This window comes from Streptomyces sp. NPDC090445 (assembly GCF_044769385.1).
Taxonomy (GTDB): domain Bacteria; phylum Actinomycetota; class Actinomycetes; order Streptomycetales; family Streptomycetaceae; genus Streptomyces.
The window spans coordinates 1-81,826 of sequence record NZ_JBIVXV010000032.1 but is presented as its reverse complement, the minus strand read 5'-3'; the positions used below and the strand labels follow the sequence as shown (position 1 = coordinate 81,826).

The 81,826-nt window shown below is 69.1% G+C and carries 76 protein-coding genes and 9 pseudogenes; 54 read left to right on the top strand and 31 right to left on the bottom strand.

The window, feature by feature from the left end:
• The first annotated feature begins 95 nt into the window (after positions 1–95).
• A complete protein-coding gene (locus tag ACIQUT_RS35095) occupies positions 96–809 on the top strand; it encodes an IS5 family transposase (protein WP_403569058.1) in 714 nt (237 codons plus the stop codon).
• 308 nt (positions 810–1,117) lie between these two features.
• Here ACIQUT_RS35095 and ACIQUT_RS35090 read toward each other — a convergent pair.
• Together ACIQUT_RS35090 and ACIQUT_RS35085 are read right to left on the bottom strand one after the other, a co-directional pair.
• Positions 1,118–1,501, bottom strand: a pseudogene (locus ACIQUT_RS35090) (recombinase family protein); the annotation flags it as partial.
• 147 nt (positions 1,502–1,648) lie between these two features.
• Positions 1,649–2,293: a TetR/AcrR family transcriptional regulator gene (locus ACIQUT_RS35085; RefSeq protein ID WP_403569056.1), complete on the bottom strand. Its 645-nt coding sequence runs from the start codon at positions 2,291–2,293 to the stop codon at positions 1,649–1,651.
• Positions 2,294–2,451: 158 nt separating this feature from the next.
• On the opposite strand from ACIQUT_RS35085, the gene ACIQUT_RS35080 reads away from it, so the two are divergent.
• Both ACIQUT_RS35080 and ACIQUT_RS35075 read left to right on the top strand, forming a co-directional pair.
• Positions 2,452–3,354: an NADP-dependent oxidoreductase gene (locus tag ACIQUT_RS35080; RefSeq protein WP_403569054.1), complete on the top strand. Its 903-nt coding sequence runs from the start codon at positions 2,452–2,454 to the stop codon at positions 3,352–3,354.
• Positions 3,355–3,465: 111 nt separating this feature from the next.
• The gene (locus ACIQUT_RS35075; protein ID WP_403569053.1) at positions 3,466–4,257 is read left to right on the top strand and encodes an alpha/beta fold hydrolase; all 792 of its coding nucleotides are present in this window, start codon (positions 3,466–3,468) and stop codon (positions 4,255–4,257) included.
• A gap of 113 nt (positions 4,258–4,370) precedes the next feature.
• Here ACIQUT_RS35075 and ACIQUT_RS35070 read toward each other — a convergent pair whose 3' ends face one another.
• Positions 4,371–4,559 carry a hypothetical protein gene (locus tag ACIQUT_RS35070; RefSeq protein WP_403569051.1) on the bottom strand — a complete coding sequence of 63 codons (189 nt, stop codon included), beginning with the start codon at positions 4,557–4,559 and terminating at the stop codon, positions 4,371–4,373.
• Positions 4,560–4,638: 79 nt separating this feature from the next.
• Positions 4,639–5,028 carry a recombinase family protein gene (locus ACIQUT_RS35065; RefSeq protein ID WP_403569049.1) on the bottom strand — a complete coding sequence of 130 codons (390 nt, stop codon included), beginning with the start codon at positions 5,026–5,028 and terminating at the stop codon, positions 4,639–4,641.
• Between the two features lie 140 nt (positions 5,029–5,168).
• Between ACIQUT_RS35065 and ACIQUT_RS35060 the strand changes: the two genes are divergently transcribed.
• The 5 genes and pseudogenes from ACIQUT_RS35060 (at position 5,169) to ACIQUT_RS35040 (ending at position 9,512) form a co-directional block, all read left to right on the top strand.
• Positions 5,169–5,498: a DUF6506 family protein gene (locus ACIQUT_RS35060; protein ID WP_403569047.1), complete on the top strand. Its 330-nt coding sequence runs from the start codon at positions 5,169–5,171 to the stop codon at positions 5,496–5,498.
• A 780-nt stretch (positions 5,499–6,278) separates the two neighbouring features.
• Positions 6,279–6,635 (top strand): hypothetical protein, encoded by a 357-nt coding sequence (locus ACIQUT_RS35055; RefSeq protein WP_403569045.1) that lies wholly within the window; start codon positions 6,279–6,281, stop codon positions 6,633–6,635.
• Between the two features lie 1,060 nt (positions 6,636–7,695).
• Complete coding sequence (locus tag ACIQUT_RS35050; protein ID WP_403569043.1) at positions 7,696–8,118, top strand: hypothetical protein; 423 nt, start codon at positions 7,696–7,698, stop codon at positions 8,116–8,118.
• Positions 8,119–8,337: 219 nt separating this feature from the next.
• A pseudogene (locus ACIQUT_RS35045) lies at positions 8,338–8,535 on the top strand (histidine kinase); the annotation flags it as partial.
• A gap of 50 nt (positions 8,536–8,585) precedes the next feature.
• Complete coding sequence (locus ACIQUT_RS35040; RefSeq protein ID WP_403569042.1) at positions 8,586–9,512, top strand: IS982 family transposase; 927 nt, start codon at positions 8,586–8,588, stop codon at positions 9,510–9,512.
• A gap of 279 nt (positions 9,513–9,791) precedes the next feature.
• On the opposite strand, the gene ACIQUT_RS35035 is transcribed toward ACIQUT_RS35040, so the two are convergent.
• Positions 9,792–10,928, bottom strand: coding sequence for a S8 family serine peptidase (locus ACIQUT_RS35035; RefSeq protein ID WP_403569065.1), 1,137 nt, complete (start codon positions 10,926–10,928; stop codon positions 9,792–9,794).
• 831 nt (positions 10,929–11,759) lie between these two features.
• On the opposite strand from ACIQUT_RS35035, the gene ACIQUT_RS35030 reads away from it, so the two are divergent.
• The 4 genes from ACIQUT_RS35030 to ACIQUT_RS35015 all read left to right on the top strand — a co-directional run bounded on the left by ACIQUT_RS35030 (position 11,760) and on the right by ACIQUT_RS35015 (position 13,280).
• On the top strand, positions 11,760–12,092 hold the full coding sequence (locus ACIQUT_RS35030) for a glyoxalase superfamily protein (RefSeq protein ID WP_403569040.1): 333 nt from the start codon (positions 11,760–11,762) through the stop codon (positions 12,090–12,092).
• A gap of 68 nt (positions 12,093–12,160) precedes the next feature.
• Positions 12,161–12,529 (top strand): hypothetical protein, encoded by a 369-nt coding sequence (locus tag ACIQUT_RS35025; protein ID WP_403569068.1) that lies wholly within the window; start codon positions 12,161–12,163, stop codon positions 12,527–12,529.
• Complete coding sequence (locus ACIQUT_RS35020; protein WP_403569063.1) at positions 12,478–12,750, top strand: zinc-binding dehydrogenase; 273 nt, start codon at positions 12,478–12,480, stop codon at positions 12,748–12,750. Before ACIQUT_RS35025 ends, ACIQUT_RS35020 begins: the two co-directional genes overlap by 52 nt.
• 161 nt (positions 12,751–12,911) lie before the next feature.
• Positions 12,912–13,280 (top strand): VOC family protein, encoded by a 369-nt coding sequence (locus ACIQUT_RS35015; protein WP_403569039.1) that lies wholly within the window; start codon positions 12,912–12,914, stop codon positions 13,278–13,280.
• Between the two features lie 47 nt (positions 13,281–13,327).
• Here the strand turns inward: ACIQUT_RS35015 and ACIQUT_RS35010 are convergent.
• The 3 genes and pseudogenes from ACIQUT_RS35010 to ACIQUT_RS35000 form a co-directional block, all read right to left on the bottom strand.
• Positions 13,328–13,486, bottom strand: a pseudogene (locus ACIQUT_RS35010) (IS5/IS1182 family transposase); the annotation flags it as partial.
• Positions 13,435–14,166 carry a transposase family protein gene (locus ACIQUT_RS35005; protein ID WP_403569036.1) on the bottom strand — a complete coding sequence of 244 codons (732 nt, stop codon included), beginning with the start codon at positions 14,164–14,166 and terminating at the stop codon, positions 13,435–13,437. The gene ACIQUT_RS35005 and the pseudogene ACIQUT_RS35010, both read right to left, overlap by 52 nt.
• Positions 14,167–14,225: 59 nt before the next feature.
• Positions 14,226–14,681 carry a hypothetical protein gene (locus ACIQUT_RS35000; RefSeq protein ID WP_403569034.1) on the bottom strand — a complete coding sequence of 152 codons (456 nt, stop codon included), beginning with the start codon at positions 14,679–14,681 and terminating at the stop codon, positions 14,226–14,228.
• 808 nt (positions 14,682–15,489) lie between these two features.
• Between ACIQUT_RS35000 and ACIQUT_RS34995 the strand changes: the two genes are divergently transcribed.
• Positions 15,490–15,987: a hypothetical protein gene (locus ACIQUT_RS34995; RefSeq protein WP_403569033.1), complete on the top strand. Its 498-nt coding sequence runs from the start codon at positions 15,490–15,492 to the stop codon at positions 15,985–15,987.
• Here ACIQUT_RS34995 and ACIQUT_RS34990 read toward each other — a convergent pair.
• Positions 15,972–16,253 carry a hypothetical protein gene (locus ACIQUT_RS34990; RefSeq protein WP_403569031.1) on the bottom strand — a complete coding sequence of 94 codons (282 nt, stop codon included), beginning with the start codon at positions 16,251–16,253 and terminating at the stop codon, positions 15,972–15,974. The two genes, ACIQUT_RS34995 and ACIQUT_RS34990, sit on opposite strands and share 16 nt — an antisense overlap.
• 187 nt (positions 16,254–16,440) lie before the next feature.
• Between ACIQUT_RS34990 and ACIQUT_RS34985 the strand changes: the two genes are divergently transcribed.
• The 3 genes from ACIQUT_RS34985 to ACIQUT_RS34975 all read left to right on the top strand — a co-directional run bounded on the left by ACIQUT_RS34985 (position 16,441) and on the right by ACIQUT_RS34975 (position 19,505).
• Positions 16,441–16,836 (top strand): hypothetical protein, encoded by a 396-nt coding sequence (locus ACIQUT_RS34985; RefSeq protein ID WP_403569030.1) that lies wholly within the window; start codon positions 16,441–16,443, stop codon positions 16,834–16,836.
• Positions 16,837–17,018: 182 nt separating this feature from the next.
• Positions 17,019–17,558 carry an NUDIX domain-containing protein gene (locus tag ACIQUT_RS34980; protein WP_403569028.1) on the top strand — a complete coding sequence of 180 codons (540 nt, stop codon included), beginning with the start codon at positions 17,019–17,021 and terminating at the stop codon, positions 17,556–17,558.
• Positions 17,559–18,038: 480 nt separating this feature from the next.
• Complete coding sequence (locus ACIQUT_RS34975; protein WP_403569026.1) at positions 18,039–19,505, top strand: NUDIX domain-containing protein; 1,467 nt, start codon at positions 18,039–18,041, stop codon at positions 19,503–19,505.
• Between the two features lie 180 nt (positions 19,506–19,685).
• Here the strand turns inward: ACIQUT_RS34975 and ACIQUT_RS34970 are convergent, their stop codons facing one another.
• Positions 19,686–19,826, bottom strand: coding sequence for a hypothetical protein (locus ACIQUT_RS34970; protein ID WP_403569067.1), 141 nt, complete (start codon positions 19,824–19,826; stop codon positions 19,686–19,688).
• Here ACIQUT_RS34970 and ACIQUT_RS34965 point away from each other — a divergent pair.
• Positions 19,782–20,309 (top strand): MFS transporter, encoded by a 528-nt coding sequence (locus ACIQUT_RS34965; RefSeq protein ID WP_403569061.1) that lies wholly within the window; start codon positions 19,782–19,784, stop codon positions 20,307–20,309. The two genes, ACIQUT_RS34970 and ACIQUT_RS34965, sit on opposite strands and share 45 nt — an antisense overlap.
• Positions 20,310–20,429: 120 nt before the next feature.
• On the opposite strand, the pseudogene ACIQUT_RS34960 reads toward ACIQUT_RS34965, so the two are convergent.
• Positions 20,430–21,500 (bottom strand): annotated as a pseudogene (locus ACIQUT_RS34960) (transcriptional regulator); the annotation flags it as partial.
• 279 nt (positions 21,501–21,779) lie between these two features.
• Entirely contained in the window at positions 21,780–24,608 is a 2,829-nt protein-coding gene (locus tag ACIQUT_RS34955; RefSeq protein ID WP_403569024.1) for a putative dsRNA-binding protein, read from the bottom strand.
• 950 nt (positions 24,609–25,558) lie between these two features.
• Between ACIQUT_RS34955 and ACIQUT_RS34950 the strand changes: the two genes are divergently transcribed.
• On the top strand, positions 25,559–26,653 hold the full coding sequence (locus ACIQUT_RS34950; RefSeq protein ID WP_403569022.1) for a hypothetical protein: 1,095 nt from the start codon (positions 25,559–25,561) through the stop codon (positions 26,651–26,653).
• Between the two features lie 333 nt (positions 26,654–26,986).
• Here ACIQUT_RS34950 and ACIQUT_RS34945 read toward each other — a convergent pair whose 3' ends face one another.
• Positions 26,987–27,706 (bottom strand): N-acyl homoserine lactonase family protein, encoded by a 720-nt coding sequence (locus tag ACIQUT_RS34945; protein ID WP_403569021.1) that lies wholly within the window; start codon positions 27,704–27,706, stop codon positions 26,987–26,989.
• Between the two features lie 241 nt (positions 27,707–27,947).
• On the opposite strand from ACIQUT_RS34945, the gene ACIQUT_RS34940 reads away from it, so the two are divergent.
• Positions 27,948–28,322, top strand: coding sequence for an SCO4225 family membrane protein (locus tag ACIQUT_RS34940; RefSeq protein ID WP_403569020.1), 375 nt, complete (start codon positions 27,948–27,950; stop codon positions 28,320–28,322).
• A 185-nt stretch (positions 28,323–28,507) separates the two neighbouring features.
• Here the strand turns inward: ACIQUT_RS34940 and ACIQUT_RS34935 are convergent, their stop codons facing one another.
• Together ACIQUT_RS34935 and ACIQUT_RS34930 are read right to left on the bottom strand one after the other, a co-directional pair.
• Positions 28,508–28,876 (bottom strand): 5-carboxymethyl-2-hydroxymuconate Delta-isomerase, encoded by a 369-nt coding sequence (locus ACIQUT_RS34935; RefSeq protein ID WP_403569019.1) that lies wholly within the window; start codon positions 28,874–28,876, stop codon positions 28,508–28,510.
• A 584-nt stretch (positions 28,877–29,460) separates the two neighbouring features.
• Positions 29,461–29,601 (bottom strand): hypothetical protein, encoded by a 141-nt coding sequence (locus ACIQUT_RS34930; protein WP_403569018.1) that lies wholly within the window; start codon positions 29,599–29,601, stop codon positions 29,461–29,463.
• A gap of 445 nt (positions 29,602–30,046) precedes the next feature.
• Here ACIQUT_RS34930 and ACIQUT_RS34925 point away from each other — a divergent pair, with 445 nt between their 5' ends.
• The gene (locus ACIQUT_RS34925; RefSeq protein WP_403569016.1) at positions 30,047–31,144 is read left to right on the top strand and encodes a hypothetical protein; all 1,098 of its coding nucleotides are present in this window, start codon (positions 30,047–30,049) and stop codon (positions 31,142–31,144) included.
• 75 nt (positions 31,145–31,219) lie between these two features.
• Positions 31,220–31,360, top strand: a complete 141-nt coding sequence (locus ACIQUT_RS34920; protein ID WP_403569014.1) for a hypothetical protein — start codon at positions 31,220–31,222, stop codon at positions 31,358–31,360.
• 468 nt (positions 31,361–31,828) lie between these two features.
• On the opposite strand, the gene ACIQUT_RS34915 is transcribed toward ACIQUT_RS34920, so the two are convergent.
• Positions 31,829–32,011, bottom strand: coding sequence for a hypothetical protein (locus ACIQUT_RS34915; RefSeq protein WP_403569012.1), 183 nt, complete (start codon positions 32,009–32,011; stop codon positions 31,829–31,831).
• A gap of 7 nt (positions 32,012–32,018) precedes the next feature.
• Between ACIQUT_RS34915 and ACIQUT_RS34910 the strand changes: the two genes are divergently transcribed.
• Positions 32,019–32,762, top strand: a complete 744-nt coding sequence (locus tag ACIQUT_RS34910) for a hypothetical protein (RefSeq protein WP_403569011.1) — start codon at positions 32,019–32,021, stop codon at positions 32,760–32,762.
• A 40-nt stretch (positions 32,763–32,802) separates the two neighbouring features.
• On the opposite strand, the gene ACIQUT_RS34905 is transcribed toward ACIQUT_RS34910, so the two are convergent.
• From ACIQUT_RS34905 to ACIQUT_RS34895, 3 genes and pseudogenes are all read right to left on the bottom strand, one after another.
• Complete coding sequence (locus ACIQUT_RS34905) at positions 32,803–33,285, bottom strand: hypothetical protein (protein WP_403569009.1); 483 nt, start codon at positions 33,283–33,285, stop codon at positions 32,803–32,805.
• Entirely contained in the window at positions 33,257–33,778 is a 522-nt protein-coding gene (locus ACIQUT_RS34900) for a GNAT family N-acetyltransferase (protein WP_403569008.1), read from the bottom strand. Before ACIQUT_RS34900 ends, ACIQUT_RS34905 begins: the two co-directional genes overlap by 29 nt.
• Positions 33,779–34,498: 720 nt before the next feature.
• Positions 34,499–34,699, bottom strand: a pseudogene (locus tag ACIQUT_RS34895) (transposase); the annotation flags it as partial.
• 89 nt (positions 34,700–34,788) lie between these two features.
• Here ACIQUT_RS34895 and ACIQUT_RS34890 point away from each other — a divergent pair.
• Positions 34,789–37,464, top strand: a complete 2,676-nt coding sequence (locus tag ACIQUT_RS34890; RefSeq protein ID WP_403569006.1) for a SpoIIE family protein phosphatase — start codon at positions 34,789–34,791, stop codon at positions 37,462–37,464.
• Here the strand turns inward: ACIQUT_RS34890 and ACIQUT_RS34885 are convergent.
• Entirely contained in the window at positions 37,420–38,250 is an 831-nt protein-coding gene (locus tag ACIQUT_RS34885; RefSeq protein ID WP_403569004.1) for a CDP-alcohol phosphatidyltransferase family protein, read from the bottom strand. The two genes, ACIQUT_RS34890 and ACIQUT_RS34885, sit on opposite strands and share 45 nt — an antisense overlap.
• 142 nt (positions 38,251–38,392) lie before the next feature.
• Between ACIQUT_RS34885 and ACIQUT_RS34880 the strand changes: the two genes are divergently transcribed.
• Positions 38,393–38,962 (top strand): SRPBCC family protein, encoded by a 570-nt coding sequence (locus ACIQUT_RS34880; RefSeq protein ID WP_403569002.1) that lies wholly within the window; start codon positions 38,393–38,395, stop codon positions 38,960–38,962.
• A 297-nt stretch (positions 38,963–39,259) separates the two neighbouring features.
• Here ACIQUT_RS34880 and ACIQUT_RS34875 read toward each other — a convergent pair whose 3' ends face one another.
• The 3 genes from ACIQUT_RS34875 to ACIQUT_RS34865 are packed head-to-tail and all read right to left on the bottom strand — an operon-like array spanning position 39,260 to position 41,155.
• Positions 39,260–39,613, bottom strand: a complete 354-nt coding sequence (locus tag ACIQUT_RS34875; RefSeq protein WP_403569000.1) for an Imm51 family immunity protein — start codon at positions 39,611–39,613, stop codon at positions 39,260–39,262.
• A 49-nt stretch (positions 39,614–39,662) separates the two neighbouring features.
• The gene (gene istB, locus ACIQUT_RS34870; protein ID WP_403568998.1) at positions 39,663–40,460 is read right to left on the bottom strand and encodes an IS21-like element helper ATPase IstB; all 798 of its coding nucleotides are present in this window, start codon (positions 40,458–40,460) and stop codon (positions 39,663–39,665) included.
• Positions 40,457–41,155 (bottom strand): Mu transposase domain-containing protein, encoded by a 699-nt coding sequence (locus tag ACIQUT_RS34865; RefSeq protein ID WP_403568996.1) that lies wholly within the window; start codon positions 41,153–41,155, stop codon positions 40,457–40,459. Before ACIQUT_RS34865 ends, istB begins: the two co-directional genes overlap by 4 nt.
• On the opposite strand from ACIQUT_RS34865, the gene ACIQUT_RS34860 reads away from it, so the two are divergent.
• The 4 genes and pseudogenes from ACIQUT_RS34860 to ACIQUT_RS34845 all read left to right on the top strand — a co-directional run bounded on the left by ACIQUT_RS34860 (position 41,154) and on the right by ACIQUT_RS34845 (position 42,924).
• Positions 41,154–41,462 (top strand): LPXTG cell wall anchor domain-containing protein, encoded by a 309-nt coding sequence (locus ACIQUT_RS34860; protein WP_403568994.1) that lies wholly within the window; start codon positions 41,154–41,156, stop codon positions 41,460–41,462. The genes ACIQUT_RS34865 and ACIQUT_RS34860 overlap by 2 nt on opposite strands.
• Positions 41,463–41,669: 207 nt before the next feature.
• On the top strand, positions 41,670–41,969 hold the full coding sequence (locus ACIQUT_RS34855; RefSeq protein WP_403568992.1) for a hypothetical protein: 300 nt from the start codon (positions 41,670–41,672) through the stop codon (positions 41,967–41,969).
• A gap of 161 nt (positions 41,970–42,130) precedes the next feature.
• Positions 42,131–42,292, top strand: a pseudogene (locus tag ACIQUT_RS34850) (inositol monophosphatase family protein); the annotation flags it as partial.
• A 41-nt stretch (positions 42,293–42,333) separates the two neighbouring features.
• Entirely contained in the window at positions 42,334–42,924 is a 591-nt protein-coding gene (locus tag ACIQUT_RS34845; RefSeq protein WP_403568990.1) for an NADPH-dependent F420 reductase, read from the top strand.
• Between the two features lie 778 nt (positions 42,925–43,702).
• On the opposite strand, the gene ACIQUT_RS34840 is transcribed toward ACIQUT_RS34845, so the two are convergent.
• On the bottom strand, positions 43,703–45,415 hold the full coding sequence (locus tag ACIQUT_RS34840; RefSeq protein WP_403568988.1) for a carboxylesterase/lipase family protein: 1,713 nt from the start codon (positions 45,413–45,415) through the stop codon (positions 43,703–43,705).
• Positions 45,416–45,587: 172 nt separating this feature from the next.
• Here ACIQUT_RS34840 and ACIQUT_RS34835 point away from each other — a divergent pair, with 172 nt between their 5' ends.
• A complete protein-coding gene (locus tag ACIQUT_RS34835) occupies positions 45,588–46,520 on the top strand; it encodes a MerR family transcriptional regulator (protein ID WP_403568986.1) in 933 nt (310 codons plus the stop codon).
• 36 nt (positions 46,521–46,556) lie between these two features.
• On the opposite strand, the gene ACIQUT_RS34830 is transcribed toward ACIQUT_RS34835, so the two are convergent.
• Entirely contained in the window at positions 46,557–47,396 is an 840-nt protein-coding gene (locus ACIQUT_RS34830; protein WP_403568984.1) for an IS5 family transposase, read from the bottom strand.
• Between the two features lie 293 nt (positions 47,397–47,689).
• On the opposite strand from ACIQUT_RS34830, the gene ACIQUT_RS34825 reads away from it, so the two are divergent.
• The 17 genes and pseudogenes from ACIQUT_RS34825 to ACIQUT_RS34745 all read left to right on the top strand — a co-directional run bounded on the left by ACIQUT_RS34825 (position 47,690) and on the right by ACIQUT_RS34745 (position 68,784).
• Entirely contained in the window at positions 47,690–48,655 is a 966-nt protein-coding gene (locus ACIQUT_RS34825) for a recombinase family protein (RefSeq protein WP_403568983.1), read from the top strand.
• Between the two features lie 705 nt (positions 48,656–49,360).
• A complete protein-coding gene (locus ACIQUT_RS34820) occupies positions 49,361–49,738 on the top strand; it encodes a hypothetical protein (RefSeq protein ID WP_403568981.1) in 378 nt (125 codons plus the stop codon).
• Between the two features lie 900 nt (positions 49,739–50,638).
• Positions 50,639–51,613, top strand: a complete 975-nt coding sequence (locus ACIQUT_RS34815) for a tyrosine-type recombinase/integrase (protein WP_403568979.1) — start codon at positions 50,639–50,641, stop codon at positions 51,611–51,613.
• Positions 51,614–52,017: 404 nt separating this feature from the next.
• Positions 52,018–52,548 (top strand): DUF4352 domain-containing protein, encoded by a 531-nt coding sequence (locus tag ACIQUT_RS34810; RefSeq protein WP_403568977.1) that lies wholly within the window; start codon positions 52,018–52,020, stop codon positions 52,546–52,548.
• A gap of 168 nt (positions 52,549–52,716) precedes the next feature.
• Positions 52,717–53,076 (top strand): annotated as a pseudogene (locus ACIQUT_RS34805) (site-specific integrase); the annotation flags it as partial.
• A gap of 352 nt (positions 53,077–53,428) precedes the next feature.
• A complete protein-coding gene (locus ACIQUT_RS34800; protein ID WP_403568975.1) occupies positions 53,429–54,544 on the top strand; it encodes a tyrosine-type recombinase/integrase in 1,116 nt (371 codons plus the stop codon).
• On the top strand, positions 54,541–56,463 hold the full coding sequence (locus tag ACIQUT_RS34795) for a hypothetical protein (RefSeq protein ID WP_403568973.1): 1,923 nt from the start codon (positions 54,541–54,543) through the stop codon (positions 56,461–56,463). The genes ACIQUT_RS34800 and ACIQUT_RS34795 overlap by 4 nt, the downstream gene beginning before the upstream one ends.
• A gap of 90 nt (positions 56,464–56,553) precedes the next feature.
• Positions 56,554–58,026, top strand: a complete 1,473-nt coding sequence (locus tag ACIQUT_RS34790; RefSeq protein ID WP_403568972.1) for a site-specific integrase — start codon at positions 56,554–56,556, stop codon at positions 58,024–58,026.
• The gene (locus ACIQUT_RS34785; protein WP_403568970.1) at positions 58,026–59,741 is read left to right on the top strand and encodes a hypothetical protein; all 1,716 of its coding nucleotides are present in this window, start codon (positions 58,026–58,028) and stop codon (positions 59,739–59,741) included. The genes ACIQUT_RS34790 and ACIQUT_RS34785 overlap by 1 nt, the downstream gene beginning before the upstream one ends.
• On the top strand, positions 59,738–61,936 hold the full coding sequence (locus ACIQUT_RS34780; protein WP_403568969.1) for a site-specific integrase: 2,199 nt from the start codon (positions 59,738–59,740) through the stop codon (positions 61,934–61,936). The genes ACIQUT_RS34785 and ACIQUT_RS34780 overlap by 4 nt, the downstream gene beginning before the upstream one ends.
• Entirely contained in the window at positions 61,933–62,394 is a 462-nt protein-coding gene (locus tag ACIQUT_RS34775) for a hypothetical protein (RefSeq protein WP_403568967.1), read from the top strand. Before ACIQUT_RS34780 ends, ACIQUT_RS34775 begins: the two co-directional genes overlap by 4 nt.
• Before the next feature lie 97 nt (positions 62,395–62,491).
• Positions 62,492–63,133 carry a DUF6000 family protein gene (locus tag ACIQUT_RS34770; protein WP_403568965.1) on the top strand — a complete coding sequence of 214 codons (642 nt, stop codon included), beginning with the start codon at positions 62,492–62,494 and terminating at the stop codon, positions 63,131–63,133.
• Positions 63,134–63,136: 3 nt separating this feature from the next.
• Entirely contained in the window at positions 63,137–64,363 is a 1,227-nt protein-coding gene (locus tag ACIQUT_RS34765; RefSeq protein ID WP_403568963.1) for a hypothetical protein, read from the top strand.
• Positions 64,364–64,556: 193 nt separating this feature from the next.
• Entirely contained in the window at positions 64,557–64,814 is a 258-nt protein-coding gene (locus ACIQUT_RS34760) for a hypothetical protein (RefSeq protein WP_403568962.1), read from the top strand.
• Positions 64,811–66,532: a hypothetical protein gene (locus ACIQUT_RS34755; protein ID WP_403568960.1), complete on the top strand. Its 1,722-nt coding sequence runs from the start codon at positions 64,811–64,813 to the stop codon at positions 66,530–66,532. Before ACIQUT_RS34760 ends, ACIQUT_RS34755 begins: the two co-directional genes overlap by 4 nt.
• 852 nt (positions 66,533–67,384) lie before the next feature.
• The gene (locus ACIQUT_RS34750; protein ID WP_403568959.1) at positions 67,385–68,398 is read left to right on the top strand and encodes a hypothetical protein; all 1,014 of its coding nucleotides are present in this window, start codon (positions 67,385–67,387) and stop codon (positions 68,396–68,398) included.
• On the top strand, positions 68,395–68,784 hold the full coding sequence (locus ACIQUT_RS34745) for a hypothetical protein (RefSeq protein ID WP_403568957.1): 390 nt from the start codon (positions 68,395–68,397) through the stop codon (positions 68,782–68,784). Before ACIQUT_RS34750 ends, ACIQUT_RS34745 begins: the two co-directional genes overlap by 4 nt.
• 111 nt (positions 68,785–68,895) lie before the next feature.
• On the opposite strand, the gene ACIQUT_RS34740 is transcribed toward ACIQUT_RS34745, so the two are convergent.
• Positions 68,896–69,891 (bottom strand): hypothetical protein, encoded by a 996-nt coding sequence (locus ACIQUT_RS34740; protein WP_403568956.1) that lies wholly within the window; start codon positions 69,889–69,891, stop codon positions 68,896–68,898.
• A 107-nt stretch (positions 69,892–69,998) separates the two neighbouring features.
• A complete protein-coding gene (locus ACIQUT_RS34735; protein WP_403568954.1) occupies positions 69,999–70,625 on the bottom strand; it encodes a hypothetical protein in 627 nt (208 codons plus the stop codon).
• 69 nt (positions 70,626–70,694) lie between these two features.
• Here ACIQUT_RS34735 and ACIQUT_RS34730 point away from each other — a divergent pair, with 69 nt between their 5' ends.
• The 4 genes and pseudogenes from ACIQUT_RS34730 to ACIQUT_RS34715 all read left to right on the top strand — a co-directional run bounded on the left by ACIQUT_RS34730 (position 70,695) and on the right by ACIQUT_RS34715 (position 73,275).
• Positions 70,695–71,063, top strand: a complete 369-nt coding sequence (locus ACIQUT_RS34730; RefSeq protein ID WP_403568952.1) for a hypothetical protein — start codon at positions 70,695–70,697, stop codon at positions 71,061–71,063.
• A gap of 43 nt (positions 71,064–71,106) precedes the next feature.
• Positions 71,107–71,942, top strand: a pseudogene (locus tag ACIQUT_RS34725) (IS5 family transposase).
• Between the two features lie 97 nt (positions 71,943–72,039).
• Entirely contained in the window at positions 72,040–72,831 is a 792-nt protein-coding gene (locus ACIQUT_RS34720) for a hypothetical protein (RefSeq protein ID WP_403568951.1), read from the top strand.
• Positions 72,832–72,843: 12 nt separating this feature from the next.
• Positions 72,844–73,275 (top strand): SMI1/KNR4 family protein, encoded by a 432-nt coding sequence (locus ACIQUT_RS34715; RefSeq protein ID WP_403568949.1) that lies wholly within the window; start codon positions 72,844–72,846, stop codon positions 73,273–73,275.
• Between the two features lie 515 nt (positions 73,276–73,790).
• On the opposite strand, the gene ACIQUT_RS34710 is transcribed toward ACIQUT_RS34715, so the two are convergent.
• Together ACIQUT_RS34710 and ACIQUT_RS34705 are read right to left on the bottom strand one after the other, a co-directional pair.
• Complete coding sequence (locus tag ACIQUT_RS34710; RefSeq protein WP_403568947.1) at positions 73,791–74,339, bottom strand: hypothetical protein; 549 nt, start codon at positions 74,337–74,339, stop codon at positions 73,791–73,793.
• Between the two features lie 190 nt (positions 74,340–74,529).
• Entirely contained in the window at positions 74,530–74,823 is a 294-nt protein-coding gene (locus ACIQUT_RS34705; RefSeq protein WP_403568945.1) for a hypothetical protein, read from the bottom strand.
• Between the two features lie 196 nt (positions 74,824–75,019).
• Here ACIQUT_RS34705 and ACIQUT_RS34700 point away from each other — a divergent pair.
• The 4 genes and pseudogenes from ACIQUT_RS34700 to ltrA form a co-directional block, all read left to right on the top strand.
• A pseudogene (locus ACIQUT_RS34700) lies at positions 75,020–75,412 on the top strand (transposase); the annotation flags it as partial.
• A gap of 470 nt (positions 75,413–75,882) precedes the next feature.
• The gene (locus ACIQUT_RS34695) at positions 75,883–77,109 is read left to right on the top strand and encodes a hypothetical protein (RefSeq protein WP_403568943.1); all 1,227 of its coding nucleotides are present in this window, start codon (positions 75,883–75,885) and stop codon (positions 77,107–77,109) included.
• A 393-nt stretch (positions 77,110–77,502) separates the two neighbouring features.
• Positions 77,503–78,114 carry a hypothetical protein gene (locus ACIQUT_RS34690; protein ID WP_403568942.1) on the top strand — a complete coding sequence of 204 codons (612 nt, stop codon included), beginning with the start codon at positions 77,503–77,505 and terminating at the stop codon, positions 78,112–78,114.
• A 631-nt stretch (positions 78,115–78,745) separates the two neighbouring features.
• Positions 78,746–80,008, top strand: coding sequence for a group II intron reverse transcriptase/maturase (ltrA, locus tag ACIQUT_RS34685; protein WP_403568940.1), 1,263 nt, complete (start codon positions 78,746–78,748; stop codon positions 80,006–80,008).
• Between the two features lie 33 nt (positions 80,009–80,041).
• On the opposite strand, the gene ACIQUT_RS34680 is transcribed toward ltrA, so the two are convergent.
• Positions 80,042–81,556, bottom strand: a complete 1,515-nt coding sequence (locus tag ACIQUT_RS34680) for an ISL3 family transposase (protein WP_403569059.1) — start codon at positions 81,554–81,556, stop codon at positions 80,042–80,044.
• 90 nt (positions 81,557–81,646) lie between these two features.
• Positions 81,647–81,826, bottom strand: a 180-nt coding sequence (locus ACIQUT_RS34675) for a hypothetical protein (protein WP_403568938.1), incomplete at its 5' end; no start/stop codon positions are given.

Here is an 81,826-nt window from a genome sequence, read left to right as displayed (position 1 = left end):
GGAAGATCTTGGTCGAACCCCTGGATAGCAGAGGCCCCTCCTGCATCTCGCCCACCCTTGACACCGCCGCCGAACTCTTAACTTCGTGGCATTGGATGATCGATGCGATCCGTTACCTGGTCGACAATGGCATCAAGTGGCGGTCGATGCCGGTCGATTTCCCCGCCTGGGACCGGGTCTACGCCTTCTGGCGGCGCTGGCGTGACAAGGGGCTGATCGCCGAGTTCCACGACCGGCTGCGCGGGAAGGTTCGCGAGAGCGAGGGCCGCACCCCGGAGCCGACCGCCGCGATCATCGACTCGCAGTCGGTGAAAGCAGCCGCGCAGGTGCCGGCCGCCTCACGCGGCTTCGACGGAGGCAAGAAGATCAACGGGCGCAAGCGGCACGTCGTCGTGGACTGCCTCGGCCTGCTGCTGATAGTGCTGGTCACGGCGGCCGACGTGACCGACCGCGATGCCGCCTGCGGCATGCTGGACCGGCTCCGCGCCCGCTACCGGAAGATCCGCCTGGTCTGGGCCGACGGCGGCTACACCGGCCGCCTGGTCGACTGGGCGAAGGAGACACTCCGGCTCACCCTGGAGATCGTCAAGCGCAGCGACGACATGAGCGGGTTTGTGGTGCTTCCGCGCAGGTGGGTGGTGGAGAGGACGCTGAGCTGGCTGATGCGCTCACGGCGCCTGGCCCGGGACTACGAGACCCGGCCCGAAAGCAGCGAGGCCGCCGTCCTGTGGTCGATGACCATGCTCATGGGACGCCGTCTCGCCCGCCACCGGACCCGAAACCTCACCCGGCCGCCCGTCGCGGCGTGAACACCCCGGGACGCTCCTCGGCCAGCCAGCCCCGCTCCACCAGCCGCTTCACCTTCGACCGCACCCCCTCGACCTTCGCCGGTGCCACCTCCAGGCCCAGCCTCCGGTCGGCTACGGCCGTGCGGACGGCACCTCGGCTGACACCGTGCTCGCGGGCCAGGGCGGCGATGGACCGGCCGTTCAGGTACGCGGTGCGTACGTCGTCGGTCTTGTCGGCCGGGATGGCCGGGCGGCGCCCGCCCTTGTTGCCCTCGCAGTCCGTCGTACGTGAGCTCCAGTTGGAGGTCGCGCTGGAGTTCGCCGGCGGCGGCGAGCGTCTGCACCATGAACTTCACGGTGGACAGCAGGTCTCTGGTGCGCGGGTGGCGGGCGGTGAGGTCCATCGCGGAGAACGCACCGTTGTGGATGCGCAGGGCGAGGCGGTCGCGGTGCAGGACGTCGAGCACGTCGAGGACGTGCCCGGTGCCGCGTACGAGGCGGAACATCTCGGAGATGTGCACGGTGTCGCCCGGCCGCGCGTACGTGAGCAGCGCGCCGAACTTCGGGCGCTCCAGCGGGTGGAGGCGGCTGGAGGTGCCGGTGTCCTCCTCGAAGACGACCGGGTCTTCGATCCCGGCCTCGGCGAGGACGAGGTTCTGACGGTCGGTCGACTGCTGGTCGGTCGACACCCGCTTGTAGACCAGGTTGGCCATGCAGCTCCCTGTTGTGGTGGTCGCATTCGACCCTAGCTGTCAGCAAACCCTGTCATCAGCCGCCATCGGATCCGATTGGATTCGCGTCGCCGCGAGGCCCCGACCCGGCGAACCTATGCGGTCAGAGCACTATCTCTGACCCGGTTGTCAGCTGACTGCCGTTTGGTGGCCTGAGTCAGTTCCTGGCCGGCCGTCGCCCGCCGGCAGAGCGCCTGTGCGCTCCAGGGTGGTGAGCCACTGGGTGACGATGGTGTCGATGAACTCGTCGGCGGCTTCGGCTCGGTCGAAGAAGAGGCGGGCGAGGAGGGGGCCGTAGAGCAGGGCGTACTGCTCGCCGGTGATCTGCAGGCCGGACGGCTTCAGGAGCTTGTTCAGGGCGGCGAGGCGGTCCTCCATGATCCGGGTCATGGCCTGGGCACTGTCGGCGTCATGGTCGGCTTCGGCGGCGATGGCGAGCGCGGCGGTGCGGGTGGCGGGGACGGTGATGCCGGCGCGCAGGCTGATCAGCCAGGCAGTGGCGACGGCGCGGACGTCGGCGCCGGGTTCGGGGTAGCCGACGTCGGGTCCTTGCAGGGTGACGTCGGAGAGCAGGGCCGCGCGGTTGGGCCAGTGCCGGTACAGGGTCTGGCGGGTGACGCCGGCCCGTTCGGCCAGGAGGGCGGTGGTCAGCCCGGTCAGCCCGACCTCGGGCAGTAGTTCGCGAGCGACGGCCAGGATGCGGGCGCGGGTGCGCTGGACGCGGGGGTTGCCCGGATTCGGCTGACGGCGGTGGACGGGCGGCTTGGACGGCATGAAGTCCATCCTACTCAGGAAATCACACAGTGTGTGTGAAGGAATCCACTCCGGCATCGCCTTCGTGTTTCACACGCGGTGTGTGATACACCAGGAAGGGTAATCACACAGGTTGAGTGATTCAGTCTGTGTTCCGCCTCCCTCTTCTGGAGTTCTCGATGTCCACCGCGATCACTTTTTCCGAGTACGGCGAGCCCGAGGTGCTGCGGCTGTCCGAGGCCGCCGTGCCGGAGCCGGGTCCGGGCCAGGTCCGGATCCGGGTGCGGGCTGCTTCGGTGAACCCGCTCGACATGAAGATCCGATCCGGGCTGCTGGCGCGCATCATGCCTGCCCGCTTTCCGCAGATCCTGGGGCTGGACGCTGCCGGTGTCGTCGACGCGGTCGGCGAGGAAGCCGACGCGGCTGTGGGGGACGAGGTCCTCGGCGTCACCGCGGGTGGCAGCTACGGCGAGTACGCCCTGCTGGAGCGGCCGGTGGCCAAGCCCGCCGCCCTGTCGTGGGAGGTCGCCGCCTCGCTGGTCACGGTCGGGCAGACCGCGGCACGGGTCTTGGACCAGCTGGGCGTGCGGGCGGGGCAGACTCTGCTGATCCACGGCGCCGCCGGCAGCGTCGGTGTCATCGCCGTGCAGCTGGCCGCCGCCCGCGGCATCACCGTCATCGGCACCGCCGCGGAGCGCGACACCGGGCGCGTCACCGCGCTCGGCGCCACCGCGGTCCGTTACGGCGACGGCTGGGTGGAGCGGGTGATGGCCGCGGCTCCGGGTGGCGTGGACCACGTGTTCGACGCCTCCGGCGCCGGCGTGCTCGCCGACTCCGTCGCCCTGACCGGCGACTCGGCGAAGGTCATCACGATCGCCGACATGTCGGCCGCGCAGGACGGCGTGCGCTTCAGCGCCGGTACCGCCGAGGACGGCCGGTTCCTGCCGGAGCTGGTGCGACTGGCCGCCGCCGGCCGGCTCACCGTGCCGATCTGGCGCACCTATCCGCTCGCCGAGGCTGCGAAGGCCCATGCCGACCTGGAAGCCCGCCGCAACCAGGGCAAGGCCGTCCTGCTGCCCTGACCCCCCTTGTGCCGACGCCTCGCGTCGCCGCGACGGGCGAGGCGGCCCCCGGGGGCCGCGCCCGGCACTCCCCAACCTGCTCCCTCACTCCTCCAAGGAATGGCACCTCCCATGTCACAGCGCACCCTTCCCGAGACGACCTTCGCCCGCACCGTCCTGGGCTCCGGCCCCGGCCTCGCCATGGCCCACGGCGCCGGCAGCAGCTTCGCCGGCACCTACGGCCCGATCCTGGACGGCCTGGCCGCCGGCCACACCGTCGTCGGCATCGACTACCCCGGAAGCGGCGACACCCCCCGCTCCACCACGCCGCTGCAGCTGGACGACCTGGCCGACCAGCTGGTGGCCGCTGCCGTCACCGAGGGCCAGGAGACCTTCGCCCTGTCCGGCTACTCCCTCGGCGGCCTGGTCGCCATGCGCGCGGCCGCCCGCCACCCTGAGCGCGTCAGCGCCCTCGTGCTGACCGCGACCCTGCCTCACATCGACAACCGCCTCGTTCTCGCCTTGTCGATCTGGCGCAAGCTGGCCGAGACGGACCGCGGACTGCTGGCCGAGTTCCTGACGATGATGGCCCTGGGCGTCGACGCGCTGGAGGCCATGCCGAGGGAGCAGCTCCAGCAGATCGTCGGCTTCTCCGTCGCCAGCATCGCCGACGGCACTCCCGAGCACGCCGAACTGGCCCCCCGGGCCGACGTCCGCGACGACCTCGCGCGCATCAAGGCGCCCACCCTGGTCATCTCCACCACCCAGGACTGGTTCACCTCCACCCGCCTGCACCGCCAGATAGCCGACGGCATCCCCGGCGCCCGGCTCGCCGAGATCCCCACCGGCCACCTGCCCATGGTCGAGCGGCCCGAGGAATGGCAGAAGCTCATCACCGACTTCCTCGCCCAGCACAACGCCTGAGCACACCCACGCGCGGCCGGCCCAGCAACAGCGGCCGTGCGCATCGCGTCCATCACCGCGGCGGTGCTCAGCCTCCGGACGATTCAGCGGGCATGGTGTGGGCCCTTCGGTGCTCAGGCAGCCGTGCCGAAGCCGGAGGCGGCCGGTTGCCGTTCGCGGAGCTGGGCGAAGTCGACGTCGAGCTTGGGGTCGTACGCCTCCGGCTGAATGCCGAGTTCGTGCGTGCTGTACTCGCCGAACCGCTTGATGTGCTCGGTCACGTACGGCGAGATGTGGGCCAGGTCCTCCGGATCGATCTGCACGCATCACGGGCGCGTGACCAGGGAAGGGACCGACCAAGAAACCCGCCGCAACTCATACGAAGACCATCCGAACGGGCGATCAGCCTGGCGGGACTCCAAGCGTCAGATCATGCTCCCTGTTGCCTGTTTCTGGCGTACTCCGGCTGCCCTCCAGCTTGGGCTGCTTGCCCTTGAGCTTGCCCTTCGCCCGTGCGACGGCCATGCCTTCCCGTGTTCTGAGTCGAAGGAGATCGACTTCGAATTCGGCGAAGGTGGCCAGAATGTTGAAGAACATCTTGCCCATGGGGTCGGCCGGGTCGTAGAGCGTGCCGCCGAGGGAGAGCTTGACGCCGCGGGCGACGAGGGAGCCGCCGATGTCGCGGGCGTCGGGCACGGAGCGGGCGAGTCGGTCGAGCTTGGGCACGACGAGGGTGTCGCCGGCGCGCACGGAGACGAGGGCCTGGTCCAGGCCGGGCCGTTTGCGGAGCACGACCTCGGTATGGTGGCCGCGCGCGCCGAAGATCGCCGTGTGTCGTTGTCGGCGTGCCCCTGCGCCCCGACCACACTTGAGGTGCCGGCGTGCCCGGCGATTTTCCATCAGTTGCGACCGCGGCAAGTGAAGGGAACGCGATGATCACATGGGCGTCTATCTATGAGCATCCGTCCACCGACCCTGTGGCCGACCGTGTCGTCATGGAACGCGCTGGACAGCGGACCCTGCTCGTCCCTGTTCCCGCAGCGTCGGACGCTGTCGAGGTCGCGAGGCTTCTCGTGGATGAGGGTGTGACCCTGATCGAGCTGTGCGGTGGGTTCACGTTGCATGACGCCTCCCGCGTCATGGAAGCGGTCGGCGATCGGGTGCCCGTGGGCCACGTCACCTTCGCGGCTGACGCTGCACCCGGAGTAGCCGCATACGCCGCTGCGTTCCAGTCGCAGATAGAGGGAGAGCCGAATGCATGAGGCGCAGCACGCCGCTTGCCGCACCGGTCACTGATGCCTCTCAACGAGGCGCCCAGCAAGGAGATACGCGGGCCAGGGCAGTCACACAGCGCTACATGTCCGTTCGCCGTAGATACGAGGACAGAAGGGGTAGTGACGTCTTTCACGCCCAGTCGACGCCCAGCTCCCGCAGCGCGTCGATGTCGGGGGTCAGTGAAACTGAGCAGTCGTCACGCTTCTGACCTGGGGTTGTGCAGTGCAGTTCGGCTGAGCGGGTTGCCGACTGGCTGGCTCACTGAATCTGCGCAGGAAGCGGCGCTGTCAGTCGTCTGACCTGCGGGGTTCCTAGCCTCGGGCCCGGCTGCGCAGTTTGGTTGATCATTGCGCAGTTTCACTGATCCTCGACTTCGAGGTGACGTCGGAGGTGCGGGTGCTGCTGGCGGGGGAACTCCTCGGCGGTTCACCGGCAGCTGGTGGCCCGTGCCCGTGCCGCAGCCGGTGAGCCGGTCATCGCGGTTCCGGGTGGGACGCCGGTGGAGGCGGTTCCGTTTACGGGCGGCGTCCACTGGAGGGTGGGCGGGTGCGGCTGGTGCGCACCCGATGTACTCCATCAGTGCGCCGCATCGTCGGCCGGCATCGGATGCACGGCATCGGGTGGGGGTGGTGTCCACCGGGTCTCCTTCACGACATCGTGCATTCCCCCGCGGGTGCGTGCGGCCGGACGGGGGGATCGGCGGGGCCGAACGAGGGACGGACGCGGCTGGAACGGTGTCCGGGGGCGGCGGCCGCGGTTCTCCAGGCATGAAGATCAATCGCCTCTCCGTTGCCAGCGCCCTCGCCGGCGCGGTCCTGCTGTTCGGCGGAGCGCCTGCCCACGCGGCCGACAACCCGTTGGTCTCCCTCCTAGACAACCTCAGTGTCTCTGACGTCATCTCGGACATCTCGGTATCCAACCTCTTCAACTCAACGGTGAACTTGACCGACGGGGGCGTCGCCGCCCTCCAGAACGCCGCCAAGCCCGCCACACCCACACCCGTAGCCGCCGCTCCGGCCGCTGCCAAGCCCGTAGCCGCCGCTCCGGCCGCTGCCAAGCCCGTAGCCGCCGCTCCGGCCGCTGCCAAGCCCGTAGCCGCCGCTCCGGCCGCTGCCAAGCCCTGACCCCTGAACGCCAGAGGGCCCCGTCCGAGGAACCGGATGCAGTTGGTCAATTTGGGCCCGCGCGTGCCGTCGGCCTTCAAGGCCTGGCTGTGGTCTTGAAGGCCGACGCTGTCGTACGAGGTGGGTGCAGGTGTCGATGCAGCCGATGTGGTCAGGGGAGACGGCGTCCCCGCCGAGACAGACCAGGAGACCGGCGCCACCGAGGTTACCGACCGCCGAAGCGGTGACCCCCGGCCGACATCACGGCAACGGCACCCCTCCAACGCCTCCGTCAACCCATCCACCGCCCACCACCCACCCCACCCCCACCGAACCCGCAACACCGCACGGACCGCCTCCGGGGTCGGCCGCCCCCACCACCGCCCGCGACCACCGACCAGGACCTGCTTCCGCCCCGAGCGGTACGGGCTGCCCACCCCCTGCAACGACTTCGATATCTGGGCCCTGGTCAACTACCTGCTGGCCGGGAACCTCTACTACACCGGCCTCGCGGCGGGCAGCGCCCCAACTTTTGCCGCGCACGCAGAGGGAGAGGACCCGGTCGTTGAACCCCGCGAGCCGGCGGGCGTTCTTCGGGACCAGACGCGGCTCGGACTCGCCGTTGCGGTCCCGGGGCGCGGCCGGAGAGAACTGCAGTGGCGGCGTAGGCGTTGACGGGATCGGACTTGCCTTGGCCCGACGGGCCCGACGGGCCCGGCGGACGGGGCGGTCGGGGCGGTCGACCTCGATGACCGTGATGCCACGGACCGTCAGGAAGCGGGCGAGCTCGGCTCCGTAGGATCCCGTGCCTTCCATGCCGACGGCCAGGACGTCGCTGTGGGAGTTCAGCCAGTCAGTCAGCCGCTGATAACCCTCGAGGGTGGTCTCGAAGGCTTCCATGGAGCACCAGGTGTCGGCCGACGCTGTCGACGACGGCGGCCTGGTGGAGGTCGGTGTGGGTGTCGATCCCGCCGATCACCGCTATCTCGCCTGCTCCCATGCTGGAGTCTGCTGTCCTTCCGTGCCACGTACGAGGGTTGGCACGTGAGCGCTGCTGGTCACCGGCACGATCGTCGTCCTGGTGTACCGGCGCTGGCGCGCCGAGTCTGCGCCCGAGCAGCGGGCCGGGGGCCTGTTCTGGCCCTCCGTCATCCTGATCGGCGCCGTCCTGATCTCGCTGGCCCTCGCCCAGCTCGTGCATGCCCCGGTGCGAGTCGTCGGAGCCCTGCTGGCGGCGTACGCCCTGGCCCTGCTCCTGCTGGGCGTCGCCACCCTGGTCAGCGCCAACCACCTGCAGGCCGCGCACCGCGACGTCTCCCGGCTGCTCCCCCGGCTCCAGGCGCAGGCCGACGGCAACGGCGGTCTGCGCGGCGCCCTGGCCGAGGTGCTGGCCGATCCGACCCTGTCCGTCCACTACCGCCGGGCCGACTCCGGCGACTATGTGGACGCACACGGATCGCCGGCGCCGCTACCCGCCCCCGGACAGCAGACCTGGATCACCTAACCTCGGGCCGGCGGACGCGCCGATCGCCGCCGTCAGCCACAACGCCTACCTGGTGCACCACCCCGCCCGGCGGGAGCTGCTGCTCGGGGTGATGGCCGCCGCCGAACTCGTCATCCTCAACTCCGACCTGCGCAACCGCGCGGTCGGCCGGGCCCGTCTGCAAGGCCTGGCCGAGGCGGAGCTCCGGACCCGGCGGCAGATCGGGCGGAACTCCACGACGGCCCCCAGCACCAGCTCACCGCGCTCAAGATCCTCGTCTCGCGGGCCCGCGCCGCCGCCGGTCCCGACCACGAGGCGTGGCTGCACAAGATCGACGAGCTCGTCCGGGACGCCATCACGGAGCTCCGCGAGGTTACCCGGGGCGTGTATCCGTCCGTCCTCCGCATGCACGGCCTCATCGACGCTCTAGATGAGTGAGTCCAAGGGATGGCCTGCGGACATAGAGCGAGGGCGTCCAATGTCGATGTGTGACGAACGACCTGAACACCCTCGCAACGGCACTGTACGCCCGGATCGACGACGAGTTGAAGGCTTCGCCGTGGCTGGCCCCGGCGCGGCCCGCTGTCGGGATCGCTCCCAAACTCAGTGACGCGGAACTGCTCACACTCGCTGTGATGTCAGCGCTGCTCGGCTACACCTCCGAGCGGCGCTGGCTGCGCCGCGTTGACCGGGACTTCCGCCACCTCTTTCCCCGCGTGCCTCAGCAGTCCGGCTACAACAAGCGTCTGCGTGCGGCATCATCCCTGCTCACCAGCATGATCCGGATCCTGGCCCGGGACACCTCACTGTGGAGCGACGACGTCTGGCTGGTCGACTCCACCCCGGTCGGCTGTGGCTGTTCCCGGGAGACGGCCAAACGTTCGGACCTGGCCGGATGGGCCCAGTACGGCTACTGCGCGTCGCACTCCCGGTACTTCTGGGGATTGCGGCTGCACCTGGTATGCACGCTCGGCGGACTGCCGATCCTGTTCGCGCTCACCGGCGCGAAGGCCGACGAACGCGAGACACTCAGGGACATGCTCGACACAGCGCCGGACGTCGCTGCGTCCCATCCCGGGCAGACGATCAACGGTGACAAGAACTACTACGGCCGCGAGTTTGAAGACGACCTGACCGAACGTGACCTGGTACTCCTGCGGCCGGCCCGCAAGGGCGAACCCGAGCGGGCCGGAGCACACCTGTTCAAGCCCCTACGGCAGGTCATCGAGTCGATCAACCAGACCCTCAAAGGCCAGCTTGACCTGGAACGACATGGCGGCAAGACCCCGGGTGGCGTCGTTGCGCGGATTCTGTGCCGGATCCTCGCGCTGACCGCGGCCATCTGGCATAACGACCACACGGGACAGCCAGTCAAGCGATCACTGATCGCCTACGCGCACGCGACAGCGATATGACCCGACCACAGTGGGTCACTACCGCCGCTTGACAACACCATTGGGAATCAGTGGCCACGTTGAAATACGGCTTCTCACGAGTCGGGATGGCCTGGTGCGACGCGGCGCGTTGGAGATCGCTTCCCAGAGCGCCAGTGATCGTTTCCCGGCACGTGCAGGATCCGTGGCACTGCACCCTGCCCGCCGGCGTCTGGTCCGTCGAGCTGGGCGGAGACAGCACGACGGTCGGCCAGGTCTGTCCTGGCCGACCGTCGCTTGGCCGTCCGTTCCGGTCCGTGGTCAGGGGCGCAGCCCGCGGACTCCGCGGGGGCTACCGACGCCGGTGGGGCCGTCGTAGCCGATGACGGCCCTGCACAGGTAGGTGCCGGTAGGGCAATTCTGGGTGATCCCCATGTCGATGTCCCAGAACGCTCGGCGGTTGGCGTAGGGGTAGGAGTTGGGGCGGTCGTTCGGGCCCGGCTCGCCTGCCAGGGCGTACATGGCGGCAATCAGTGGAGAAGAGAGGCTGGTGCCGCCGACGACGATCCAACCCGTCTGCTGGTCGGGCGTGGTTGTCGTGGTGTAGACGGCGAGGCCGGTGGCCGGCTCGGCGACCGCAGAGACGTCTGCGCTGGTGCGCTGAGGGCACAGGGGGTCGGTTTGCCAGGCCGGCTTGGGCTGGATCTGGGAGCAGCCGGAGCCGGCGCCGGGCCACGCGGACTCGTACCACCGCTGAGGGCGGTTGAACTGCGGACCGGGCACGCGGCCGAGTACGCGGTCAAGCCTGGTTCCTCCGGCGGCGGTGACGTACTGGGAGGCAGCGGGCCAATGGACGACGCCTCCGACGTCTCCGGAAGCCGCGACGAAGGCGATGCCGGGGAAGTTGAAGTAGGCCTGGTCGAGGACCAGCTGAACCGGGTTTTCCCCGTTGGGGTCGACCCAGCTCATGGAGATGAACTTCGCACCCAGGTCCTCCCGCGCGAACTCCACCGCGTTGAGCAGAGCGCCGAACGTGTCGTTGGCAGCCTGCACGAGCACGATGTTGCAGGCGCGACAGGCTGCGCTGACAGCGTCGATGTCGAGGGCGCTCTCCAGAGCCCATCCGGAATCGACAGGCGGCGGAACGTTCGTCTCCTCGCCGGTGGCCGTCACATAGACCTTGCGGAAGCAGCCGTTGGCCGTGGTGCACGGCGGCAAGCCGAAGGTGCGTCGGTACTCGGCCAGGTCGGACTCTGCGGTGGGGTAGTTGAAGGCGTTGACGATGGCCACCGTCCGCCCCCGCCCGGCGCCGACCGGCAGCTGATAGGCGCTGCGGATGTCGGCAGGGCCGTATCCGGGAGGAGGGGTTCCCGGCTGCAGGCTCCGCACCGCCGGGAGGTCGGTGCGGAGCAGGGCCATACACTCGGCGCGGTCCGGCTTCCGGGGGCACGCGCGCATGGTAGTCACCGGTTCCCCTGGCGGTCCTGCTTCCTGGGTCGTGATCGTTGGCCTCTGGCTTCCGGGTTCCACTGCCCGGGCGTGCCCGGCACCAGGGGCGAGAGCCAGGGTCGCCACCAGGGGCACGGCCCCCAACAGCAGCCGCAGAATGTGCGCAGGCCGCATAACGCTCCTTCATGACGTCGGATTCACAGGTGAATCCGGCCAGGGCGTACGGGGGCCTGGCAGATTCGCCCCACATCATCGGCAGAGCACTCGGGGCGGGACCTGTGAACAGCACCGGGGAGGGCACCCAATGCAGTAGCGGACTCACCTCGACGGCCCACTACACGTCCCCCTCACAGGCAACAACATGCCTGGGCAGAGGCGTACCGGGTCCATGAGGGAAGTACACGCCGGTGCACTCTTTGCAGCGTTTGGGCTGCGCTGGGCTCTGTCCTCGGTTCGGGAGGCCCACGAAGACATCGACGTTGCACACCGAGTCCAAGTCCTCGTCCGGGCCAGGCAGGAACGATGCCTCGAATGCCGCCGTGCGGACCCGGTACCGTCGGCCATCGAAGCAGTGCAACGAGACTGGGACGGGCCTCGGGGAGCACAAAGACGCAGCTCAGCTTGGGGCTCCGCGCCCCACCCCTGAGGCTCGGCCCAGCGCATCCCGATCGCGGACAACTGCTTCATGCACTCTGGCTTCAGTGTCGCGGCCCTGCTCCGCTGATTCCCGATCCAGGTGCCCAGATTCAGCTCCTCCTGGACCTTGCCGACGATCCGCTTGATGCTTGCCAGTGCCCCGACAGGCAACGTTTGCCCTGGGTGGTCTGCGACGATCACTCCATGGACGAAGAAGTCATTCCCATTCTGCGCGTCGAGGACGCTGCGGCGGCGGTTGCTTGGTACGAGCGGCTGGGCTTCGCCGAGCAGTGGGAACACCGCTTCGAACCGGGACTTCCCGCGTTCGTCGAGGTCGCCCGGGGCGGGGTGCGGTTGTTCTTGTCGGAGCACGAGGGCGACGCCCGGCCCGACACGTTGGTCTACCTCCGCCTTCGTGATGTCGAGGTCATCGCCTCCGAGTTCGGTGTGCAGGCGAAGGACGCTGCGTGGGCGCGTGAGATCGAGCTGCGCGACCCTGACGGCAACCGGCTGCGGATCGGCACGCCGACGCAATGACACTCGCTGGCAGCGTGCGGCTGTATTGGTAGCTGAGCGAGTAGCCGCTGCGTGTTCCACGGACCACGGTGCCGGGCGGCCCGGCGGTCGGCGAGGCCGTGTACGGGATGCTGCCGCTGCCGTACGGCGGCGCGTATCAGGAACTTGCCGCCCTGCCGGCCTCCGCCGTGGCCCGCAAGCCCGCCAGGTTGTCCTACGCCGAGGCCGCCGCGGTCCCCCTGGCCGCGCTGACGGCCTGGCAGGCGCTGGAGGCGGCAGGCGTCAAGGCGGGGCTACGCGTCCTGGTGCACGCGGGCGCCGGCGGCGTCGGACACTTCGCCGTGCAGTCGCTCGGCACCTTGGGGCGCACGTCACCGCCACCGCCTCCGCCCACAACCTCGACTTCCTGCGTGGCCTCGGCGTCGACGCACCGGTCGACCGGGCGACGGCGAACCTGACCGCAGCGGACCCCTTCGACATCGTCCTGGACACCGTCGGAGGCACGGTGCAGCGCGCGGCATGGCATCTGCTGCGTCCCGGCGGCACCCTCATCACCCTTCCCGAACCCGTGGATGAGTCGCATCGGCTGCCCGGCATTACTGCACGCCGCGTCATCGTTGCCCCAGACGGCGATGCACTGCGCCGGATCGGCACGCTCATTGAAGCTGCGCCATCTTGAAGTGGCTGGTCAGCGGGGTGGCGTGACCTCGTTTCGGGGTGCTCGTGCTGGTCGTGGGCGGCAGTCTGTGTCGTAGATCGTCCGGCGGGGTGGTTTTGCCGATGAGTTCACCGTCGTCGAGCGGTCTACCCAGCGACACGACCGTTCTCGACAGGAGTGCCATGTCCACCATCCAGCCAGTGATCGTGACTGCCGACCTGGACGTTCTGCTCGGCTTCTATACGAAATTGTTCGGCGCTGAGGAGATCTTCCGGGTGCCGGCGGAAGGCCTGGCCTTCTACCTCGGCTTGCGTATCGGCGACACCGACCTTGGGCTGGTGGCCAAGGAGAACCCGGGAACCGGGGCGGCACCGCGGATCCTGCTCAGCATCGGTGTCGACGACGTCGACGAGACGCTCGGCCGGGTGACGGCGCTGGGCGGCTCGGTCCGCAGCGGCCCCAACGACATGCCGTGGGGACAGCGCGTCGCCCACATCCAGGACCCCGACGGCAACCCGGTGAACCTCACCCAGCCGATCCCGGCCCGGTGAGGCTGTTCCGAGTGCTTGTGCTGGTCGTGGGCCGCCCGCGGCAGAAATCAATTGCCCGTAGTGGCCTCGATGTTCGTCAGTACGAGCAGCGCGCGAAGCAGGTGGGTGGCGCGGGTGGGGTCAGTGCGGAGCTTGGTGAGGATCCGCCAGTTCTTCAGGTGGGCGAAGCCGTGCTCGACCGGGGCGCGTCCGGCGGCCAGGATGCGGTTGGCCTCCTTCTCGGCGGGGGTGAGCTTACGGGCGCGGGTGGCCTTGAAACCGGTGATGACCACGGGGTCGTCCCCGTCGCTGTCCAGGCCGATAAAGCCAGGTCGGCCAGGGCGCCGAGACCGGCGGCGCGCAGGTGGGCCAGGATGCGGTCGCGGCGGGCGGCGGTGATGTCGTGGGTGCGGCCGGGCCGGGCGGCCGATATCCACACCAGACGGCCCCGCTCGTCGGTCAGGGCGAGGACGTGCAGGCCGTGGCGGCGATGCTTGCCGGAGTAGTTCGGGCGGTTCGCCGTCCCGGTGCGGCGCTGGGTGGGGATGAGGGTGCCGTCGATCAGGACGACCTCTCCGCCGCGCCGTGCGATCTTCTTCAGGGCGCGGTCCAGACGCGCGGCCTTCGCGGCCAGCAGGGCGATCAGCTCGTCGCGCCAGCGGCGGACGGTGGTGGCGGAGATGTCGTTGCCGCCGGCCATGTCGGCCAGGCGCTGGTCGTGCCGGAGCACGGCCAGGACGATCACCGCGATCCTCCCGGGCGGCAGCCCCCGCCACCTCGACCGTATCGCTTTGAGATGGCGTCGCAGCAGGTCGGCGAGGTAGTTGAGGGTGTGTGTGGACAGCGGCAGGCGGCACTGGTAGACCAGGGACACGGTGTCCCCGGCGTGCTCTTTGGTTTTCGTCACACAATTCCAACAGCCGCCGGGGGCACCTTGGTTACGCCCCCGATCGCCGTGCGGACCGGTCACGGGCGGGTGGTGAACTTCCCGTCGGGTCGTTTGTGCAGCCGGCCGCGGTCGGCCAGCTTCGTGAGCTTCCCGCGCAGCGGCTCCAGCTTGCCCCTCACCCCGGTGTCCAAGCCCAGCACCTCGCCGATCTGCCGGGTGGAGACCGGGCCTCCGGCCTGCCGCACGGCGGTCAGGATGCGCTGGTACTCCGCCGGCAGTGCGGACTCAGCCACCCCCGGCCCACGGTCCGGGACCAGCCGCACCGCCCGCCCCGCCACCTGGACCACCGGCGACCCGGCCTCCGTGCGCTCGTCGGCGATCTGCTCGCTCATCCGCTGCCACACCCGCTCGGCCACGGCCAGCTCATCGCGCTCAGCTCGTACCTCCGACAGCTGCTTGCCCAGCTGCTCTTCGAGTCCGTCCAGCTCCGCTCGCCGCGCGGCGATCCGCTCCAACACCTCGGGATCCATCATGGGCGGAGCGTAGGAGCGGCACCCGCGACGACGGACGGGAATCCGCAAACCCACTCCTGCCAGACGATCTACACCCCAGACTGCCGCCCACGACCAGCACGAGCACCCCGAACCGGCGTCACACCAGCACCCTGACCAGCTACTTCAAGATGGCGCAGCTTCATGGACAGTCATGCCGCTGCCGACGGCGTAGACCAATCAGCCGCAGCCACATCCGGACTGTCTCCGGGAGCCGGGCGCGGGTGGGCCACTGGTAGAGGCGTGCGCGGGCGAGTTCGGGTCGTTCGGGGTGACCTCTCACCGCTGAACGATCACGATACGGCAGCGGGCCCAGCGATCGCACCGCCCCCGCGTTCGCGAGGGGTCCGGCGTGAGTGGCCCTCGTGTGTCGCGGACACCGGTGCAGTGCCGCCACGCTCAGTCGGCACCACTGGGCCCGCTGACTCGGCGGTCGCTGAACAGACGGAGGTGCCGCTGAGCTGTTTATGAAGCGGCCATGACATTTTGTGCGGAGCGAGCGAGCAGGTACTCCAAAGAGCGGTGGGAGCACTGCCCGTCATCTTCCGCAGCGGACCTTCGCCCTGCTTCACCAGCTCAAACGCCTCGCTGCACCGAGCTTCATGGCCTTCGCCCCCCTTGCCTGCAGCCTTACCTGGTGGCGGCGCCTCAATAAGCCGGAATCATGATCGGGTACCAGCTTTGAGGAGTTTCATCGGCGCATTCCCTCCCTTGCTGCGATCTCTAGTTAATGGAACACTCCTCGAGTCGGGATTCTTTCGGGCGTCAATTTGTTTGAAGGAGGCATTCATTGCGCCGAATTGCCAAAGCGGGAGTGGCACTTCTGGGGGCATTCGCCCTGGGGGTCCTTCAGTCAGGCACGGCCGTAGCCGACCCAACTTTGGAGGACGATATCGGCGTCTTCCGTGGCTGGGACAGCGACGGATCCGGGCCCCCGGCGGGTTCGTCGTGCGCCGACGCTCCGGGCCGGGTCGCCGAAGGCTGTTTCACTGCATACGGCGACGTCATCTGGGTTCTGGACAAAGAAGTAGACGGCTATCAGACGTATGTGCGGTGGCACAACGAAATAAAAGACAAGAATGGTGCGTGGGTGTACCACCGTCAAGGCATGTGCAATAACCAGGAGGGTGGTGGCGCCTGGGTCTCGTGCAACAAAGATTTCTACGAGAACGGCACTGAAAACCGTCTCGGCGGTCGGGGCAGTCGGATCGCAATTGAGGTCTGCGCTCGCGACCCGATCTGGGAAGACCCTTGCTACCGATACGGGTGGTACTACAACATCGAGTAAGCCCGTACACCCGCGGCATCCGGTGTTCCACTCGCCGCATCCTCTCCTTCACCGTTCAGGTTTGAGCCGCCGCGATCGGCTTCCACACTGCGCTGGAGACGATAGCCGCGAGCGTGCGCACGGCCACTGGGATCACCCTGCATCCGGAACCCGTCGTGGTGTGACGCGACCGCCAGTGCTGCGTGGCCGGCGGCCTCGACGGTTTCGACGAACAGGAACGGGATCACGGCGTGCCAGCTGACCATCGCGCCTTCGAACAGGTGCAAGGCTGACCAGGATCCGTACGAGTGGCTGCCGCCGTTGGTGGGGGACGTCACACCGTCAGGCGCGGAGTGGACGGCGGCGAAGCTGCCGTGGCGCTTGGCTGCTGGTGGACATCGCGGCGGCCGACGTGGAGTTCACGCCCGTCCGTAGGACATACGAGGAGGTAGAGGGCCGTCGTCCCCAGAAGAGGTGGCGGCCCCTTCCCGCCGAGCAGGGGTCCTCGCCACCCTCACCCGGTGGCGCGCCGAAGGCCGTGCCGCGGACACCGAACTCGCCTTCATCACGCGCGAGGCCCTCAAAGCCCGGCTGAAGGACGGATGGGCGCCTGCCTACACCCTGACCGGCTTCGACCCCCAAGCGTCCGTCAGCGTCACCCCTCTCCGTCTGCCCCGCACCGCCTACCGGCTCGGCGACAGCCTCGCCTTCGAAGCCGACCTCACCGCCGCCACTGACACCCCGGTGCACGTCATGTACGTCCTGACCCGCACCGACCCCGTCAGCCGGGCCGGAGAGAAGGTCGGTCACCTCACCCGGGCCACCGTCAAGGCAGGAACTCCACTGCACCTGGCCAAGACCACCCCCTGAGATTTACCGGCACCGCCGCCCTTGCTCCGGGCAGCTACCACTTCGCCCTCCAGGTCAATGGCCGTCTTCACCCGCCGGCGCTTCTCCGCATCAGCGACCGCCCGGCCTGACCAGGCAGGATCCGCCCGCCGCGCGGGCGGGCTCCGAGCAGGCTTGTGCCACATCACGAAGGGGGTGTCAGCATGATCGACGGCTGGACGACGGTCTCGTCGACCGTCCAGTTCACCGGAGTCCGGATGGTCGTACGCCGCGACTCCGTCCGTCGCACCGACCAGAGCCTGGGAACCTACGAGTACACCGAGTCAGTCGACGGCGTACGCGTCGTAGCCCTCGACGAGCGGGGCCGGATCGCCCTCGTGGAGGAGAACGTCTACGTGTGCGGTCAGCGGCTGCTGATGTGTCCCGGCGGCGGATGCGAGCCCGGCGAAGACCCCCCAGCAGCTGCGCACCGAGAGCTGGCCGAGGAAGCCGGCATCCTCGCCTCCGAGATCGAACCGCTGACGATGATGTGGCGGATGCCCGCCGACGCGCGGACCCGTGAGCATCTGTACCTGGCTTGGGACCTGAGTCTCGGCGAGCACCGCCGGGACGCGAGCGAGGCCGACATGGAGCTGCGCTGGGTCGCGTTGGAGGAGGCGGTGGCGATGTGCGGCGACGGCCGGATCACTGAAGCCGGAACTCTCGCGGCGGTCTTGCTGGCTGCTCGGCGCACCGCCGCGTAGTCCGGCCAATCACCGATGCCTGTCTGCCGCGGAACAGGCGTCCACACCGATCTGCGGCTGCCACAGACCTGGAAGCCGCAGCGAGGTGGTGTTCCGACGGACCTGGCGGGCCACAGCCTCATGAGCGTCGGCGTTTCGGCCAACCGGGCCTTGGGCGTGGGCTCTTGCGTGGCAAGGATCGGTGCACCGCGCACCTTCGAGAATCCGCTCAATTACGGGGTGCGCAATCCGTCCGAAAGCGCAGGTGTTCGAAATCGGTGCGGCGTCGTTGAGCACGGCAACACCACCATCACGCCCACGAGGGGGAACTCATCGGCGTCCGTCGAACGAGGCAGCAGTGGAGTCGGAAGCCTGCCGAAGGCTGCTGCCAGCACCTGCGCTGCGGAGCCTCCCGGTCACCACACGGCGGGCTGGGCCAGCATCTCGAGTTCCACAGCCCGGGCCTCAGAGCCGCCCCACGTCGAAGGCGAGACAACGCTCATGCCGCCGAGCTCTTCCGCGATTCGCAAGACTGTCGAGGCGTACCTCGGCCGGCACCCCGGCGAGCATGACGCCCTCGCCGGACTCCTTGCCGCGCTGGACCGGCCCGTCGACGCGACCGCCCGGACGACGCTGCCCGGGCACATCACGTGCAGCGCCGTCGTCATCGACCGGCAGGGCCGGGTCCTGCACATCCGGCACCGGGCTACTGGCGGCCTCGTACGCACCCCCGGCGGCCACGTCGAGTCCCGGGACCGCACACTGCTCGCCGCGGCGCTGCGAGAGGTGTCGGAGGAGGCCGGGATCGCGCCGGGCGCCCTGTGCCTGACCCGGCAGCTGCTGGGCTCTCCGGTCGACATCAACGTCCACGACATCGACGTCAACCCGGCGAAAGGGGAACCGGCCCACCGCCACTACGACTTCCGCTACGTCTTCTACCTCGCCGGCGAGGAGCCGCCCGCGATAGCGCTGCAGGACGAGGAGGTGTCCGGCGCCCAGTGGCTCCCGCAGCCGGAGGTCACCTCGCCGACACTGCGCGCGAAACTCCTCACGGCGCGGCTGGACGGCCGGCCCGAGCCGCTGAACGCTTCCGCGCTCATTCACGACGGGCACGGCCGCTACCTGCTCCATCTGCGCGACCACAAGCCCGGCGTCTGGCAGTCGGGGGCGTTCGCACTTCTCGGAGGCGGCCGCACGCACGACGACCAGAGCCTTGAGGGCACGCTGCTGCGGGAGCTGTCCGAGGAGGTGTCCGACCTCCGCCTCGAGGACCTGAAGCCCTACGCCGTGGAGGCCGCCACCAGCATTGACGGCCTCACCGTCCCCGTCCGGGTCTTCGCCGGCCGGTGGCGCGGCAACCCCGACCGTCTCGTGCTGCATGAGGGTGTGCTGCTGCGCTGGTTCACCCTCGATGACCTGGACCGGCTGCGCCTGAGCCCCGCCACCCGGGACCTGATTCGCCGGCACGCGGCCGAGAACCCTCCGGACAACGGCCCGGCCGCGGCTCCCGCCGTGTGGGACGGGGGCAGCCGGACCGTACTGAACGGCATCGGAGTCCACCTCCACCTCGAAGACGCCGAAGGCCGGGTGCTTCTCGGGCTGCGTCACCCCAATTCGAAGTACGCGGGCGACACCTGGCACTACCTCGCCGGCCGGTGCGAGCAGGAGTCCGCCCGCGCCTGCCTGATCCGCGAGGCGAGGGAGGAGGCCGGTCTCGTCATCGACCCCGTGGACGTGGAACTGGCGCACGTCGTCCACGTTGTCGACACCCTAGGCGCGCTGCCGTTGATGCAGCTGGTCTTCAAGGCCCGCCGGTGGGAGGGGGTACCGAAGGTCCTGGAGCCCGACAAGTGCCTGACCTGGCAGTGGTGGCCGCGGAATGAGCTGCCGGACCGGATCGTCCCCTACACCCGAACGGCCATCGCCGCGATCGCCGAAGGTCGCCCCTACTCCCAGCTGGGCTGGTGAGCAGGGTGAGCACACCCACCGCTACCGGGTCCGCCCGCAGGGCCCGGACCGAGCCCACGCGCCTGGGTTCGGAGCATTTGGAGGAGCCGGGGGTGCGCTGTGACGCCCCGCGCTGAGACCCCCCTCCGCCTCCGGCACCTCGCTGTGGCGGCACGGGGACTTCCGCCGCTACCTGACCGGTCAGGCCGCGAGCGTGGCTGGCAGCTCGATCACGCAGATGGCGCTGCCTGTGCTGGCCGTGCTCCAACTGGACGCCACACCGCCCAGGTCGCGCGGCTGGCGTTCCTCGGGCAGCTCCCGCCCGCGCTGCTCGCCCTGCATGCCGGCGCGCTCGCCGACCGGTACTCCAAGCGCCGGCAGATGATCACCGGTGACCTGGTCAGCGCCGTCGTGCTCACCACGGTGCCGGTGGCGGCCGCGCTGGGCACGCTGCCCCTGACGCAGCTCGTGATCGTCGCCGTGGTGCAGGGAGCGGCGAGCGTGCTGCACGACGCGGCGGCCATCAGCCTCCTTCCCAGCCTCGTCGACCGGTCCTTGATCCAGCGGAGCAACAGCCGCGTGGGTGCGATCGCCGCGATCGCCGCGACCGCCGGAAGCCACCTCGGCGCCGTGCTGACCGCGGTACTTGGCCCCGCCCGGGCCCTGCTCGGCGACGTCGTCCCCTTCCTGATCAGCGCCGGATGCACCGCCCGCATCCAGGCCCGAGAAACTGCCCCGCATCGCCCGGAGGCTCGCCGGTTGCGTGAGGAGATCGGCGAGGGCGCCTGCGGTACGTGCACGGCGATGACCGGCTGCGGACCCTGACCCTGGTCAGCGCCACCACCAAGCCTGGGCAAGGACCGGTCGACTGCGCGCCGTGTGAGGCCCCCGACCGGCCACCCGCTGCTCGCCGGCCTCCCGTGCTTCCACCAGCGCACCCTGGCCGGCGTCGGGCTCGGAGGCGCGGGTCGCCGGGTGGAGGGCGGTCAGCCGGTCACGGCCGTGGAACCGCGCAGCGTGATCACCCGGGCCGGGTACGTGCCCAGAAGCCGGCCAATTCCGCTGGCGGAAGCTGGGCGGCGTCGGCCCAGTGGCGGGTGTCGAGCGCGTCCCAGGACGGGATGCACAGCTGGACGCACGCGCGCTCCGGGCCCTGCGCGGGCCGGTAGATGCGTGCCCACGGGCCGAAGCCGCGCTTGGTGAGCTTCCACTCCGCGTGGGCCAGCTGCTTGGCCACCTTGTGGCCCTCCGACAGCTGTCCGGCCAGCCGCTCCTGGTCGGTGAGCTTCACCGGCAGGCCGTAGCGCTCCAGAGCGGCCTCGGTGAGGACGAGTAGCGGGTCGGCGTCCTTGCCGGGCCCGGACAGCTTCGGCTGCCCGAGCTTGGCCTCCTTGAGAGTCCAGTCGACCAAGGCCGGAATGGACTTGGCGGGCACGTCCAGGACCAGGCCGCCGGTGCAATACGCCAGCACCTGCCCGTCCTGGACGTCGACGACGACCAGCGGCCCGTTCTCGTTGCGCGGGTCGGTGCCGCCCGCCGGGGTGCCGGCCGGGGCCGCCTTCCTCGCCGCCGGGCGGCGCGACGTAGGTGAAGGTCCGGTGGTGCGCGCCGGGCGGGACGCGGCCGCCGGAGCGGTGGTGGTGGAGGGGGCTGGGTTTTCTGGGAAGCAGTCATGGCCGAAGCGTCGGGCGTCTGGCCTGTGGACAGAGTTTCGGCCTCCGGGGTCGGAGCGGGCGTGCCGGTGAACGTGGCTGGCATCGCCGGTGCCTCATCCGGTGCGGCAGGGTATTGCGACGCCCGGCCGTCCACCAGGCGCTAGCACGCCTGGCGGCGGGGCGGTCGTGGCTCGCTCCGGCCCGCCTGCCAGTTCAACGGACTCTGACAACGAGTCACCCCCAGGGAGTGGCTACCGGATCCGCTGATCAGCGGTTCACCGGATCGTATGATGAGAGCCCGTGGATACTGCTGCAGGACAGTGGTGGATACGCCCTCCGGTCGGTCGCACGCCGTGCACAAAGGAGGCGCCCGCCCCGTGGACCGGGCGGGCGCCCTCGGTGTCATTGCCGCTACGGCAGGCGGCGGCCGCCAAGGCAGACTGCGCGGGCGGCGATCCACTCCCTGCGTGGGTAGGCGCGGGGGAGTCCCGCTCGGCGCGCCGGTCTCCGTCCGTGCGGGGCTGCGGAGGGCGGGAGGTCTTCCCGCCGCAGTGGATGCGATCGTGGGCGACCAAGCGCCCGGCAAGCATGGCCGCGTCCAGCGCAGCTTCACCGCGGAGTCACCGCGGTGGGAGAAGTTTCACGGGGCGCCGACTTCAGATGCGCCACCACTCTCCGGCTCCGCAACATGCAGGTATGCGTGGAGTCCCGCCGCCGCCAGGCCGGTGACGTTCTGCAGGCTAGGCCAAGGGTAGAGCCGGACGAGCATGTGGTCGTCCGCGGTCAGGCAGTCGACGTACGGCAGGGTGCGGGTCACCAGCCGGGCGAAGCCGTCGCAGATTGACCTGACTTCCACGCCAGGCATCCCCATCCACACGTGCAGGATGTCGTCCTGAGCGGTCAGTTCAACCTCGACCGAGGTCTGCGCCGCGCTGGCCGCGCCGGAGCACCAGCGCAGCGCTTCGCCAAGGGCGCCGAGCTGTACTGGAGCCGGCACGAAGGATCCTGCACGCAGTCCGTCACGGACCGAAATACTGAGGTGGTCGGCGGCTTCCATCCACCAGTCCCGTACCGTCTCGCGGACCGAACATGTCCGCGGCTCGGCGGTCAGCACCCGTCGTACGACGGCGGCCGCGTGCTGGCGGACGGCCGGCGAGCTTGCGTCGTCGCCTTGGCCGGCCGTCATCCGGCTCAGAAGCGACCGCGGCCCCGTACGGGAAATCTTCAACACCCGCCGGTACAGAGTGAAGGCCGAGTCCTGCTCGTCTGCCTTTCCTGTGCCGAGCACGGCCTGGGCGCGCTCCGCCCACACCCGGAACGCGTCGATGTCGCCCGTGATGAGCAAATCGGCGCCCAGGTCCCCGTGCGCCATGATCTGGGTGACCTGTCGCTCCGTGCCGGGTCCAGGCCCGTCAAGCTGCGCCTGGAGCAGGTAGCGGAGCAGTCCGTGCTGCTCCGGAGTGAGCTTCTCGAACTGGTCTGCATCGCCGGGTGCGGCGAGCACGTCGATGATCTCCTGGGCGGTGGCCTTGGCTGCATCGGTCTTGCCCAGCCGACGGCTGGGGGTTGCAGTCCACCGGTGCTCGCGTCCTACGGCGTCCTGCAGGACGGCGGTGGCTCGGTAGGCCCGGAGGTGGTCCTCGCCGGTGATGCGGTACTCGTACGTGCACGCTGCGCCGTAGGGAACGAGCGTCTTGTGGAGTGCGGTGGACGGATCGTGCTGGTGTTCCAGCGAGTTGATCCAGGTGTCGACGACTTCAGGCCGGCGTTCCAGGAGGCGGGGCCCGCAGGTGCGCCAGGCGGCTGCGACAACGGCCTGCGCGGCATCGGAGACGGCTGTGCGGCTGTTGGCAGTTTGGCCCCGGCTGGCGAGGAGTCCGGAGCTCAGGGCGAGTGATGTCCCGAGCCGGGCGGTCTGATCGTCCGAGGGGGTGTGAAAGCGGCCATCGTCGTCATCAGGAGCAAGGCCTTGGGCAAGGACGTGGTGGACTCGCGCGTGGGCGGCGAGGTGGGTGATGACGAGCGACCCGTGGTGGGCGAGGAGCTGGTGGTCACACTGATGCGAGGCGGCGACGGCGGGCTGGTTCTCGTGGGCCCAGGAGGCATGGGTAAGGGCCTGGGCGAGGAGTCCGTCCGCCTGCCGGGGCAGCTCGAACATGTCAGCGAGGTCCCGGACGGCGTCGCGGTGGTCTGCGGCGGGGTGCGGGTAAGGCAGCGGGTCCCGTAGCAGGCGATCGCGGCGAGGTACGGGCGGCCTCTGGTGTTGCTGCGGCAGCCCGTCCAGAAGCAACTGCGCTGCGGCCAGGCGGGCTGTCTTCTTCGAGTTTCCTGTGCCGCGGGCCGTGCGGCCGGATCGGGTCCGGGCGGTGGCATGGAACACCTTCTGGTGATCGGGACCTTCGGCTTCGAAGTCGTAGGTCAGTCCCTCGTTGCGGAAGACGGAGTCCGCGATCGACACTGGGTCGGCCACCGGAGCCGATGATCCGTCCAGGGGACGCTGGGCTGCTGGGTAGAGCCCGGAGATCAGACAGACGGCCGTCTCGTGATCGCGCAGGAGACTCAGGGCGCCCAGGATCTGCCGGCCGACGCCCTCGAACACCGATGCCGCGGGAGCGAGGGCTTCGCCAGAGCCGAGACGTGCCAGCTGACGGCTGGCAACCCACTGGCCGAGGGCAACCTCCGCAGCCCGGCGGCGGACAGCGTGGGCCGCGGACTGCTGTCCGGCCTTCTCCGGGCGGGCCTGGCGCGTGTATCCGTCGATCAGGGCGACATCGAGCACGGTGGCGCCGAGCCGGTCGAGGAGTCCGAGTACCTGCGGCGTCACGGCTGTGGTCAGGCGGCGCTCGTAGAGATGGCTGCGGTGCTCACCCGCCAACCCCAGCCAAGCGGTTGCCCCAGGTCCGGGGTTCCAGTCCTGTACGACCCGTCGGATCTCCGCGCACACTGTCGCGCCGGATGCGGCCACCAGTTCCTCGGGTAGAGCAGGCAGCGGCCGATACACCACATCGCATGCTGTCAGCATTCGCTGGGGCCGCAAAGCCCGGGCGGAATGGTCGGCGATGCGCTGGCCGGTGCGTGTTCCCGCACTGGCCCGCGGAACTCCCGATGCCCGCCCGCGCAGCGGCCCTTGCCTGGCCCCTGCCCGATCAGCAGCCCGCCGACCTTGCACAGCGAGGACGTCGCGTAGCTCGACGGTCAGCCAACGGGGGAGTGTCTGCGGCGCCTCAAGGCCGTTGAAGAACGCCCCGGCCAGGTCCACGCAGTACGACCACCGGTCCCACTGCGCCCGCTGGGCGTACCGCTGCCCTACCCGCCGCAGCAGCGACCGCATCCGCGGGTAGGGAACGGCCACCCCAGCGAGGCTGTACGCCGTGCGCGTCCGCGCGAGCTCGATGGCCAACGCGATCTTGTGGACAGGAGTCGGCGGTGCCGTCTCGCGCAGCGCAACGATCCCGACCCATTCGTTCATGCCGTCCCTTCCCCCCAGATCGGCCCCCCATGCCGAGACCCCGTCCCCTCAGCTGACTGTCATCGGCAGACTCGGCCTCGCGTGGCCCAGTCAGGTTAGACACCCGACACGAACTCCGGCAGGCGGTTGCGACAGCTCGACCGGCGCACAGAGGCGTAGTCGACTTCACGTTTGCCCAACGCCGGCGCCGCGGGGACGGTGACGGCCAGGTTTCGGTCCGCACGTCGAGTCGTCGGGGATGTCCGCGCGTGCATCAGGAACAGCACAACCTGGGGACCTCTGCGATTCTGCAACCCGTCTGGACGGCTACGAACCCGTGCACGCAGCTGCGCTGGCTCGCGCCCGCGCCGAGCGAGGCAACTGACCACGCCCGGCTCCCCTCCTTCCGTGTCCCCCACGCGCTCGGCCCCGGGGCCCTCCGGCCTGCCCGCAGCCCCTCTCATCACCCACACGCACCGCTCGGCTCCGAGACGGTCCCCAAGGCCGTAGTCGCCATCCGGGGTCAGGCAGAGGGCCACCACGGTGAGGTCAGTTCCTGGAAGTGGCGCCCTGCGCAGGTGGGGCTGGGGCCTACGGAGCGTCCCGCCTGCGATAGGCCAGGCTCCGGCTGCACCCAGAGCGAGCGTGAACAGGACGTATACCAGCAGCCCGGTCCCGGGGCCGAGGTCACTGCCAAGCATTGCCTGCGCGAAGTTGGCGTCCGCCTCGTCCATTGCAGTGTACGGGGCCCCCGACATGGCGGCCCGTGCGGCGGCAAAGGGGAGCAGGCCGGCGCGGATCGCAACAGCGCGGGCAGCGCCTGACCCCACGTGGGCTGGGGCAGCCCGGCCACGGCGAGGGCCAGGGCCCCGGCAGCACCTGCGATCAGCGCGGTCGCTGCGGCGACACCCAGGCCCGAATGACCGGCAAGATGAAGAACCGGCGACGGCCATGAAATACCTGGGAGTGACGTGACGAGCGGACGTTCCGACCTCGACGTGGTGACAGCGGCGCTCGCCGCCCTGCCGCCCGTCGGGTACGGCTGGACGGACGAGATGCACGACCTGTACGAGCGCTTCCAGCGAGAGCCGGACCTAGCGCTCCCGCAGGAGTACCGGCAGAAGTTCGAAAGTCAGCGGGAGCGGCAGCGGTTGTCCGCCTCCGCCCATGAAGCGTGGTGGTCTCTCAAGAAGCGCAGGGAAGCCGGCGGTCTGGGCCGGGCCGAGCGGGCCGAGGCCGCTGAGCTGGCGGAGCGCTGCGTACACGCCGGACTCGTGGCGTACGAGGCGGTGCATTTTCTGCACAGACTCGGTCGTCCGGAAGGCGAGGAGGTCCTGCTGCGGTTGGTGACCGACCTGTCGGTGGACAAGTACGTCAGGGCCGAGGCACGCGGATGGCTGATCCGCCTGCGCAGGCCGGACTACGACGCCCGCGCCCGGGCGTCGGTCGAGGGCGAGGAGCCGCTGCTGCCGGAGGCGGTGCGGGTCCTGCCTGTCTCCGGGCCGACGGGCTGGGGGTGGGACGGCGTTCAGGAGACGCCGGAGAGCATCGACCGCGCGCGACGGGTGCTGGAGGCGCTCCTGCCCGCCGAGCGACTGACGTGGCCCGAGCCGCCGCCCGAGTGGAGCGGGAGGGACGACGAGGACGATGACGAGGAACCGGAATGGCTCACCGTCCGCATCGTGCAGCGGGGCCTGATGCCGTACCCGCGCCTGGTCACCCGGGAGCGGATGACCGAACTGCGGCGCGAGTGCGAGCTGCTCGGACTCGACGTGAGCGCCGAGGACTTCGTCGAGCGGTGGGTCAGCCGGATCGGGATGTGGATCGCCGGCGGCACTCTCGACTGGATCGCTCGCCTTGACATCGAACGGACGGCGGACGTCACGCCCTGGGCTATGGACCTCGCCGCGCTGTACATGGAGCGGGACGCCGGGGCCGAGGACGCGGTGAAGCTGCTGAACTTCATGGACGACGAGCCACACAGCCGCGAGGTCCTGACCCGCCTCGCCGGGAACACCTCGCTGCGGCCCGAGGTACGAAGCTGGGTGAAGAACGCCCTGCACTGAGCCGTGAGCCCGGGCAGCGAAGCCACGAGCTGCACTCGCCGCGACTGTGTCAGCACAGGTGGCATCGGTCCTTCGACCACCCTGAACGCCTGCATTGACGGCCCGGGTGCGCGCGGCCTGGCTATCTCCGGGCCCCCAGGACCGGCGGCTGCAGTTGGGGCCGGCTTGATCGGTTCGGCAGCGTCCGGATCACCATCAGCATCCGACGCTGACCTGCCCACGGGAGGCCGTCCGTGACAGAGAGATGATCAGCGACCGCAGGCCAGCGGATTCCGCCCGCACCCACACCATCAGGCGACAGCAAGACTGCTCAAAGGCTCACGAACCGCCCTCTCAATACAGGCGGCAGGTGGTCTGAGGCGGCTCCCAGACCGAGCAGTCGTGGGCGAAGAGCACACGTCGCGGGTCGAAGTCCGCTAGGCGGTCGAGCCAGTGCCGGTAAGGAGGGAGGGGCTGCTCCACGTCGTGGAGCGCTGCCTGGCGGGCCAGTTGGTCGGACGCGAACCGGGAAGCAGAGTCGTGTGCCTGGCCGGCGAGGACCACTGTGCCGTCCCCTTGCCGGAGGACCAACGACTGATGTCCTTGCGTGTGCCCGGGCGTCGGAACGATCCAGACTCCCGGCCAGACCTGCGCTTCACCGGCGAGTTCCTCATAGGTTGCGCCAGGGAAGTCGATCAGTTCGTCGACGGTGTAGTTGCCCCGGCGGGCGGTGGCCAGTTCGACGTCTTGGACGAGGACGGGCTTACCGCCCAGAAGGGGATTCCCGCCGCAGTGGTCGAAATGGAGGTGGCAGTTCACGACCAGGGAGATGTCTTCGAGGGAGACTCCGGACGACGAAAGGACGTCCTGCAGCGCTCGGCGGCGGGGTCGGTAGTGCGCTTCGGTCCCGGGGTCCGCTTTGCCGATACCGGTATCGAAGAGGATCAACCCCTTCTCGTGTCGCACCAGGTAGGCGAGAGCGGGTTCGACTCGCGGGTGCGGGCCGCCCGTCTCCGAAGCAGGCCGGATGAAATACCCCAGGTCGAGCCGACGCACCATCACGTTCGTACCCATGCGACCATCCTGACAGGTTTCGGTGTCACATCCACGCGGTCTTCCGACAGCAGAACGGCCACGTGCTTCGGTTCACCGCGAAACGCTGTGGCGGTCCACGGCCGTGCTCCGGCACCGAACGAGTAGGAGAACCGGGCGGTCTGAGTATGCGTACTCTGACGCGGCCGGCCGGACGGGACCACCATGGTGAACCACGCTCGGGCTGTCAGCCTGCCCCGGCACGACCACCAGGAGAACCCCTTTGCCTTCCGGAAAGCTGCGCACGATCGCCGGCATCACCTTCGGCAACTGGCTCTCGCGGGCCTACCTCTGCCTCGCAGGCTTCCTGCTGCTGATCGGCTCCGGCGACAACAGCAGCCATACTGCCGGGCTGTTCGCGCTGCTGCTCGCCGTTCCCACAGGGGCCGCTCTCATCGCGATGGTCAACGCCGCCGGGGACTGGGCACCCGATTCGGATGCGATCATCTGGTTCATCCTGCTGTTCTCGTACGCCTTCCACGCGTTCCTGTTGGGCCTCGTCGCGCGGGCAGTCCAACGGGCCGGCCGACGGCGCGCCACGGCGCCGCAGTGGGGAGACCATCCGGAAGAGACGTCCCAGAGGTCCGCCGAGCGCTGATCCTCCCGCCACGCCTGCCCGACTCGGTCTATCGGTCTGCATCTTGTCCTTTGCCGCACGCACGCGTCTACATGGTGATCACGTCACGCCCCACCGATCGAAGTCAGGAGCGCTGAACCATACCGCCGAGCCGGAGCCGAGTCCTCCGCCACCAGATCTGGCCGGACCGGCACCACCTGAAGGGCTCAGGCCTCCACGTACTTACAGTAGGCCGCACCCAGTTCGATCACGTCCACCGAGGCGTGCACCACCGGGCGGGGCCCGTCCGTCGCGCCGGATATGTGGGTGCGCAGCAAGTCGAGTACGGCTGCGCTCAGCTCGGCCTTGACCGCGTCGGTCCGGCCGGCGAGCAGGCCCAGTTGCACGTGGACGAGGGCGTTCTCGGGCGCGTCGTCGGCCACGTAGACCTCTTCGAGACGCCTGAAGCGGGTCTTGCAGTCGGCGACGGAGCCCCCGGCCACCTTTGCGGTCAGCGAGTGCAGGGCAAGGGCGAAGGGGCGTCGCGCGAAGATGTCGGAGAGGTTCGCCGAGTAGTCGATGGTGATGTGCGGCATCAGACAGTCCAGTTCCCTTAAGGCCGATCGGCATGGTGTCCCGGCATTCTCCCCGACCGTCGGGCGCGCGGATCACCCGGGTGAACTGGAGGATCGGTGCGAACAGGGCTGAGGCGACACGGCACGCTGGACGGCCCGGAACGCGGACCCGTTGGGCTGGCGCCCGCGCAGGATCCGTGGACGTACGTCGTACACCCGCACCCGTGGTGCGAACCGTTCGGGCTGGCCCCGTACTCCGATCCCACGCGCGTGGCACAGGGCATCGACCACCAGCTGAGGGGCCCTCAGCGGCGGCTACGGCGTGCCACCCGGCCCCGGGGCGCGTACGGCATGTCGCCGACGCGCAGCATGATCTCGGCGACGGCCCGCCCGCGGGACGGGCGGGGGCTTCGACGTCGTCGCGCAGCGGGTCGGGAGCGGGTGGGTCCGTACAGGCGCCAGTGTGTGGACCCTTCGGGCGGGGACCTGGAGCGGTTCGCGGCCGCCGCAAAGCCGCCGCGGTGAGACCTGCCGTTCGAGCTGGAACTCGGCAGCACCGGCGCGGTGGTGGGCGTCCGGGCCGACCAGTAGGTGAGCCGGTCGACTCAGGACATGACGGCGAAGCGGCTGGGCCAGGCGGGGATGCCGCCGCGGGCGGGGTTGAGGTAGAAGTCGACGTCGTACGGCATGGCGGCGCGTTCGTCGGTGACAAAGACCGTCGGCGCGTGGGCGACTTCGCCGGTCACCGCGAGGGTGGTGGCGAGGTGGGAGTAAGTGACGGGGGCGGCCGTGGTGGAGCGGGTCAGGTGAAGGGTGAGGGAGAGGATCGTCCACCGGCTGGGCTGCTGTTTGCAGGCGCTGGTGCGGTAGCCGAGTCGGCACTCGGCGGCGGTCAGAGTGGCGGTGCGGCCGGTGGTCCAGTCGTGGGCGGTGACGGCGGTGAGGGTGTCGCCGCGGGGGCGGCTCCGGCGGTGCCGGGGATCCCTCCGAGGTACTCGTGAGAGTAGACGTCAGGCAGCGGACTTTGGGCGGGGTGAACGGATCCAGGGGTTGGCCGCTGCGGCCGACCTGGGCTTGATCGGCTTCTACGGCGCGTGCAAGCAGGTGGCGTAGGCGAATGGCGATGGCGATGGCGATGGCCAGCAGCGTGCCTGACCGGGCAACGCCTCCCGGCAGGCGCATGGTGGGGTCATGGACGTGGACTCGGTGATCGCGGAGCTGTACGGGCTGCGGCCGGCGGAGTTCGTCGCGGCCCGCGACGCGTACGCGGCCCAGGCCCGCCGGGACAAGGACGCCGCCACCGAGCACCGCATCGCAGCACTTCCGAAACCGACTCTCGCCGTGTGGGCGGCGAACATCCTCTCCCGCACCCACCCCCGGGAGGCCGAATCCCTGATCAAGCTCGGCGGCGAGCTGCAGCGCGCCCACCGCAACCTCGACGGCGCCCAGCTGCGCACGCTCTCCCACCAACACCACCAGGTCATCACCACCCTCGCCCGCGAAGCAGCCGGCCCCGCCGCCGGCACGGGGGAACGCATCACCGACCCCGTCCTGAGACAGCTCGAACAGATCCTCCACACCCTGCTCACCGACCCGGACGCCGGAGCCGACTGGATCGCCGGACACCTGACCACGCCACCTGCTCCCGCCGGCGGATTCACCGGACTCGAACCCGCTCCCGGCACCCGCCCGCCGAAGGAGCCCCGACGTCCCCCGGCCCGCACTCACGCGGAGGAGCCGCCCGGGCCGGCGGACCAGAAGGATGACGGCCGGGCCCGTGTCCGGCACGCTCGCCGGGAAGCCGCCCAGCGCGAGGCCGAGGCCGCCCGCATCGCCGAAGCCCCGGCCCAGACCGCGGGAGGCCACAGCCAGTCTCAGTACGGCACAGGCAAACGCAGCGGACCTCCGCGCACGCTCGGCAGCCGCCGACAAGGAGGAGCGGGCCGCCGCCTGGCGGCACCAGAAGGCAGAGCAGGCAGCGCAGCAGGCCCGCAAGGACGCCGAGGCAGCAGCCCGGCGACTGAACGCCTCACCACCGCCACACTGACCGGCACGGAAAGCCAGCGTCACGTCTTTGCTGCGCCGCCGTTCCACGTCCACCGCCATGGTCGATCCACGCTGCCGCGGGCGCCAGTCCCCGGCGTGGCCCCTTCTTCAAGGGACCGGCCGATGCCCCGCTCCGCACGACGGGATGGCCAGCCATTTGGGCATCTGAACGCCCTGGATGTGACGGAGCGTCGGCCGTGTGGTCGACGGTGCACGAGTGCAGTGCCGACAGCCGTCTCCTGATGCCACAATGCGAGCGCAAGGGGGATGAGGCAGCCGCGGCTGCGGGCGGGTTCGATGTGTGGTGGCATCGGTGGGATGGAGGACCCCTTCGTCGGCCGCGAGTCGGCACTGCCGGCCGGGTCGGGCTCGGTGGACCTGGACGCTGCCCGCCGCGCTGTGGCTGCCCGCGCCACCGGGGCCGCGTGTACCCTGCGCCAGCTCGTCGAAGGCGCCTAACCAGTCGGCCGCACGGCGAAACAGAGCCTCGTGCTCGGCGGGATCCACGGCCAGGCCCCCCACCGCTTCTTCATCGGCGCCCACTCCCCGATGTACCGGCAGCGCACCGCTTGCCCTGGACCATGGACAGCCACGATCCCTACCTGCGGCGACTCGGAAGGTTGCGGATCGTGGTCAGCCGCGCTTGAGGGTCGGGTCAGGTTCCATTTGATGCGGAGTAGCTGCGAGTTCGGCCCGGATCTCATCGATGGCCGCGTCGAATTCGACGTTCACCTGCTCCAGGTGAGTGATCACCGCTGGAGCTCATTGATGTCGTCTGTGGCGGGCAGACCGAATCCGCCGGGTCACGGCCCCTTCCAAGGCTGCGTGACGACGCCAGGTCCCGGCCCGGCTGGCCGGGCCCGGGGCGGCCGGCGCGGAATCGGGCGGCGGCGACGCCGATCCGTGCGAAACCCGTGGGTGTGCCGGTCAGCGCGCGCAGTGCTCTTCCGGCGGATCGTGCTCGGGCCACAGACCGAGCATGTCCAGCAGAACTCTCAGATCCGCGGCTCCAGTGGCGCGGAAGGCCACAGCGCGGCGCGCGGCGGCCCGGTCCACGGTGCCCACCCGGGCCAGCAGTGCCGACTCGCCTCCTGCGAAGGGGTCCTCCATCCCACCGATGCCACCACACGCCGAGCGCACCCGCAGCCGCGGCTACTCCGCACCGGGGTCGCAGAGCGTGGTGGCGCCCTTGACGGGCGCCGGTCTCTGCGCCGTGCGCCGGCGGCCACATGGCCGACGCTGCGGCCAGTTCGGACCGTCCGGCAGCGGTAAATCTTCCCTGCTGCGCGCCGGTCTCATCCCTGCCCTCCGACAGGCCCAGGATGTGGAGGTGCGCCCGGCCGCCTTGCGGATTCTCACTCCAGGCCCGCGCCCGGCGCGCACCCACGGCCTTGTGTTCAACCCTCCGGAAGCCCGCCTGGCGTCCAACGGCGCAGACACATTCGTGATCGTCGGGTGCTGGGCGAAGACCACCCCGACACCCTCACCGCCCGGAGTCACCGCTCCAACTGGCGGGGCAGGCATGGGGGTGCGGCGGGCGCCGCGATGGCTTTCGCCGGCCTCGTGGAAGCGAGGGTTCGGACCCAGGGGAACCATCCCGACACTCTCGCGGACGTCCATGGCGTCGATCGCGTCCTGCATGTTCGCTTCGCCTTGGGCGAGGCGGCGGGCGGCGGGCGGCGGTGGTGACCGTGAACTCGTGCTCGGCTGGCGCGAAGCGGGCCACGGCGTCGACCTCCCGCACGAGGGTTGTCGGGTTGTGCGGGCGTCCGGTGTCCCGGAGCACTCCGCGGGTGTCGTTGTAGCGGGCGGTCAGCGACCGGTCGCTCATCGTGGAGACCTGGAGTCAGTCGTCTCCTGACGGCATCGGGTCTTCCTCGAAGCCGAGTATGGCGGTGGACTCAGCGCCAGTCGTCGATCACGTAGGCATCTGGGTGGCTGTAGCCAGGTTCGTTGGGCTTGTGCATGGTCACGCCTTGCAGCCAGGTACGGAAACCGCGGTCGACCATGCGCCGGTATGCATCCTGGCGGGCCAGGTTCATTCCGGCGTCCAGTTGCCCCAGTCCCTTCTCGGTGGCCAGCTGCTCGCACGCATTCAGCAGTCGTTCGAACCGGTCCGCGGCGTCCTGGCCAGGGCGTACGGCGCCGAATTTGACGAAGCACACGTCCTCACCAGCCTCCGACCCCGCTCCGCAGTGGCAGACAGCCAGACCGTCGAGGTCGGAGTCGGCGCCCTCGAGGAGAATGGTGTCACCAAGCCCCTGCGCCTGGGTGGCCATGATCTCGCGCTCCAAGCTCAGGCCCTCGTACACGGCCCCCGTCAGTGCGCGGCTGAGGCTCAGTGCGTCGGGCCGCTCAGCAGCGGTCAGCTCGCCGTACAGCACTCGGCCGGGGACTGCGGCACTGACGGCGACCTGCTTTCTTCATGATGGCCGTAAGGAATCGGGGCCAGAAACCGTACCGGCGGTAGAGCTCGAGGTGCTTGGGACTGTGCGAGAAGGTGAACAGGCCGAGGTGGCGGTTGTCCCAGGTGTCGAAGCAGGCCATGACCGGTTCCATGAGGCGCCTGCCGATGCCCTGGTCCCACAGATCCGGACGTACGGTCAGCGGGCCGAAGAACCCGACGCTGCCCCAGTTGGCGGCGAAGTTCGATCCGACGACCTCGCCCTCGACGGTCGCTGCGAAGGCTGCGTGTGGATCTGCCGCCCAGCGGGTGCGGACATAGTCGGCGGTCCCGAAGAACGTCTCCGGCTCAGGGGCCCCGAGGAAGGTCCCGAAGGCGACCCTGAAGATCTCGTCGGCCCGATCCAGGTCCGGCTCAACCAGCGGGCGGACCGACACCGAAGCGGCGACACTCGTTCGCTTCGCTGCGGGCATGATCGCTCTCCTTTCCTCCCCTGTTCCATCGCACCACGGACGTGCGCCGCGGGCGAAGCGACAGGTCCGGCGCTGCCTCAAGGATCGATCGGCCGCGTCCCCCGACGACGGGGCGGCCGTCTTCCTGCCGATCGACGACCCGCTGGGCCCCGGTCCGCCGGGGCCTCCGAGCAGCGGAGGAGCGCCGACTGTGCCTGCTGCACCGCCTCGCCCCGCCATGGCTATCGCTGCCGTCGACAAGTTCGCCCAGCGAACTATTGGCGCCCGCCATGGCTACTTGACCTTGAATGCGTGATGTCGCCATGGTGGCTGCTGAACTTGAATTCGTGATGCCGGTCAGCCGTCGCGAGACGAATTCGAGCCTTATGACCTGGTCGAAGTCGGCCCTGCGGACGCCGAGCCGACGTGCGGCCTGGTCCGGGCCGAGGGGGACTTGCCGGTCGAGCCGGGCCGGCAGGTCGCGGCGGCGCGCAAGGGCGGCTGCCTGGTCCGGGTGGACGTCGGGAGGCGGATCAGCAGTCCGGCCCGGACGAGGTGGCCGACCGCCGGCGCGGTAACCACGGCACCGCGGCAACGGCGCCCCCAACGTTTCCGTCAGCCGGTCCGCCGCCACCCCGGCCCCGATCGGGCCCCGTAGCGCGGTGCGTACCGCCCGGGTCGGCGGCCTCCGGCACCGCCCGCGACCACAACCCCGGGGCCAGCGTCGGCCGACGGGATCAGGTCCACGCCGGTCAGGCGCTTCTGCCGCTTCTTGACGATCTTCGGCTCGAAGGAGCCGTCGCGGTCGTGGGGCACCGGTATCTCCACCGGACCGGCGTCCGTCAGCACCGTCTTCGCGCGGGTGCCATTGCGGGAGTTGCCGCCGTTCTTCCCGGCCAGATCGTGCTTGTCATAGCCGCGGACGGCCTCGGTCACGTTCTCACTGGTCATCGGTGCATCCTTCAGGATCGGGAGTTCGTGTCAGTCCGCTGGCACTGCAGGCGGGTGGTGTCGGGCGTTGAATAAGGGGTATGGGCGGGTTTCTTCGCCGCCTCCGGAGGTTGCCGGGTGCGCGGTCCCTGGCTGGGCAGGTTTTCGTCCTGCAGGTGGTCATCGTGGTGCTGCTGGTGGCCGCGGCCGTAACTGCGCTGGTGGTGCAGTCCCGGGCCGATGGTGAGCGGGAGGCCCGGAAGCAGTCGCTCGCTGCGGCGGAGGCGTTCGCCCAGTCGGTGGGGATCGGGGAGGCCCTGGCTGGCGCGAATCCCTCTGCAGTGCTTCAGCCGCGGGCCGAGGAGGCCCGGAAGCGGGCCGGTGTCAGTTTCATCGTGGTGATGAGCCCGGAGGGAATCCGCTACACGCATCCGAACCCGGCGCAGATCGGGAAGCGCTTCATCGGCACGATCGGTCCTGCGGCCGAGGGTCGTGTCGTTTCGGAGACGTTCGCGGGCACGCTTGGCCCTTCCGTCCGCTCCGTCGTTCCTGTTACCGGCGCTGACGGAAAAGTCATCGGCTTGGTTGCCGCCGGTGTCACGGTGGAGACGGTGAGCGAAGTCGTCCAGAGGCAGTTGCCTCTCGCGATCAGTGTGGGGTTCGGCGCCCTTGTCGTTGGCGCTGGGGGTGCAGCCTTGGTGAGTAGACGGCTTCTCCGCCAGACGTTGGGGCTCGGGCCGGTGGAGATCACTCGGCTGTACGAGCATCACGACGCCGTTCTGCATGCGGTGCGTGAAGGCGTGGTCATCGTCGGTGGTGACGGGCGCTTGGTGCTGGCCAATGACGAGGCTTGTCGCCTGCTGGATCTGGCGCCTGGGATGGAGGGGCGTGCGGTGGGCGGGCTCGGTCTGGATCCGGAGATCGCGAGGGTGCTGGAGTCGCGCCTCGAGGTCAGTGATGAGGTCGTTGCGGCGGGTGAGCGCCTGTTGGCGGTGAACCAGCGTTCTGCGGAGGGTTCCGGTCGGGTCGCGATCACCGTCGCCACGTTGCGGGACACGACCGAGCTGCGGGTCTTGTCGGATCGGGCGGATGTGGCGAAGGGGCGGCTGCAGCTGCTGTGGGAAGCCGGTGGGCGGGTCGGCACGACTCTTGATGTGGTGCGTACCTGTGAGGAGCTGGCGCTCTTCGCGGTGCCGCGGTTCGCCGATTTCGTGACTGTCGATCTTCTGGATTGGGTGATGGAGGGAGAAGAGCCTCAGGGTGTGGGCGGCTGGATGCGCCGGGTGGCGAGGGAAGGCGTTCGGGACGGCGCCCCTGTCTATCCGCTGGGTGCGCAGATCCGTTTTGTGTCGTCCACGCCGCAGGCTTCGGGGCTGGGCAGCGGCAGAGGTGTCCTCGAGTCGGATCTGGATGTCCTGTCTGGGTGGCAGGAGCAGGACGCTCGGCGGGCTGCGGAGATCGTGGCGTTCGGAATCCATTCGATGATGGCGGTTCCGTTGCAAGCGCGCGGGGTCACGATGGGGGTGGTGACCGTCTGGCGTTCAGAGGACCCTGCCCCCTTCGAGGAGGACGATCTCTTCGTGGCAGAGGAGCTGGTCGCTCGGGCCGCGGTGAGCATCGATAACGCCCGCCGCTACACACGTGAGCATGCGACGGCGGTGACGCTGCAGCGGAGTCTGCTGCCACGTGCGCTCCCCGATCAGAGCGCGTTGGATGTCGCCTACCGGTACCTGCCGGCGCAGGCGGGGGTGGGCGGGGACTGGTTCGACGTCATTGCCTTGCCGGGTGCCCGCGTGGCCCTGGTCGTGGGTGATGTGGTCGGTCACGGCTTGCACGCAGCCGCCACCATGGGCCGGCTACGCACCGCAGTACTCAACTTCTCCGCGATGGATCTGCCGCCCGACGAGGTGTTGTGGAACCTCGACGAACTGGTGACCGCTATGGACCGTGAAGAGGCGGCCGACGGAGCGAGTGCACAGATCAGCGGAGCGACCTGCCTGTATGTGACCTACGATCCGGTAACCCGGCGTTGTGTCATGGCCCGGGCGGGTCACCCCGAACCAGCAGTCGTCGGGGTCGACGGCCGAGTCCGTTTCGCCGAAGTTCCTGGCGGGCCACCGCTGGGGTTGGCGAGCCTGCCGTTCGAAACGGCAGAGTTCGAATTGCCCGAGGGCAGCCAGCTTGTGCTCTACACCAACGGGCTCATCGAGGACCGGAACCGGGACATCAGCCACGGCCTGGCACGTCTGGCTCAGGTCCTGGGTCGGGCGAACCGTACGCCGGAGGAGACGTGTCAGGCGGTGCTGGAGGCCGTGCTGCCCGACCGCCAGCATGACGACATCGCGCTGATCGTTGCCCGTACCCGGGAGCTGGCCCGTGATCGTGTCGCCGATTGGGACGTCCCGTCTGATCCGTCGGAAGTCGGCCGGGTACGCGCCTCGGCAGTCCGTCAGCTCACCAGGTGGGGCCTGGAGGACGAGGTGTTCCCCGCCGAACTGGTCCTCAGTGAGCTGGTCACCAATGCCATCCGCTATGCGAGAGGGCCGATCCGCGTCCGGCTCATCCTGGACCGCTGCCTGATCTGCGAGGTGTCCGACGGCAGCAGCACCGCACCACACCTGCGTCGTGCGGCGATGATGGACGAGGGCGGCCGCGGTCTGTTCCTCGTGGCTCAGTCCGCTACCCGTTGGGGAACCCGGTACTCGACGGAAGGCAAGGTCATTTGGGCCGAACTACCCATCGGTGCGTTCGAACGGGACCGGGACGCAGCAGCCTGACAGGTGTGCTTCGCAGTAGTCGTGCCAGCCACGGAAGAACCAGCGTGGCCAAATCGCTGATGCGCACCATGCGAATTCCTCGTCGCCCTGGCGGTACTCGCGCGCCGCCCGCATCGCCCTCTCAAAACAAGGCCATGCTGCGCGCGGTGTGGAACGGAAAGGTGATCGCGGGGACCCCGCGCATGTGATCGTCGAGGGAAACCGGCCGCGGTACAGCGCGAGGCCGGTGACGGCGGCGACGGGGAGCGCCCCGGCGGCGACCGAAGCGGCCCGACGGTGGGGCTGGGTTCGTGGCGCAGGGTGAGCCCACATCCAGTAGGCGGCATCGGCGAAGGTGTCGGCGTACTCCCCGAAGGGGGAGGCCGTGCCCTGTTGGCGGGCGAGGCGCCCGTCGGCGAGATCGAGGCCGATCGCCAGCACTCCGGCGACGCGGCCGGCTCCGCCGGGCAGGGCCGGGAGGTTGGCGCGCATCAGCGTCAAGGCGTCCGCGGTGGTCAGGCGGGTTTGGTTCTCCAGCAGACCCAGGTGCAGGACGGCCAGTGCCCAGCTGGCGGTCACCCAGCGCCGTCCGGGCCGCCTGCCGGCGGCCACGGTGAACATGACGGTGTGCAGGGCGGTGAGCTCGGCCGGGGCCCGCGGGCGCCGGGCAGCCTGGCGCAGCGACCGGTGGGCGGCGTGCCCGAGGAAGCGGACGACGGCCGCCGGGGCGAGGTGCCCTGCACGCAGTTCGGCCAACAGCGTGTTCGTAGCGGCTCGGCTGTCGGCCATATCGACTGCGGACTCCACGTTCCTCCATCCTCGACAGGGTGATGGGCGTTCACCGTACGAGCCGACGCGTCCGGAGAACGGTGAGCGCGCTCACGGAGCGTCGGGGGTGCCCGGCGCCTAGCGTCGGTGAGCAGAGACGGACGGTGGAGAGGGCTCGACGATGGTGTGGATCGGCGCTTTGGCGGCGGCGGTGGTGACGGGCACGGGTGCGGCGGCCGGGTATCTGGGGCTGGTGACCGGGGCGCTGCCCCTGGACGTCGGAGCCGGGCGGCGCAGCAGGCCGCTGGGACCCCAGGCCGTCGACATCGCAGCCCCGCGTGAGGTGGTGTTCGACGTCATCGCCCAGCCGTATCTGGGCCGGGCCACCCGCGCGATGCGGGAGAAGGTGCTGGTGCTGGAGCGGGGCTCGGACATGGTGCTCGCCGCCCATCGCACCCCGGTCGCCGGTGGACGGCTGACGGCGACGACGGTGGAGACGGTGCGGTTCAGCCGTCCGGAGCGGGTCGACTTCCGCCTCGTGCGCGGGCCGGTGCCCGCCGTCACCGAGTCGTTCACGCTCACCGAGCAGGAGTCCGGTACGCGGCTGGTGTACGAGGGCGAGCTCGCCACGGACCTGTGGCGAGCCGGTCAGTGGTGGGGCGGCCTGGTCGCCCCACGGTGGGAGGCGACCGTCGCCGCGTCCCTGGCCTCGGTCCGGCAAGAGGCCGAGCGGCGCGAGGTCCTGCGGTAGACGGCTCGCCGTGCCGCAGCCGGCCGAAGGCGGCTGATGCGGGTGCTGCGTGCGTGCGCATCGTGGCGGACGGGAGGAGGCGGTCGGCCATGGCGGCGAAGCGGAAAGGGCCCTCTGGACGGCAGAAGGCCATGGAGCACCTCAGCTCGGCGCACGCCGACAGCCGCCTTGGCTTTAACGCCTTGTTTCGGCCCCACTCTTCCGGTCTGAAGTGGCTCCATCGAGCGGGATCCGGTGCTGTCGGATCGGCTTGAGGTGGACCCGGGTTCCGGCCAGCCCTGGCCCCGCTCACGGGCTCTATCGATCGAGGAAGCGTCGGTCGGCCGTCAGGAGGTAGTGGCTGAGGAGTTCGCGGTTGTGGAAGGCGGAGTGCAGGAGGACAGCCAGCTCCGTGAGGGCCTTGAGGTCGGGGCTTGTGACTACGAAGGTGTCGCCCTCTGATCCAAAGTGGAGTTTGTCGACGTTTTCGGGCATGTGGGAGTGGATCAACGACTCCGCCAGGCCTTCCCAGCCGTGACCGTTGCCTTCGGCGTGGTGTTCCTCGAAGACGTCGGAGACCTGGTCCATTTCGACGAAATAGAGGCAGTGGGAGGGATCGGATTCGCTGCCTTCGTCCAGGCGGAACGGGGCCAGAGCTGATGCATCGGTCATGCGGCGATAGTAGAGATGGCCGTGCTCTGAGGCTGGTCCGGGTGACCTGTCAGGCGGAGCGGGAGTGTGTCCTCTCCTGCCTGGCTTTGGTCTGGGCGAGGCGGTAGGACTCGGTGCCGGTCTCGATGATCGCGCCGTTGAAGGTGAGCCTGTCGACGATGGCCGCGCAGAGCCGGGGATCGGTGAACGTCTTCGTCCACCCTCCAAAGGATTCGTTGGAGGCGATGGCGACACTGTTCTTTTCCTCCCTTTCGGTCAAAACCTGGAACAGCATCTCGGCTCCTCGCCGGTCCAGTTCGAGATAGCCCAGCTCGTCGATGCAGAGAAGGTCGACGCGGCCGTAGCGAGCGATCGTCTTGGACAACTGCTTCTCATCGGCGGCTTCGACGAGCTCGTTGACGAGTTTCGCGGCCAGGGCATACCGAACGCGGTGGCCCTCCATGGCGGCGGCAGTTCCCAGCCCGATCAGCAGGTGAGACTTGCCGGTGCCGGAGTCCCCGATCAGGCAGAGAGGCTCGCCCTTCTTGACCCATTCGCAGGTGGCGAGGTTGTTGATCACCGCTGGGACGACATTGGGGTTGGCGGAGTAGTCGAAATCGGATAGCCACTTCTGCCGGGGGAAGCCGGCCGCGCGGATCCGCCGTTCCGAGCGTCGCCGGTCGCGGTCCTCGCACTCTGACATCAGCAGCTCAGCGAGGAAACCTCGGTAGGAGAGCTGTTCGCGTTCGGCCCGGGCGACGAGGTCGGGGAACTGGGCCCGCATCGTGGGCAGCCGCAGGACCCTGCAGGCGGTGTCGATCGCCGCGTCGGCGGCGGGCTCGGTCAGGTAGTGATTCGGACCGGTCATGGCGCGTCCTTCCTGGACTTGTTCAGAAGCTGGTCCCAGCGTTCGAGTGCGGGCAGGGGACGCTGGTCTGCGGGGAGACGGGTGGCTCGGTGGGCGCTCAGGCTGACCACCTCACTGGGCTCGGGTCCCGGGAGCGCCGGTGCGGGTCCGTTGACGACCACGGTGGGAGAGCGGCCCTGGGCCTGGGCGGCCTTGCGGGCCTCCAGGGCCACGATGTCGGCGGTGTGGGCACCGACTGCCAGAGCAGATCGGATGCCGGCGACCACGTCCCGGTGTTCGAGGTGCCGATGCAGGAGAAGGACATGGAGCAGTTGTTTGGTGCCCTCGGTGTCGCCGTCGGCTGTCTTCGCCGCGGCCCAGAACGCTTCGTGGATGGCAGTGAACCTGCCTTCGCGGCGGGCCTGGTCGAGGGCTTCGGAACCAGCCATCGCGCCGGGCTTGGCCAGCAGCACTTCCAGGAAGTGGTCGAGGACGACTCGCTCGGCGCCTTTGGCGGTGAGCCGTGGGTGGCGGGCGATCTCCGTGCGTCCGTGGAAGACGACGAGGTCGCTGGAGCGGAGCACGACCCGGACCGTGCGGCCGATGAACCGGGCGGGAACGGAATATCGGCAGACCCTCACGGCGATCATCCCGTAGCGGTCGACCCTCGGCGTGAACACGGCGCCGGTCTCGAAGCTGTCTGTCGGCTGGGGCATGAGTAGTACCGACTCGTGGGTGAAGTCCTGTCCGATGGTCCGGATCCGCATTCCGATCCGCCGGTTTTCCTCCGCCCGCTCGAACGCCGCGAAGGACGCGTTCAGCTCGTCGAGTGAGCCGACCTGTGGAACGACCGGCAACAACTCCGGAAACGGTGGCGGCAACGGCACGAACGTCGGCGGCGAGCTCGCCGAGACCGGCACCGACGCGGCCACCAGCTGGGCCCTCGGAGGCGCCGGAGTAGCCCTCGCCATGGGTGCGGCCCTGGTCGCGGGCACCGGCAAGCGCCGCCGCCCCACGGCGTAACCAGCACCAGCCGCCCTGGCGGAGACGAACGGCAAGGCGGGCAAGCACCAGATCTGGAACCTGACGGCGGCGGGGCAGAAGGCTCTGGCGGCGCTCACGTACGCCGCCAGGTTCGTTCTGTACCTGTCGGTACGGGGGCGGCTGAGCCGGAAGGAGCAGGCGTTCGACCTGGAGCGGTTCGAGCTGCCGGTCGCGGTCTGTGCGCTGGTGTGGACGCTGGTCGCGCTGTTCGTGCTGGTCGCTCCGCGGGAGGCGCTGGTGTCGATCGTGATCGTGGTTGGTCTGCTGCTTGCGGGCGGGGTGTTCTTCCCGGACGGCAACGAGCTGCCGCCGCGCCCGAAGGCTGGCACCGGCTCGAAGGCCGTCCGAGCAGGGTTCGGCCCGCACGGCATCGCGGTGACCGACACGAACCCCGCCTACACCGGCACGGTCCTCGCCGGCGGCCGCGAGTGCCTGACCGACTGGCATGTGGAGGTGAACAACGCCATCAAGGACACCAGGCCATAGGGGGCGATGACCACCTCGTACGCCTCGCCGTCGAGGATGCGCTCGGGTCCGGCTTGTTGCAGCCCAGGACTGCGGAGATGGCATACGCCTCGAAGAACCGGTCGATCCCGAGCCCGGCGTGGAGGTCGGGCAGGTTCGGCCAGGCGTCCGACACCACAGCCGCCGGGGCCCGAGCCGACCTGCTCCCCGGGGCGCTCCTCGTCACCGAAGCCGGCGGACGGATCTCCGACGCCGAGGGCCGCCCCTGGACCCCGCAGAGCAGCAGCTTCTTGGCCGCCGCACCCGGCGTCCACGCCGAAGCCGTCGCGACGCTCTCCCGCTGACCCCTTACGAGAACCAGAAAGACCAAGAGGAACGAATCGCTATGAACGAGATCGCAATACTCGGAAACGGCCGCGTCGGCGGCAACATGGCCGCCGCCCTCACCCGGGCAGGGCATCAGGTCACCGTGGCGGACCGCGCGCAGGGCGCCGCCGCAGCCCGCACTGCCCAGATCGTTTTCAACGCCACACCGGGCAGCGGCTCACTGGAACGTCTCGCCGCGCTGCGCGAGGAACTGCGGGGCAAGATCCTCGTCGACGTCTCCAACACCACCACCGACGGCCCGGACGGACTGCCCGCCGACCTGCTCTACCCCGGCTCCAGCCTCGCCGAACAGCTCCAGGAAACACTCCCCGAAACCCGCGTCGTCAAGACGCTCAACACCATGCTCTTCTCGGTGATGACGGCGCCGGCCACGCTGACCCAGCCGCCGACCGCGTTCCTCTCCGGGGAGGACCCGCAGGCCAAGCAGACCGTCCACGAACTGCTCACCGACCTCGGCTGGCGGAAGGAGTGGATCACCGACCTCGGCGGAATCCAGACCGCCCGCGCCACGGAGGCCGCGATCCTGTTCGTGCCGCATGTGATCCGCTCCAGCGGATTCGCGCCCTTTGCGCTCTCCATCGCCCGCTGACCCGCACACCGCACTGCCGCGGGGCGGCCGACTGGCGTGTGGCCGTGGGCAGGTGCGGAGGTGGTCGTATCCGACGCCCGCGCTTCCGTCCTGTCGCGGGGAGCACCGCTAGGGGATGCCCGTAGCGTGCCGTCATGCCCGGCACCCTGCCGCCCCGGAAGCGGTCGACGCTGTTCGACCGGTTGCGGAATGGGCAGGACGGTGCCACTGCTGCGCAGGCTGTGGGCGTGGGGGTGCGGGAGGTGTTCACCGCGGCCCGTACTGACACGGCTCTCGCGTTGCTCTTGGCGGGTGCCGATCCTGACGGAGTCGGCGCCAGCGGCATCCTCGAGCGCGCCGAGTATCTGCGGCTCCTCGCTCTGGGCTGCACGCCCAGTCTCGCCCCGCAGATCCTCTTCGACGGTGCCGGCGCGTCCAGTCACTGGCTCATGGACGACCAGCCGCGCCTCATCCGCGGGGAGCACCCGCATGAGCTCGTCGGGGGTCAGGTTGGCTTCCGCTTCCCGCACCAGGACGCCCGGCAGGTCCGTGCAGCGGATGATAACGGTGTTGATCTCCCGTGTCTCCCTCACAGAGGCGCTGATCAGCGGTCTGTCGATGCCTCCGGAGTCGGTGACACCCCCCCAGGCCATACGTTCGACACAGGGGGAGAAAGTCATGACAACTCCGGAGGCCGGGCGCCCCATTGAGGGGCCACCAAGAAGGTAATGGGGGGCTCGCCGGTCCCTGGGCGTACCGCGCCGGGTACGCCCAGGGCGGGCTCATATGGCCGGGCGGCTCACTTGGCCAGACGGTCCCACAAGGAGCATCCGTGTGCGGAGTACACGTCGACGGGGCGGATCCCGCCCGGTCCCGGAGCCAGCGACTGCACCGACGGCCCGATGGGTGACGACGGGCGGAGCCTGGGCCAGCGCGGTGCGTTGGCGGTGTTCGGGTTGCCGGTGCGCGCGAAGCTCGTCCAGTAGCCGACCATCCGGTCCGACAGGGCGGACTGTTCGTCGGTCAGCGGTTGTTCGGTGGGGAGGGAGGGGAACAGGAACGGCATCTCGAAGCCGTGCGCCGTGCCGTAGGGGAAGCCCGGGTTCGCGGGCAGGCCGGCGAGGACGGGAGCGTCCGGGTCGTTGAACTCGTAGGCGTAGAGCGGCAGGTCCGGGGCGTGGGCGGCGATGGCCCGGCCGGCTGCCAGCGTGGTGCACGTGAATGACCGGTCGGTTAGCGCCGCGGCCCAGGCCAGCGCGGGAGAGGCATGGCGTGCTGCCGGGTACTGTGCCTCGACGGCCGCGGCCGCGGGCCCGAAGGCGTCCGCCAGACGAGCGCGGTAGTCGCTCTCGGTGCGGATGGGGAACGCGGCGAGCGACAGGCCCACGAACATCCGCATCTCATCGTGGTTGGTGCCCAGGACGACCGGCACACGGTGGAAGCGTCCCGACGCCAACGCCTCGTCCGGTGCGACCGGCAGCAGCTCGTTGCCGTAGGCGGGCCGGTTGAAGGACTGCATCAGCTGCGCGGTGGCGAGACGTTCAGTGCTCTGCTCGCGCAGGCACGCGAGCACCTCGTTCCCGCCACCCGCCGTGCAGCCCAGTTGTCGGGCGGCCTCCGCGCCGGCCGTCCGGACGTCGGTCTGCGAGGCGAACGGCTCGTACGCCGGTGTTCCGGGCGCGAGCGCGCCGCGCGGGAAGGAGGTGAGGCAGGAACCGCTCTGGAGGATGGTGCGCTGGAAGAGCCCTGCGGCTGTCGGTGAGGTGAGGTGCGCGCAGATGCCGAGGGCGCCCGCAGACTCCCCGAACAACGTGACCTTGCCCGGATCGCCGCCGAAACGCTCGGCGTTGGCCCGCACCCAGCGCAGGGCGGCCTGCTGGTCGGCCAGGCCGAACGGCGGGGCGGCGCCCAGCCCGGCGTGCCCGAAGTAGCCGAAGATCCCCAGCCGGTAGTTGACCGTGACGACGACGGCGTCACCCTGAGCCGCCAGGCGTTCCGCGCTGTAGTCGCTGCCGGAACCGCCCAGGAACGCGCCGCCGTGCATCCAGACCAGCACGGGCCGCTTCTTCCCGGCCCGCTTCGTGGCCGGCACCGTGACGTTGAGGTAGAGGCAGTCCTCCGAGCCGACGACAGCGCTCACATCCGTGTGTGCATCCGCGCCCGTACCCGGTGTCGGCATCTGCACACAGCGCTGGGCCGGCTTCGTCGCGTCCCGGACGCCCTGCCATACGGCGGCGGGCACGGGGGCCTGCCAGCGCAGCGGTCCGGTCGGCGGCGCGGCGTAGGGAAGGCCGTCGAAGGTGGCGTACGCGCCGTGCGACACACCGCGTACCAGGCCCTGTTCGGTTCGGACGACGATACCGCCCTGCCCCGCGGAGTCAGGGGGACCGGGGCGCGCGCCGGCAGGTGTGGTGGTGGCCGTGAGCAGTGCCGCCGTGCACAGCAAGGGGAGGAGCAACACGCGAACTGCGGCTCTCCGGCCGGGACGTGGTGCTGTCGTGGTCGGGGACATGCACACCCACCATTCTTGGGTCGGGGACGGCACGGGACGAGGCCGTGCGCGGTCGCACGCGGGCACACCGGCAGCCGGCCGCGTACGTGGTCTGAGCTGCGGCATCGGTGCGGACCGACGCCGTCGGTGATCAATACGCTAGGACCTCCCGCGCACTGGAGGTTCAAGAGCTGTGACGCAAGACACGTGGAGCATCGGTGAGCTCGCGGCCAGAACGGGCCTTCCCGTCAAGACGATCCGCTACTACTCCGACAGCGGTCTGCTGCCCGTGGCCGCTCGTAGCAGCGGTGGCCATCGGCGCTACGGCCCCGAGGCGTGGGAGCGGATCCGGCTCATCAGACGCCTGCGGGCGCTGGATACTCCGATCGCGACCATCACCCAAGTGGTCACGGGCGAGCGCACGCTCGACGAACTGGTGTCGTCCGAGCTCGGAGCAGTACAGGAACGCCTGACCGAACTGCGGTGGCGCGAGGCCACGCTCAAGGCCCTGGACGACTGCGCGGGGGAGGAGCGACTCCGGCGGCTGGAGATACTCTCACGCGTGCAGAGGCTTCCGGAGGCGCAGCGCACGCTCACCGACCACTGGCACCGGCAGCTGTCCGCGGCCATGCCCGAACGCCGACTCGACATCATGATCGCCATGTTGGCCCCCGCCCCGCCACAGGACCCCGTCCCCGCCAAGGCCCTGGCCTACGCCGAGCTGCACCTGCTCATCGCCACGCCCAGCTTCACCCGCTGGACCCAGGACTACGAAGAAGAGATGAGGGACGGACCGGCCTTCTACGCGGAGATCGACGAAGCCGCGGCCCTGACGGCCGCCGCCCTCGCCCAGGGGCTGCCGCCCGGGGCAGGGCCTGCGGTGGACGCGTTCGCGTCGGCCCACGCCCGAGCCCGCCGGGAGTCGGACACCCCTGCCTTCCGCGCCTACCTGCACGGGCTGGTGTCGCGGTCGTCGGGTTTCGACCCCCGCCTGGAGCGGTACTGGTCCCGGGTCGGCACCGTCACGGGCGGCCGCGTCCTGAACATGACGGTGGCTCATCGATGGCTGACTGACGGCCTGTCGCTGTCGATCACTGGCGCCGCCTCCGACACACCGCGGTCTTAGAGGGCGTTTGAAGTAGGCGGATTGCCCTTTGATGCCCTAGTACATCCCCCGCCAGGTTGGCGTGGTTTCGTCCGTTACGCGCTTGGCGAGGTTGTCGATCGAGGCGATGTGGATCATGGCTTCGGAGCTGGTGGTGAGGGTCTCGTAGTCGCGTGCGAGGCGGCGGTGCATCATGATCCAACCGATGCTCCGCTCCACCACCCAGCGTCTTTTCACGACGTGGAAGCCGCGGACTCCGGGGTTTCTGTTGACGACTTCGACGTCGATTCCGAGGCCCGCGCCGTGCTCGATGACGGCGTTCTTGAAGCCGGTGTCGACCCAGCTTTTGGCGATGGTGGGGTAGGCCGCTTTCGCCTGTTCGAGGAGACGTATTCCCATGGCATTCTCGGAGAGGCTGGCGCTGGCGACGGTCACGGCGAGGATGAGGCCGATCGTGTCGGTCAGGATGCCGCGCTTCCGGCCGACGATCTTCTTCGCGGCATCGGTTCCCTGGCTGGTCAGGGGCACGTTGGTGGAAGTCTTCACGCTCTGGGTGTCGATGACCGAGGCGGTCGGCTCGGGCTTGCGGCCTTCCTTGACGCGGGCCAGGCCGGTCAGGTCGTAGTTGAGCTGGGCGAATATTCCCTCGTCGCGCCAGGCGGCGTAGTAGGCGTAGACGGTGCCGTGGCTGGGGAAGTCGTGCGGGAGGTATTTCCAGGGGATTCCCGTGCGGTTGATGTAGAGGATCGCATTGAACACATCGCGTAAATCGACCTTGGCCGGCTGGCCGGTGGGCCGGCGTTCGAGCCGGGCGTTTCGCCAGGCCGTCAGCGTCGGCTCGATCAGGGCCCACCGGGCGTCGGACAGGTCGCTGGGGTACGGCTTGCGCTCGCTCACGGCGCAGCGTGAGCATGGATATGCCGGAAGATATCGTTCCGCTGGCAACTGGGAGTTTCTGCGATATCTCTACATCAGACGGGTTTCCAGGCAAAGAAGCGGATGAGACAGGCAGGAGGGCTCTCGGTCTGCCGGGTGACATTCCTCCCCTACAGGCTGAACTACATCAAAGCAGGACAGTCATATAAGCCGCACAATGCCCTTAGCCTGGGTAAAAGCCCTCTCAGAACTCGTTCTCACTCAAGTGATGTCGGAGCCCTGTTCTGAGAATAGTTTGTGAGAGGATTCCGGGCGTGACGGACCCTCAGGACACCACCGTGAGCGACGCCGACGACGTCGAGCGCCACCCCTGCCCGCGCTGCGGCGTCCAGCCCGGCTCGCCCTGCCGCTCGCGTGCGGGCGCGGTCGCCGGGATCTACCACACCGGCCGGTTCAAGAAGGTGGCCCGGCTCGCCAAGCTGCTGCGGGTGCCGACCCCGGCCGACCGCGGGCCCGGTCAGCCCTGGCGGTCCGGCACCCCACCGCCGGCCGCGCCCGAGACGGGCGCCCCGGGTGCGGACATCCGCATCGGGTACGCCCGGTGCAGCCACCTCACCCAGGAGCTGCAGTCGCAGCTGGACGCGCTCAGCGCGCACGGCATCCCCCGGGACAAGATCTTCTCCGAGAAGATCAGCACCCGCATCCGGGTCCGCCCCCAGTTCGAGGCCGCCCTCACCCTCGCGCGCGAGATCAAGGCCCATGCCCCGCACTGCCGCGTGCTGTTCACCGTCTACGAGATGAAGCGGCTCGGCCGCGACGCCGCCGAACTCACCGCGCTGGCCGACCACCTGACCGCCCACGGCCTGGTCCTGGAGATGCTGGCCGGCCCGCTGCCCGGCATCTACGACCCGTCCGGCCCCGGCCGGATGCTCTTCGGGTTCTTCGCCGCGATGGCCGAGACTGAGCGGGAGAGCATCCGCGAGACCACGCTGGAGGGGCTCGATGCCGCCGCCCGCAAGGGCAAGCACGGCGGCCGGCCGCCCGTCATCACCGACGACATGCTGCACACCGTGCTGCGGCGCCGGGCGGCGGGCGAGTCCGTCGAGCAGATCCGGCCCGACCTGATCATCCCCACCGGCAAGCGCAAGGGCCAGAACCCCGGCCTGGCCAGCATCTACCGGGCACTGGCCGAGCACGAGAAGCGCCAGGCGTACCCCGAAGCCGTCGAAGCGGCCCACGCCGACTTCCAGGCCGCCGAAGCCCTCACCGCACGACCTTGATCAATCTCACCGATAACCACGGTTCCATTGATCCCCGGGGCCGGTAAACGTCCGTGGCCACTACCGGAAGAACGGCAGCTACGTCCGGCCGCACACGCGCAGGAACCGACCCGGCTCTGCTTCCCCTCGTCCGGCCATCCCCCGCCAACGGTCGGCTCCGGGCGCGACCACGAACGTCCGCGGCCGCTACCGGAACGGCTCCTACGTCCGACCGAACACCCGCCGGATCAGCGGTCCGGTCGTAGTGGCGGCCAGCGGGGGCCGGCTGCTGCTCCTGATCGTTGTCCTGCTCGCGCTCTTCGGCGGCGGGGAAGCGCCGGCGGGGACCTCGCCTTCCCCCGTCGCCAGCACTTCCGGGGCGCCCCGGTAGCAGTACGGCACAGCGCAGGCCCCGGACGATTCCTTCCGTCCGGGGCCTGCTTGCTTCGAGCAGTGGCTACGTCAACGCTGCTGGTTGAGCGCCTTGAGAACCAGGGGGCGGGGCATCGCGGGCTTGGCCCGTTTGGCGAGGACGTTGGCGTTGGCGCCGGTCTTGGCGTCTACCACGGAGGGCCTGGCTCTGTCCCGGCTTCCGCTGTTCCGATCCGCTCCGGCGGCGATGCCGGGATAATCCCCCCGCAAGAGTGCGGCATCAGGCCGACCGCATTGCCATGGCGATTATCTCCACACGAACCGTTGGGGCTGACGTGGAATCGGGAGTGTGTGATGACTGAACCGGATGATGGCGACGGAAACAGCGGCGGAAACGGCGGTGAACCGGATGCAGCCGCGATCTGGTACATCCTGGGACTTATTGCTGGAGTGTTCTTGGTGGGGAAGGTAGTTGTTTCCCAGGATCTCTCCGGTGACACGACGTCTACGGTGCAAAACCTGCTGCTCGTGGCCCTGTTTCTCGCCCCAATGTTCCTTCTTGGGGGCATCTCGAAGCACCTGAGCAGAGAAGCTGCTCGGGGGAAGATCTCGTGGGAGACATACTGGACAACAATGGTCGGTATCACCGTACCTGTACTCGCGTTGCTAGGTATCACAAGCATTGATGACGTGCTTGACCTCGCCAACGCGTGGAGTGCGCACGATAAATGATGGGGCACCCAGAAGCCGAAGAACCGCGGGCCGGGGTAGCAAATTCGGCTTAGCGGGAGAAGGGCGCACGCCCTGCCCCCGTACGCCCATAGGCTGATCGCCATGAATGAGCGCGCTATCTGCCCCGACGTCTCCGACGACGTCGACTTCCTCGGCGGCCCCTACGGTGGATCGACCCAGACACTCGCCGCGCGCCCCGGGGCGCCGGACGAACTGCCCGCCTTCCTGTTCTGGTGGGGTCCCGGCGAAGTCCCGGAGCAGGTGGCCGGCGGGCGTCCGGCCGAAGAGGTCGCGGAGACCCGCTCGCACTATCAGCTCTCCAGTGGTCTTCGGGGACGGGCCAGGCGTGCGGGAAGACCGCCTCCGCACGGCACCCGGCCTCACCGAGCCCCGGGGCGGCGTTCACCAGGTTGTGGGTGGCCCGGCTGGCGGCACGGAGAAGGTGGGCGGCCAGCGCGGCTGTCCGCTCGTCGGCGTCCAGGTCTTCGATCTCCCGCGGAACCGGCAGGCTCAGGGCGGTCAGGGCGGGGCACGCAACTGGGCCTCGCCCGGGGTGAACTTGTCGTACATGACCGGCATCATCCCGCACCCGGAGGACCGGGACAGCGACCCGCGATGAGCGGGTCCTGGGACGGCGAGAACCCTCAGCTCAGGATCGTGATCGGTGCTAGGCAACCAAGATCAAGTGCCTAGCGGGGGTTGAGGAACATCCATGTCAGATCGTGCGCTAAGCCCTCGTCGGCCCTGGTGGGCGGCTGACGGGGTGTCGGCGGCTGGATCGGTCTGAAGCCTTCCCACGGATAACACCCCAATATCTGCGGTAGCTTGATTCGTCACCTGCAGTGAGGTTCGTCGGCCGCTGCGTGACGCGGCCCTGTTATCCGTGGCAAGGAGGAAGTGGTGCCCACCGTGGTGCAGCTGCCGACCGGGAAGGCGTTGACCGTCCGGACGGCGGTCGACGTGTTCCTCGACTCGCTCGGCAACCCGAACACGGTCCGGAACTACGGGATCGGGGTCGGCAAGACCGCCGAGCGGATCGGCGAGGGCCGGCCCCTGGCGTCGGTCGCGGACGACGAGATCGACGAGGCCCTCGAACTGCTCTGGGGCACCGCAGCGGTCAACACCTGGAACTCGCGCCGGGCCGGGGTGCTGTCCTGGCTCAGCTGGTGCCGCGAGCGCGGCTACGACGGACCGGCGGTCCCGGCCTGGGCGAAGCGGCTGGCGGTGCCGGACTCCGAGACCCCGGCCCGCTCGAAGATGGCGATCGACCGGCTGATCGCCCGGCGCGAGGTGCATCTGCGGGAGAAGACGCTGTGGCGGATGCTTTACGAGACCTCGGGGCGGGCGGAAGAGATCCTGGGCGTGAACATTGAGGACCTGGACTTCGTCGGGCGTCGCTGCCCGGTGAAGTCGAAGGGTGCCCGGACCAAGGCCCGCCGCCGCGGCCAGGTCCGTGAGGACTACGTGCTGGAGACCGTGTACTGGGACGCCGGCACCGCCCGGCTTCTGCCGCGGCTGCTGAAGGGCCGTGCCCGCGGGCCGGTGTTCGTCACCCACCGCAAGCCCGGCCCCGGCAAGGTCGTCAGCCCCCGTGACGTCTGCCCGGACACCGGGTTCGCCCGGCTGTCGTATGGGCAGTCCCGAGCCCTGCTGGACGAGCACACGGCCGTACGGGGGCCGGGCACTGGCTGGGACCTGCACGAGTACCGCCACTCTTCCCTGACCCACCTCGGCGAGCGGGGCGCGTCGCTGCTGATGCTGATGGCGAAGTCCCGGCACAAGAAGCCGGAGAACGTCCGCCGCTATTTCAAGCCGTCCCCGGAAGCGATCGCCGAGCTCACCAGCCTGCTTGCCCCAGGCGACGCAAGACGCTGAGCCGGGCCGGATGGCCCACGCATCCCAGACACAGTGGCTTGAAGGAGCAAGTACCGGCAAGAACTGTGTCACCGGCTGCGAAGAACGGTGCCGTCCGCCTGCGCGCGGCTGAGGGCGCGCCTCCCCGCACGGCCGGCTGCCCCAGACTTCGGTGCGGACGACCTGGCCGCCCGGCCTCGACGGACAGGAACGCTCGGTCACCAGGCATCATCGAGCAACACCGCATGGACAGGAGCATCTCCATGGCCACCCCAACCCCGCCGCAGGGACAGCCCCCGCACAATCCCCACCAGCCGCCCTACCCGCCACGTCCCTACGGGCATCAGCCGCCCTACCTGCCGCAGCCCGGGATGCCGCAGGCACCGGGTGCTTGGCCTTGGCCGCCACCGCCGGTCAAGCCCGGCATGAGTACCGGAGCGAAGGTCGGCATAGGCTGCGGCGCCATCGTCGGCGCGCTCGTCCTCATGTCCGGGTGCGCAGCGATCCTCAGCGCCGGGAGCGGCAACGGCACAGGCGGCGAGAGACAGACCCGTGCCACCACGCCGTCCGGAGCCTCGTCCGCGTCCACCAAGGCCAAGCCGGCACCCACGAAAGAGATCAACGAGACTCCGCCGGTCACGCTGACAGCGGAGAAGGCCGCATTCAAGCCGACGTCGCTGCACGACGGCAGCGACTACACCTCGGTCCAGGTCACCGTCGTCAACAACTCCGATGACACGGTTTCTGTCAACCCGCTCTACTTCGAGGTCACGGACTCCGACGGCGTTAAGCACTCCGCCGAGATCTTCGGCGCCGACGACAACCTTCAGGCAGTCAAGCTCTACAAGGGCGAGAAGGCCACCGGCACCGTCACCTTCAAGGGCAAGATCACCCCCGCGAAGGTGTACTTCCGCAAGTCCGGCTTCGGCACCACCTACAGCGCCCCCGTCAAGTAGTGCTGCCGCACGGACAGGGCCGGACCCAAAGGCAGTGGGTCCGGCCCTTCCGCATTCTCCCAGCCCGGCTGGCCGACTCGTCGATGGTCCGTCAGCCAGATCGGCCGAAGACACGCGCGCGAGTCACCTCCACCCAGGTCGGCGACCGCTCGTGCTTGTCCAGCATTCTGGAACGCCCGCCGCGGCGCCGTGTTGTCCTGGACGAGCTGGTGCTTCGAGCGAGGTTATGAGGGCCCGACGATCCCGGCCTGGGCGAAGAGACTGGCTGTGCCGGACTCTGAGACCCCGGCCCGCTCGAAGATGGCCGTCGACCGGCTGATCGCCCGGAGCGAGGTCCACCTGCGGGAGAAGACCTTGTGGCGGATGCTCTACGAGACCTCGGGCCGGGCGGAGGAGATCCTCGGCGTGAACATCGAGGACCTGGACTTCGCCGGGCGCCGCTGCCCGGTGAAGGCGAAGGGTGCCCGGACCAAGGCACGCCGCCGGGGCCAGGTCCGCGAGGACTACGTGCTGGAGACCGTGTACTGGGCCCTGTTCTCGTATAGCTACGGCCAACGGACATGTAGCGCTGCGTGACCGTTGTGGTCGTCGTTTCCCCTCGCTGGGCATCTCGTTGAGCTGAACGAGTGATCTCGGGCGGGGCAGAGGAGCACGCGTGCGGCAGGACTGGGAGCCGGAGGACCTGATCGAGGTCTGGACGCTGCTCGAAGACGACATGAAGCGAGTGCGGAACAAGTCCGGGACGACCAAGGCTCGGCTTCGTTATCTGGAGTCGCTGAGGCCCTGTCCACCACGTCCAGCACGTACGGGTGAAGGCTCCTTTGGCCCGTCCTGGATGGGATTACCTTCCGTCATCCACCACGGATGAGCGGGAGGTTCCATGCGGGTACAGCGCGTGCTGATGCCGGACTCGGAGGCCGAGTCGTGGACCGTGCTCGGGGACGACCACGTTCCGGTCGCGCCGATCGAGCACTACCTGGCTTACTTGGCCTGGGGCGAGAAGTCACCGAACACGGTCAAGGCGTACGCCCACGATCTGAAGGACTGGTTCGTCTACCTGGCCAGTCGGGGGCTGGACTGGCGGTCGGTGACGCTGGAGGACGTCGCCGGGTTCGTGGGCTGGCTTCGGTTGCCGCCGCAGGCCCGGGACGGGAAGGTCGCGGTGTTGCCAACGGCGGACCATCACTGCGCGGAGTCCAGCGTGAACCGCAAGCTCGCCGCGCTGTCGTCGTTCTGCGAGTTCCACGCCCGCCACGGGGTGGCGCTCGGCGGGCTGATGGTGACGATGCGCCCCGCAGGCCGCCGTGGTCGCGGCAGTTCCTACAAGCCGTTCTTGGAGCACATCGCCAAGAGCCGTCCGCAGAAGGCGCGCACGATCCGGCTGCGGCAGCCGCGGCGGCGGCCGGTCGTGCTGTCCGCCGGTGACGCCCAGGCGGTGCTGGACGGGTGCGACCATCTACGGGACCGGCTGCTGTTCGCGCTGTTGCTGGACACGGGGCTGCGGATCGGCGAGGCCCTGGGCCTGCGGCACGAGGACATCGCGCTGGCCGAGCGGCAGGTGAGCGTCATCCCGCGCCCGAACGCCAACCGAGTGCGGGCGAAGGCCGGCCGCTCGCGGAGCGTCCCGGCCAGCGCGGAGCTGATGCGGCTCTACGCCGACTACCTCAACCGCGAGTACGGGGCACTCGACTCGGACTACGTGTTCGTCAACCTCTGGGGCCGCCCGCACGGCCGCCCGCTCACCTACTCCGCTGTCTATAACCTGGTGGAACGGCTGCGCCGCCGCACCGGCATCGACTTCGAGCCGCACCAGTTCCGGCACACCTACGCCACCTGGCTGCTGCGCAAGGGCGCCGGCATGGAGAGCGTGAAGGAACTCCTCGGACACGCCTCGATCACCACCACGATGGATACATACGCGCACCTCACCGTCGAGGATGCCCGCCGGACGCTGGAAGCGGCGGGCTGGTTCACCGGCCGGGAGGTGCGGCTGTGACCGTCACCCCTCTGCCCACTGCCCCGCTCGGCCGGTCCGGGCTGCTGGAGAAACTGCTGGCAGCCGTCCGCCCGGAGTTCCGCGTCGACGTCCTGGTCCCCGACGCCGGCGACCCGGTGCTGGGCTGGAAGCGCTGCCCGGTCCCGGGCTGCAACCGCGCCGCCCACGAGCAGGGCCTATGCACCGGCCATGCTCAGCGATGGCGCCGGGACGGTCGCCCTGACCTCGCGGTGTTCCTCGCCGACCCCGGCCCCCCGCTCCGGGGCCTGGGCGAGCTCACACACTGCACCGTTCCGGGCTGCCGCTTCGGCGCGGCCGGCAAGGGATTGTGCTCGCGGCACCGCGACAAATGGTCCCGCTCCGGCAACCCCGATCCCGCCGCCTGGGCGGCCTCCGCGCCGCCGCTGCCGGGCACCGACCGCACCGAGTGCGGCCTGCCCACTTGCACCTTGTGGGTGGAGAACGCGTCGAACGCGTTCTGCAAGAGCCATCACGTCCGGTGGCGCCAGGACGGCGCCCCGCCGGTCGAGGAGTTCATCGTCGAGTGCCAGTCCTTCGGCCTGCCCCGAGTGGACTTCCGTGGCCTTTCCCCGCAGCTCAAGCTGGAGTTTCAATACGCCGTCCAGGCCCGACGCGACGAACAGACCGTCACCGCCCCGACCCGCCTGATCACCGCCGCCATCCGTTGGGCTCGCGAGGAACGGGTCGCGTCCCTCCTGGACTACACCGCGGAACGGTGGCAGCGCGTTGCCAACCCCTACCAGCGCCGCGGGTCCGGCGGCTACGACAGACGTGTCGCGGTGTTCCTCTTCTACGCCAGAGACGCCGTCGAGACCCTCCGCGACGGCGCCGGCTGGGAGGTCGAGTACGCCCGTGACATCTGGCGGCTGGGCAAGCTGACCGGGCTCAACCGCAGCGCCAGCCGACCCCGTCCCCGCAGCGAGCTGCGGTTCGACCGCATCGCCCAGCCCTGGCTGCGGGTGCTGGCGAAGCGGTGGATCCGGCTGCGGCTGTCGGCTGGCCTGAACGTCGGCACGGTCACCGGCTACATGCAGGCCCTGACCCGGTTCAGCGAGTTCCTCACTGCCGTCGGCCCCACCGTCGTCCGCGGCCTGGCCGACGTCGACCGGGCCCTGCTGGAGCGCTACCTGGCCTGGCTGACCGACCTTCCCGGCGGACTCAGCTCGAACGAGAGCCGCGTCAACGGCCTGCACCTGCAGCGGCCGGCCACGTACGCGCGGGATTCCGGCGGTGCGCAAGTGAAGTGGCTTCCGCCGGTGGTCTATCGGGTGTGGCGGGATGTGGGGGTGCGTGGCTTCGATGCTGCGGGCTTGCCCCGGTCGAGGTTCCGCGGTCGCTGGGCTGCGCGCAACTCGGCGTTCTGCGACGTGATGGTCCGCACTGGGCTGAGGCTGGCTGAACAGTCCGCGCTGACCGTCTTTGAGGTGCCGTGGCGATCACCGCTGCTGGGCGGCCACGCGAGGTTCTGGCTGCCAGCCGCGGTGGCGAAGGGCGGCTCGGCGCGCTGGACGTACGTGCCCGACGGCGCGCTCGCGGACCTCGATGACTACCAGCGATGGGACCGGGCTGGGGTCGTCGCGGAGGCGCAGGCGGCCGGCCGGTATGCCCGGTGGCGGCGCCCGTGGGTCGTGGAGGACCCACAGAAGCCGTGGGCCCGCCGGGTCGGTTCGCAGTTCCGTGTCGCCGTGGAGCACCTGGCGCTACGCGAACGGCGCCTGCTGCTGGTGAACGGGTCGGGCGGCTTGGAACCGGCGATGCTGTGGCTCGGCGAGAGCGGGCAGCCGTTGTCGTTGTCCTCGTGGAAGGAGATGTTCTCCGCGGCGAACCGGCGCTGCCTAGCGGCGGGCGTGAAGGTGGCCTGCCACGCCCATATGCTGCGCCACATTATCTCCGCTTAGTTCCCGTGTAGCGATTGAACCCAAGTAGGCTCTTGGCCTTGGCGTTTGGGCTTTGCGCTGACCCGTGTGGTGTTCCTACTGTCAGGGCTCGTGATCCTGACCTTCTTCTCGTCCCACGGCTGGCAGTCCTGGGACGTCGAGCACCGGCCGTTGATCCCCGAGGGGATGCCCGTGCTCGTCGACGACGACCTGCATTTCGAGGACGGCCCGGCCGCGCCGCGTACGACGGTGGTGGTGAACCGGTGGCTGCGTGAGCTTCCGGCCAGCGGGGCCCCGGCGCCGAGCTCGTGGGAGAACTACGCGCGGGCGGTCAAGGAGTGGACGGAGTTCCTCGCTGAACACGGTGTGGGTCTGTTCGACTCGCGGGAGCGGCTGAAGGCGGGGCTGAGCCGATATGCCGAGCATCGTGCGGCTGGGCCGACCAAGGCCCGCTTCGCCGCCACAACGTGGGGCCAGCACATGAGCATCCTCTCCGTGTTCTACCGCTGGGCGATCGCCGAGGGGTACACGGAAGCGGAGCCCTTCACCTACCGCGCTGCCAAGGCGTTGTTCGCCGGGACCGGGCGAGAGGTGAAGGTGAATCTGGCGGTGCGCCGCACCCCGAAGCCGCACGTGACGATCAAGTACCTGGAGCCGGACTTCGCAGAGCTGTTCCGGTGCGGCTTACGCGGGTTGGCTCCGGACGGCACCCAGGACACCGGCTTCCACGGTCGGGAGCTGGCCCGCAACTCGGCGATCGGGGATCTCGCGCTGTCCACCGGGCTGCGGCTACAGGAGTTCACCTATCTGCTGCCGTGGGAGATTCCCGCGCTTCCGCCGGAGCCGACCTCGGTGCCGATCCCGTTCCCGGTGCCGGCCGGGATCACCAAGGGCCGCAAGTTCCGGACGACCTGGACCTCCTACCAGGCCCTGGCCGGGCTGCACGACTACCTGGAGCTGGACCGCGCGGCCACCACCGAGGGCTCCGGCTGGCGCCCGCCGCGTCGGTGGGGAGAACCGCTCATGGTCACCGAACCCGGCCCGAGAGGCGGACGGGTCAACGGGGTGCGCCGCTCGTGGGACTCGCTGACCCCGACCGAACGCCGACGCCTGGTCGCTCCGGCGGGCGGCTCGTGCCTGCTGGCAGTGAAGAGCGGCGGCGGCCCCTTCACGGCCTGGGCCACCGTCTTCGAACGGACATCGGACCGCATCCGGGCCCGCTTCGAGCCGCGCTTCCCGCACGTCTGGCCCCACCGGTGCCGGCACACGTTCTCGATGAGGACCCTGGAATACCTGGTCACGGGCCACTACCGGCAGGCCGCGAAGCTCGTGCGGGACACCGATGCCGACGCCGCGCTGGTCTTCTACCTCACCAAGGCCGACCCGCTGCTCGTCCTGCGCGACCTGTTGGGGCATTCCACTGTCCTGACCACGGAAAAGTACCTCCGACGCCTGGACACGACCCGCATCTATCGGGAGGCATACGACGGTGCCGGGGCTGCGGCCGGACTGACCCGCGACGCGGAGGCTGACCGCGAGGCCGCGGAGGAGTTCGGCGACGACATGGAGGACGGGAAAGCCTGATGCCGACGATGCTCATCGACGAACCGCTCGGCATCAGCTGCGTCTTCAGCGACGGCAGCCGCGCGGAGTTCTCCCTGGACGGCCTCCCGAATCCGCAACTGGCCCGGGACCTGGCCACTGGCCTGGTGGACCTGATTCACCCTCATGGCACCGCAGACTCCACAGGCACCGTCAACTTCTACGTCCAAGCCCTGCGGAGCATGGTTCGCACCCTCGCCGAGCGAGGCTTCACAGGCAGGGCCAGCCGACTACGGCGGAGCCAGCTGGCCGAGTACTGGATGGGCAGCACCGGCAAGCAGGAGGCACTGACGCGGGCCATGATCGAGGGATTCGCCCAGAGCGGCGGCGCTCTCCGCGAGGAAGCGCTGGAACTCGCGACCGGCCGGCACTTCAACCCACAGCCCAACCGGCGGGCTCTGCCGCCCTACCCGGAAGGAGAGTGGCAGCGGCTGACCGAAGTCTGCTGCCGGCTGGTCGAGGAGTCGTACACCGCCCACCAGCAGGCCATGACCACCATCCAACGCGCCCGGCATCCGGCCGAGGGCGGGTGGACGCCGGAGAACCTGCGCCGGCTGCTGGCCGAGCTCGGACCGGTGAGCATCGGCGAGTTCGGCCGGAACCTGGGCATCTCGGCTGCTGTGGTACACAACCGGGGCGGCTTCCACGAAGCGGTTCGTGCCATGTTCCCGGACCTCGGGGTGCTGATCGCCTACCGGCTGCTGTTCGGCATCTACTCCGGCATCGTGCCCGACGGCATTGACGACCTGGTCACCGACGACATCGACTGGGCCGGAGACTCGACGATCCTGCTCTCCTACATCAAGGGCCGCACCGCGGCGGAGAGCCTGATCCTGCCCCGCCGGGCGGTCCGGCTACTGGAGCAGTGGCTGGCCCACTCCACCCTGCTGCGAAGCTTCGTCCCGCCCGACGAGCGCCGCCGGCTCTGGCTGGGCCTGAGCCGGGCCGGCGGAGACCGGCGAGTACGCCAGATCGACCGCGTCGCCGTCCAGCGCTGGGTCCTTCGCCACGGCCTCAACGGCGACGATGGACGCCCCATGAAGATCCACCGGTCCCGGATCCGCACCACCCATGAGGCCATGCGGGACAAGAGCGCCTGGACCGGCAGCGGACGGGCGACCATCGACCCGAACCACACCCCATCCGTCGAGGGCGATCACTACCTCACCGCCACCACTCCGGCCCAGCAGCACGCCGTCGAGGCGGTCATTGAGGACCCCCAGCACGACATGTTGCGACGCGCCCACCCGCCCGCCGTGATCACCGAAGAGGACGCCGCCGCGCTCGCCGCCGGCTATCCGCAGTTGGTCGCGACCATGGCCTTGGACGACGCGGCGATCGCCGAGCTGGTCGGCGGGCAACGGGACGTCTTCACCGCCGCCTGCGGAGACCAGCTCTCCGGGCTGTACGGTCCCAAGGGAAAGCCCTGCCCGGCCCGCCCCTGGGTCTGCCTGCTCTGCCCGCTCGCGGTGTTCGCCCCGCGGCACGCGGTCAACCTGCTACGACTCAAAGCGTTCTTCTCCCGGCAGTGGCAGCAGATGCCCGCCGCCCACTTCATGGCGGTCTTCGGCCCCTACGCGGCCCGGATCCAGCAGGTCCTGGACCGTTTCGACCCCATCGTCCTGACTGCGGCAGCCCAGCACGTTGACGACCAGGACCACGAACTGCCCCTGCGACCCGAGGAGATGACCGCGTGACCAGCCCTTTCGCGGCACCCGCCTTCGATGGCCGGTCCGCTGTCTTCGCCCGCGCCGACGTCTGCCACGAAGCCGGGTTCACTCTCCCCACCGGGACCCGTCGCGTGCTGTTCGAAGATGACGTCTGGGACTTCACCGACGTCGTCGGCTTGCCCGTCCAGCTCGCTCTCTGCACCCGTCGATTCGACTTTGCCGGCATCGCCGACCGGCGATGGAGGCTGGTCGCCAAGGAACTGGTGCTGGCCATGCTCGCCCCGAGGCACCCGGCCGTCGCCGAGCTGTCCCGGGCGCATCGCACCACCCTGCACTTGCGTAGTTGCGCGGGCCGGCTGGATGAGCTCACCCGCTTCTGCCGGTGGCTGACCGAGCGCGGGGTGTCGAGCCTTCAGCAGCTCGACACCCGCCTCTGCGACGCATACATGGTCCACCGGCGTTACGTGCTCGACGAACAGGGCGCGGTTGTCGGCGAGCAGAGCCCGGCCACTCGGCGCTCGGCCGCGCAGATCATCGTCGACCTGGTCAACTACCGCGAGCTGTTCACCGCCGACCGCGTTCCCGCTGACCTGCAACCTTGGGGCGGAGCCACCGCCTCGGCCATCGCCGAGATGCCCAGCGGCCGGACGGAGAACAAGACCCAGCCCGTCGACGACGCGATCCTGCAGCCAATGCTCGCGGCCGCCCTGTTCCTGGTCTCCTCGCTCGGACCTCACGCTGTTGAACTCGCCCACCAGATACGACAGGCCGACCGCCTCTCGTCGCGGAAGGCGTCAGGGCTCCGCAGCAGCCACCGCGCTCCCGTGAGCGAGTTCGCCGCCTTGCTCGACGAGTACGAGCGAACATACACACCGCTGCCGATGCTGTCCCAGCACCGCATCAACGAGCGGCTCACCGGCGGCTGGGCCGCCAAGGACCCGCTCCTGCCGGTGGCTACGGGAACCCTGGCACGCCAAGCCGGAGAAACCCAGTTCAGAGCCCATTGGATGCCAGCACTGCGCGACCGACTGGAACACACGGTTGCCGCAGTCGGCGTCATGGAGGTCTTCGGCCAGGACGCCACCCAGATCACAGCGGCGGACGCCTCATCTCTGTTGCCCTGGACCCTGCCTCTGCATCGGGCCCAGGCCGTCGCCCTGGTCGGCGTCGTCCGCACCGCCGCCATGATCGTGCTGGCCACCGCCTCGGGGATGCGCGCGAGCGAGCTGATGGAACTGCGGATCGGCTGCCGCCGTCCTCCCGAGGAACCCGTCCCCGGACTCACCCGCTACCGCCTCGCCAGCAAGGTCGTCAAAGGCCAGCCGCTCGGCGGCACCGACGACGAGTGGGTCGTCATCGAGCCCGTCTATCGCGCCGTCGAGCTCACCGAAGCGCTGCACGACGACTGGCAGGACGGTGCCCTGCTCTTCGGCCGGTTCTCCTTCACGGTCCGCTACAAGTGGTTCCGGAACTGGGTCAACTCTCCGACAGGACAGCGTCTCGGGCTCGCCCCCATTCCGGAGGGCCAGGCGAACCTGAGGATGCTCCGCAGGACGTTGGCCCTGGAAATGGCCTATCGTCCCGGCGGTGTTCTGGCAGCCAAGATCCACTTGAAGCATATTGCTGTGGCCACGACAGAGGGGTATGCCTCGCGCCCCGGCGGGGCTCAGGCCGAGCTGCTGGCCGAGGTCAACCGGCATGAGAGCGACCGGAACCTCGACCTGGTCCTCACCGAGTTCCGCAACTACCAGCAGGGCATCCTGCCCGTCGGCCCTGGCGCCCGCAGCCTCACCGAATTCTTCGCCAGCATCGACGCACACCTCGACGCCACCACGTCGGCACCGAGGACCCAGCGCAATGACCGCGACGTGCTGAACCTGCTGACCAAGCGCGCGAACACTCTTCACCTCGGCCCAGCGAACTACTGCTGGTTCACCGACCCCTCCCGGGCGCTCTGCCTCAAACTCGCCGGCACCCCCACCGCAGACCGTCCGCTGGTCGGCATGTGTGACTCCGCCCGATGCCCGCAAGCCACCCACCACCCCTGCCACCGGCCTGTCTGGGCCGAACATGCCGAACGGACGAAGACCTTCCTCGGCGACCTGGGCAAGACACGCAGGACCGAACGCTCCCGCCTCCAGAACGACTACGACCGGGCCCTTCGAGTCGTCGCCGAGATCGACGCGGCCACCCTCAACCAACCCGATGAGGACCCCGCATGAAGATCACCGCAGCCCAGCGCACCGAGAACGAGAACCGCATCCGAGCCGCCATGGACCGGCTCCTACGCGGAGAGATCCCGCCCGGCGGCAAGTGCGACATCAAGACCCTCGCCCGCGAGGCGGCTGTCGACCGCACCGCCTTCTACGGAACCCGCCCCTATGCCCACCTTCGAGAGGAATTCGAACATCGCCTGCAGTCCCTCCAGGCTGCCGGAGACATCCCCGACCCGAGGGACGCCCAGATCGAGCGGCTCAAATCGGAGATCACCAAGCTCAAGGCCCGGCTCACCCGATCGGACAGCGCCATCGAGGAGCTCACCGACTTCCGCACCCAGGCCCTCGCCCGCCTCGCCGCCCAATACGAGGAGATCCTGCATCTCCGTCGGGCAGCAGCGGTGGCCGACCGCGTGACCCGTCTTCCCATCGCCCGCAGCACTTCGATCGGATCCTGCAGCTGACTCACTGACCAGGTCCGATCCCGACTCACCACCCTCGGAGCAGGTGTGACCGCCAAAACCTCTGGCCCCGGCTCGCTGACCACGTGAGGATGCCTTCATGCGCTTTCCTCGTGCCTCCGACCCCGAGCTTCTCGACGTCATTGATCGCTACGTCAAACCAGCAACGCAAGGCGTCGGGCGCTACCTGCACCTGCTGCACGGCAACTTCGCGCGTGACGACGAGAACGAGCGCACGCCCTTCCTGCAGTCCATGCGTGTCGCCGCCCGGGAGGTCACCGACGAGGAACTCGAAATCCTGCTGGAGAGCGAGTGGCGATCCCGCCTGACAGCATCGTGGCTGATCGGCTTCGATCGTCGTGACCACTTCCGTGACATTCTCGGCGATCTTCTCCTCGCCAGTCAGCTCTGCTTCGCCGGTCAGGGCTACTGCTTCGCCCTCGCACGCTTCGGCACCGACGAGGACGCCCAGCACCTCACGGTCTACCTGGACCGCTACCTCCGACGGCCAGACTGCCAGTACGACCAGCACTGGGCCATCAGTGCGCTCCTCCACATCGACAGCCGTACCGGCAGCGAACACGCCGTCCGGTTCCTGGCGCCCGGCGGCCTCTGGCACCAGTGGAACGAGGCCCAGTACAGGCCATCGCCGCCAGGCCGGTTCATCGACGAACTGTGCACTCATGCTGCCGAAGACGCGGCCAGCGGAGGCCCCAGTTCGGCACCACAGGAAAGGGCCTGAACCATGACCGAACCGCAGAGCATGCCGATGCCCGGCCAGGTCTGGGGCCTGGCGGCACCGGATACCGGCGGACCTATCTTCGTCACCAGCTACGACGGAAAGAACCTGTCCACCACCGTGCTCACCGCCGTGGACGTGGCTGGAGAAGTCTTGTGGCGCCGCGAGTTCGACGGACACCCGGGTCGGCCCCGCGTCAGTACCAGCGGATCCGTATGGGTCGCACATCGGGGGCCGACGGGTGCCGTGCTGACCGAAGTGGACGCCGCCGGCTCGACCGTGCGCTCGATCACACCCGAACACGAGCCCTTTGAGCGCCTCGGTTCGTTCGTGGTGCTGCCCGACGGCATCTGCGCGTCCTGGTTGCCCGCCGAGCGGAACCGTCCCGTTCCGGCTGGCCGCCATGCACGGGTCGCACGGCACGGCGAGGACGGCTCGATGCGGTGGTCGACACCGGCCGTGCTTGACCAGTTGTCGTTTCCGGGCTGCATCGAGATCAGCGCGGAGACAAGCTGGGAAGCGCGACCTTCGAAGCCGTGGGCACCGCAGACCATAGAGGCACACCACTGGGAGCCGTTGCTGATCGCCGGCCACCGCATCGCCGCGACGTTTGCCGACGGCAGGAGCGGCATCGCCGTCACGTTCTTCCTGGACACCACTACCGGTCGGCTCATTGCCGCGAGCCCTCCCGGGCCCAGCCACCACAAGGCGATCGTTGGACCTGGCGAGTTCCTGATCGGATCCCAGGGCTACGGCGCGTTCAGCACAGCGCAGTATGACTCCTCTGGCACCGTCGTGCAGGAGTGGCCGACGCACGCGATGCTGCTGATCAACCGACACGGTGCCATCAGCGGCCCCGAGTCCGAGAACACCACGCCGTCCCGTTCGCGGTTCGTCGGCCTCGAGCCCGATGGCACAGTGCGCCGCGGGCCTGCGCTGTCCGGTTACTACACGACCTACCCAGCCCTGGACAACGAGGGCACCGCGGTGTTCTGGCGGGACGGCCGCCTGCTCGCTGTCGACGCCGACTTCCAAATGCGGGAGCTGTTCGCCCTGGAAGATGAGAAGCGTGCGGTGATGAGCAAAATCATGCTGCTCGACCAGGAGCGGGTGGCCTTCGCTCTGCACGACGAGCTCTTCATCTTGCAGTCGACGGGCCTCGGCACCTTGGACAACAGCGCCTGGCCATGCGCGGACGGTGGTCTTCGCGGGAACCCCGTGACACACCAGTAGCCCCAGCTGGCGCCACGCGATGGACGAGACCCAAGTCACCCGGGAGTGTGTTCTGCGTCACGCACCCGCCGTCGCAATGCAACACGCTCCGCTGCCAGAGTCGCAAACGCGGAGTTCGAACCCCGCCAGCTCAATCACAACACGCACTCATCCGCACACGGCCTCTGCGGACACAAGGCACACCTTCGCAGTGGTGACACTGGAGCAGTTGCAGCGCGGGCACCTGGCGGCACTGGCCGAGCAGCACCCACGACAGAGGGAGCACTACACGCGGATCTTCGGCGACCCGTTGGATTGGGTGCGCCGCCGCTTGGGGCACAGGTCGGTAGTGACCACGATGATCTACCTGCACACCCTGGCGGAGCTGGAAATGGAGACCAGGATGGCGCTGGTGCCCGACGGCTGGGATCTGCCGACGGACATCGTGGACGAGACGGTGAGGTCCTCGTGAGCAGGCGCGGCACGACACGTCCTGGGGTGCGGGCGGTCCTGCCGTCTGGGTGCTACGAGGTCCGTTCCGCGATCGGTCTTTCGCCGCGGGGCAGTGTATGCGTCGAGTTCGAGGGGGAGGACGGCCGACGGCGCACCTTTGACTTCGCCGACTGTGAGCTGCCGGGCTGGCACCGGGACCTGGCCGTGGCGGTGGCCGCGCGGATCGGGCCGGGCGGCGGGCTACGCACCGGCTCGTCCGCCCTCGCGATGTGGGTGCCACTGCGTCGATTCCTGCGTACCCTCGCGGCGCTGCCCAATCCACCGCAGAGCCCCGCTGACCTGCGGGTAGAGCACGTGCGGTACTTCGCCGACACGATCGGCGCAACCATGCAGCCGGTATACGCGCTGCGGTGTATCGAGCAGGTCGGGGTTCTGCTGCGGCTACTACCACCCGGACGACAGGTCTCATCGGAGGTTCTCGACGTCCTGCTGGTGCGCGTCCCGGCTGCACCGAAGCACGTGCCGGGCTACTCGGAGGGTGAGCTGCGGCGCCTGGTGGTCGCCGCCCGTGCGGACGTGGCCGGACTGCGGGAGCGGCTCGCGGACGGACGGCGCCTGCTCGCGGACCCCGACGGTGGACCGGAGACGGTTCTCTTGCGCACCGTCGCGACCGGCGGCCGATGCTCAGGGCTGCGGAAGACCTTGGGGGCTGCCCGGATGTTGTTCCCCATGCGTCGGGATCTGCCAGGGATGCTGGTGCTCCTGGCGGCCGTGACTGGCCGCAACATCGAGACGATCAAAGAGCTTCCGGCCGAGCACCGCATCGTGGACGGCAAGGCGGTCGAGGTGCGACTGACCAAACGCCGCCGCGGGGCCGGGCGCTGGTACGAGACGGTCCTGTGGGAGATCGGCGAGGCGGGGCAGGAGCTGCGCAACCCAGGCGGGCTCTACCTGCTGCTGCACGACCTGATGGCGCCCAGCCGAGCCCTGGCCGAGGACCCGCGCTGGTTCTGGTCCTACTGCCGAGGCCGCCACGATGATGCGCACGGCAGCCCGTTTCGTGGCGCGATGACCGCGGGCATCGAAATGACCGCCTGGGTCGACCGGCACGGCCTGGTCAACGACGAGGGCAAGCGGTTCGGGGTGAGCTTCAACCGCTTGCGTACCAGTGTGGAGGCGCGGCGGACCCGGCAGATGGGAGGTCATCTGCCCTCTGCTGCGCGGACCAACACCGTCCCGGTGCTGTTCCGTAACTACCTGTGTGATGACCCGGCGACGGTGGAGTGGGCACACGAGGTGATGGCGCAGGCCCTCACGGACGCCGAGGAGGCGGCCCTTGATGCCCATCGCCGTCTCATCGCGCGCGCCGGCAGCCCTCAGATCGCCGAGACAGCCGGCGGCGCGTCCGAGGGCGCGTGGTCAGCATGTGAGGACGTGGAGCGGCATCCTGCCACGGGCCGCAGTTGCAGGGCCTCCTTCCTGGACTGCTTCCACTGCGGGAACTGCGTCATCACGCCCGAGCACCTGCCCAGGCTCCTGGCCCTGCTGGACGCGATGGAACAGCGGCGGCAGCGGATGGGCGAGGATGCTTGGTGGAGACGGTACGGGACCGCGTTCGTGGCGATCCGCCACGACGTGCTGGCCCGCTTCACCCCCGAGCAGCTCCGCCAGGCCCGCCTCGCACCCGTTCCCGATGCCCTCCTCGACCTTGTGGAAGACCCATGGCAGCAGCCTTGACTCACGCCGTACGCACACCGGCGCCACGGAGCGGTGACCATTTCGTTCTGGCCGGCAGGCCCCTCGCCGAGGGGTACGTGCTGGAGGACACCGCCCGATTCTCGGACGACGTCTGGCCACTTGCCCCCGTGCTGCTTCAGCGGCAGCAGGCCCGCACCCGCCTGGACTTCACGCGCGTCGCGCCAGGCTTCGTCCCCGTTCTGAAGGAGCTCTTCGCGGCGATGCTCTCCGGGCAGCTGCCGCCGAACGAGCCCCGTCCGAAGGTCATGTCGGTACGGCGCCACTTCACCGAACTGGTCCGCTTCACTGGCTGGGTAGCAGCCCGTCCCGGGCAGCCGACGCTGGCTGACCTTCGAGTCGACGACGTCGCCGCCTACGCCCTGCACCTGCGTACGGTGCTGCCCGCAGAGTCCAGTCGCGAAGTCGCCCAGAGTTCCGTGCGGTTCCTCTACCGGTACCGCACCGTCTTGACCTGCGACCGGCTGACCACCGACCCTCTGGCGTGCGAGCACTGGGGCAACAGCACCCGCCGCGGCCGCGCGGAGAACACCACCCACCGGATCCCCGAGCAGGTCATGGGGCCTCTGCTGGCATGGTGCCTGCGCATCGTCGACGACCTTGCCCCCGACATCCTCAATGCCCTGGACGCGAACAGAGCTCATCACGCCGCCGGCCTGGCACAGGGGCGTGTGCCCACTCCCCGTCCCTCCGGGATCTGGCCCCACCGAGCCCAATCCCCCGGCTCAGCTACCAGCCGTCCGGTGGCCGGCAGGCAGGGCCCGCCTGGAGACATTCGCTCTCGCCCGGCTTCTGCAGGGCGCCTGCTACATCCTTATCGCTCACCTGTCCGGGATGCGCGACAGCGAGATCAAGCACCTGCGTCCCGGCAGCACCCGTACCCTGCTCGACGGCTCCGGCCGCCCCTACCGCTGGACGATCACCAGCCTCGCCTTCAAGGGCGAGCACGACCCGAGCGGCACCCCCGCCACCTGGATCATCGGCGCCCCAGCCGCGCGAGCCGTCACCGTCCTGGAACGGCTCCAGCCGCCAAGCACCGACCTGCTCTTCCGCTGTCTGACCCACCGCCACCGCCTCAAGCCTGGAGCGATGACGCTGCGATCCAGCAACGAACTGATCAACCACGTCATCACCTGGATCAACGCCTACTGCCACCGTCACGGCATCAACGACATCATCCCCGACGTCAACGGCTCCCCGTGGAACCTGACCACCCGCCAGTTTCGACGCACCCTGGCCTGGTACATCGCTCGCCGCCCCGGCGGAGTAATCGCCGGAGCCATCCAGTACCGCCACTTGGGCATCCAGATGTTCGAGGGATACGCCGGGACAAGCGATTCCGGCTTCCGCGCCGAAGTCGAAGCCGAACAGGCGATCAAGCGCGGCGAGCACCTCCTGGCCCTCGCCACCGACCATCAGCACGACCTGTCGGGCCCCGCGGCCGCCGAGGCCACCGCCCGCCTCGCCGACTTCCACCAGCGAACCGGGTTCGCAGGCTCCGTCATCACCGATATCCGCCGCCTGCACCGGGTCTTCGCCCGTCACGACCCCGAGGTCTACCCCGGCACATACGTCACCTGCGTCTTCAACCTTGACAAAGCCCTGTGCCGCCCCCACGGGGCCTCCCACGAAGAGCGCCCGCGCCCGGCCCCACTCGACTGCCAGCCGCTGGAATGCCGCAACGTCGCCCTTACCCCCGGCAACGCCGCCGCCCGGGCCGCCGAGGCGGACCGCCTCCACGAACAGCTCGGCGCCCGACCGAACCTGCCGCCCGCCCTTCACGCCTCCCTGGCCCGGCGCCGGGATGCGATCCGCCGCTTCCTTACCACGACCGGAGGCGCTACGTGAGCGCTCACCGTCGGCCGCTTCCCGGCCTCGCCGATGTCCACGACGCGATCGACCGTCTCACCGCCGAAACCGGCAGGTCCCCCAGCGTGCTCGCCCTCGCCACCCGCCTCGGCCTCGCCAACACCACCTTCCGCCGCAACTTCCCCGGCATCTGCACCGAACTGTCCGACACCCCGGGCACCGCGGGCGGCACGGCGGCCGCAGACGCCTACGGCAAGGTCAAAGCCGACAATGCCCGGCTCCGGCGCGACAACCGCGACCTCGCCGAACAGCTCGAACTCGCCATCGCCGCCATCCAACGCCTCACCATCGACAACGACCGCCTGCAAACCGCCCTCCACGATGCCCGTGCGGTCACCCCACTGCCCCGCCGCCCGCGCTGCTGACAAAAGGCCTGGCTGTGTAGAGCGGGTTGGAGCCGCAGGCGCACTGCCTCATCTCCCGGGTGGTCGAGGATCTCTTCGCTGACGAGTTGGGACGGCCGGACACAGACGGAGTCAGGCCCAGGGGTCATCGCACTGGACGCCCGGTAGCGCGTTGTTCAGCATCTGATCGAGGGTGCGGTCAAGTCCGTTGTCGTCGACATGTGCAATCCACGGCACATCGTCGAGGACCTGTGCCAGGCCGTCCGTGACCAGAACATCGAGCGTTGTCCGCAGATCGTCCGGGACGGGATCGTCCACGAGGCAGAGCCAGGCCAGTGCGGCAGGCACTCGGACGTCTGCGGGCTGTGTGGGATCAGCCCAGAGAGCACAGGCCCAGACGGCGGTGCCGGCGACAGTGTGCTCGCGGCCCAGCTCCGCAACGGCCAGCACAAGGCTTGCGCGAACCCGGGGAGACCTCTCAATGATCAGGCGAGCACGGAGGGCGTCTGTGATGCGGCCTGCCTCGCCGGAGGCAGTGGCCAGGGTGTAGCAAGTGGAGCTACGAACGTCGGAGTCCGCATCGTCGAGAAGTGGAAGGAGCGGGTCGACATCGGCGGTTACGGCGTTGCGTGATGCTTCGATGGACCAGTTCATCAAGTAGCCGCTGCAGTCGGATCGCAGTTCCTGGGTAGCCACCTTGAGGAAGGTGCTGCGAGTGCCGTATCCCCAGTGCTCATTTCGCGCCGCCGCGGCGGCCAGGCCGAGTACGCCTGCACGTCCATGCGCCGAGGGGTCGGCAGCGATCCGCAGAAGGAACGGCACCATCAGTGGGGCCACCGAGCCGACCGTGCCCTGGTGAACAACACTGCCCCACAGTAGATCCAGGGCCAGCCCCGCCGTCTCGGCGTCCTGGGAGCGCAAGCGGGTCAGTCGCTCAGGCACGTCATGTCCCGAGCCGTAGGCATGCCCGAAGCGGCTCCAGGCCACCTCTTCGAGGAGGAACCCGTCCTTGACGTCCTTCGGCATGCCCGAGATCACCGCGCGCACGTCGAGCTGCGTTCCCTCGTACAGCTCGAATCCGTGAGCCCGTACCTCCTCGTGATCGAAGACCAGCTCCTCAGACGTCATGCTTCTCCCCTGTTGCGCCGCCGGTCGGAACCCCCCTCTCGTATCACGCTGCACCGACACCGCCAGCCGAGCACCCCTGACTCACCCGCTCCTCAGCGAATGCCAGATCACACTTCTTCCCGACGCTCGACCGCGGTCAAATGGACTGTTTCAAACCCTGTCCACAAGATGCCTTCGACGCCGGATATGTCCGTCCAGGACTGAAGCCATTCCCGCGCCGTGGCCAGGTCCGTGGTCATCGGGCACAGCGTCCAGGGGGCGGTCAGGGCGTGGTCGGTGAACAGGTTCTCCAAGCGGGCGCGGCGCTCGGCATACGGCAGGGTCAGGAGCTCCTGGCCGTCCTGTTGCAAGATGTCGAAGGCCACGAAGTAGGCCAGCCACCGCGCGGCCAGAGCCGGAGCGCTGCGGCCACGGGCGGCGGCTCGGCGCTGCAGCCCTTCGAAGGACAGCGCGCCGGCCTCCGGATCCCAGACGAGCAGCTCGCCGTCCAGGACCAGGCCGCCGGGCAGCTGCTGCTCGGCGGCGGCCACCAGATCCGGGAAACGGTCGTGGATGAGAGAGCCACGGCGGGTCTGCACCAGGGCCTGCCCGCCCGGTGTGATCGGGGTGAACACCAGGGCCCGGTGCCCGTCGAACTTCTGCTCATACGCGACCCCCGCGCGCAGCGCGGCCGGGGCGGGTACGGCCTCCGCGGCCTGCGCCAGCATCGGCTCCACCGGCGGCCGCAACACCACGAGGGCTCCCTTCGCCGATCCCCTCTTCCAGAGTCGCCGACCGCCCACCGGTGGCACACAAATTCGAACATGCGATCTAATGAAGTTGATGTCTCCAGCACCACCCCAGCACTCGCGGCGACGCTGGCCCAGGCCCCGGATGCGGGAACGGTCCTGAACTGGCTGCGCGGCTCCCGTTCCGCCCGCCTCCTGCGCGACCTCATGAACACCGGCCGCCCGCTCTCCCACGACGACCTCGACGCCACGATCGACGGCCGAGCCAAGGCGATGACCGGAGAGTACCTGCGCGGTCTGCTGACCGCCTACCAGGTGCTGGAGCCCCGAGACGAACTCGCGGTGCGGATCGTCCGGCACTTGGAACGGACCGTCGCCCGGCACCCCGAACACGGTGCCATGCTTCGCGCCTACGTCCGCTGGGTCCCTGCTGCCCCGCGCTAAGAGGTCCTAACAGAAGTTGTTGATCATGTGACTTTCGGCTCGGGTGCTCGTTGGTCTGGCCGTGGGGAAGCGTCAGTCGCGGCCGTGGATCGTGTCGGATGAACTGTGGTCGTTGATCGAGCCGTTGTTGCCTGAGCCGGCGCCGAAGCAGGTGGAGGGGCGTCCGCGGGTGCCGGACCGGCAGGCCTTGTGCGGGATCCTGTTCGTCTTGCACACAGGCATCCAGTGGGAGTACCTGCCGCAGGAGCTGGGCTTCGGTTCGGGCATGACCTGCTGGCGGCGTCTGGCCGCCTGGAACGAGGCCGGTGTCTGGGACCGGCTGCACCTGGTGCTGCTGAAGAAGCTGCGGGTCGCGAAGAAACTGGACTGGTCGCGGGCGGTGATCGACTCCTCCCACGTCAGGGCCGCTCGGCGGGGCCCAAAAGCGGGCCCAGCCCGGTCGACCGCGCGCGACCGGGCAGCAAGCACCACCTTGTCGTCGACGGCCAGGGCATCCCACTCGCCGTCTCGCTGACCGGCGGGAACCGCAACGACGTCACCCAGCTGATACCCCTGCTGAAGAGGATCCCGCCGGTCGCCGGTCTGGTCGGACGGCCACGCCGGCGGCCCGACGTCCTGTTCGCGGACCGGGGCTACGACCACAACAAGTACCGCCGTCTGGTCTGGGCAATGGGCATCAAGCCGATGATCGCCCGCCGTGGCGTTCCACACGGCTCGGGACTCGGCGTCCACCGCTGGGTAGTCGAGCGGACCATCGCCTGGCTCCACGGCTTCCGCCGCCTCCGGATCCGCTGGGAAAGACGCGACGACATCCACGAAGCCTTCCTCGGCCTCGCCACCTGCCTCATCACCCACCGCCACGTCCAACGCCTTTGTTAGGACCTCTAAGCGCCACCAAGCTGCCCGGGCTGATGGGGTCAAGCACCGGATCCGCTGGGCCTACACCCGCATCAACCTCGCCGCCGAGCTCCTCACCGTGACCGCCGGCCACGGCCTGACCATCGCCACCCTCGACCAAGGCCACCTCGACGCCTGGCTCGCGGCCAAGCCCGGCACCCGCTACGAAGTCCGCGACTTCGTCGTCTGGGCCCACCGCGGCCACCACGCCGGCGACCTCCTCGTGCCGCACCGCCTGAAGGCCGACCCGGACGGCCTGGACGAGGACTCCCGCTGGGACCTCCTCCAGCAGTGCCTGACCGACATCCGCCTCGATCTCGACGTCCGGGCCGCCGGCGCGATCCTCCTGCTGTTCGGCCAGCACCTCACCCGGATCGCCTCCCTGCCCACCGCCGCCCTGACCACCCACGACGGGACGGTGTACCTCACCCTGGGCCGGACCCCGATCCCGCTACCCACCACCCTGGCCGACATCCTCACCACCCTCGCCGACCGGCCCGCTCCCCAGGGCTGGGCCGCGAACACCAGCGCTGGCTGGTTGTTCCCCAGCGACCTGCCCGGCGCCCATATCTCCGCCCGCCGCCCTCAGCCGACGCCTGGCCGCCCAGCACATCCCCAACCGGCCCGCCCGAACCACAGCCTGGTGGCCCTCGCGTGCGACCTCCCGCCCGCGGTCCTCGGCCCGATGCTCGGCCTCCACCCGATCACGGCCGTCCGGTGGCGCCGCCGCGCCGCCACCGACTGGACCGCATACCTTGAAGCACGCACCGCGGCCAGCGACCAGGGGCTGGACCGAACAGGCAGACAGCACCAGGCGCTGAAGCCGGATCGCCCGGGTCGACCTGGGGCGATCCTGCATCCTGGCGTCTGAGAGGCTTCTTCGATGTGGCGTGAACAGATCCTTCAGGCGATGGCGGGTGCTGAGCTCGATGCTCCGGCCGGAGAAGAAGCGTTGGCAGCGGTCGAGAGCACACTCGGACAGCCGCTGCCCCCGCAGCTGGCCGGTCTGTTGCGAGAGTGCAACGGCGTGCGAGGACGCTACGGTCTCGACGTCGTCTGGAGCGCCGAGCGGATCGCGAAGGATAACGCGGAGTTCCGCAGTGCTCGGGACTTCACCGAGCTGTACATGCCATTCGAACCGCTGATGTTCTTCGGCGACAACGGGGGAGGCGACCAGTTCGCCTTCGTTCGAACTCCACAACGCGATGAAGTCTTCGTCTGGGACCACGAGACTGACAGCCGATACCTGGTCTCCTACAGCCTGGACCAGTACATCGAACGGGCCCTGCAGGCGACCGGAGACTGGTACCGGTAGACCAGCCCTCGGAATACAGCACCCTTGGAATGACGCTCCCCGCCAGCTGGGGCGGCCTCGTGGACGGCGGCGAGGCGCGAGGCGTACGCCAATGACCAGGGCGCGGCCGCGCTGCCCGCCGATGAGGCGCGGCTGGTCGTCCACGAGTTGGCCTTCGCCGTCCGGGACGGAGCACGCAGAAGCGAGCAGGTGATCATCTTGTGGGTGCCTCCCGCCGCCCGCGGGCAGGAGACGGCCTGCACGGCCGGGTACGCCGCCTTGAAGGGCCTCCTGCCCGAGGCTCGTGTCCACCTCACAGCCCGGCGGACCGACCAGCTTGCCTACCCGCGACTGGTCGCCATGGCCTCTCACGACTGACAACACGCCCCGCAGGTGGTTCCGCAGGCCCCCAGGCCCGGACGGCTGGCGACAGATGACGGACCGACCCGGCGCAGCCAGCGACTCCTCGCCCCATGACTGTGCGGCATCGCACGATTCCCGACAGAGCCGAATGACGCGCAACATCCGCCACACCCCTAGATGTGGGAAGTGAGGCCGGTTACAGGGTCGTGGGAGATCAGCGTCGGTAGCCCCGGGTCATACCGGACGACCTCGGCTGTCAGCAGGGCCCGTAGTTGACTGGCCGTCGCTACCTCGCCCAGGAACCGCAGCACTGCGGCCACCCCGGCCCCGTCAACCACGTCCTCGGGCCAGACCGAGAACTCGATCTCCTCCTCGTCATAGGGCAGGGCAAAGAACCAAACGGCACCAAAGCGGGCCCGGAAGGCGAAACTCGTCCCCTGGCCCTCCGGCTCGTCTGCCCAGACGCGGAAGAGATCGGCGAAGTCCGGACGCACGGGATCTAGCCGGGGGTAGGGGTGCTCCACCTCGGTCTCGTCGGCTACAACACGCAGGCGTTCGAGGACCGCGATCCATTCGGCGCGGGTCGTGTCGAGGACCCGGATGTCCCTCAGGCTGCCGTCGAGATGGAAGACATCGCACATCCACGGCTCGGGCAAGCATCGCGCGCGGGTACCGTGCTCACCGGCGTGGACATCCTCGTGCGTCAACTCGACCCGTCCCATCGTGTTGGTCCCTCCCATGGCACCAAGGCAAGAGATCGCCACGGTACAGAAGGACCTGCCCGGCCGGTTCAGCGGTGGGTGGTCCCTATGTTCCAGCTCCTGCGGCATCACAAGATCCCCGACAGAGCCGAATTTCGTGATCGCTCACAAGGGAGCGGCCATGTCCGATCCACAGGCAGAAAGGCCACCCTCAGCAGGGAAGCGGCCGGGCATCCCGCATCACACGCATCCCCCTGCCTGGCAGCAGGACGGCACAGGCATGCGCGCGCAGATCGCCGATCTCGCTCAGGAAGCCCAAACACAATTCCGAGACGGGCTGTGGAAGCCGACCCCCGAGGATGTGGCACTCGCCTACAAAGCCGCCGTCGGCCTTGCGGAAACCGTTCACCCGGCCGCCGAGCAGGAGACACTGCCGACCATCAAACGCTTGGAGTACCTGCGCGAGGGCCTCGCCGTCCTCGCCGTCACCCTCGCCCGCACCCACGGCCCTCTGGCCTGGTTCCTCGCACGCGCCAGCGCCACACTCTCCCCCGTCCTCACCTGGCGCGCTCTCCCCGCCACCGACGAACGGCACACCTTCGGCACTACCCTCCCCACCCCCGACGAACTCCACGACGCCGAAAACGCCGTCCGCCACCTCCCTGTCGTCAGTGCGCGATCACCCGAAGCTGGTGCCGGCCCTAAAGGCCATCTACACGGCCCCGACCGAGCAGGCCGCCGAACAGGCCCTCGACGTGTTCGAGGCCTCTGAACTGGGCAAACGCTACCCAGCCGTGGTCCGGACCTGGCGGTCGGCCTGGCCGGAGTTCACGCCCTACCTGGCGTTCCCGCCGGCCATAAGGACGGTGGTCTACTCCACGAACATGGTCGAATCGATGAACGCCCGCCTCCGCAAGGCCACCCGCAATCGTGGCCACTTCCCCTCGGAACAGGCCGCGTTGAAGGTCCTCTACCTCGCGGTCCGCGAGCAGATCAACCCGAAAGCGCGCGACGCGAACCACGTCGCCGCACACTGGAAAGAGGCGCTTAACCAGTTCTCACTCTTCTTCGAGGACCGGCTCAGCATCCAATGACACCAGGCGACTTACACAAGATCACTGACACGTCCCACACTGCCGCTACGGCAAGGAGTGGATCGCAACCAAGCTCCGCTGGGAACTGACCGTCGATACGGGAGAAGTCGAGGCGCTGAACCGTCTTGCCGCTCGCTGCGGCGACGAGGCCATCAGCTACACACCTGCCCCGTAGGGATCCCCGGCGCATTCACGACGAGGCCCGCTGTGCATGGCGCAGCCTCGTGTCCTGGCCCGGCAGGAACCTCCTGTTTGCCGGAAACTGGCTTTGTACATGGGAACGTTTCGACAGCACACGGCCTTCCGGTTGGGCCTGACTGCGGCACATCTCTCTTCCCGGTCGTTCATGCAGGGAAGCGTCTTGCCGATCACGGTCGGCCGGGGCTGATCCGTAGAGACGGCCTGCTCCCGACGGGGCCGGGCCGATACCGCGTGGCGGCTGCGTCCCCGGTCGGGCAGGGTGCCATGTGATGAGCGATGAAGATGTAATGCCCTACGCCCGCTTCGACTCGGTCGAGGGCCTACTGCAACGAGGGCGCGGCCTGGGTGCTGTACGCGCGCTGGAGGGTCCCCTGGCGGCCGCGCCCTTCGTCTACGACGGGATCCGGCGGGACTGGCGGTGGGACGGCTTCGACGACCGCGCTCGCTACCTCGCCGGGCTGGTCCGGGACCTGGGTCTGTCGCCGGCGCCGGTCGTGGAACTGTTGGCCGGGGACGAGGGGCAGTGTCGGCGGGCTGCTGAGGTGCTGGAACTGCTCGCCCTCGATGATTGCGACGAGGCCCGCGAGGCCCTGCGCTCCCACATCCGGGAGGGCGCGCACTGGGTCTCCGTGCTGGAGTCGGTCTCCGGCCTCTGGCCCCTGGATTGGTGGGAGGACCTGGGTGAGGTCGCGCGGGCCCGGATCGGCGGGGAGCCTGAGCCACCGTGGTTCACCGAGCCGTGGACCCGGTTCGGGATCGAGGTCCAGCGGCCCGACCCGGGCTCGACCGCTCACGATCTGACCGGCCTTGCGGTCAGCGAGCTACTCGACCTGCTGGCCGGGGCCCGACCCGGGGCCGACAGCAAGGTCGAGGCCCTGCGCGAGCTGTCCCGCCGGGATCCGGTGGAGGGGCTGATCCCGCTCGTGCCCTCGCTTGTCACCCCGGACGGCCGCCGTCCTCTTCCCCTGCTCAGGCGGGCCGTCGACCGCCTCGGCGCCTTGGCCATACCGGCCGCGCGCCTCTGGGTGAGCGACGAGCGGGAGTGGCTGGCCCGGCTCGGCTCGGACGTCCTCGCCGATCACCTCGGCCCCGAGGTGATCCCGGTCCTCCTAGCCGAACTCGCCGACCAGTGGCGGACCCGCGCGTGGTGCGGCCCCGACGCCACGGCGAGGCGGCTGGCCCGCTTCGGGCCGGCGGCCGCCGGGGCGGTGGCCGACCTGCGCCGGTTCTGGCTGCGCACGCCGCATTCCTACGAACGGGCCGCCTACCTGGAGGCCCTGGCCGCCATCGACCCGGGCGGACTGGACTACGCCCACACCGAGTCCCTGTGGGACTGCGAGGAGCGGGCCCGACTGCTGGGCGTCGTCCACGCCCCGGACCACCCCCAAACCCTGGAGCGGATCGCGGCGCTGCGCAACGACCCGATGGAGACCCCTGACGTACGGGCAGGCGCCGAAGTACGGCTGGCCGCCACGACCACCCCGTGCTCGCCCTGACCCGATCTGGACAGTCCATGGCCGCGGTGCCTCCCGTTCTCGGGTTCTGGCCCACTTTCTGTGGTGTGACGCGGCCGCTCGACGGATCGCGGACAACGAGAGTGGAAATGGGCAGGTCAGTGGGTCTGCGCTGAGGCGGGCGTTGGTCCACGCGGCTCGGCACCACAGAAAGTGGGCCAGAACCCGAGATCGGACAGCACTTCGACACTGATTTGGGAGGCGGGAAGCCCACGAGACCAGGGCGGAATGTTCACGAGATTCGGTTCTGGCTCAGTTTCCGTGATTGATGACAGTGCGTCACGACGTTCGGACGAGTAGGAGCCTGGAGCTTGACGGTGGTGGGTGCCATGATCGGCTGTGGCTGACTGAGAAGTGCCGAGATGGGGAGGGTGAGTGGAGAGGTTCACAGTCGAGCCGCTGCGGGTGGTCGACTTCGTGGAGCACGTGCGGCGCCGCCCCAAAATGTACTTTCTGGTTGAGCAGGGCAGCCCCGAGCTGCCCACCGAGGTACTTCGGGCGGTGGCCTGGGATGCGCTGCACCGTCGCGATGGCAGGCATGGACAGATCAGTGTCGAGATCGGATCTGATCTCAGCTTCACTGTGGAGAGCGATCAGCGCCCCAGCTCCGATGAGCGTGAGCGGCTTCTTCCGGGATTCTTCGGTTCCCTGCTCGACATGTTCGACATGCAGCGTTGGGCTCCCTCTGCAGCTGCCGCACTCAGCGTCCGTACGGTCATCGAGGTTTGGCTGGATGGCCACGGCTACCGCCAGGAGCTGGCCGGGATGGATCCGACCGGCTCCCAGGAGGAGTTTTCAGTATCTAAGCCGTTCAGGACCCGGGTCACCTTCCACCTTGATCCTTCTTTCTGCGGTCCGCACGAGGCCATCGCCTGGGCACTGAGGTCCGAAGAACTGCACGGGGAGGCATGCAAGGAGCACCCTTCACCCCCGACGTTCCCGATTCACGATCTCCGCTCGGAGGCTGAGAAGTCAGTCAGCGAGTAGGACTCGTTTTCGCAGGAGGTCGAAGCCGGCGCGGCCGAACATCTGGCGCTTGGTGTGTCCTGAACGTTGAGGGGAGTCGATGTAGGTCGAGTTCTTGATGCGGTGCTGCACGGATGATGAAGGTTTTGGCCCTTCGGAGTCGCCCTGCGGGGGGAGGCTTCAAACCGCCTCATGCTGCGTTGGCTGAAGACCGTCGTGGTGAGCGATGAGGAAAAGGCGCCCGTGAGGCGTCAGGTGGGGATCAGGAAGACGAACGCAAGTGAATCGTTGCTGACGTGTCGAAACAGATACAGACGACATCAAAACCGGGGTGTCAAACGGATCCCGGGACGGGTCTGGCGGGTGTTCCGCTTACTGGCCAGGCGGTGTCCGGCATGTAGACGACGTGAGCCTGATCTGCGGCTTCCGTGTGGAACAGGAGAAGGCGTGCCCGGAAACACCCAGCCCGGAGGGCAGGGGAGAGGAAGTGTCCCAAGCGGTGACCCCGTAAGGGATTGAGTACCGTCGCCGGGCGCGCCGGCGGACCGGCTCGTAGTAGTGGTGATGCCTCTGTAATGGGGGCGGAGCGAAGGGGCCGGGTTGTCCGTGGCTGGTTTGTTCGATCAACCGGAAGTGCTCCGGGAGGAGTCGCGTGGACAAGCTGAAAGTGCCAGGCAAGCCGTTTCAGATTTCGAAGCGGGCGGTCTGGGAGGCGTGGGAGAAGGTCAAGGCGAATAAGGGCGCACCCGGTGTGGACGGGCAGACGATCGTGGAGTTCGAGTCTGATCTGAAGAACAATCTGTTCAAGATCTGGAATCGGATGTCGTCGGGGTCGTATTTCCCGCCACCGGTGCGTGCGGTGGAGATCGAGAAGGCGCACGGCGGGGGCACCAGAATTCTAGGTGTGCCTACGGTCGCCGATCGGATCGCGCAGACGGTTGTGGCCCTGGAGTTGGAAGCGAAGGTCGAACCGATCTTCCACGTCGACTCCTACGGCTACCGCCCCAAGCGTTCCGCGCTCGACGCGGTGACGGCCTGCCGACAGCGGTGTTGGAAGACGGACTGGGTGATCGATCTGGACATCCGGAAGTTCTTCGACAGTGTGCCGTGGGACCTGGTCGTCAAGGCAGTCGAGGCGAACACCGATTTGCCGTGGGTGGTGCTGTATGTCAAGCGGTGGCTGAAAGCGCCGCTGATGCTGCCCGACGGCTCGTTGCAGGTCCGAGACCGGGGCACCCCGCAGGGATCCTCGGTCTCACCCGTGCTCGCGAATCTCTTTCTGCACTATGCGTTCGACACGTGGATGGCCCGGGAGTTCCCCGGCGTCGCCTTTGAACGCTATGTGGACGACGCGGTGGTGCACTGCGTCAGCGAGGCCCAGGCAGATCATGTGCTCGGGGCTCTCCAGATGCGGATGCGTGAGGTCGGACTGGAGTTGCACCCGGACAAGACCAGGATTGTGTACTGCAGGGACAGTAACCGGCGCGGCTCCTATGAGCACACCGTGTTCACGTTCCTGGGGTTCACTTTCCGGGCCCGTCAGGTGCGCTTGAAGTCGGGGAGGATGTTCACCGGCTTCAATCCGGGGATCAGTAACGACGCCCTGAAGAAACTCGGTTCGCGGGTGAGGTCTTGGCGACTGCACCGGCACACCGAGGTCTCTGAAACGGACCTCGCCCGGTTGGTCAATCCAGTCGTGCGAGGGTGGATGCAGTATTACGGCGCCTTCTACCGATCGGCGCTTTATCCCCTTCTGGGGCGCATCAATGCCTACCTGATGCGCTGGATCCGCAAGAAGTACAAACGGCTGCGAGGGCGCAAGAAGGCGCAGGACGCGTGGAACAGAACCGTCGAAAGGCGGCCTCGGTTCTTCGCTCACTGGGCCTGGGTACCGAGCGTCCCCGTCGTCTGGTGACCAGGGCAACAAGAGCCGTATAACGAGAGATTGTTACGTACGGTTCCGTGAGAGCCGGGGGCTGTGATGCCCCCGGCTACTCGACAGCATCTTGATCCGGTTGACGTGTCCCTCGACCGGACCGTTGCTCCATGGCAGGGTGAGGCCGGCGGTGACGGCGTCCGAGTCGCGTTCGAGTCCGTTGACGAAGGCGTGCAGGTGGGGCAGGTCGTCGGCGCGAACCGCGGAGATCCAGGCGGGGAGATCGGTGCCGGTGCGGTCGCAGATCATGCGGGCGAAGCCGTGGACGTGGTCGCGCAGGGCCGCCAGTTCGGGGCAGCGGGAGAGGACATCGTCGAGGAGGCGGTCCTCCTCTGCTCGCAGATGTCCCGGGTGGCGGGTGATCCAGCTGGTGAGGTCCTGCGGTTTCGGAGGTGGCTCTGGGGCTGACTTCGCGCTGTCGCGCAGTGGGAGTAGAAAGCGGCGGACGGCCTGGGGTGTGCGTCCTGGATAGCCCTGTGCCTGGATCTCGCGGAAGAGCGTGGCAGCATTGGTGCAGCCCTGGTTCCAGCGGCTGATCAGGTAGGGCCGGTAGGCGTCCAGCCGAGTGGTGCGGATGGCACGGTCGGCGAGTGCCTCGGGGTTGTCGCAGTTCGCGTAACGGCGGGCGGTGTGGCGGGCCAGCCCCAGTTCGCGTCCGATCGCGCTGATGGTCCATCCCTGAGCGAGCAGGTCCTGGACGGCACGGTGCCGTTCGCGGGTGCGTGTGACCAGCCATTTCTCAGCTCCGGTGTCCGGGTTGAGGGCAGGATCGGGGGCGATCGCCGGTCCGGGCTCGGGGTGTTGCGGTGGCGGTGGTGTGAGGCAGGATCGGTGGGCGATGACGGTGCGTTCCACTGCGTGGGCCAAGTTGTCCCACAAGTGCCACGCGTCGGCGACCTGCTGTGCCTGTGGTGCTCCGGCCCTCGCGGCTTCGGCGTAGGCACCTGCTCGATCCCGGCAGATCACCTCGATGCCCGGGTGGGCGGACAGCCAGGCGGCCAGGGGTGCTTTCTCCCGCCCGGGAAGCATGTCCAGGACGCGGTGGGAGTCCAGATCGACGAGCACGGTGCCGTACCGTCGGCCCCGGCGGGTCGCGAAGTCGTCGACGCCCAGCACCCGGGGCACGGTCGGGACCGGGTCGGGTGTCGCCATCACCACATTGAGCAGGGTGGTCCTGCTGATCAGGATCTTCAGGACGGCCGCCAGTCGGGCGCCGGCCCGCCCGGCCAGGGCCAACGCGATCGCCTGCACGATCTCGGCAAGGGCCACTGTGCGGCGGCCGTACCTCACGGTCAGCCCTGCTACCTGCTCGGCGAACGTTCGACGAGTGCAGTGAGCGTTTTCGCAGAACATTCGCCGGACACACAATTTGACGGCGACTGAGCGGCTACCGAGGGCCGCGTCGGACAGCTGGCGCCGGTAGCGACTGTGCACCCGCCGGGCCGGCACACCACAGTCGGGGCAGGGCACGGTCGTGCCATCCCGGGTTCGGGCGACGACCAGAACCTTCCCGTCCTCGACCCGCACCTGCTCCACCAACACTGGGGCGAGATACGGAAGTAGCAACCGCAGAGTCTCCTCACACGATCGCAGCGTCCTGCTGCCTTCACCGGCGCGTCACCAGCGCAGCGGAGCACTGGCAGAGCACGTCAGCTGATCAGCATGACGCTCTGTCACCGCATCACGAAAATCTTGGCAGAACCAGGACCTGAAGCCCGGCAAGGGCCGGACCTGGTCGCGGCGGGGCAGGACGCCGCTGGTCAAGGTGACGGGCAAGGGTTCGGGCCGGGTCCTGAT

Excerpts from the sequence above, each read along its gene's own strand:
- ACIQUT_RS35095 (WP_403569058.1), top strand. The coding sequence starts at position 96 with ATGATCGATGCGATCCGTTACCTGGTCGACAATGGCATCAAGTGGCGG.
- ACIQUT_RS35085 (WP_403569056.1), bottom strand. The coding sequence starts at position 2,293 with ATGCCGTCCAAGCCGCCCGTCCACCGCCGTCAGCCGAATCCGGGCAAC.
- ACIQUT_RS35080 (WP_403569054.1), top strand. The coding sequence starts at position 2,452 with ATGTCCACCGCGATCACTTTTTCCGAGTACGGCGAGCCCGAGGTGCTG.
- ACIQUT_RS35075 (WP_403569053.1), top strand. The coding sequence starts at position 3,466 with ATGTCACAGCGCACCCTTCCCGAGACGACCTTCGCCCGCACCGTCCTG.
- ACIQUT_RS35060 (WP_403569047.1), top strand. The coding sequence starts at position 5,169 with ATGATCACATGGGCGTCTATCTATGAGCATCCGTCCACCGACCCTGTG.
- ACIQUT_RS35055 (WP_403569045.1), top strand. The coding sequence starts at position 6,279 with ATGAAGATCAATCGCCTCTCCGTTGCCAGCGCCCTCGCCGGCGCGGTC.
- ACIQUT_RS35035 (WP_403569065.1), bottom strand. The coding sequence starts at position 10,928 with ATGCGCGCGTGCCCCCGGAAGCCGGACCGCGCCGAGTGTATGGCCCTG.
- ACIQUT_RS35030 (WP_403569040.1), top strand. The coding sequence starts at position 11,760 with ATGGACGAAGAAGTCATTCCCATTCTGCGCGTCGAGGACGCTGCGGCG.
- ACIQUT_RS35015 (WP_403569039.1), top strand. The coding sequence starts at position 12,912 with ATGTCCACCATCCAGCCAGTGATCGTGACTGCCGACCTGGACGTTCTG.
- ACIQUT_RS35000 (WP_403569034.1), bottom strand. The coding sequence starts at position 14,681 with ATGATGGATCCCGAGGTGTTGGAGCGGATCGCCGCGCGGCGAGCGGAG.
- ACIQUT_RS34980 (WP_403569028.1), top strand. The coding sequence starts at position 17,019 with ATGATCGACGGCTGGACGACGGTCTCGTCGACCGTCCAGTTCACCGGA.
- ACIQUT_RS34975 (WP_403569026.1), top strand. The coding sequence starts at position 18,039 with ATGCCGCCGAGCTCTTCCGCGATTCGCAAGACTGTCGAGGCGTACCTC.
- ACIQUT_RS34970 (WP_403569067.1), bottom strand. The coding sequence starts at position 19,826 with ATGCAGGGCGAGCAGCGCGGGCGGGAGCTGCCCGAGGAACGCCAGCCG.
- ACIQUT_RS34955 (WP_403569024.1), bottom strand. The coding sequence starts at position 24,608 with ATGAACGAATGGGTCGGGATCGTTGCGCTGCGCGAGACGGCACCGCCG.
- ACIQUT_RS34945 (WP_403569021.1), bottom strand. The coding sequence starts at position 27,706 with ATGGGTACGAACGTGATGGTGCGTCGGCTCGACCTGGGGTATTTCATC.
- ACIQUT_RS34935 (WP_403569019.1), bottom strand. The coding sequence starts at position 28,876 with ATGCCGCACATCACCATCGACTACTCGGCGAACCTCTCCGACATCTTC.
- ACIQUT_RS34925 (WP_403569016.1), top strand. The coding sequence starts at position 30,047 with ATGGACGTGGACTCGGTGATCGCGGAGCTGTACGGGCTGCGGCCGGCG.
- ACIQUT_RS34920 (WP_403569014.1), top strand. The coding sequence starts at position 31,220 with ATGGAGGACCCCTTCGTCGGCCGCGAGTCGGCACTGCCGGCCGGGTCG.
- ACIQUT_RS34915 (WP_403569012.1), bottom strand. The coding sequence starts at position 32,011 with ATGGAGGACCCCTTCGCAGGAGGCGAGTCGGCACTGCTGGCCCGGGTG.
- ACIQUT_RS34910 (WP_403569011.1), top strand. The coding sequence starts at position 32,019 with ATGCCACCACACGCCGAGCGCACCCGCAGCCGCGGCTACTCCGCACCG.
- ACIQUT_RS34900 (WP_403569008.1), bottom strand. The coding sequence starts at position 33,778 with ATGCCCGCAGCGAAGCGAACGAGTGTCGCCGCTTCGGTGTCGGTCCGC.
- ACIQUT_RS34890 (WP_403569006.1), top strand. The coding sequence starts at position 34,789 with ATGGGCGGGTTTCTTCGCCGCCTCCGGAGGTTGCCGGGTGCGCGGTCC.
- ACIQUT_RS34880 (WP_403569002.1), top strand. The coding sequence starts at position 38,393 with ATGGTGTGGATCGGCGCTTTGGCGGCGGCGGTGGTGACGGGCACGGGT.
- ACIQUT_RS34875 (WP_403569000.1), bottom strand. The coding sequence starts at position 39,613 with ATGACCGATGCATCAGCTCTGGCCCCGTTCCGCCTGGACGAAGGCAGC.
- istB (WP_403568998.1), bottom strand. The coding sequence starts at position 40,460 with ATGACCGGTCCGAATCACTACCTGACCGAGCCCGCCGCCGACGCGGCG.
- ACIQUT_RS34860 (WP_403568994.1), top strand. The coding sequence starts at position 41,154 with ATGAGTAGTACCGACTCGTGGGTGAAGTCCTGTCCGATGGTCCGGATC.
- ACIQUT_RS34865 (WP_403568996.1), bottom strand. The coding sequence starts at position 41,155 with ATGCCCCAGCCGACAGACAGCTTCGAGACCGGCGCCGTGTTCACGCCG.
- ACIQUT_RS34845 (WP_403568990.1), top strand. The coding sequence starts at position 42,334 with ATGAACGAGATCGCAATACTCGGAAACGGCCGCGTCGGCGGCAACATG.
- ACIQUT_RS34840 (WP_403568988.1), bottom strand. The coding sequence starts at position 45,415 with ATGTCCCCGACCACGACAGCACCACGTCCCGGCCGGAGAGCCGCAGTT.
- ACIQUT_RS34820 (WP_403568981.1), top strand. The coding sequence starts at position 49,361 with ATGACTGAACCGGATGATGGCGACGGAAACAGCGGCGGAAACGGCGGT.
- ACIQUT_RS34810 (WP_403568977.1), top strand. The coding sequence starts at position 52,018 with ATGAGTACCGGAGCGAAGGTCGGCATAGGCTGCGGCGCCATCGTCGGC.
- ACIQUT_RS34800 (WP_403568975.1), top strand. The coding sequence starts at position 53,429 with ATGCGGGTACAGCGCGTGCTGATGCCGGACTCGGAGGCCGAGTCGTGG.
- ACIQUT_RS34785 (WP_403568970.1), top strand. The coding sequence starts at position 58,026 with ATGCCGACGATGCTCATCGACGAACCGCTCGGCATCAGCTGCGTCTTC.
- ACIQUT_RS34775 (WP_403568967.1), top strand. The coding sequence starts at position 61,933 with ATGAAGATCACCGCAGCCCAGCGCACCGAGAACGAGAACCGCATCCGA.
- ACIQUT_RS34770 (WP_403568965.1), top strand. The coding sequence starts at position 62,492 with ATGCGCTTTCCTCGTGCCTCCGACCCCGAGCTTCTCGACGTCATTGAT.
- ACIQUT_RS34765 (WP_403568963.1), top strand. The coding sequence starts at position 63,137 with ATGACCGAACCGCAGAGCATGCCGATGCCCGGCCAGGTCTGGGGCCTG.
- ACIQUT_RS34750 (WP_403568959.1), top strand. The coding sequence starts at position 67,385 with ATGCGCGACAGCGAGATCAAGCACCTGCGTCCCGGCAGCACCCGTACC.
- ACIQUT_RS34740 (WP_403568956.1), bottom strand. The coding sequence starts at position 69,891 with ATGACGTCTGAGGAGCTGGTCTTCGATCACGAGGAGGTACGGGCTCAC.
- ACIQUT_RS34730 (WP_403568952.1), top strand. The coding sequence starts at position 70,695 with ATGCGATCTAATGAAGTTGATGTCTCCAGCACCACCCCAGCACTCGCG.
- ACIQUT_RS34715 (WP_403568949.1), top strand. The coding sequence starts at position 72,844 with ATGTGGCGTGAACAGATCCTTCAGGCGATGGCGGGTGCTGAGCTCGAT.
- ACIQUT_RS34710 (WP_403568947.1), bottom strand. The coding sequence starts at position 74,339 with ATGGGACGGGTCGAGTTGACGCACGAGGATGTCCACGCCGGTGAGCAC.
- ACIQUT_RS34695 (WP_403568943.1), top strand. The coding sequence starts at position 75,883 with ATGAGCGATGAAGATGTAATGCCCTACGCCCGCTTCGACTCGGTCGAG.